General features: G+C 66.9%; 114 protein-coding genes and 4 pseudogenes (2 of these 118 only partly in view). 48 read left to right on the forward strand and 70 right to left on the reverse strand.

Annotation, left to right across the window (positions count from 1 at the left end; genetic code table 11):
- The 4 genes in view from BVC93_RS26410 to BVC93_RS26425 are tightly spaced (at most 56 nt apart) and all read left to right on the forward strand, a layout consistent with a single transcriptional unit that may run on beyond the window.
- Window positions 1–1,199, forward strand: partial view of an aldehyde dehydrogenase gene (locus BVC93_RS26410; RefSeq protein ID WP_083740010.1) — the 3' portion only. The gene continues 223 nt to the left of window position 1, outside the view; only the last 1,199 of its 1,422 coding nucleotides appear in the window; its start codon lies beyond the left edge, outside the window; the stop codon is at window positions 1,197–1,199.
- A gap of 29 nt (window positions 1,200–1,228) precedes the next feature.
- Complete coding sequence (locus tag BVC93_RS26415) at window positions 1,229–2,698, forward strand: acetyl-CoA acetyltransferase (RefSeq protein WP_083740011.1); 1,470 nt, start codon at window positions 1,229–1,231, stop codon at window positions 2,696–2,698.
- A gap of 46 nt (window positions 2,699–2,744) precedes the next feature.
- Window positions 2,745–3,167 (forward strand): nitroreductase family deazaflavin-dependent oxidoreductase, encoded by a 423-nt coding sequence (locus BVC93_RS26420; protein WP_083740012.1) that lies wholly within the window; start codon window positions 2,745–2,747, stop codon window positions 3,165–3,167.
- 56 nt (window positions 3,168–3,223) lie between these two features.
- Window positions 3,224–4,522, forward strand: coding sequence for a dicarboxylate/amino acid:cation symporter (locus BVC93_RS26425; protein WP_083740013.1), 1,299 nt, complete (start codon window positions 3,224–3,226; stop codon window positions 4,520–4,522).
- 3 nt (window positions 4,523–4,525) lie between these two features.
- Here the strand turns inward: BVC93_RS26425 and BVC93_RS26430 are convergent, their stop codons facing one another.
- The gene (locus tag BVC93_RS26430; RefSeq protein ID WP_083740014.1) at window positions 4,526–5,506 is read right to left on the reverse strand and encodes a LacI family DNA-binding transcriptional regulator; all 981 of its coding nucleotides are present in this window, start codon (window positions 5,504–5,506) and stop codon (window positions 4,526–4,528) included.
- Window positions 5,507–5,605: 99 nt separating this feature from the next.
- Between BVC93_RS26430 and BVC93_RS26435 the strand changes: the two genes are divergently transcribed.
- Together BVC93_RS26435 and BVC93_RS26440 are read left to right on the forward strand one after the other, a co-directional pair.
- Window positions 5,606–6,172 carry a hypothetical protein gene (locus BVC93_RS26435; protein ID WP_083740015.1) on the forward strand — a complete coding sequence of 189 codons (567 nt, stop codon included), beginning with the start codon at window positions 5,606–5,608 and terminating at the stop codon, window positions 6,170–6,172.
- A 5-nt stretch (window positions 6,173–6,177) separates the two neighbouring features.
- Window positions 6,178–6,786 (forward strand): nucleoside/nucleotide kinase family protein, encoded by a 609-nt coding sequence (locus BVC93_RS26440; protein ID WP_442929107.1) that lies wholly within the window; start codon window positions 6,178–6,180, stop codon window positions 6,784–6,786.
- On the opposite strand, the gene BVC93_RS26445 is transcribed toward BVC93_RS26440, so the two are convergent.
- From BVC93_RS26445 to BVC93_RS26485, 9 genes are read right to left on the reverse strand one after another with little or no spacing between them, the layout of a single operon-like run.
- The gene (locus BVC93_RS26445) at window positions 6,783–9,920 is read right to left on the reverse strand and encodes a helicase HerA domain-containing protein (protein WP_083740017.1); all 3,138 of its coding nucleotides are present in this window, start codon (window positions 9,918–9,920) and stop codon (window positions 6,783–6,785) included. The two genes, BVC93_RS26440 and BVC93_RS26445, sit on opposite strands and share 4 nt — an antisense overlap.
- Window positions 9,920–10,564 (reverse strand): hypothetical protein, encoded by a 645-nt coding sequence (locus BVC93_RS26450; protein ID WP_083740018.1) that lies wholly within the window; start codon window positions 10,562–10,564, stop codon window positions 9,920–9,922. Before BVC93_RS26450 ends, BVC93_RS26445 begins: the two co-directional genes overlap by 1 nt.
- The gene (locus BVC93_RS26455; RefSeq protein ID WP_236950128.1) at window positions 10,561–11,562 is read right to left on the reverse strand and encodes an endonuclease domain-containing protein; all 1,002 of its coding nucleotides are present in this window, start codon (window positions 11,560–11,562) and stop codon (window positions 10,561–10,563) included. Before BVC93_RS26455 ends, BVC93_RS26450 begins: the two co-directional genes overlap by 4 nt.
- A 41-nt stretch (window positions 11,563–11,603) precedes the next feature.
- On the reverse strand, window positions 11,604–12,812 hold the full coding sequence (locus tag BVC93_RS26460; RefSeq protein WP_083740019.1) for an NAD(P)/FAD-dependent oxidoreductase: 1,209 nt from the start codon (window positions 12,810–12,812) through the stop codon (window positions 11,604–11,606).
- A 59-nt stretch (window positions 12,813–12,871) separates the two neighbouring features.
- Complete coding sequence (locus tag BVC93_RS26465; RefSeq protein ID WP_083740020.1) at window positions 12,872–13,483, reverse strand: endonuclease; 612 nt, start codon at window positions 13,481–13,483, stop codon at window positions 12,872–12,874.
- Between the two features lie 36 nt (window positions 13,484–13,519).
- On the reverse strand, window positions 13,520–13,849 hold the full coding sequence (locus BVC93_RS26470) for a TfoX/Sxy family protein (RefSeq protein WP_083740021.1): 330 nt from the start codon (window positions 13,847–13,849) through the stop codon (window positions 13,520–13,522).
- Between the two features lies 1 nt (window position 13,850).
- Window positions 13,851–14,228 carry a nitroreductase/quinone reductase family protein gene (locus BVC93_RS26475; protein WP_083741364.1) on the reverse strand — a complete coding sequence of 126 codons (378 nt, stop codon included), beginning with the start codon at window positions 14,226–14,228 and terminating at the stop codon, window positions 13,851–13,853.
- Window positions 14,228–15,247, reverse strand: a complete 1,020-nt coding sequence (locus BVC93_RS26480) for an LLM class flavin-dependent oxidoreductase (RefSeq protein ID WP_083740022.1) — start codon at window positions 15,245–15,247, stop codon at window positions 14,228–14,230. Before BVC93_RS26480 ends, BVC93_RS26475 begins: the two co-directional genes overlap by 1 nt.
- Before the next feature lie 3 nt (window positions 15,248–15,250).
- Window positions 15,251–15,625, reverse strand: a complete 375-nt coding sequence (locus BVC93_RS26485; RefSeq protein WP_083740023.1) for a winged helix-turn-helix transcriptional regulator — start codon at window positions 15,623–15,625, stop codon at window positions 15,251–15,253.
- An 89-nt stretch (window positions 15,626–15,714) separates the two neighbouring features.
- Here BVC93_RS26485 and BVC93_RS26490 point away from each other — a divergent pair, with 89 nt between their 5' ends.
- Window positions 15,715–16,368, forward strand: a complete 654-nt coding sequence (locus tag BVC93_RS26490; protein WP_083740024.1) for an NAD(P)-dependent oxidoreductase — start codon at window positions 15,715–15,717, stop codon at window positions 16,366–16,368.
- 60 nt (window positions 16,369–16,428) lie between these two features.
- Here BVC93_RS26490 and lon read toward each other — a convergent pair whose 3' ends face one another.
- From lon to BVC93_RS26505, 3 genes are all read right to left on the reverse strand, one after another.
- Window positions 16,429–18,747: an endopeptidase La gene (gene lon / locus BVC93_RS26495; protein ID WP_083740025.1), complete on the reverse strand. Its 2,319-nt coding sequence runs from the start codon at window positions 18,745–18,747 to the stop codon at window positions 16,429–16,431.
- 84 nt (window positions 18,748–18,831) lie between these two features.
- Window positions 18,832–20,229: a mechanosensitive ion channel family protein gene (locus BVC93_RS26500; protein WP_083741365.1), complete on the reverse strand. Its 1,398-nt coding sequence runs from the start codon at window positions 20,227–20,229 to the stop codon at window positions 18,832–18,834.
- On the reverse strand, window positions 20,229–22,358 hold the full coding sequence (locus BVC93_RS26505) for an adenylate/guanylate cyclase domain-containing protein (RefSeq protein WP_192860110.1): 2,130 nt from the start codon (window positions 22,356–22,358) through the stop codon (window positions 20,229–20,231). Before BVC93_RS26505 ends, BVC93_RS26500 begins: the two co-directional genes overlap by 1 nt.
- Window positions 22,359–22,384: 26 nt before the next feature.
- On the opposite strand from BVC93_RS26505, the gene BVC93_RS26510 reads away from it, so the two are divergent.
- Entirely contained in the window at window positions 22,385–22,810 is a 426-nt protein-coding gene (locus tag BVC93_RS26510) for a DUF1810 domain-containing protein (protein ID WP_083740026.1), read from the forward strand.
- Window positions 22,811–22,844: 34 nt separating this feature from the next.
- Here the strand turns inward: BVC93_RS26510 and BVC93_RS26515 are convergent, their stop codons facing one another.
- The 8 genes and pseudogenes from BVC93_RS26515 to BVC93_RS33295 all read right to left on the reverse strand — a co-directional run bounded on the left by BVC93_RS26515 (window position 22,845) and on the right by BVC93_RS33295 (window position 28,280).
- Window positions 22,845–23,258 carry a nitroreductase family deazaflavin-dependent oxidoreductase gene (locus BVC93_RS26515; protein ID WP_083740027.1) on the reverse strand — a complete coding sequence of 138 codons (414 nt, stop codon included), beginning with the start codon at window positions 23,256–23,258 and terminating at the stop codon, window positions 22,845–22,847.
- Window positions 23,259–23,297: 39 nt separating this feature from the next.
- Window positions 23,298–24,587, reverse strand: a complete 1,290-nt coding sequence (locus BVC93_RS26520; RefSeq protein ID WP_083740028.1) for an alpha-amylase family glycosyl hydrolase — start codon at window positions 24,585–24,587, stop codon at window positions 23,298–23,300.
- On the reverse strand, window positions 24,584–25,063 hold the full coding sequence (locus BVC93_RS26525) for a nucleoside deaminase (RefSeq protein WP_083740029.1): 480 nt from the start codon (window positions 25,061–25,063) through the stop codon (window positions 24,584–24,586). Before BVC93_RS26525 ends, BVC93_RS26520 begins: the two co-directional genes overlap by 4 nt.
- 160 nt (window positions 25,064–25,223) lie before the next feature.
- The gene (locus BVC93_RS26530; RefSeq protein WP_083740030.1) at window positions 25,224–26,891 is read right to left on the reverse strand and encodes a tetratricopeptide repeat protein; all 1,668 of its coding nucleotides are present in this window, start codon (window positions 26,889–26,891) and stop codon (window positions 25,224–25,226) included.
- Between the two features lie 109 nt (window positions 26,892–27,000).
- Window positions 27,001–27,366, reverse strand: a complete 366-nt coding sequence (locus tag BVC93_RS34195; protein WP_236950531.1) for an HNH endonuclease signature motif containing protein — start codon at window positions 27,364–27,366, stop codon at window positions 27,001–27,003.
- Between the two features lie 56 nt (window positions 27,367–27,422).
- Window positions 27,423–27,509: pseudogene (locus BVC93_RS34845) on the reverse strand (hypothetical protein); the annotation flags it as partial.
- 85 nt (window positions 27,510–27,594) lie between these two features.
- Entirely contained in the window at window positions 27,595–27,906 is a 312-nt protein-coding gene (locus BVC93_RS34445; protein ID WP_192860111.1) for a DUF222 domain-containing protein, read from the reverse strand.
- Window positions 27,903–28,280 carry a DUF222 domain-containing protein gene (locus tag BVC93_RS33295; RefSeq protein WP_192860112.1) on the reverse strand — a complete coding sequence of 126 codons (378 nt, stop codon included), beginning with the start codon at window positions 28,278–28,280 and terminating at the stop codon, window positions 27,903–27,905. The genes BVC93_RS34445 and BVC93_RS33295 overlap by 4 nt, the downstream gene beginning before the upstream one ends.
- Window positions 28,281–28,377: 97 nt before the next feature.
- On the opposite strand from BVC93_RS33295, the gene BVC93_RS26555 reads away from it, so the two are divergent.
- On the forward strand, window positions 28,378–28,761 hold the full coding sequence (locus BVC93_RS26555) for a cupin domain-containing protein (protein ID WP_083741367.1): 384 nt from the start codon (window positions 28,378–28,380) through the stop codon (window positions 28,759–28,761).
- Here the strand turns inward: BVC93_RS26555 and BVC93_RS26560 are convergent.
- The 5 genes from BVC93_RS26560 to BVC93_RS26580 form a co-directional block, all read right to left on the reverse strand.
- Complete coding sequence (locus BVC93_RS26560; protein WP_083740035.1) at window positions 28,758–30,353, reverse strand: regulator; 1,596 nt, start codon at window positions 30,351–30,353, stop codon at window positions 28,758–28,760. The two genes, BVC93_RS26555 and BVC93_RS26560, sit on opposite strands and share 4 nt — an antisense overlap.
- Window positions 30,354–30,364: 11 nt before the next feature.
- Entirely contained in the window at window positions 30,365–31,060 is a 696-nt protein-coding gene (locus BVC93_RS26565; protein WP_083740036.1) for a cysteine hydrolase family protein, read from the reverse strand.
- Window positions 31,057–32,460 carry an allophanate hydrolase gene (locus BVC93_RS26570; RefSeq protein WP_083740037.1) on the reverse strand — a complete coding sequence of 468 codons (1,404 nt, stop codon included), beginning with the start codon at window positions 32,458–32,460 and terminating at the stop codon, window positions 31,057–31,059. Before BVC93_RS26570 ends, BVC93_RS26565 begins: the two co-directional genes overlap by 4 nt.
- 83 nt (window positions 32,461–32,543) lie before the next feature.
- Complete coding sequence (locus BVC93_RS26575) at window positions 32,544–33,200, reverse strand: GntR family transcriptional regulator (protein WP_083741368.1); 657 nt, start codon at window positions 33,198–33,200, stop codon at window positions 32,544–32,546.
- A 160-nt stretch (window positions 33,201–33,360) separates the two neighbouring features.
- A complete protein-coding gene (locus BVC93_RS26580) occupies window positions 33,361–35,280 on the reverse strand; it encodes an FUSC family protein (RefSeq protein ID WP_083740038.1) in 1,920 nt (639 codons plus the stop codon).
- Between the two features lie 44 nt (window positions 35,281–35,324).
- On the opposite strand from BVC93_RS26580, the gene BVC93_RS26585 reads away from it, so the two are divergent.
- Both BVC93_RS26585 and BVC93_RS26590 read left to right on the forward strand, forming a co-directional pair.
- Window positions 35,325–36,029, forward strand: coding sequence for an EthD domain-containing protein (locus BVC93_RS26585; protein WP_083740039.1), 705 nt, complete (start codon window positions 35,325–35,327; stop codon window positions 36,027–36,029).
- A 65-nt stretch (window positions 36,030–36,094) separates the two neighbouring features.
- Window positions 36,095–36,850: an enoyl-CoA hydratase/isomerase family protein gene (locus BVC93_RS26590; RefSeq protein WP_083740040.1), complete on the forward strand. Its 756-nt coding sequence runs from the start codon at window positions 36,095–36,097 to the stop codon at window positions 36,848–36,850.
- Here the strand turns inward: BVC93_RS26590 and BVC93_RS26595 are convergent.
- Complete coding sequence (locus BVC93_RS26595) at window positions 36,847–37,032, reverse strand: (2Fe-2S)-binding protein (protein WP_083740041.1); 186 nt, start codon at window positions 37,030–37,032, stop codon at window positions 36,847–36,849. The two genes, BVC93_RS26590 and BVC93_RS26595, sit on opposite strands and share 4 nt — an antisense overlap.
- A 256-nt stretch (window positions 37,033–37,288) precedes the next feature.
- Between BVC93_RS26595 and bfr the strand changes: the two genes are divergently transcribed.
- The 7 genes from bfr to BVC93_RS26630 are packed head-to-tail and all read left to right on the forward strand — an operon-like array spanning window position 37,289 to window position 44,640.
- The gene (gene bfr, locus BVC93_RS26600) at window positions 37,289–37,768 is read left to right on the forward strand and encodes a bacterioferritin (protein ID WP_083741369.1); all 480 of its coding nucleotides are present in this window, start codon (window positions 37,289–37,291) and stop codon (window positions 37,766–37,768) included.
- A 36-nt stretch (window positions 37,769–37,804) separates the two neighbouring features.
- Complete coding sequence (gene xylB / locus BVC93_RS26605; protein WP_083740042.1) at window positions 37,805–39,217, forward strand: xylulokinase; 1,413 nt, start codon at window positions 37,805–37,807, stop codon at window positions 39,215–39,217.
- 9 nt (window positions 39,218–39,226) lie between these two features.
- Window positions 39,227–41,272 carry an MDR family MFS transporter gene (locus BVC93_RS26610; RefSeq protein WP_083740043.1) on the forward strand — a complete coding sequence of 682 codons (2,046 nt, stop codon included), beginning with the start codon at window positions 39,227–39,229 and terminating at the stop codon, window positions 41,270–41,272.
- A gap of 10 nt (window positions 41,273–41,282) precedes the next feature.
- The gene (locus BVC93_RS26615) at window positions 41,283–41,777 is read left to right on the forward strand and encodes a carboxymuconolactone decarboxylase family protein (RefSeq protein WP_083740044.1); all 495 of its coding nucleotides are present in this window, start codon (window positions 41,283–41,285) and stop codon (window positions 41,775–41,777) included.
- A 16-nt stretch (window positions 41,778–41,793) separates the two neighbouring features.
- Window positions 41,794–43,146 carry a glutamine synthetase family protein gene (locus BVC93_RS26620; protein WP_083740045.1) on the forward strand — a complete coding sequence of 451 codons (1,353 nt, stop codon included), beginning with the start codon at window positions 41,794–41,796 and terminating at the stop codon, window positions 43,144–43,146.
- A gap of 1 nt (window position 43,147) precedes the next feature.
- On the forward strand, window positions 43,148–44,260 hold the full coding sequence (locus BVC93_RS26625) for an amidohydrolase family protein (protein WP_236950129.1): 1,113 nt from the start codon (window positions 43,148–43,150) through the stop codon (window positions 44,258–44,260).
- A 56-nt stretch (window positions 44,261–44,316) separates the two neighbouring features.
- Complete coding sequence (locus tag BVC93_RS26630; protein WP_083740047.1) at window positions 44,317–44,640, forward strand: SDR family NAD(P)-dependent oxidoreductase; 324 nt, start codon at window positions 44,317–44,319, stop codon at window positions 44,638–44,640.
- A gap of 52 nt (window positions 44,641–44,692) precedes the next feature.
- On the opposite strand, the gene BVC93_RS26635 is transcribed toward BVC93_RS26630, so the two are convergent.
- From BVC93_RS26635 to BVC93_RS26655, 5 genes are read right to left on the reverse strand one after another with little or no spacing between them, the layout of a single operon-like run.
- Window positions 44,693–44,950, reverse strand: coding sequence for a hypothetical protein (locus BVC93_RS26635; protein WP_083740048.1), 258 nt, complete (start codon window positions 44,948–44,950; stop codon window positions 44,693–44,695).
- Window positions 44,947–45,363, reverse strand: coding sequence for a hypothetical protein (locus tag BVC93_RS26640; RefSeq protein ID WP_083740049.1), 417 nt, complete (start codon window positions 45,361–45,363; stop codon window positions 44,947–44,949). The genes BVC93_RS26635 and BVC93_RS26640 overlap by 4 nt, the downstream gene beginning before the upstream one ends.
- Window positions 45,364–45,373: 10 nt before the next feature.
- Entirely contained in the window at window positions 45,374–45,805 is a 432-nt protein-coding gene (locus BVC93_RS26645; RefSeq protein ID WP_083740050.1) for a MarR family winged helix-turn-helix transcriptional regulator, read from the reverse strand.
- A gap of 22 nt (window positions 45,806–45,827) precedes the next feature.
- Complete coding sequence (locus BVC93_RS26650) at window positions 45,828–46,292, reverse strand: nuclear transport factor 2 family protein (protein ID WP_083740051.1); 465 nt, start codon at window positions 46,290–46,292, stop codon at window positions 45,828–45,830.
- On the reverse strand, window positions 46,282–48,063 hold the full coding sequence (locus tag BVC93_RS26655) for an N-acyl-D-amino-acid deacylase family protein (RefSeq protein ID WP_236950130.1): 1,782 nt from the start codon (window positions 48,061–48,063) through the stop codon (window positions 46,282–46,284). The genes BVC93_RS26650 and BVC93_RS26655 overlap by 11 nt, the downstream gene beginning before the upstream one ends.
- A gap of 154 nt (window positions 48,064–48,217) precedes the next feature.
- On the opposite strand from BVC93_RS26655, the gene BVC93_RS26660 reads away from it, so the two are divergent.
- Window positions 48,218–49,156: a dienelactone hydrolase family protein gene (locus tag BVC93_RS26660; RefSeq protein WP_083740053.1), complete on the forward strand. Its 939-nt coding sequence runs from the start codon at window positions 48,218–48,220 to the stop codon at window positions 49,154–49,156.
- On the opposite strand, the gene BVC93_RS26665 is transcribed toward BVC93_RS26660, so the two are convergent.
- Window positions 49,153–49,506, reverse strand: a complete 354-nt coding sequence (locus BVC93_RS26665) for a hypothetical protein (protein ID WP_083740054.1) — start codon at window positions 49,504–49,506, stop codon at window positions 49,153–49,155. The genes BVC93_RS26660 and BVC93_RS26665 overlap by 4 nt on opposite strands.
- Before the next feature lie 29 nt (window positions 49,507–49,535).
- Here BVC93_RS26665 and BVC93_RS26670 point away from each other — a divergent pair, with 29 nt between their 5' ends.
- From BVC93_RS26670 to BVC93_RS26680, 3 genes are all read left to right on the forward strand, one after another.
- Window positions 49,536–50,339, forward strand: a complete 804-nt coding sequence (locus tag BVC93_RS26670) for an acyl-CoA thioesterase (protein WP_083741370.1) — start codon at window positions 49,536–49,538, stop codon at window positions 50,337–50,339.
- 76 nt (window positions 50,340–50,415) lie between these two features.
- Window positions 50,416–51,528, forward strand: a complete 1,113-nt coding sequence (locus BVC93_RS26675; protein WP_083740055.1) for a glycosyltransferase — start codon at window positions 50,416–50,418, stop codon at window positions 51,526–51,528.
- Window positions 51,529–51,622: 94 nt separating this feature from the next.
- Window positions 51,623–52,006 carry a DUF2382 domain-containing protein gene (locus BVC93_RS26680; protein WP_083740056.1) on the forward strand — a complete coding sequence of 128 codons (384 nt, stop codon included), beginning with the start codon at window positions 51,623–51,625 and terminating at the stop codon, window positions 52,004–52,006.
- A gap of 32 nt (window positions 52,007–52,038) precedes the next feature.
- Here BVC93_RS26680 and BVC93_RS26685 read toward each other — a convergent pair whose 3' ends face one another.
- A complete protein-coding gene (locus BVC93_RS26685) occupies window positions 52,039–53,346 on the reverse strand; it encodes a cytochrome P450 (protein WP_083740057.1) in 1,308 nt (435 codons plus the stop codon).
- A 90-nt stretch (window positions 53,347–53,436) separates the two neighbouring features.
- Between BVC93_RS26685 and BVC93_RS26690 the strand changes: the two genes are divergently transcribed.
- Window positions 53,437–53,829, forward strand: a complete 393-nt coding sequence (locus BVC93_RS26690) for a hypothetical protein (RefSeq protein WP_083740058.1) — start codon at window positions 53,437–53,439, stop codon at window positions 53,827–53,829.
- Here BVC93_RS26690 and BVC93_RS26695 read toward each other — a convergent pair.
- A pseudogene (locus tag BVC93_RS26695) lies at window positions 53,826–55,098 on the reverse strand (cytochrome P450). The gene BVC93_RS26690 and the pseudogene BVC93_RS26695 sit on opposite strands and share 4 nt — an antisense overlap.
- 111 nt (window positions 55,099–55,209) lie before the next feature.
- On the opposite strand from BVC93_RS26695, the gene BVC93_RS26700 reads away from it, so the two are divergent.
- Window positions 55,210–55,650, forward strand: coding sequence for an SRPBCC family protein (locus BVC93_RS26700; protein WP_083740059.1), 441 nt, complete (start codon window positions 55,210–55,212; stop codon window positions 55,648–55,650).
- Window positions 55,651–55,722: 72 nt separating this feature from the next.
- On the opposite strand, the pseudogene BVC93_RS26705 reads toward BVC93_RS26700, so the two are convergent.
- Window positions 55,723–56,085, reverse strand: a pseudogene (locus BVC93_RS26705) (transglycosylase family protein); the annotation flags it as partial.
- A gap of 263 nt (window positions 56,086–56,348) precedes the next feature.
- Between BVC93_RS26705 and BVC93_RS26710 the strand changes: the two are divergent.
- The 4 genes from BVC93_RS26710 (at window position 56,349) to BVC93_RS26725 (ending at window position 59,599) form a co-directional block, all read left to right on the forward strand.
- Window positions 56,349–57,233 carry a TIGR03854 family LLM class F420-dependent oxidoreductase gene (locus BVC93_RS26710; protein WP_083740061.1) on the forward strand — a complete coding sequence of 295 codons (885 nt, stop codon included), beginning with the start codon at window positions 56,349–56,351 and terminating at the stop codon, window positions 57,231–57,233.
- 101 nt (window positions 57,234–57,334) lie between these two features.
- On the forward strand, window positions 57,335–57,841 hold the full coding sequence (locus tag BVC93_RS26715; RefSeq protein ID WP_157517096.1) for a hypothetical protein: 507 nt from the start codon (window positions 57,335–57,337) through the stop codon (window positions 57,839–57,841).
- A 70-nt stretch (window positions 57,842–57,911) separates the two neighbouring features.
- Window positions 57,912–58,265, forward strand: a complete 354-nt coding sequence (gene fdxA / locus BVC93_RS26720) for a ferredoxin (protein ID WP_083740062.1) — start codon at window positions 57,912–57,914, stop codon at window positions 58,263–58,265.
- A 143-nt stretch (window positions 58,266–58,408) separates the two neighbouring features.
- Entirely contained in the window at window positions 58,409–59,599 is a 1,191-nt protein-coding gene (locus BVC93_RS26725) for a DUF7159 family protein (protein WP_083740063.1), read from the forward strand.
- 1 nt (window position 59,600) lies between these two features.
- Here the strand turns inward: BVC93_RS26725 and BVC93_RS26730 are convergent, their stop codons facing one another.
- Window positions 59,601–60,854 (reverse strand): cytochrome P450, encoded by a 1,254-nt coding sequence (locus BVC93_RS26730; protein ID WP_083740064.1) that lies wholly within the window; start codon window positions 60,852–60,854, stop codon window positions 59,601–59,603.
- Window positions 60,855–61,059: 205 nt separating this feature from the next.
- On the opposite strand from BVC93_RS26730, the gene BVC93_RS26735 reads away from it, so the two are divergent.
- Together BVC93_RS26735 and BVC93_RS26740 are read left to right on the forward strand one after the other, a co-directional pair.
- On the forward strand, window positions 61,060–61,641 hold the full coding sequence (locus tag BVC93_RS26735; RefSeq protein WP_083741371.1) for a Pr6Pr family membrane protein: 582 nt from the start codon (window positions 61,060–61,062) through the stop codon (window positions 61,639–61,641).
- Between the two features lie 74 nt (window positions 61,642–61,715).
- Window positions 61,716–62,276, forward strand: a complete 561-nt coding sequence (locus BVC93_RS26740; protein WP_083740065.1) for a hypothetical protein — start codon at window positions 61,716–61,718, stop codon at window positions 62,274–62,276.
- Window positions 62,277–62,497: 221 nt separating this feature from the next.
- Here the strand turns inward: BVC93_RS26740 and BVC93_RS26745 are convergent, their stop codons facing one another.
- Window positions 62,498–63,034 carry a hypothetical protein gene (locus tag BVC93_RS26745; protein ID WP_083740066.1) on the reverse strand — a complete coding sequence of 179 codons (537 nt, stop codon included), beginning with the start codon at window positions 63,032–63,034 and terminating at the stop codon, window positions 62,498–62,500.
- Between the two features lie 137 nt (window positions 63,035–63,171).
- Here BVC93_RS26745 and BVC93_RS26750 point away from each other — a divergent pair, with 137 nt between their 5' ends.
- Window positions 63,172–63,564, forward strand: a complete 393-nt coding sequence (locus BVC93_RS26750; RefSeq protein WP_083740067.1) for a hypothetical protein — start codon at window positions 63,172–63,174, stop codon at window positions 63,562–63,564.
- Between the two features lie 13 nt (window positions 63,565–63,577).
- On the opposite strand, the gene BVC93_RS26755 is transcribed toward BVC93_RS26750, so the two are convergent.
- Window positions 63,578–64,711 carry a nitronate monooxygenase gene (locus BVC93_RS26755; protein WP_083740068.1) on the reverse strand — a complete coding sequence of 378 codons (1,134 nt, stop codon included), beginning with the start codon at window positions 64,709–64,711 and terminating at the stop codon, window positions 63,578–63,580.
- A gap of 74 nt (window positions 64,712–64,785) precedes the next feature.
- On the reverse strand, window positions 64,786–65,763 hold the full coding sequence (locus BVC93_RS26760) for a substrate-binding domain-containing protein (RefSeq protein ID WP_083740069.1): 978 nt from the start codon (window positions 65,761–65,763) through the stop codon (window positions 64,786–64,788).
- An 82-nt stretch (window positions 65,764–65,845) separates the two neighbouring features.
- On the opposite strand from BVC93_RS26760, the gene BVC93_RS26765 reads away from it, so the two are divergent.
- Together BVC93_RS26765 and BVC93_RS26770 are read left to right on the forward strand one after the other, a co-directional pair.
- On the forward strand, window positions 65,846–66,511 hold the full coding sequence (locus BVC93_RS26765) for a GNAT family N-acetyltransferase (protein WP_083740070.1): 666 nt from the start codon (window positions 65,846–65,848) through the stop codon (window positions 66,509–66,511).
- Window positions 66,512–66,530: 19 nt separating this feature from the next.
- Entirely contained in the window at window positions 66,531–67,796 is a 1,266-nt protein-coding gene (locus tag BVC93_RS26770) for a competence/damage-inducible protein A (protein ID WP_083740071.1), read from the forward strand.
- Here the strand turns inward: BVC93_RS26770 and BVC93_RS26775 are convergent.
- The 4 genes from BVC93_RS26775 to BVC93_RS26790 form a co-directional block, all read right to left on the reverse strand.
- Window positions 67,770–68,684 carry an alpha/beta fold hydrolase gene (locus BVC93_RS26775; RefSeq protein WP_083740072.1) on the reverse strand — a complete coding sequence of 305 codons (915 nt, stop codon included), beginning with the start codon at window positions 68,682–68,684 and terminating at the stop codon, window positions 67,770–67,772. The two genes, BVC93_RS26770 and BVC93_RS26775, sit on opposite strands and share 27 nt — an antisense overlap.
- Window positions 68,685–68,725: 41 nt before the next feature.
- Window positions 68,726–70,174 (reverse strand): amidase, encoded by a 1,449-nt coding sequence (locus BVC93_RS26780; protein WP_083740073.1) that lies wholly within the window; start codon window positions 70,172–70,174, stop codon window positions 68,726–68,728.
- Complete coding sequence (gene hadC / locus BVC93_RS26785; RefSeq protein WP_083740074.1) at window positions 70,174–70,659, reverse strand: (3R)-hydroxyacyl-ACP dehydratase subunit HadC; 486 nt, start codon at window positions 70,657–70,659, stop codon at window positions 70,174–70,176. Before hadC ends, BVC93_RS26780 begins: the two co-directional genes overlap by 1 nt.
- Before the next feature lie 162 nt (window positions 70,660–70,821).
- Window positions 70,822–71,061, reverse strand: coding sequence for a hypothetical protein (locus tag BVC93_RS26790; protein WP_335583103.1), 240 nt, complete (start codon window positions 71,059–71,061; stop codon window positions 70,822–70,824).
- A gap of 97 nt (window positions 71,062–71,158) precedes the next feature.
- On the opposite strand from BVC93_RS26790, the gene BVC93_RS26795 reads away from it, so the two are divergent.
- From BVC93_RS26795 to BVC93_RS26805, 3 genes are read left to right on the forward strand one after another with little or no spacing between them, the layout of a single operon-like run.
- Window positions 71,159–71,620, forward strand: a complete 462-nt coding sequence (locus BVC93_RS26795) for a lipoprotein LpqH (protein WP_083740075.1) — start codon at window positions 71,159–71,161, stop codon at window positions 71,618–71,620.
- Window positions 71,621–71,636: 16 nt separating this feature from the next.
- Entirely contained in the window at window positions 71,637–73,220 is a 1,584-nt protein-coding gene (locus BVC93_RS26800; protein WP_083740076.1) for a tetratricopeptide repeat protein, read from the forward strand.
- Window positions 73,211–74,503 carry a CHAT domain-containing protein gene (locus BVC93_RS26805; protein ID WP_083741373.1) on the forward strand — a complete coding sequence of 431 codons (1,293 nt, stop codon included), beginning with the start codon at window positions 73,211–73,213 and terminating at the stop codon, window positions 74,501–74,503. The genes BVC93_RS26800 and BVC93_RS26805 overlap by 10 nt, the downstream gene beginning before the upstream one ends.
- A 4-nt stretch (window positions 74,504–74,507) precedes the next feature.
- On the opposite strand, the gene BVC93_RS26810 is transcribed toward BVC93_RS26805, so the two are convergent.
- Window positions 74,508–75,098, reverse strand: coding sequence for a hypothetical protein (locus BVC93_RS26810; protein WP_083740077.1), 591 nt, complete (start codon window positions 75,096–75,098; stop codon window positions 74,508–74,510).
- 76 nt (window positions 75,099–75,174) lie between these two features.
- Here BVC93_RS26810 and BVC93_RS26815 point away from each other — a divergent pair, with 76 nt between their 5' ends.
- The 3 genes from BVC93_RS26815 to BVC93_RS26825 all read left to right on the forward strand — a co-directional run bounded on the left by BVC93_RS26815 (window position 75,175) and on the right by BVC93_RS26825 (window position 78,451).
- The gene (locus tag BVC93_RS26815) at window positions 75,175–76,482 is read left to right on the forward strand and encodes a hypothetical protein (protein WP_083740078.1); all 1,308 of its coding nucleotides are present in this window, start codon (window positions 75,175–75,177) and stop codon (window positions 76,480–76,482) included.
- Window positions 76,479–77,516 carry a hypothetical protein gene (locus tag BVC93_RS26820; RefSeq protein WP_157517097.1) on the forward strand — a complete coding sequence of 346 codons (1,038 nt, stop codon included), beginning with the start codon at window positions 76,479–76,481 and terminating at the stop codon, window positions 77,514–77,516. Before BVC93_RS26815 ends, BVC93_RS26820 begins: the two co-directional genes overlap by 4 nt.
- A gap of 104 nt (window positions 77,517–77,620) precedes the next feature.
- Entirely contained in the window at window positions 77,621–78,451 is an 831-nt protein-coding gene (locus BVC93_RS26825; RefSeq protein ID WP_083740080.1) for an alpha/beta fold hydrolase, read from the forward strand.
- Here BVC93_RS26825 and BVC93_RS26830 read toward each other — a convergent pair.
- From BVC93_RS26830 to BVC93_RS26855, 6 genes are all read right to left on the reverse strand, one after another.
- Window positions 78,434–78,862 (reverse strand): Rieske (2Fe-2S) protein, encoded by a 429-nt coding sequence (locus BVC93_RS26830; protein WP_236950131.1) that lies wholly within the window; start codon window positions 78,860–78,862, stop codon window positions 78,434–78,436. The genes BVC93_RS26825 and BVC93_RS26830 overlap by 18 nt on opposite strands.
- A 23-nt stretch (window positions 78,863–78,885) precedes the next feature.
- A complete protein-coding gene (locus BVC93_RS26835) occupies window positions 78,886–79,431 on the reverse strand; it encodes a DUF6529 family protein (protein ID WP_157517288.1) in 546 nt (181 codons plus the stop codon).
- A gap of 43 nt (window positions 79,432–79,474) precedes the next feature.
- The gene (locus BVC93_RS26840) at window positions 79,475–79,924 is read right to left on the reverse strand and encodes a hypothetical protein (protein WP_083740082.1); all 450 of its coding nucleotides are present in this window, start codon (window positions 79,922–79,924) and stop codon (window positions 79,475–79,477) included.
- Window positions 79,925–79,987: 63 nt separating this feature from the next.
- Window positions 79,988–80,734, reverse strand: a complete 747-nt coding sequence (gene yaaA / locus BVC93_RS26845) for a peroxide stress protein YaaA (protein ID WP_083741375.1) — start codon at window positions 80,732–80,734, stop codon at window positions 79,988–79,990.
- A gap of 56 nt (window positions 80,735–80,790) precedes the next feature.
- Window positions 80,791–81,930: an alkaline phosphatase family protein gene (locus BVC93_RS26850; protein WP_083740083.1), complete on the reverse strand. Its 1,140-nt coding sequence runs from the start codon at window positions 81,928–81,930 to the stop codon at window positions 80,791–80,793.
- Window positions 81,927–82,505, reverse strand: a complete 579-nt coding sequence (locus tag BVC93_RS26855; protein WP_083740084.1) for a class I SAM-dependent DNA methyltransferase — start codon at window positions 82,503–82,505, stop codon at window positions 81,927–81,929. Before BVC93_RS26855 ends, BVC93_RS26850 begins: the two co-directional genes overlap by 4 nt.
- Before the next feature lie 113 nt (window positions 82,506–82,618).
- On the opposite strand from BVC93_RS26855, the gene BVC93_RS26860 reads away from it, so the two are divergent.
- Window positions 82,619–83,254: a M15 family metallopeptidase gene (locus BVC93_RS26860; RefSeq protein WP_442928982.1), complete on the forward strand. Its 636-nt coding sequence runs from the start codon at window positions 82,619–82,621 to the stop codon at window positions 83,252–83,254.
- 6 nt (window positions 83,255–83,260) lie between these two features.
- On the opposite strand, the gene BVC93_RS26865 is transcribed toward BVC93_RS26860, so the two are convergent.
- The 8 genes from BVC93_RS26865 to BVC93_RS26900 all read right to left on the reverse strand — a co-directional run bounded on the left by BVC93_RS26865 (window position 83,261) and on the right by BVC93_RS26900 (window position 91,973).
- Window positions 83,261–83,914 carry an MOSC domain-containing protein gene (locus tag BVC93_RS26865; RefSeq protein WP_083741376.1) on the reverse strand — a complete coding sequence of 218 codons (654 nt, stop codon included), beginning with the start codon at window positions 83,912–83,914 and terminating at the stop codon, window positions 83,261–83,263.
- Between the two features lie 21 nt (window positions 83,915–83,935).
- A complete protein-coding gene (locus BVC93_RS26870) occupies window positions 83,936–84,376 on the reverse strand; it encodes a response regulator (RefSeq protein ID WP_083740086.1) in 441 nt (146 codons plus the stop codon).
- Window positions 84,373–85,962: a sensor histidine kinase gene (locus tag BVC93_RS26875; protein ID WP_083740087.1), complete on the reverse strand. Its 1,590-nt coding sequence runs from the start codon at window positions 85,960–85,962 to the stop codon at window positions 84,373–84,375. Before BVC93_RS26875 ends, BVC93_RS26870 begins: the two co-directional genes overlap by 4 nt.
- A complete protein-coding gene (locus BVC93_RS26880) occupies window positions 85,959–87,167 on the reverse strand; it encodes a PP2C family protein-serine/threonine phosphatase (protein WP_083740088.1) in 1,209 nt (402 codons plus the stop codon). The genes BVC93_RS26875 and BVC93_RS26880 overlap by 4 nt, the downstream gene beginning before the upstream one ends.
- 127 nt (window positions 87,168–87,294) lie before the next feature.
- Complete coding sequence (locus tag BVC93_RS26885; protein ID WP_083740089.1) at window positions 87,295–87,684, reverse strand: STAS domain-containing protein; 390 nt, start codon at window positions 87,682–87,684, stop codon at window positions 87,295–87,297.
- Between the two features lie 185 nt (window positions 87,685–87,869).
- Window positions 87,870–88,916: a helix-turn-helix transcriptional regulator gene (locus BVC93_RS26890; protein WP_083740090.1), complete on the reverse strand. Its 1,047-nt coding sequence runs from the start codon at window positions 88,914–88,916 to the stop codon at window positions 87,870–87,872.
- Between the two features lie 389 nt (window positions 88,917–89,305).
- Window positions 89,306–91,483 carry a catalase/peroxidase HPI gene (gene katG / locus BVC93_RS26895; protein WP_083740091.1) on the reverse strand — a complete coding sequence of 726 codons (2,178 nt, stop codon included), beginning with the start codon at window positions 91,481–91,483 and terminating at the stop codon, window positions 89,306–89,308.
- A 46-nt stretch (window positions 91,484–91,529) separates the two neighbouring features.
- Window positions 91,530–91,973 carry a Fur family transcriptional regulator gene (locus tag BVC93_RS26900; protein ID WP_083740092.1) on the reverse strand — a complete coding sequence of 148 codons (444 nt, stop codon included), beginning with the start codon at window positions 91,971–91,973 and terminating at the stop codon, window positions 91,530–91,532.
- A 95-nt stretch (window positions 91,974–92,068) separates the two neighbouring features.
- Here BVC93_RS26900 and BVC93_RS26905 point away from each other — a divergent pair, with 95 nt between their 5' ends.
- Window positions 92,069–92,500: a type II toxin-antitoxin system Rv0910 family toxin gene (locus BVC93_RS26905; protein ID WP_083740093.1), complete on the forward strand. Its 432-nt coding sequence runs from the start codon at window positions 92,069–92,071 to the stop codon at window positions 92,498–92,500.
- On the opposite strand, the gene BVC93_RS26910 is transcribed toward BVC93_RS26905, so the two are convergent.
- Together BVC93_RS26910 and tenA are read right to left on the reverse strand one after the other, a co-directional pair.
- A complete protein-coding gene (locus BVC93_RS26910; protein ID WP_083740094.1) occupies window positions 92,491–94,164 on the reverse strand; it encodes a sensor domain-containing diguanylate cyclase in 1,674 nt (557 codons plus the stop codon). The genes BVC93_RS26905 and BVC93_RS26910 overlap by 10 nt on opposite strands.
- A gap of 127 nt (window positions 94,165–94,291) precedes the next feature.
- Window positions 94,292–94,972: a thiaminase II gene (gene tenA / locus BVC93_RS26915; RefSeq protein WP_236950134.1), complete on the reverse strand. Its 681-nt coding sequence runs from the start codon at window positions 94,970–94,972 to the stop codon at window positions 94,292–94,294.
- A gap of 33 nt (window positions 94,973–95,005) precedes the next feature.
- On the opposite strand from tenA, the gene BVC93_RS26920 reads away from it, so the two are divergent.
- Both BVC93_RS26920 and BVC93_RS26925 read left to right on the forward strand, forming a co-directional pair.
- The gene (locus BVC93_RS26920) at window positions 95,006–95,926 is read left to right on the forward strand and encodes a hypothetical protein (protein ID WP_192860442.1); all 921 of its coding nucleotides are present in this window, start codon (window positions 95,006–95,008) and stop codon (window positions 95,924–95,926) included.
- A 4-nt stretch (window positions 95,927–95,930) separates the two neighbouring features.
- Complete coding sequence (locus BVC93_RS26925; RefSeq protein WP_083740097.1) at window positions 95,931–97,181, forward strand: cytochrome P450; 1,251 nt, start codon at window positions 95,931–95,933, stop codon at window positions 97,179–97,181.
- On the opposite strand, the gene BVC93_RS26930 is transcribed toward BVC93_RS26925, so the two are convergent.
- Window positions 97,178–97,606, reverse strand: a complete 429-nt coding sequence (locus BVC93_RS26930) for an MOSC domain-containing protein (protein WP_083740098.1) — start codon at window positions 97,604–97,606, stop codon at window positions 97,178–97,180. The genes BVC93_RS26925 and BVC93_RS26930 overlap by 4 nt on opposite strands.
- A gap of 90 nt (window positions 97,607–97,696) precedes the next feature.
- On the opposite strand from BVC93_RS26930, the gene tpx reads away from it, so the two are divergent.
- The 3 genes and pseudogenes from tpx (at window position 97,697) to BVC93_RS26945 (ending at window position 101,169) form a co-directional block, all read left to right on the forward strand.
- A complete protein-coding gene (gene tpx, locus BVC93_RS26935; protein ID WP_083740099.1) occupies window positions 97,697–98,191 on the forward strand; it encodes a thiol peroxidase in 495 nt (164 codons plus the stop codon).
- A gap of 174 nt (window positions 98,192–98,365) precedes the next feature.
- Window positions 98,366–99,010, forward strand: a complete 645-nt coding sequence (gene ripD, locus BVC93_RS26940; protein WP_083741377.1) for an NlpC/P60 family peptidoglycan-binding protein RipD — start codon at window positions 98,366–98,368, stop codon at window positions 99,008–99,010.
- Between the two features lie 84 nt (window positions 99,011–99,094).
- A pseudogene (locus tag BVC93_RS26945) lies at window positions 99,095–101,169 on the forward strand (acyltransferase family protein).
- Window positions 101,170–101,220: 51 nt separating this feature from the next.
- Here BVC93_RS26945 and BVC93_RS26950 read toward each other — a convergent pair.
- Entirely contained in the window at window positions 101,221–102,183 is a 963-nt protein-coding gene (locus tag BVC93_RS26950; RefSeq protein WP_083740100.1) for a hypothetical protein, read from the reverse strand.
- Between the two features lie 158 nt (window positions 102,184–102,341).
- On the opposite strand from BVC93_RS26950, the gene BVC93_RS26955 reads away from it, so the two are divergent.
- Entirely contained in the window at window positions 102,342–102,602 is a 261-nt protein-coding gene (locus tag BVC93_RS26955; RefSeq protein ID WP_236950135.1) for a hypothetical protein, read from the forward strand.
- Window positions 102,603–102,657: 55 nt separating this feature from the next.
- Here the strand turns inward: BVC93_RS26955 and BVC93_RS26960 are convergent, their stop codons facing one another.
- Genes BVC93_RS26960 through BVC93_RS26970 form a run of 3 tightly spaced genes read right to left on the reverse strand, consistent with a single transcriptional unit; the run spans window position 102,658 to window position 106,470 of the window.
- The gene (locus tag BVC93_RS26960) at window positions 102,658–103,848 is read right to left on the reverse strand and encodes an SfnB family sulfur acquisition oxidoreductase (protein ID WP_083740101.1); all 1,191 of its coding nucleotides are present in this window, start codon (window positions 103,846–103,848) and stop codon (window positions 102,658–102,660) included.
- Window positions 103,836–105,005, reverse strand: a complete 1,170-nt coding sequence (locus BVC93_RS26965; RefSeq protein WP_083741378.1) for an LLM class flavin-dependent oxidoreductase — start codon at window positions 105,003–105,005, stop codon at window positions 103,836–103,838. The genes BVC93_RS26960 and BVC93_RS26965 overlap by 13 nt, the downstream gene beginning before the upstream one ends.
- Before the next feature lie 13 nt (window positions 105,006–105,018).
- On the reverse strand, window positions 105,019–106,470 hold the full coding sequence (locus BVC93_RS26970) for an LLM class flavin-dependent oxidoreductase (RefSeq protein ID WP_083740102.1): 1,452 nt from the start codon (window positions 106,468–106,470) through the stop codon (window positions 105,019–105,021).
- A gap of 160 nt (window positions 106,471–106,630) precedes the next feature.
- On the opposite strand from BVC93_RS26970, the gene BVC93_RS26975 reads away from it, so the two are divergent.
- A complete protein-coding gene (locus tag BVC93_RS26975; RefSeq protein ID WP_083740103.1) occupies window positions 106,631–107,404 on the forward strand; it encodes a glycoside hydrolase family 16 protein in 774 nt (257 codons plus the stop codon).
- On the opposite strand, the gene BVC93_RS26980 is transcribed toward BVC93_RS26975, so the two are convergent.
- The 4 genes in view from BVC93_RS26980 to BVC93_RS26995 are tightly spaced (each overlapping or abutting the next) and all read right to left on the reverse strand, a layout consistent with a single transcriptional unit that may run on beyond the window.
- The gene (locus BVC93_RS26980; protein ID WP_083740104.1) at window positions 107,395–108,192 is read right to left on the reverse strand and encodes an ABC transporter ATP-binding protein; all 798 of its coding nucleotides are present in this window, start codon (window positions 108,190–108,192) and stop codon (window positions 107,395–107,397) included. The two genes, BVC93_RS26975 and BVC93_RS26980, sit on opposite strands and share 10 nt — an antisense overlap.
- On the reverse strand, window positions 108,189–109,226 hold the full coding sequence (locus tag BVC93_RS26985; protein ID WP_083740105.1) for a FecCD family ABC transporter permease: 1,038 nt from the start codon (window positions 109,224–109,226) through the stop codon (window positions 108,189–108,191). The genes BVC93_RS26980 and BVC93_RS26985 overlap by 4 nt, the downstream gene beginning before the upstream one ends.
- Window positions 109,226–110,239 carry a FecCD family ABC transporter permease gene (locus tag BVC93_RS26990; RefSeq protein ID WP_157517098.1) on the reverse strand — a complete coding sequence of 338 codons (1,014 nt, stop codon included), beginning with the start codon at window positions 110,237–110,239 and terminating at the stop codon, window positions 109,226–109,228. The genes BVC93_RS26985 and BVC93_RS26990 overlap by 1 nt, the downstream gene beginning before the upstream one ends.
- A protein-coding gene (locus BVC93_RS26995; RefSeq protein ID WP_192860114.1) for an ABC transporter substrate-binding protein crosses the window boundary here: on the reverse strand, window positions 110,236–110,596 show its final stretch. The gene runs 581 nt beyond the window's last position; 361 of the gene's 942 nt are visible here — the last part of the coding sequence; its start codon lies beyond the right edge, outside the window — the gene reads right to left on this strand; the stop codon is at window positions 110,236–110,238. Before BVC93_RS26995 ends, BVC93_RS26990 begins: the two co-directional genes overlap by 4 nt.

Below are 110,596 nucleotides of genomic sequence, written 5' to 3' on the forward strand. Positions count from 1 at the left end.
GGGGCGCGGCCACCACAGAGCTGGTGACCCGGGAGAACGGCATGCCGATCCGGCTGTCGAAGGGCGCCAACGGCATGTTCCCGGCAGTGCTGCTGGACTACTACGCGACGATGATCGTCGACACCCCCGACGAGGAGATACGCCCCAGCGCCATCGGGCACACCATCGTGCGTCGCGAACCCGTCGGGGTGGTGGGCGCGATCACGCCATGGAACTATCCGCAGGCGTTGGCCGCGATGAAGATCGCGCCGGGCTTGGCCGCCGGGTGCACGATGGTGCTCAAGGCCTCACCTGAAACTGCTTTGGATGCACTGGTTTTCGCGGAGGCTGCCCAGGAGGTGGGACTGCCGGCCGGGGTGCTGAACATCGTGCCCGGCGACGCCGCTGCCGGTGCGCATCTGGTGAGCCATCCGGGTGTGGACAAGGTGGCCTTCACCGGGTCGACGACCGCGGGTCGGGCCATCGGGGAGATCTGCGGCAGGCTCATGAGGCCGGTCACCCTCGAGTTGGGCGGCAAGTCGGCGGCGATCATCCTCGACGACGCCGATCTGGACGCGGCCATCAAGGGTCTGCGCACGGCGTCGTTTGTCAACAACGGGCAGACCTGTCACCTGAGCTCTCGCATCCTGGCGCCCCGGTCACGGTATGACGAGGTGGTGGAGGCCATGGCCGCTCTTGCCACCGGCCTGACCGTGGGCGACCCGCTGGACAAGGCCACCGACATCGGGCCCATGGTGAGCGAACGCCAGCGCCAGCGGGTGCTCGACTACATTGCCGTCGGCCAGTCCAGCGGCGCGAAACTGGTTGCCGGAGGCGCGGTGCCGAAGGAACAGTCCCGCGGCTGGTTCGTGGAGCCGACGGTGTTCGCCGGGGTGTCGAACTCGGACCGACTGGCACAGGAAGAGGTTTTCGGACCTGTCCTGGCGGTGATTGCCTACGACGGTGACGCCGAAGCTGTCGCGCTGGCCAATGACAGTGAGTACGGGCTGGCGGGCACCGTGTGGTCTTCGGACCTCGAGCGGGCCACCGAGGTGGCCCGCGGGGTGCGCACCGGCACCATCGGCGTCAACGACTACGCACTCGACATCGCGGCGCCGTTCGGTGGCGTCAAGGCCAGCGGCTTGGGCAAGGAGTTGGGGCCCGAAGGGCTGCAGGCTTATCAGATCGTCAAGTCCATCTACCGCCGCGTACCTGCTTGACACCTGTCAACTGCTGATACGGTCATCACATGTCTCTGGATCCAAATACTCCGGTGCTGGTCGGCTACGGCCAGGTCAATCAGTACGACGGTGACCTCGATCCCGTCGGTCTGATGGCCGCGGCGGCCCGGGACGCCGCCGCGGACAAGGTGCTCGCCGCGGTGGACGCCATCCGCGTGGTGAACCTGTTGTCCTGGCGCTACCGCGATCCGGGCCTGCTATTGGGTCAGCTGATCGGCGCCCACCAGCCGGCAACGATGTACACGGGCATCGGCGGCAATGTCCCCCAGTCACTGGTGAACCAGGCGTGCCTGGACATCATCGCCGGCCGCAATCAGGTGGTGCTGCTGGCGGGTGCGGAGACCTGGCGGACCAGGAAACGGCTCAAAGCCGCTGGGGCGCGCCCGGACTGGCCCGTCCAAGACGAGTCGATCCCGGTGCCGCCCGGCGGCGAGGACCAGATGGAGATGGCCGGCGAATCGCAGAGCCGTATCGGACTCGGGTTGCCGTCGGATGTCTACCCGTTGTTCGAAGAGGCGGTGCGAGTGGCCGCGGGGGAGGCGCCGGATGCACACCGGATGCGGATCGCCGCGCTGTGGGCTCGTTTCAACGAGGTGGCACAACACAACCCGCATGCGTGGAGCAATGCCGCCCACACCGCCGAGGACATCTGCGCGCCAGGGCCCGACAACCGGATGATCAGCTGGCCCTACACCAAGCTGATGAACTCCAACAACATGGTGGATCAGGGCGCGGTGCTGATACTGACCTCGGTGCAGCGCGCCACTGAACTCGGAATCCCCGCGGATCGTTGGGTTTTCCCTTGGGCCGGGACCGACTCCCATGACACCTACTCGATCACCGAACGCTTCGAGTACCACAGTTCACCCGCCATCAGGATCGGCGCCGGACGGGCGCTGGAACTCGCCGGTATCGGAGTCGACGACATCGCCTACGTCGACGTCTACTCGTGCTTTCCGTCGGCAGTTCAGATCGCGGCGGCTGAGATCGGCCTCGGTCTCGACGATCCGGCCCGGCCTCTGACCGTGACCGGCGGTCTGACGTTCGCAGGCGGACCGTGGAACAACTATGTCATGCATTCCATTGCGACCATGGCGGAGAAGTTGGTCGCCGACCCCGGGAAACGCGGCCTGATCACCGCCAACGGCGGCTACCTCACCAAACACGCCTTCGGGATCTACAGCTGCGAACCGCCGCCGCACGAATTCGCCTGGGAGGACGTGCAATCGGCCGTTGACCGGGAGCCCATCAGGAAGGCGCTGGTGTCCTGGGAGGGTGTCGGCACCGTGGAAACCTGGACGGCTCCGTTCGGCCGAGACGGCGTACCCGAGAAGGCGTTCCTGGCGGTGCGGACCCCCGACGACGCCCGCACCCTGGCTGTCATCACCGACCGGAGCGTCGCTGCCGAGATGGTGGCCGGTGATGTTTCCGGGTGCAAGGTGGCCGTCAACGCCGACGGAACGGCCAGTTTGGTCTGACCTGCGAGCCGGAATAACGGGCACGTCCGCGGTGCTACAGCCAGTTATGGACAAAGCTGACTTCGACGCGTTGAACAACCCCGTGATCGAGGAGTTCCGGGCCAGGGGTGGGGTGGCCGGTGGGATCTTCGAGGGCAAACCGCTGGTGCTGGTGCACCATTTCGGTGCCAAGTCCGGCACCGAACGGATTGCCCCGCTGGTTGCCCTGTTGGAAGGCGATCGTGTGTACGTCTTCGCCAGTAAAGGCGGCGCCGACAGCCATCCCGACTGGTACCGCAACCTGGTGGCCAAGCCGGAGATCATCGTCGAGTTGGGCACCGAGACGTTCCCGGCGACGGCGCGCATCCTCGAAGGGGCCGAGCGCGACGACGTCTACGCACGTCAGAGTGCTCTCGAACCGCAGTTCGCCGAGTATCAGCGCAAGACGGATCGGGTCATCCCGGTAGTCGAGCTGGTCAGGGCCGTCTGACACAGGAGTTACTTCGACGCAACAAGGTCGGCATGTCCTCGACTTAGGTTGCGCAGATGACCACACTGCGACATCCCGCTCTGCAGATCGGTATCGCCGCCATCGCAGGCATCATCTTCGGTCTCCTGGTCGGTGAATGGGCCGCGAACATCAAGTTCATCGGCGATATGTTCATCCGGCTCATCCAGATGTCCATCGTGCCGCTGGTGATGGCATCGGTGATCGTGGCCACCGGCTCCATGACCGGAACCGGCACCGGCAAGATCGCTTTTCGCACCTTCAAGTGGATGATCGGCTTCTCGGTGGTGGCGGCGCTGCTGGCATGGCTGCTCAGCAGCCTCATCCAGCCGGGCGCGGACATGGTGTACACCGAAGAACTCGATCCCAGCCTGCAGGAGTCCGCGGGTGAGGCGCTGGGCTGGCAGGAAACCCTGCTGAACTTCGTGTCCACCAACGTCTTCAACGCGATGTCGACGGCCACCATGGTGCCCATCATCGTGTTCTCGCTGCTGTTCGGGATCGCGCTGCGCACCCAGATCAACAAGACCGGTGACACCCGGGTGCTCAGCTTCATCGACCAGATCCAGCAGATCGTTCTCACCATGATCCGGCTGGTCATGTACATCGCACCCATCGGTGTGTTTTGCCTACTGGCCGCGCTGGCCGGTGATGTCGGCTTCTCGGTCGTCACCACCGCACTGAAGTACCTGGGCACCACGCTGCTGGGCGTCCTCATACTCTTTGTGCTGTTCGTCGCCGTGGTGACCGTCCGCACCCGGCTCAACCCGTGGAAGCTGCCGAACAAGCTGGCCGAGCAGACCGCGATCGCGATCACCACCACCAGCTCAGCTGTCACGTTTCCGACGGTGCTGAAGAACACCGTGGAGAAGGTCGGCGTCAGCCAGAAGGTCGCCAACTTCACCTTGTCCATCGGCCTGACCATGGGTTCCTACGGCGCGGTGCTCAACTACATGATCGTGGTGATGTTCCTGGCCCAGGCCGGTGACATCGAGCTGACCTTCGGTCAGATCGCCCTGGGGATGGGCCTGGCCATCCTGCTGAACATGGGGACCATCACGGTGCCGGGCGGGTTCCCGGTGGTGGCGATGTTCCTGGCCACGTCGCTGGATCTGCCGTTCGAGGCCGTCGGCCTGCTGATCGCTGTCGACTGGTTCGCCGGCATCTTCCGTACGTTCCTCAACGTCAACGGTGACACCTTCGTGGCGATGTTGGTGGCCAACGCCGACGACGAGATCGACAGAGAGGTCTACAACGGCACCAAAACCGTTGTCGCCGAGGAGTTCAACGCCGCCGAATACGGTGACGCGATGGCCAAGGCCGACGCCGCGGATTGACCGTCACGGACAGCCGCATGACTGTCGGTGTTCGAAAGACGGTGGCAGCCTGACGGTTCGAGGGGTCGAATCGGGGTGGGCGATGCGCTCGAGCAACAGTTGCAACGCCTGGTCGCCCATCGCGTGGAAAGGCTGCGCCATCGACGTGATGCCCGGCTCCACGATGTCAGACCATTCGAGGTCGTCGAACGCCACCAGAGCCACGTCGTCCGGGATGCTGATGCGCAGCTTGCGCAATGCGGCCAGGGCGCCCATGGTCATGTTGTTGTTGGCGCAGAACACTGCGGTGGGGCGGGCTTTCAGCAGTCGCTCCATCGCGCTGCGGCCGCCGCGCACCGTCGACAATCCGTCCACGATCAGCGACTGGTCGACGTCGACATCGTGGCGCGCGTGGGCATTTCGGTAGCCGGACTCGCGTTCGACAGTGGTCGGCAGGTCCGCCAGGCCACGGATCATGCCCACGCGCCGGTGACCGAGTTGGAACAGATGGCTGACCAACATGTCGGCGGCGTTCTCACCTTCACAGCCAACCTGGTCGTATCGGGATGCATCGACAAAACGGTCCACCAGCACAAACGGTGTCCGGGTGGCGGCGAGCACCGGCCGTGACCTTTCCTGCCACCGCACCGACGGAATGACCACGATTCCGTCGACACGTCGTGACACCAGCGCCTCCACGGCCCGGCGTTCGTGCTCGGGGTCCTCGCCACTGGTGGTCATCAGCAGGTCGACGTCGCGCCGGATGGCCGAGGCGCTCATACCCTCCACCAGTTCGCCGAAGTACGGGCTGGCGGCCGCGGGGATCACCGCCCCGACGGTGACATCCCTGCCCCGCAGAGGTCGGACACGGGTGGTTTCGAAGCCCAGCTCCTCAGCGGCTCGCAGCACCGACTCTCGGGTCGCGTCACTGACATGCCGGGTCCGGTTGAGCACGTGGGACACCGTGGACAGTGACACCTGGGCGACTTCGGCGATCTGCGTCATCGTCACCACGCGGCCTATCCTGCAGGGCCCTTGCGAGCTTGCGCAAGATCTTGCGCAAGGCGATGGTGCGCACGCGGTGGCGACCGTAGATTCCGGCGGATGAACTCCACCCCGGACACCGCGTCGGACCTTGATCGCGCCATCGACGAAGTGGCAGCGGCGGTGCACAGCGTCCGCCCGGAGACGCTGGCCGCCGTGGCAACCGACATCGCGACGGCGAAGGTCATCGCCACCTACGCCGGGGGCCGTGAGGGCCTGGTGATGAAGGGCCTGACGATGCGGCTGTTCCACGCGGGCCTGGACGCGCACTCGGTCGGTGAGATGACCTGCCCGGCCGTGGGTGAAGGAGATCTGCTGATCCTGTCCTGCGGCCCGGGCAACATCTCGACGGTCGAGGCGCTGGCGGGCGTGGCCAAGTCGGCCGGCGCGCGGGTCCTGTTGTTCACCGCGGAGCCCGGGCAGCCGCCGGCGCAGCTGGCTGACCGGGTGGTGGAGATCTCCGCGCAGACCATGGCGTCGGACGCCGGGTCCGCCGCTGTCCTGCCGATGGGCAGCGGCTACGAGATCGCACTGTTCGTGTTCGTCGACCTGATCACCAACCGGGTGCGCGCCCTGCGTAAGGAATCCGCCGAAGTGATGCGCGCCCGCCACACCAACCTCGAATGAAGCACATGGCCCCGCTGATCGAGCGGGCGCGGGTCCTCGCCTGCGGCGGACAACGGAGCATCCTCGGCATCGCAGGGCCGCCGGGATCGGGTAAGAGCACCGTCGCCGCGGCACTGCTCGACGCTCTCGGCCCTGCCGCAGTGGCGGTGCCGATGGACGGTTTCCATCTCTCGGGCGCGCAGCTGCGAAGACTCGGCCTGGCCGACCGCAAGGGCGCCCCGGAGACATTTGATGCCGCGGGTTATGTGGCACTGCTGCAGCGGCTGCGGCATCCGGACGGCCGGACCGTCTACGCCCCGGAGTTCCACCGGGAGGTCGAAGAGTCCTACGCCGGTGCCATTGCCGTGGCACCCGAGGTGCCGTTGGTGATCACCGAGGGCAATTACCTTCTGCTGGAAGATGATCCGTGGGGACAGGTGCGTGATCTGCTCGAAGAGGTCTGGTTCCTGGCGCCGGACGACGAGCTGAGGGTGGGCCGGCTGATCAACCGGCATGTCGAGTTCGGCAAGACGGCCGAGCAGGCGCGCGAGTGGGTGCGCCGCAGCGACGAGCGCAACGCCAGGTTGGTGGCCGCCACCCGGTCCCGCGCCGACCGGGTGGTCCATCTCGCCTAGTGCACCCGGCCCGCGGACGAGCCCTGCGCGAGTCGCAGCACGTCCTCGGTGGTCGGCGGGCTCTGCGGGTGGAACGACAGGCACCACGGCGAGCGGATCCGGTGAAACGCCTGGCCCTCGGTGGCCAGGTAGAAATTGCCCGCTCGCAGCCTGCTGATGTCGGGAACCAACCCGCCCTTGACCCTGGCGAGTTCCTTGGCATACGCGATCTGCGTCGAGGAGTTCAGCAGGCCGTAGAACTGGGTGGCGGCATTGCCCGGGATGTGGTTGTGCAGTCCGGTGGGGGACTGGGTGGCATACACCAGGCCCAGCCCATACTTGCGGGCCTGCGAGGACAACGCCAGCGTGCTGCGCAGGCTGATGGTGGAGCGGCCCGACGGCGCGAAGTTCTGCGCCTCGTCCATCACCAGCAACCCACCGAGGGGCCGGTCGCCGGCCGGATTGCGTTTGATCCAGGCGAACAGGGCCATCTGCAACTGGTTGACGAAGCCTTCACGCTGCTGTTCGGAGGCCAGCCCGATCATGCTGATCACCGACACCCTGGCCCGGTAACCGTCCGACGGGGTGAGAAGCACGCCGGGATCGACGGACTGGCCTTTGCCGCCGAACATCGGGTCGTTGATGGTGGCGGCTTTGAGGTTCTGCCCGATATCGGACGCCAGTTCCGCGGCCTTGGTCATGGTGCTGGCCTCGGCAGGCAGGTCGTTCAGCAGCTTGATGAAGCCGCTGAGGTCGGAGTTGCCTTGCGCGCCATAGTACGTCAGCGCTTCACGCAGGACCGCGCGCAAGCGGCCGGATTTGCTGGAGTTGCCGGTGATGAGGGCCCGCGGTTCCAGGGCGGCGACCGCCGAGTCCACGGCCTGGGCGAACTCGTCGCTGTCGGCAAGCACGCCGGCGAAGTCGGGCAGCGGTTGAAAGGACAACGGGCGACCGGCTTCTCGCCCCGGGGTCCACACCACGACTTCGGTGTTCTGCAGGTAGTCGGCGGCCCGCGTGTCATCGCCGGGGTCCCAGCCCTGGGGGGTCTGCGGCCAGGCGCTGCCCAGGCGTGACAGGTCGTTGTTGACATCCAGCACGATCGAGGAGACCCCGCGCAGCGCACACTCTTCGACGATGCGGCGGATGAGTACCGTCTTGCCGGACCCGGATCCGGCGAAGATTGCGGTGTGCTTGCGTAATCCGGCCAACTCGACATCTTGGCGCTCGCCGGTGTCGATCTCGACACCCATCGGGATCGCGGTGTCGCTGCGCGGTTCGCTGTCGGTGGAGGCCTCCTGCGCCGTCTCGGCGGTGTCGGGCACTTCGGCAGCTTCGGCGGCCACCACGTCACCGAGCGCGGTGCGCAGCAACGTGATTCCGTGAGCGGGTTTGCGTGCGGTGAGCCAGGCCTGCAGCTGGTGGCTGTCCTCACGCACCAGGTCGCGCAGGGCCGCCATGGTGCGCAGATCCTCCTCGGACAGCGGCAGCGTCTGTCCGCCCGCTGCTTCGAAGTTCGCGACCACCTCGGTGGTCTTCTTACCGCTGGGCCATGCAGTGTTGCGCAGCAGGAACAGCTTGCGGCGGTCGGTGCTGGCGTTGAGACCCGCTGCGTCACTGGCACTTCGGATGCGATTGAGCGCCGCTACGGGGTTGGAGGCAGCGATGGCGCGAAAAGCCCAGTGCTGCTCGTCGTCGGTGTCGGCATCCAAGCTCTGGCGTAACCGCGCATGCAACGTGACTTTGGCGCCCGGCGGCGGGTCCACGCGGAAGTCCGTTCCGGCCTCGCCGGACTCGACCATCCATGCCCGCAGCGCGGCCTCCAGCAACTCGGGCAAGGTGGTGTCTTCACCCTCGGGATCGAACGCCACCGCGGTGACGGCCTGGCGGCGGTAGGTCAGGTATCGGGCGTCCAGGGTCGAGAGGTCACCGGTGTCCACCTCGGGTGCCGGGGCTTGTTGTTCGACTGGAACCGCATCGGATTCTGTTGTCAGCGAGGTCAATTCGACCAGAGTATCGGTGGCCAGACAATGCCGGACGTGGCTGTCGGCCCGCTTGAGTAGCTGACGGGGGGTGTACTCCGGGGCGTCATCGAATGCCGCTGCCGTGATGGGCCAGCTGGGGTACGGCGGGGTGAAGCCGACCCCGGTGTACGCCGCGGAGAACCGTCGTTCCAGGATGGCGCGGCCCAGTTCCGGCGTCGGCAGGCCCTGTAGGGGCGAGGTGATCCGGAACCTGTCGGCCACCGTCGAGGTGGCCCGCACCCGGATGGACTCCCAGGCCGCAGGCAGGCAGGCCACCACGGCGACGGTGCGGCGCATGGTCTGGCGCACCGACATCAGCCCGTGCGCGACGTGTTCGAGATCGCGGTTGTCGGTCTGCTCGGTGGAGGACTGCGTGCGTTCCGGCGACTGCGCCAAAAGTGTGTCGATCTGGTCCACGGCCAGCACCAGGGGGCCCGCCAGCGCCACCACACGGGCGATGTCGCGGACGGTCTCCTGCGCAGTGGCCTTCGGAGCGGGCAGGCCCCATTTGGACCGGTCGTCGGGCTCGTCATTGGAACTGAGGAAGGCCTGGCCGATGTCCTGCTCACCGAAGTCCAGTGAGCCCAACAGCACCAGGGAGCGCAGCACATGCCTGCATTGGCGCACCGTCTCGCGATGCACCTTGAACAGCCCGGTGACGAAGCGTTCGAGGATGTCGGGGTTCAGTTCGTCGTCACCGACGATGGCACGCCGGTCGGCGCGCGATACGTGCGCCACCGATGCCAGTTCCCAGAGGATGTCCTTGAGCTGGGTCTCACGCCCAAACCCCGGCCGGCCCAGGCTCTCGAGGATCCCGGCCCGCGCCGACTGCCAGAAGCTGGTGGCATCCAGCAATTCGACGATGAAGAAGTACCCGCCGTCGCCCTGCACCCGTTCACGGACCTGGCCCAGCATGTGGGTCTTGCCGGAGCCCGCCTGGCCGCGCAGCACCACCCCGAGCGGGCTGGCATCCGGATCCGCCTTGGCGTCGGCGACTGCGTCCAGGACTTCGGACAGCGGGCCTTCGTTGAGGCCGAAGACATGCAGACCTGCCTGCGGACGCCACAGATCATCGGTGGTGGGCGCCCACGTCAGGCGCAGTGCGGACAGCGCTTCGCGGTGAACCAGATCCATCACGCCTCGATCGCGATCAGGTGCTTGTGCTGGTCGCCGATGACAACGGCAGCCGCCCAGTCGTGCTCGCCGAGCACTTTCTGGTTCTCTTCGGGGATCAGGTGTACGCCATCCTTGCGGTACATCCGTCTCAGTGTGTCATCGAGCTCGCCGGCTGACACATTGGGGAGCTCAGCCCGCAGCTGCGCCAGCCCCACCCAGTCGCCGGCCTTACCGGCGAGCCGGTGGTACGCCTCGTGGACCTGCTGCTCGTCGGACGGCTCGGCGGCGGTCGGCGTGTCGGAGATGGTGGGCGCGGGGATGAAGACGTCCGCCAGCGGGAGATCGGCGGCGGTGAAGTAGCGATCGAGGCTGCGCATCAACGTGTACAGCGCCTTGCGCTGACCGGACGAGCGCTCAGGAGGTTGCGCTGCGAACATCTGCCGGCAGAACGCCCACCCGGCGTCGGTGAGCTCGTGGACCAGACGCGGCCCTACCTTCTCGGTGACAACCAGGCCCAGCCGGTTGAGCTTCTCGCGGCCCCTCTTGTCCAGCGTGGGGCCGAGGGTGGCCAGTTCCGGATTCGGCACCGGCCGCACTTCGGCCAACAACACCAGGAGTACGGCTTGTTCGGTTCCGGTCAGCTCGTCGAGCCCGATCTTCACCCAGAAATCCTCTCGTCGCGTCGTGTGGCCAGCAGCTGTTCGATCATGGCAAGTACCCGTGACAGATCGCCTGTGACCTCGTTGTTGGTGAAGCGCAGGACGGCATATCCGCCCAGCGTCAGCGTGTTGTCGCGACGGCGATCGTCGGAGTACTTCACGATGCCACGGTGATCGGGGCCGTCGAGTTCGACCACCACCTGCTCGGCGGGCCACATCAGATCCACCCGGATGGGTGGGGACAGTGGATGGGACTGGTACACCTGATTCCACGTGCGTCCGCGCGCCCAGCTGTGCCGCGCCAACCGAAGCTCGAGACCATGTTCGACGGCGCTGCCCGGATGAGGCCGCCCTGCCAGAACCGGGAAACCGACCTCAGGCGCAACGGATTCGCTCACCTCCGTCGGACCCGCCAAGGTGATCGTCGGGAAGCGACCGGGCTCGACGACTCCGTCGCCGAGCACCCAGACACCGATTCCGCGACCGGCCAGCCAGTGTGCTGCGGTGCCCATCGCCTGCTGGGCGGTCAGGGGTGCCGGGTCGGCGGACCACAGCGCCAGCACCACCGCTTCGCGGCGATACCCGGCGACCAGGATTGCGGCCAGACTGTCGGCCCTGGTGTCGGCGTCATATCGAGTAGCCACCGGCCGTTGCACCAGCGCGGCCTCGGCGATGTCGGCCAGATAAGGGCCGAAAAGCTCAGTTGTGGCGGCAGTTTCGCGGGCCAGTCGCCGGACGGTGCGACGGTCCAGGTCGCTGGTGCCGGTGATCTTGTCGGCGGCGGGCAGCCAGGCCCGCAACTGGGCTCGTGCCACCGACTCCATGGCGTCCAGGGCGGCACTGACGGCGTGTGACGGATCGGCGGCTTCGGTGATCCGCAGCGTCAGAATGACGGGAGCGTTCTCGGGCAGCGGGTCGACGGCCACCGCGAACTCCTCGATGGTGATCCCGCCGAGGTGGATCACACGGTTGGTGGGTAGGTCCGGGAACGGCAAACGCACCGCAACCTCCCGCCATGGACTGCCCCCAAACGTACCGGCGGTTACCCGAGCTCGCTGATCTTCACCCCGGGGTCGGCGAGGGCATCCACGTCCACCGGTGTGCCGGTGCGCACCAGGGCCTTGATGTCGTCGAGGCCGTCCCAGATGTTGACGTTCATCCCGGCCAATACGCGGTTGTCGTCGCCCAGCCAGAATGCGGTGAACTCCCGGGCATCGACGTCCCCGCGGAACACCACCCGCCGGTAACCGGCTGAGTGGCCCACGTACTCCATACCCAGGTCGTACTGGTCGGTGAAGAAGTACGGCAACTCGTCGTAGGTGGCGTGTCTGCCGAGCATGCCTGCGGCGGCGACGGCCGGTTGCTTGAGCGCGTTGGCCCAGTGCTCGGTGCGGATGCGGACGTTCAGCACCGGATGCTGCGCGGCCGCTATGTCGCCGACGGCGTAGATGTCGGGATCGCTGGTACGCAATGCGGCGTCGACGGCCACACCGCCGTCGGCCAGTTCCAGCCCGGCCTGTTCGGCGAGTTCGATGTTGGGGGCGGCCCCGACGGCTACCAATACCGTGTCGGCGCCCACCTCGGTGCCGTCGGCCAGGCTCAGCCCTGCAGCGCTCACCGAGGCGACCTCGGCACCCAGTCGCAGATCCACTCCGCGGCTGCGGTGCAGGTCGGCGAACACCCGCCCCGTCTCGGGCCCGAGAGCCTTGAGCAGGGGCAGCTCAGCGGACTCCACCACCGCGACGTCGACCCCGCGTTCGCGGGCGGTGGCGGCCACCTCGAGGCCTATCCAACCGGCGCCCAGCACAGCCAGTGACGTCCCGTCGTGCAACACCGAATACAACTCGCGCGCATCGTCGATGGTGCGCAGATACCTGGCTGCCTGTGCGCCGGGCAGCTGTGGCACCCGGGGGCGAGAACCGGTGGCCAGCGCCAGCTTGTCGTAGTGCACGGTGTCCCCGTCTGGGAGCTCGACGGTGTGTGCTGACGGGTCGATGGCTGTGACGGTGGTGCCCAGACGCAGGTCGACGTCGTGGTCGCGGAACCAGGCGGACCTGTCCACCGTGAAGTCGTCGAAGGCTTTTTTGCCCGCCAGGAAGTCCTTGGACAGCGGTGGACGTTCGTACGGGAGGTGCTCCTCCTCGGCGAACAGGACGATGTGACCGTCGAAATCGCTGTCGCGCAATGCTTCTGCAGTTTTGGCGCCGGCAAGTCCGCCGCCGATGATGACAAACGTCTGTGATCGGGACATGGTGACTCCGTTCCAGTTGCGAGCGTACTCCGGCCCGCGCAGAGGCGGGCTGTTACGGATCAATCGGTCAGAGATGCGCGAACCAGCGCGGCCGCCAGTTCGGGGGTTTGCTCAGGCGCCAGTGCGGCCAGTGCCGCCGCGTCGGTGGGCAAGCCGAGACGCTGTGCCTGCTCGCGGGCTCTGTTGTCGAAATATGGTTGCACCCAAGGCCATACAGCTTGGACCTCACGCAGGAAGATGCCGGCACCCGTCTGGCCGATACCGGTGAACTGGCGCAGCAACGTAGAGGTTCGCTCGATATCGTGGCCGGCGGCCTCGGCCAGGTTGCGCAGGTCGCCACCGTAGTCATCGCTGACCTTGGCGGCCATCTGGGCGAGCCGGTCAGCCGAACTCTCGTCGTAACGCGCGTAGCCGGCGTCGCCGAAAGCCGTGATCACCGTGCGTCGGTCGGCGTCCAGAACGGCCTTCGGCGTCCGTAGGCCGGCGCTGAACAGTGCGTGGGCGGCGCGGGCGGCGACGTCAGAGTGGATCGGCTTGCTCGCCAGCATGCACAGCACCAGCAGTTGGAACAGCGGTTTCGGGGCGTCCTCGAGGGTGATGCCGGCCGCGGAGGCGTAGGTGGTTCCCCGGCGGTTGAGCAGGTCGCGTGCTATCGCCTCAGGTGTTGCCATGAGTGTCGGCTACCCGTTGCCCACACTCGAAAACGGCTACTTGGCCGGTAGGGCCTTGGCGTGCTCCACCCCGCGTGTCACCCAACTCTGCAGCTGGCGCTTGGTCTTGACGCCGTCCTCTGCCACCCGCAACCAGCCCCTGATCTCTCTGCCTCCCATCACCATGGGGGCGACGTGGGGTTTGGACAGCAGTTTCTCGGTGTCCGGTTTGGCAACCCGGACCATCAAGCCACCCTGACCGCTGACCGCGATCGCCATGTTGCCCCGGATCAGGAAGGCCAGCCCGCCGAACATGGTCCTCTCGTCGGCACTTTCGGCGCTGAGCAGTTCGCGGATCCGGTTGGCCAGCACCTCGTCGTAGGCCATCTCAATCCAGGTCGACGCGGATGGTCAGCAGGTCGGTGCCCATCAGCCTCACCACTGCGCTGTTGGCATGTGGCAGGGTCTTCAGTCGGGCTCTGGCGTCATCGTCGGGCAGCAGATGGGCGGTGCCCGAGCGCCATTGGCCGTTGATGCGCACCCGCACCGCCGGGTTGGCCAGAATGTTGAGCACGTAGTGCGCGTGCTCGCCGTGTTCGGACACCATCCAGAACTGGTTGTCGATCACGGCGCCACCGACGGCGGTGAGCCGCTTCTGTCCGGATTTGCGGCCGGTGGTTTCCAGCATGGTGACCGGCATCCTGCGGCCCACGGGGTTCACCACGTGGCGTTGCACGGTGTGCACGATGCGGCGCTTGAGGTTCATCAGGTCGGGCACCAGCCCAGTCTAGGCCCCAGCTTCTCCGCCAGATCGGTGACGATCTGGCGGTAGTCGTCCTCGGCGAAGGTGAACGGCAGCGCGAAGGCCACTTCGGAGGCCCGTTGGAAACCGGCGTGGTCGAACAACTGGTCGGCCAGTTCGTCGGAGGTCCCGACGTAATCGGGGGAGAACAGCATGCCGCGGGGACCCTGCGGGGACTTGGTGCGCTCGAATCTGCTTGCGGCGTATTCGCGGTAACGGCGCACCTGGTCATCGGTGGCCGAGTCGGTGGGGATGACCACCAAACCCTGTGACACCCTTGCTGTTTCCGGGCTCGGGTGGTGTGCCAGGTAGGTCTCGATGTTCTGTGCCTGGATGGTGGCGAAGTCTGTGCTGTCTGTTCCCTCGATACTCACCACGGAGCTGGTCAGGTAGTTGATGCCCTGTTCGCCGGCCCACTGCGCCGACGACATGCCGCCGCCGTACCAGACCCGGTTCGCCAGCCCGGGGGAGTGCGGCTGGATGCGCTTGGTGAACTGTTCGATACTGACGGTGCCCTCGAACTCGCTGACCGGCTCGCCGCGCAGATGGCGCAGCAGCCGCAGCACCCGTTCCTTGGAGAAGTCCTCGGCGTCATAGGTGTCGGGGTACAGGGCGGACTTGTAGTCGTCGTAGCGCATCGGGGTGCCGACCGACACCCCGGGATTGACTCGTCCCCCCGACAGGATGTCCACTGTCGCAAGGTCTTCGGCCAGCCGGAAGGGATTCTCCAGGCCCAGTGGGATCACCGCGGTGCCCAGTTCGATGCGGCTGGTGCGCTGGCTGGCTGCCGCCATGATCGCGACCGGCGAGGAGATTCCGGGCTGTAGATGCCGACAACGCAGCCACACGCTGTCGAAGCCGAGTGCCTCGGCCCGCTCGATCACCTGCAGGGTCTCTTCGTGACCGGCTTTCGGGTCGGCGACGTCGAATCGACCGATGGTCAGGAAGCCGAGCTTGTGCAGGGGTTCTCCGCGTCGTGGCATGGTTCAGTCCGCCGTGGCAGCGTCGTAGGCGACCTGTGCTGCGGACACCTCGGAGAGGTGCTGGACCGACCAGTCCCGCAGGGCCCGCAAGGGCCCCTGCAGGGTGCGCCCGGCCTCGGTCAGGGAGTAGACCACCCGCACGGGTACCTCCGGGTAGACGGTGCGGCATACCAGGCCGTCGCGCTCGAGGTTGCGCAGTGTCTGAGTCAACATCTTCTGGGACACTCCCTCGATCTGGCGGCGCAGTTCGGAGAAACGGGCGTCGCCGTCGGCGAGCACCCCGACGATCAGCACCGTCCATCGGTCACCGATGCGGTCGAGGATCCGCCGGGTTGGGCAATCCGCCTGGTAGGGGCCGAGCAGGGAGGTGGTTACCACAAAGTGCCTTCTTCCCGTCAGAGACCAACACTCCTACGGTAATCAGCGCGGCTGGCAGGCGCCATCCGTCTGGAAAGGAGAGCGTCGAGTTGTCTCGTATCACTGTGATCGGCGGCACCGGGTATGCCGGGGCAGCCATCGTCGAAGAAGCTGCGGTCCGGGGGCACCAGGTCACCGCGCTGAGCAGGTCGGCTCCGCAGACGCCCGTTGCCGGCGTCAACTACGTGCACGGTGATGCGGTCGACGAGGCGCCCTTGTCCACGGTGATCGCCGACGCCGATATCGTGGTGGCGGCGCTGGCGCCGCGCGGGCCGCTGACACACACCTTCCGCGAGGTCAACCGCACCATCGCTCGGCTGGCCGATGCCGCCGGTGCCACGCTGTACGTGGTCGGTGGATTTTCCTCCCTGCGGCCCGCACCCGGCGCAGACCGTTTTGTCGCCGATCTCAGCGACCTCCCGGCCGAGGTTCACGACGAGGTGCTGGCCGGAGCGGCGTTGATCCTCGAGGACCTGCCGGCCACCCCGCAGAGCTTGGACTGGGTATTCGTCAGCCCGCCCCGGCTGTTCGGTTCCTTCGCACCGGGCGAGAAGCTGGGCCGTTACCTGCTCGGTGACGACGTTGCCGTCGAACCGGTTACGGGAGGCAAGATCTCGGCGCCGGACTATGCCCTGGGACTCGTCGACCTCGTCGAGAAGGACACCCATCACCGGGCCCACGTGAACCTGGGCAACCCCGTCTGAGGAAACGAACAGGGACCCGGGTGTTTCCACCCGGGTCCCTGTCTCTGTTGCTCGGCGTGACTAGGCCGCCTGCGTCACCGACTCCGCTGCCGGCTCCAGGGCCTGCGCGACGATCTCGGCGACATCGGTCATGGGCTTGACTTCGAGCGCCTCGAGCACCTCGGCCGGCACGTCATCCAGATCAGCCTCGTTGCGCTGCGGGATGAAGACCGTCTTCAGCCCGGCCCGCCCGGCGGCCAGCAGCTTCTGCTTCACACCGCCGATGGGCAGTACCCGACCGTTGAGCGTCACCTCACCGGTCATCCCGACGTCGGAGCGGACGTTGCGTCCGGTCGCCATCGACACCAGCGCCGTCACCATCGTCACACCGGCCGACGGACCGTCCTTGGGCACCGCGCCCGCAGGCACGTGCACGTGGATCTGGCGATCCAGCGTCTTCGGGTCGACGCCCAGTTCTGCGGCGTGGGCGCGCACGTAGGACAGCGCGATCTGCGCCGACTCCTTCATCACGTCACCCAGTTGACCGGTCAGCTTCAGCCCGCTGTCACCCTCGACGGACCCGGCTTCGATGTAGAGCACATCGCCGCCCAGTCCGGTGACGGCCAGGCCGGTTGCCACACCGGGGACCGCGGTGCGTTCCGCCGACTCCGGCGTGAACCGCGGACGGCCAAGGTAGTCAACAAGATCCGGCTCGTCGATCTCGATCGACTGGTCGGTGAGCCTGGTGGCAACCTTGCGCATCGCTTTGGCCAACAGCCGCTCGAACTGCCGCACACCCGGCTCACGGGTGTAGTCGGCGGCGATCTTGCGCAGTGCGGCATCCGTCACCGACACCTCCTCGGCCGACAGCGCTGCCCGGTCCCGCTGCCTGGGCAGCAGGTAATCGCGGGCGATGGCCACCTTGTCGTCCTCGGTGTAGCCGTCCAGCTGGATCAGCTCCATGCGGTCCAGCAGCGCGCCGGGGATGTTCTCGATGACGTTGGCCGTCGCCAGGAACACCACGTCACTCAGGTCCAGATCGAGCTCCAGGTAGTGGTCGCGGAACGTGTGGTTCTGCGCGGGGTCCAGCACCTCCAGCAGTGCGGCCGACGGGTCGCCGCGGTAGTCGGAGCCCACCTTGTCGATCTCGTCCAGCAGCACAACGGGATTCATCGTGCCTGCCTCGTTGATGGCTCGCACGATGCGACCCGGCAGTGCGCCGACGTAGGTGCGCCGGTGTCCACGGATCTCGGCTTCGTCGCGCACACCACCCAGGGCAACACGCACGAACTTGCGCCCCAGAGCGCGGGCCACCGATTCGCCCAGCGATGTCTTGCCGACGCCAGGAGGACCGGCCAGCACCATCACGGCACCGGAGCCGCGGCCGCCCACCAGCGCCATGCCGCGCGCGGCGCGTCGTGCCCGCACCGCCAGGTACTCCACGATGCGGTCCTTCACATCGTCGAGCCCGTGGTGGTCGGCATCCAGGATTTCCCTGGCGCCCTTGAGGTCTGTGGAGTCCTCGGTGCGCACGTTCCACGGCAGGTCCAGCACGGTGTCCAGCCAGGTGCGGATCCAGCCACCCTCGGGGCTCTGGTCGCTGGCGCGCTCCAGTTTGCCCACCTCACGCAGCGCGGCCTCGCGCACGTTGTCCGGCAGATCGGCGGCCTCGACGCGGGCCCGGTAGTCCTCGGAGCCCTCCGGCTCGCCCTCGCCGAGTTCCTTGCGGATGGCGTTGAGCTGTTGGCGTAACAGGAACTCCTTCTGCGTCTTCTCCATCCCGGAGCGCACGTCTTCGGCGATCTTGTCGTTGACCTCGGTCTCGGCCAGGTGCTCGCCGGTCCAGGTGATCAGCAGCTGCAGCCGGGCTGCGACGTCCTCGGTCTCGACCAGCTCGCGCTTTTGCACGTCGGTCAGGTACGAGGCGTAGCCGGCGGTGTCGGCCAGGGCCGAGGGATCGGTGATCCGGTTCACCACGTCGACGATCTGCCAGGCCTCACGGCGTTGGAGCATCGCCAGGAGCACCTTCTTGTATTCGGTCGCCAGGGTCTTGGTGTCGGCGTCGGCCTCGCTGTCGGGCACCTCGCTGACCTCGACCCAGAGTGCGGTGCCGGGGCCGGTGGTGCCTGCGCCGATGTGCGCGCGACGTTCACCGCGCACGACGGCGGCGGCGCCTCCGCTGCCGGCGATCCGGCCGACCTGGACGATGGTGGCGAGCACGCCGTGGGTGGGGTAACGGTCGTCGAGACGCGGGGCAATGAGCAGCTTGCCGGACTCACTGGCCTGGGCGGCATCCACCGCGGCACGGGCAGCGTCGTCGAGTTCGATGGGAACCACCATCGTGGGCAGCACGATGGGTTCACTCAAGAACAGGACGGGCACTGAGATGGTTTCGGACATCAAACCTCCAAAGTTGATTCTCCTGCGCTCAACCTTCGAGGTGCCGGAATTGTTCCCGGTCATGTCACGGGCGGGCAGCACCCGTCACTCGGCTGAGGCCAGCACCCGCCGTACCTCGTCCTTGCGGTCGTCGATGGCACGGCCGATGTCGTGCAGCAGCACCGGCTTGTCCTCGACCAGCTTCTCCAGGTGCACGCGGTCGATGGTCAGCACGGTCACCTCGTCCACTGCGTACCCGCCGGCCACCACCGGTTCCCTCGTCAACGTCGTCTGTCCAAGGAAGTCGCCCGCGGACAGTGTGCGGACTCCCAGCACCTTTCCGTCGTCGGTGGTGGCCGTCAACCGGACCCGGCCGTTGACCACGAACATCATCCGTTTGGGCACCTGACCGGGGTACTGCATGGTTTCGCCCGCGCCGTAGCGGACGATGCGGACACTGGGCGCCAGTGCCTGCTGCTCCACCGCCGTCAGGCGCAGCGTTGGGGCGACGATCTTCAGCGACGTGGCCACCAGTTCGGGCGTGCTGAACTCATTCTGTGCTCTGTCCAGGTGCAGGTTGGCCCGCCGAGCCGCATACCAGGCCCAGCGCAGGAACGTCGTCTTGGTGGTCCATTCGTCGGCGGCCGAGCGCAGCGGGATGCTGGTGCTGTACGTCCCGCCGCCGGTGGTCACCGATGACGGCTTGGCCCCGGGATGCAGTTGCGGCAGGTTGCCCGCGATCCGGGTCAGCATGATGCACACGTCATCGGGCGGATCTTCGACGTCGAAGACGGTCTCTACCGAGATCGAGTGAGGTCCGGCCGGGCGGCTGAGGTTGGTGAACGACGCTCCGGCCAACGCCGAGTTGGGCATGATCTGTAGACCGCTGCCGGTGTCGATATGTGTTGCGCGCCAGTTCACCTCGACGACGCGACCCTTCGCCGACGGAGTGTCGAGCCAGTCGCCGAGCTGGAATGGTTGCTCGAACAGCAGCAGCAGACCCGAGATCACCTGGCCGACGGAGTTCTGCAGTGCCAGGCCCAGGACGATGGACGTCACCCCCAGGGCGGTGAAGAGGGCGCCGACATTGGCACCCCACACCCAGGACAGGATCACCGCCAACCCGACGGCGATCAACGCGAAGCGCGCGACATCGAGGAAGATCGACGGAATCCGCTTGCGCCAGCTGCCTTCCGGTGCCCCCTGGAACAGCGTCGCCCGCAGCCCGGACAGCAGCAGCACCACCACCACGAATCCCAGCACGGTCGCGACGATGCGCACCGGGGTGGTCTCCGCGGACACATCGGAGCCCTTGACCAGGAGTAGCAGCAACGCGCCCAGCGGCAGGATGTAGTTGCGCACCAACGCCAATGGGCGCACCAGTGCGCTGCCGCGCCGGGCCAGCGCGGTGTGGATCTCGGTCAGCAGCACCAGCAGCACCGGTAGGCCAACGGCGACGACCAACACCCAGACAAACCACGAGTCGTTGAACAGCTCGGCGATCACTGGTGGTCGGCCAGTCGCCAGAGAGGTTCATCGGTGCCGTCGACAGACACCACACCCGCGGAGGTGAAGCTGGTGGTGCTGCGCATCAGGTCATACACCCGCGACGTCACATACACGCCGGGCCGAGGGGACCCGCTCTGCACGCGGTAGGCCAGATCCACTGCGGTGCCCCACATGTCGTAGGCCAGACTGGAGCGACCCACCAGACCTGTACTGACGGTGCCGGTGTCGATGCCGGCCCGCAGGCTCAGATTGTGGTCGGTCTCGCCGTTGAACCGTTCGATGATGCGTTCCATCTCGGCGGCAAAGTCGACGGTGCGGCGCACGTTGTCCAGGCGCGGGGTGTTGAGCCCGCAGCTGGCCAGGTAGCCGTTGTGCAGGGTGCGCACCTGTTCGATGCCCAGATTCTCTGCGGCAGCGTCGAATTCGCGCACCAGCCGGTTGATGATGGCCAGACTCTCCTCCGACGTCAGGCCCGACGACAACTCGCTCAGCCCGACGATATCGGCGAAGATCACCGTCACGTCCTGATGGTCGGTGGCGATGTTCTCCTCACCCTCGCGGTAGCGTGCCACCACGGGTTCGGGCATCAGTGTCAGCAGCAGTCGGTCGTTCTCGCGGCGCTGTTCGTTGAGCAGTTCGTCCTTGATGGCAAGGTTGCGGCTCATGTCGTTGAATGCCGTCGTCAGATCGCCGAATTCGTCCCGCGAGGTCACCGGTAGCCGGATGTCGTAGTCACCCGCGCTGATCTGCTGAGCACCGGACTCCAACCGCCGGATGGGACGGACGAACAGCCGAGCGAACAGCATGGCTGCCAGACACACCACGAAGATGATGGCCGCGGTGGACAGCACCAGGGTGCGGGTGAACGCCGACACCGGTGCAAACGCCTCGTCGGTGTCGATCTTCGCGATCACACTCCAGTGCAGCTCCGGGATGTCAACCGGCGCGTAAGCCTGCAGGGTTTCATGGCCCAGGTAGTCCGTGGCGACCATGGTGCCGCGTTCCCCGCGTTGCGCCCGCTGAGCGGCGTCGGTGCGGATGGGCTGCACCAGGGTGGTGCCGTGCTGGCGCAATGCGGTGTCGACGACATCCGGCGGCGTGCCGGCCTCGACTGCCTCACGCTGGTAGGCCTCGGGATCCTGCAGGAACAGCCGGGAATCCGAGCGCATCAGATCGTCGGGTCCGGCGATGATGGTCTCGCCGGTCTGGCCCATACCGGCCTGCTCCCACTGCTGGTCGACGGTCATCAGCCGGTTGATCTTCGAGATGGGGAACTGCAGTGCCATCACGCCCTCGCGGCGGTCCTGCGGACCTATGGGCGTCATCATCCAGGCGGTGGGTTCGCTGGCGGGGGCGTAGTAGCCGAAGTCGGTGATGCCGACATAGTCCAGGAGATTGGTGCGCATCGCCGCCTCGAAGGCGTCGGTCAGTTCACCGCCGCGGAAGGGGCCGGTGAACACGTTGGAACCGAGGTCGACGCCCTTGTAAGCGGTGTAGACGACATTGCCTCTGGGGTCGATCAGCAGCGCGTCCTCGAACTCGAAGCGCTGCACGATCTCCCGGAAGAAATCGTTGAAGCGGGCGTTGGTGGCCGACCACAGGCTGCCGTCGCCGGCGTTGTCGTTGGCGATAGAGGCGTTCCAGTCGGTGAACGGCGTGGTGTAGTGCGACTGTAGGTACAGCGCCGGATTGCCTTTGGGGGAGATGGCCTCGACATCCACCGGCGCACCGACCTCGTGCGCCTCGTTCTTGGCGAACTCGGTGTAGTAGTCGACGATCGAGCGTTGCTGATCAGGGGTGATGGGGGCCGTAGCCAACTGGTCGAACCCGGCGGTGAAGTCCTGGATGGCCTGGGTGGCCGTCGAGCCGCGGGAGTACACCACCAGTGAGCTCTTCAGGTCGTCGAACTGTGCCTGCAGTTGACGGGTCTGGGATTCGCGGATCTCGGTGAGCCGGTCGAACACCGAGGTGCGCAGCGACTCCCGTCCCGACTGGTATCCGATGAACCCCACCACTGCCGCGGACAGGACGCTCGTGAGCAACAACATCACCAGCAATTTGGACTGGATACTGATCCGCGAGATCAGGAGCCGTCGCTCCAGCGGGCCTACCGGTGTGGTCATCGGTTGAGAACATTAGCCTGCAAACCATGTCCGATCCGTTCCAACTGCAACGGTTCATCGATGCGCAGGACCCGGTGTACGCCACGGTGCTGGCCGAACTGCGCGCTGGGCGAAAACGCACGCACTGGATGTGGTTCGTCTTTCCCCAGCTGCGCACGCTCGGACACAGCCCTACTGCACGGCATTTCGGCATCTCCGACGTGGCCGAGGCCCGTGCCTACCTGGCCCATCCGGTGCTGGGTCCGCGGCTGCGTGAATGCTGCCGTCTCGCCGCTGCCATCGAGGGCCGCACCGCTGAGCAGGTGTTCGGCTTTCCGGACAACCTCAAGTTGCGCAGCAGTGCGACCCTGTTCGCGCTGTGCGGCGACGACGCGGGTGACTTCAACGCCGTGCTGGACCGGTTCTACGACGGCCAGCCGGATCCGGAGACGCTACGGACAGCCCTGCCCTGAACACCCGGACCTACGGGCTGGCTCAGGCCGGCCGTCACTCCAGGACGAAGACCGGAATGAGGCGATCTGTCTTGGTCTGGTACTCGGCATACGGCGGGTAGGCCGCCACGGCCAGTTCCCACCAGTGGGCACGCTCGTCGCCTTCGATCTCGCGAGCGGTGAGTGTGGACACCTTGTCGCCGTCCTGCACGGTCACCGTGGGGTTGTTCTTCACGTTGAAGTACCACGACGGGTGCTTGGGGTCACCACCCTTGGACGCCACCATGGCGTACTTGCCGTTCTCTTCGACCCGCATCAACGGGACGTAGCGCTTCTTGCCGGACTTGGCGCCGGTAGTGGTGAACAGCACGATCGGGCGGTCCAGTACCTCGACTCCGTCCGTGGTGCCCTGTTCCAGGATTCGTTCGGTCTGCTCGCGTACCCACTCCGTGGGGCTCAGTTCAGTCACCTGCTGATAAACGGAAACCGGGATGCTTTTATTCCCGGGTCAGGGCTCCAAGATCAGCCAGCCGTGCGGCGGCACCTGCGTGTGCTGCACGCGTTCCTGTGGTGGTGCGCCGGAACCGGCGATCACCAGCCCGGGCACGTCGACGGGCAACGGCGCGTCGTCGATGTTCAGCGCCACCACCAGTGCGTGGTCTTCGCCTCGGGTTTCGTACACATAACCACGGTTGTCGACCTCCACCGCGGTGGTCCGCGCCGTATGCAGCCAGGGGTGGCGGCGGCGCAGCCCGATCAGGAACTGGTGCAGGGCGAACAGGTCGCGGCCCACCGCGTCGGCTGGGAACGGGGGAACGCCGAACTCCGGGCGTACCGCGTCGTCACCGCCGGCTCGGTCTTCCTTGATGCCCTGGAATCCGAATTCGTCGCCGGCGTAGATGGTGGGCACACCGCCGAGGGTCATCAGCAGCACAGCGGCATGGGCCACATGTTCGGGTCGCTCGAGCTTGCTGGCGATGCGGGTGACGTCGTGGTTGCCGATGAAGGTCTGCGGTACGAACGAGGCCAGGAAGTCGTTGTGGCGTCGAAGCGCCCAGTTGAGTTCGTGGAAGTTGCCGTCGTTGAGGCTGCTCCAGATGGCTTTCCAGAGTTCGTACTGAGTGACGGCGTCGAACCCGGCCTGGGAGACCATGCCCACGTAGTCGCCGTGGATGACCTCACCGACGAACCAGGCCTGCGGGTGCGCTTCCCTTACCCGCGGCAACACCTGAGCCCAGAACCGTTGTGGTACAGCGTAGGCCGCGTCCAGGCGCCAGCCGTCGGCACCCCGGTCCAGCCAGTGGTTCATCACGTCGACGATGTAGTCGACCACCGCCGGGTTGTTGTGGTTGAGGGTGATCAGCTCACCATGGCCTTCGAAGGTGTGGAATCGGCCCGGACGCCCCCGGAACCAGCGCGCCGCCTCTTCGTCGCCGTCCAGGGCCGCACGGTAGGCGGGGAAATCGGTGCCGACGTGGTTGAACACCCCGTCGAGCAGCACCCGCAGCCCGCGCTCGTGTGCCTGCTGGATGACGGCGTCGAAATCGTTGTCATCACCCAGGCGCGGATCGATGCGCTTGTGGTCGGTGGTGTCGTAACCGTGTGTACGAGAGGCGAATACCGGTCCCAGAGCGATGCCGGAGGCCCCGAGGGCAATTGCGTGGTCCAGCCAGTCGATCACCCGCAGCAGCCTGTGTTCCTCCAGGCCGGGTGCTACGTCGGCGGGGTACGCGCCCACGAAGCCGAGGGGGTAGATCTGCCACCAGATCGCGTGTTTCACCCACTCGGCTTCGGTCATGGCCGGAACCGGGCTTCGTAGAGGGATTTCATCTCTTCCTCGAATTGTGGTGCGGGGCCGTCGGCAACGACCCGAGGTGCAACGGTGGTGATGGGTAGAGCGGCCACCGGCGACGGCGGAGCGCCCCAGTCGGCAAGCCACTTCGAAAGCTGCTGCGACGATGTGGCGTACACGATGCGTCCCAGTCCAACCCACGCGTGCGCAGCCGAACACATCGGGCAGTGCTCACCGGAGGTGTACACCGTCGCCCTGATGCGACGCACCGGCGCGACGTTCTCGGCCGCCCACCGGGCGATCGCGAACTCCGGGTGTTGAGTGGCGTCGCCGCCCTTGACGCGGTTGCGGTCCTCGAAAAGGGTATGTCCGTCGGCGTCGACCAGGATGGACCCGAAGGGTTCGTCCCCGTCGTCGAGCGCGGCACGCGCCAGCTCGACACACCGCGCCAGCCGTTCGACGTCGAGGTCGTTCAGGGCCACGAGGCGAGAGTCTACGCACCAGCCGATAGCACGCCAGCTCGACTGCCGCCGCACAGGCGTGTCTTGCGGGCGTGACCTCGAGGTGTCTCGGCCACGAAATCTCGACTGCCAGCACTCTTGCCGCCAGGCACAGGGCCCCGATCGATGCCGGCGAACCGCCTCAAACGTTCATCCGGCACGCGCACGACGCGGTGATCGGCACGTCGGCGCGGGCCTTGGCCAGGTCCAGCTGGCGCCCGATGATCTGCGCTTCGGCGGTGCGACCCAGCTTGGTGAGGCATTCGTGGTAGCCGTGCAGGCTCCAGAGGTTGTTCGGGTGCTGGCAGGGCCGGGCCAGGGTGGGGTCCAGCCCAAGATCCGCTTCGTACACCTTCGCGGCTTCCGCCACGTGTCCCTGTTCCAGCAGCAGCGCACCGTAGGCGTGCCGGGTGGGCTGCATCCACCCCCAGGGTTCGTCATACGGAAGTTCATCGTCTAATTCGATTGCCTTTCTGAGACGTTCGAATGCGAGGTCGTAGTGGCGCTCCCGGTAGGCGATCTCACCGTCCAGCATTGCGCGTGCGACGTCGAGGATGTCGCGGCTGGTGTTGTTGAACAGATACCGGCTGTCGGGGACGGTTGCATAGGCGGCCTCGAACGCATCCCGCTCGGCCTTGGCCTGCGCCAATTGGCCCTTGGCGGCGTGCGCCACCCCGCGGCCGTAATGGGTCATGGCTGCAGTGGTGCAGTACAGCGCGACATCTTCGGGCAGCGGCTCGGCGATCAGGTCATCCCAGCGACCGAAGCGAATCAGGACATGAATCCGTAACGGCACAAACGCTTCCAACCAGTCCGCCATGGGCGGCGACTCGATGGACAGCAACTCCGGTGTCAGTTGTGCGGCCAGTTCATCGGCCGCCGACAGTGCTACCCGGAACTGACCGCTGAACATCGCCGAATACACCACGAAGTGCAGGTCGTGGGCGCGGTAGAGCGAGTAGAAGTTCAGTGGCCCTTGGTTTTCGACGAACTTGCGGTCGGCTTTCACCGCGGACTGGTTGGACACCACCGAACTGCGGTAGTCACCGCACAGCACGTCGATATGAGTTGGCATGTGCTGCAGGTGCCCGGCGTCGGGAACCAGATCCCGGAGTAGGTCCGCAGCGGGTAGTGCGTCTTCGGGGTGAGACGACATCTCCATGGTGTGGATGTAGATGTGCAGCAGTCCGGGGTGCTCTTTGCCCGCATCGGTGGCCAGAGCCGCGTCCAGGATGCGTTTGGCCTCGACCACCCGTGAACCGGGTGCGGGCTCGCCGGTGCGGGTGTCCCACAGCGCCCACGCGGTGACGTTCACCAAGGCGTCGGCTGCCAATGTCTGGACGTCGATGTCCTCGGGGTAGGCGTTGCTCAGCTCCACCATCGCGTCTGCATAGGCAGTGTGCCCGGCTGCGAGTGCGTCGAGATCTTCGGGGTTGTCGGTGGGAAAGCGGCTGGCCAGGGCGTCGATAAGGCCGCGCTCGGCGGGCGTGGTGTGACCTTCGGCGGCCAGTTGCAACTCCATCCTGGCTCGGGCCAGCGAGACGGCGATGTCGGTGGGGTCGAAGGCCTCCCACGCCTTGTTGTAGTTGGGGCCGATGGCATACGCAATACCCCACCGCGCGATGGACAGTCGGGGGTCATGGCTGAGTGCTTTCTCGAAGCACGAGATCGCCTCATCGTGATTGAAGGCAAAGGCCCACACCAGTCCTCGGTTGAACCACAATTGTGCTTGTGCAGAAGGGGTTTCGACTAGACGGTGATATCTGCCGAGATCGTAGTAGGGTTCGGCGCCGACCGCTTCGGTAGTCATGGTGCACACCCTAGAGCGTGGAGACGAGCTGGGGGAGGGGCGAGCGCATCTGAACGCACCGGTAGCCGGCGGACCGGGTTGGTCCGTCGGCTGGTGGTGCACTCCGGGGTTAGGGATCGCCGGGGTCGAGGATGCGTTCTGGGAAGTGCCGCCCCGACGACGGTGTCACCGAATGGACCCCACCCCCAGAACTCGACAGCGGACAACCCCGCTCCGGTCCACACACCAGGGTCAGATCCTCGATGTTGGTCTGGCCGCCGTGCTGCCAATCGGCATTCGCATGATGAACCTGCGACCGATACGCATTGGCGGTGCAGCCAGGCATGGTGCAACCCCGATGTGTGGCCAACAACATCAGTCGCTGTGGCACTGAGGCGGTGCGCCGCGACCGCCCCAGATGCAGTGGCAGTCCTTTACCGTCGAACAGTGCCAACCAGGGCCGGGAGTGGGCGACCAGAGCCAGGACGTCGGACATGGGAGTGGGGTGCCGCCGGCAGTGACACCGTGCCCGATGCGGTTTTCGAGGTCAGTCAGGTTGGCGACGATGATGAGGGTGGCGGGCAGCCCGTTGAGGGTGCTGATCGGCATGCCGGTCAGCAATTGGCGACGCATCCACATCAGGGCGTCGTGGGTGCGTTGGCCGTGGGTGCGGGTGTCGGCGCGTTTCTGCTCCTCACTCGGCGTTCCCGATACACAGGGGGTGTCATTCCAGGATCGGTTCCAGCAGCGCCCAGGCGTGTGGGGTGAGCAGTCCGTCGATCGGAATCAACCCATCCGGGCGTTGTGTGCCGCGCCGCAGATACGCCCGCGCCACCCGATCTTCATCGCAGAATTCGCCGTCCTGATTCAACAGATACGCCAACCGGTCAGCGGCTGTGACGAACTCGTCGACGGTCAATACGGACGCGTGTGTGGCTAGTTCAGCTTCGGCGGACTCCCGGGTCTGGGCATCAACAAACGCTGGGAGTTTCCGAAAAAACGACGTCATGGTGGTGATGTGGTCGGTGCTGATCACTCCGTGGGCTTGGCCGTGGGCCACGCCGGCGCCAAGGCTTCCCCGGTCAGAGACTGCCGCGGACCCAACAACTCCGCGTTCGTCAGGCGGCGGTAGGCGTCGGCGTCGTTGATCCGCAACCGGGCGGCCAGTACCGTGGTGCAGCTTGTGGCTCCGAGTTGTTTCGGGGTGCATTCCGTTGTGAGGCGTTGATACACCGGGTGATCGAGCACCGGCTGCTGACGGGCCACGGTTTCGCGGCGTTGCTGGAGCTCCAACAATTCCCCATGGGTGAACCCGTCGATCGAATACCGGTTCATCCGCGCGGTCGCTTCTTCGATCAGCGTCAGGTCAGCCAGCATCGCCTCCCTGTCCTGCACCGCCGATCCACCCATAACTCGAACAGTAGTTCGATCCACCGACAAAAAAGCTCGCAGCGTGGCAACAGATACTGAAGTGGCACACGAGGTTTCACCCAGTAACATCGCCATCATGATTCGCTGCGTACGACTGTGGACTGGTCAAGATGGTGGCTCGCACGTCCAGATCGGGAAGCTGGACATGCGGCCGGGCCGCAACGACGATCTGGTGTCCGGGGCGATGTCAGCCGCGCATGTCACGGTCGAGGAGACGGCGGGCGGCGGTGCGTTGGCCTGGCATACCGCCCCGGTGCGGCAGCTGGTCGTGACGCTGAGCGGCACACTGCTTTTTGTCACACGTGACGGTGAGCAGTTCACCTTGCATCCCGGCGACATCCTCCTCGCCGAGGACACCGCGGGCAGTGGTCACCAGTGGCAGCTAGAAGGCGACGATCCCTGGCGCCGCATGTACGTCGTGCTGGCGCCAGGGACCGAAGTGCCCTTCGTGTGCGACTAGTGACCGGCCACCACGTCGGATTCGTCCACGTCCACCGGATCTTTGGAACCGGGCAGGAAGTGGTAGATGAGGCACACCAGACCGAAGAAGACGTAGCCCAACGACACTGACGGGCTGGCGGCCCACTCGACCTGCGGGGCGTGGATCAGGCCGATGAACGACAGCACCGCCCCCACACCGGCGGCGATCGCGGCGTAGAGGAATTTCTTCTCCAGGATGAAGCACACCATGCTTCCGAAGATCAGGCCAACCAGCACCGCGCCCTCTCCCAGCACCTTGAGGCCTTCGTAGACCACCCCGGCACCATTGAGAGCTTCCATGCCCACTTCGGAGGCCGACGTGCCTGCGGCGTTCAGTGCGTTGTCTATCAGGCCTCGACCCCATTCCGCGAGGTTGGGTAGCAGCGCGGCCACCACGGCCACCGCATGCAATCGCGGCACCGCCTGGAAGGCCTGAGCGCCGATCAGCAGGCCGATGTACAACAGGATCGGCACGATCGCCGGCACCGGCAGGAGTGCATCGAGGATGCCGAAAAGGCCGACGAAACACAGGATTCCGATGGCGACGCCGCTGGCCAGTGAGTACGACGCGCGGCCTCCGGCGTCCTTCCAGCCCGGATGGCCGATGTAGACGGCGGGCGGGAACGGTGAACCGAAGGCGGAACCGACGATGGCGCCGGCGCCGTCGGCCAGCAGCACACTGCGCAAGTTGTAGTTGTCACCTGCGGCTGCCGCGGACTCCACGTTGCTCATGGCCTCGGTGAAGTTGTAGACACCCAGCGGAATGGCGGTGCCCAGTAGCGGTGCCAGATCCGACAAGCCATTGAACAGCAGGTCGATTCGCAGATCCGGGATGCCGATCGCGATGTTGGAGACAGCGGCGGTGACATCCGGCGCGGACATGAAACCACCAGCCCAGCCGATCGCGGTACCCACCAGCAGTGCGGCCAGTCCCACCGGGATGTTGAACGGCAGCTTCATGTTGGTGAAAAAACCGATCAGGATGATTGCCAGCACAGGCAGGCCGATCCAAGCCGCTTCCCACATCTGCGCGGCGGGTCGCATCGAGATGAAGGTGATGGAAATGCCGGCCAGGGTGCCCAGCATCGCGGCGCGTGGGGTGAGTTTGCGGATGTAGGGCCCGACGAACGCCCCGATCATCACGATGACACCGATCAGGAATGCCCATGCCAGACCCGCTTCCCACGCGCGTATCGGATCGTCGGTGTTGAGGTACACCGGCAGCATGACCACGAAAACCACGATGAACATGTGCGGGACGCTGGGTCCGTACGGCAGAGCCGTGACGTCCGAACGGTTTTCCTTCCTGGCCAGGCGGCGGGCCAGGAAGGTGTAGTACAGGTTGCCCAGGATCAGCGCGACGCCGAGGGCCGGCAGCACTGTTCCGAGCACGTCACCGGCCGGTACGGCGATGACGCCGATCATCAGACCGGTCAAGGTGAGGACGTTGACCAGGATGTTGAATCCCAGCCCGAAGAACGCATTGAGATCGCCTCGGGTCCACCAGGAGACTCCGGGCGGGGTGGCTTTGTCGGTGGACGGTTGGGCCGGCGGATCGCTGACTGTGCTCATGACGGTTCCTCTCAGGCTGCGGTGGGGGCGAGGGATTTGAGTGCGGGGATGACGGCAGCGGTGTCGGCGACCCAGCCGAAGATGCCGCCCTGGGCGGCGATCATCTTCAGCCCGACTTCCTGGAACTCAGGGAAATACGAACCGACACAATCGGATACCACCAGACACTCGTAGCCGCGGTCGTTCGCTTCGCGGGTGGTGGTGTGGACGCAAACCTCGGTGGTGACGCCCGTCATCAGCAGTTGTGTGATGCCGTTCTCGGTGAGGATGTCCTGCAGGGGAGTGGCGTAGAAGGCGCCTTTGCCGGGCTTGTCGATCACGACCTCGCCCTCCACAGGGGCCAGGTCGTCGATGATGTCGTGGCCGTACTCGCCCTGGATCAGGATGCGGCCGTACTTGCCCGGGTCGCCGATGCGCTTGGACGGGGCGCCGCGGGTGAGTTTGGCCGGCGGGCAGTCCGAAAGGTCCGGCTTGTGGCCCTCACGGGTGTGGATCACCATGATGCCGGCCTCGCGGGCCGCCCCGATCAGCGCGGCCAGCGGTTCCACCACCTTGGTGAGCTGGTCGACGTCGTTGCCGAGGCTCTCGCCGAAACCACCGGGCAGCATGAAGTCTCGTTGCATGTCGATGACGATCAGGGCGGTCTTGCCGGCGATCAGTGGGAACGGGCCGGGGTTGGCGGGAATGTCGACGGTGCTACTGCTCACAGGTGCTCCTTGGTGGTGACGGTGATGGACGACGGGGTGTCGACGGTTCGGGGTTCATCGAGCAACTGCGCGGCCAGTTGCAGTGCGATGTCATCGGTTTGGGCGGCACCCAGCAGGGTCGCGCTGTACGGGCGGCCGTCGGACAGGGTGCCAAGTGGTATCGCGACACCGAGCAGATCCAGCAGATTGCCGAAGTGGGTGTAGTGGCCCAGCATGGTGTTGGTGTCGATGGGCCGCTCCAGTACCTGGTCGACGGTGAAGGTGGTGCCGATGGTGGGAACCACCATGACGTCCATGTCGCGCCAAAGACGCAGCACTTCGGCACGCAGTTCCTGCAGTTGCTGCAGTGCCGCGAAGGCGTCCACCGCGGTGTACTTCTGCCCGGACGCCAGGATGTCGCGTACCACCGGGTGAATTGAATCAGGCTGGGCAGCAAGGAATTCCCCGAACACCACCAGACGTTCTGCCACCCAGGGGCCCTGGTACAGCAGCTCGCCGGCGGCCAGGAACGGTGCCAGTGACACGTCGACAACCTGCACCTGGCCGGCCAGTCGGTGTCGAAAGGCCAGGTGCGCCTGCTTCATGGCGTCGTCGCCGAAGAATTCGAGTTCGTCGACGGCGGGCAGGCCCACGCGGATCGGCGCGCCGCTGTAACGAGGTCCGCGATCGCGGGACCAGCCGTCGTTGTCGTCGCGGCCTGCCATCACGTCGAAGGCGCGGTCCACGTCGTCGATGCAACCTGCCATCAGGGTGATGCAGTCCAGGGACTTGCAGGCGGGCACCAGGCCAACGGCGCTGATGAGTCCTCGGGAGGGCTTGAACCCGATCACACCGTTGAGTGCTGCGGGCACCCGGCCGGAACCCGCGGTGTCAGTGGCGACGGCGAAGGGCACCTGCCCCAGTGCGACGGCCAGTGCGGAACCGGAGGACGAGCCGCCGGAGATCATGTTGCCGCCGTAAACGCTTCGCGGGGTGGTGTACGGAGTGCGGGTGCCGTTCAGCCCGGTGGCGAACTGGTCCAGGTTGGTCTTGCCGACGTACAGCGCGCCTGCGTCGAGCAGACGCTGCACCACGGGCGCGGTGTCGGTGGCGACGTAGGAGAAGTCGGGGCAGGACAGGGTGGTGGGGACACCTTCGACGTCGATGCTGTCCTTGACGCCGAACGGCACGCCGTAGAGCGGCAGCGCTCGTGCGCCGGGCCGGTTCTCGATGTCGCGGGCGGCAGCCAGCAGTTCCTCGCGGGGCACGGTGGACAGCCAGGTGCCGTCATCTCCGCGTGCAGCAATCGCATCTGCCACGCGCGCTGCGGTTTTGGAGGGCGAACCCGAGCCGCTGGCATGAGATTCGAGGATTTCGGCGACGGAAGGTCCCAGTGACGGGCCCGGTGAGTACACGACCATAACTGTCGATTGTCGACAGAATCGTGGCGGATCAGCGTCGGCTGTGTGTCATTTGTGTTAGTTATCCCGGTGCAGACCAGGGTTCAAAGCGGCAGATAGCTCAGGTGCCCGTGATCATGCATGGCAGCCACCACCACGGCGCAGTCATTGGTCGACAAGGCCTCGAGGATCGCCTCGTGTCGCTCTATACCGTCGTCGGCGTGATGGTGGCGTGCCTCTTCGCGCAGGTTGACCGCCATGGGCAGCTGCAGCTTCAGCAGGATGGGCTCCAGTGCAATGTCGAGCTGGCGGTTGTCGGCCAGCGCCACCACCGCGGCGTGGAACTCGCGGTGGGCGTCGTCGCGTTCCAGGTCGGTGGCGGCCGCCCTCATCTGCTCCAGGGCTGCGCGCACGGGAGTCAGAGCGCTGTCCAAATCTGCCAGCGGTAGTGCAGATTCGATGGCGTGCCGCTCCAGCACGCCGCGGAGTTCGAACAGTTGCAGGATGTCCTGAGGCGACCAATCGGTGACCCGGGATCCGCGCCGCGGCAGGTGTTCGACCAGCCCCTGCTGGGCCAGCTGGCGCAGAGCCTCACGCAGAGGTGCCCGGCTGATTCCCAGATCGGCGCACAGTTGCTCCTCGACGATCTTCGCACCCGGCTGCAGCGCGCCGCTCATGATGGCGTCTCGTACCCGATGCGCCGCGACCTCCACGAGGGTGGCTGGGAGCGTGCTTCCTGGCTGGTTCCTGGGTGCCGCCATGGCGGTATCGATCATCCTTTCGGCAGTTCGAGTAGGTCGATTGTCGACAATTGTAGGGGTGTTCTCGAAGTCCGGCTAAGTCGGGACGTGCGAAGCCGGCAGCTGGTCTCCCGAGATATCAACGTGCCCAAGTGAATACGCCGAATGCGACAGGCTCTTGTCATGCATCGGCGACCGTCATCAATTGACGGGTGATCGTCTCGATCTCGCTTACCAGGACGCGTTGGGCGACGTGGCTCTTGTCCAGATAGGTCGCCGACTCGCGCAGCTGTTGCTCGGTGGCCACCAGATGAGTGGCATCCAGGGTCCAGGCCTGCCCGGCTCTGGGAACCTCACCGCGCAGTGCGTCGACAAAATCGTCCACCGCGACCACGAACCGGCGGTCCACAGTCTGGCTCCGCGAGGCCGGCACGTAGCGCTCCAGCACCGCACACGACGCGGTCACCGCGTTGATTCCCGCACGGTAGGTGGTCAGCCACCGGCGCACCTCCGGGGCATCGGCCCGGGCGCTGCCACTGGCCGCCTCGAACGCCGACCTGGCCCGGACCGTGCGGTCCCAGGCAGCGGCGATGACGGCTTCGGCATCGGTCAGTGGGTGCACAACAGCGCGAATGACTGTTGCCGCATAATCGATTTCGGCTTTGAGGAGTTCACCTGCGCGCTGATCGAGGCGCACCAGTGAACGATCCGGCAGCAGCACGTGGCTGCCGATGGCCAGCGCACCGCCGAGTATCGCCGCCAGTACCCGTTCGCCCAGAGCGTCGCTGTGCACCGAGCCGGCGATATCGGCCAGGAAGACGATCCCCATGGCCAGCGCCCCGGTGACCGGCACATAGCCGACGCCGGACACGGCATACGCCACGCCCACCAATGCCGTGGCCAGCACCGCCGCGACGATGCCGCTGGGATGCCACAGCACGGTCACGCCGGTGGCCACCACCACGCCGGCAACCAATGCAGCCACCCGGACCACACACCGGGTGTAGGTGTGAGCGGTCTCCGGGCGCAGCACCAGAAGCACCGTCACAGCGATCCAGTAACCCTGCGCGATTCCCGTCACGGCGGCCAGACCGGCACCCAGCCCTGCGGCAACGCTCAGGCGCAGGGCGTGGCGCAGGATCGGCGAGTTCGAGGACAGCTGGGCGCGCAACAGCTTTCGCGCCGATTTCAGCGTGCCCAGAGGAGCCATCGAGCCCGCGAACCGCAAGGACGCCGCCTCGTGTAGTTGAGCTTGCAGGCGTCTGGCCGGCAACAGTGCGGCAGCCGGCACCCGGTCGACGGCGGGATCGAGCTCCGCCAGGGCCGCTTCGGCGTCGGCGCGTGAACCGTCGGCGATGCGGTCGAGCGCCGTGGCGGACGCGGTGAGGACGGCGTGCGCGGCACGATCGGGGGAGACGGCGCGCAGTGTGGTCACCGCCATCGCCACTTGCTCGGGCAGGCCGAACAGGCCACGGAAGGCGGGCGGCCGCCGGCGCGCCTGGCGCTCGGTGACGGTGTAGGTGTCCCGCAGAGCGAGCAGCGGAGTGACGTCAAAACTCGCCGCGGGATCAGCCGCCAGCTGCCGGGTGCCGTCGGCCACCGAACGGTACGCCGCCGACAGCGCGGCGTGCTGTACCCGCCAGTGTTGTCGCGGCCAGGCGGCCACCAGCACCACCTGGGTGAGGCCGCCACCGATGGCCAAGAGTGCGACGGCCAGCGCCTGCTGCACAGAGACCGGCGTATGGCCACAGCACACCAGCAGCGCCCCCAGAGCGGTCGCCACCAGCCCCGCGTTGGCACTGACTGCCCACAGCATCCCGGCGCCCGCCGACCACATCAGGACCACCAGGACCGGCAGCGGACCGTGTCCTGCCGACACCGAACCCAGCAGCACTGCCACCCCGGCGGCCACCGATACCGTCAACACTGACCGTAGGCGCCGCGGATTGTCTTGCAGCGCCGTGGCACCGGCGATGGCCGCGCCGCCGCCCGCCGCCATGGCGCCCACCGGGTCAGCCCACTGCACCGCGAACACCACCGCGAGCAGCACACCGAGCAGGCTGCGTGCGACCTCGCCGACGTACGGCCATGCCGGCTTCATGGAAGTCATTATGCGCCGTTGTCCAGCAGGTACATTCGGCGTCCATGGAGAAGATCATCTTCGTGCTACGCGCTGAGGCGGCCGACGAAGACTGGTGCGCGCGGTTGCGCGGGCCCGTCGCCGGTGAGCTGTTGGACCTGGGGGTACCCGGGCTGGCGGTGAACGTCAAGGACGCCGCGGTGCGCGATTCGATGATGACACTGTCGGTGCTCGACCCGCCCGCCGACGCCGTGGTGAGTATCTGGGCGCAACAGTCCTACGGCCCTCAGGTCTCGTCGGTGCTGGCGATCCTGGAGAAGAACGCCGCCGACGTATTCGCCTACCTGGTCACCGAATCGACGCCGCTGCCGCCGCCGACGTGCGAACCTGGCTCGCGGACAACGGGATTGGCCAATATTGCGCTGCTGCGACGGCCCGCCGAACTGGACGAGTCCACCTGGCGGCACCGCTGGCACATCGACCACACGCCGGTGGCCATCGATACCCAGGCCACGTTCGGTTACGTACAGAACGCGGTGGTGCGAGCACTGAGTCCCGGTGCACCCGAACTGGCCGCCATTGTCGAGGAACTGTTCCCCGACGCCGCCGTCTCCGACATCAGGGCATTCTTCGGTGCCGACGACGATGACGAGCTGGGCCGGCGGATCACCCGGATGGTCGCCAGTACATCGGCATTCGGCGCCAACGAGAACGTCGACACCATTCCCACCAGCCGCTACGTGTGGCGCGACCCGTTTGTACCCGCATGACGACCGTGCGGTCCTGATCACACCGACTCGCGTCCACTCCAACTAGACCCTCTAGTCTCAGAAGCGTGACACTGCAGATTGCCGATGACAACCGGGTACGCACACTCACCCTGAACCGTCCGGACGCTCTCAACGCATTCAACGAGGCTCTGTACGACGCCACCACCGTCGCCCTGCGTGATGCTGCCGACGATCCGGAGGTGGCCGTCGTCCTGATCACCGGCACCGGTCGCGCGTTCAGTGCGGGCACCGACCTGGCGGAGATGCAAGCCAGGATCACCGACCCGGGCTTCACCCCCGGCGAGCACGGCTTCATGGGCCTGATCGATGCCCTGACCGCGTTCCCCAAGCCGCTGATCTGCGCGGTCAACGGCCTGGGCCTGGGCATCGGCACCACCATTCTGGGCTTCGCCGACATCGCCTTCATGGCCACGACGGCCAAGCTCAAGTGTCCGTTCACCAGCCTCGGGGTGGCGCCGGAGGCGGCGTCGTCCTATTTGTTGCCGCAGCTCATCGGCAGGCAGAACGCGGCCTGGCTGCTGATGTCCTCGGAGTGGGTGGGTGCAGAAGAGGCGCTGCGCATGGGCCTGGTGTGGAAGGTATGCCAGCCGCAGGATCTACTGGGCGAGGCGCGCAGGCACGCCGAGACGCTGGCGTCGCGGCCGATCGCCAGCCTGCAAGCCGTCAAGGCAACCATGGTGGCGCCGATGCGGGCCGAGATCGAGGCGGCCAGGGCGCGGGAGAACCAGTGTTTTGTGGAACTGATGGGGGCCGCGGCCAACGTCGAGGCGTTGGCGGACTTCAATCGGCCGAAGAGCTAGGAAGCGACGGCAGTTTGCCCGGCCAGCGTTGCGGCGATGATTGCGCGCACCGTCATCTTGCAGCGGCCGCAGTCCGATCCGGCCCCGCAGGCCGCGGCGACCTGCTTCGAGGTGCACGCCCCCTTGCTGACCGCATCGGCCACGCAGTGGCTGGTGGCGCCGGTGCACAGGCAGACGTACATCAGGCTCCCGGAGACAGTTCGATCCGCATGATTAGCGCAGTCTAACCTAACTTGCAGGGAAATGTTAGGGCGGCCTCAGTTAGGTGTGCCTATGATAAAACCGCAGGTAGATGACGTTTTTCTCGGTGATTCGGGTGTGCTTTGACTGATGTTCTGGGCTAGATTCAATAGAGCGGCGGGATGGCGCACAGCCCAGCGCCCCGCACGCGGCGTTACCGACACAGCCCACTTTTCTGTGCCCTGAGGAGCCCTCATGTTGCAAGGCGATCCGGACGTGCTGAAGTTGCTCAACGAGCAGCTGACCAGCGAACTGACTGCGATCAACCAATACTTCCTGCACTCCAAGATGCAGGACAGCTGGGGCTTCACCGAGGTGGCCGCGCACACTCGCAAGGAATCCTTCGAGGAGATGCAGCACGCGGAGATGATCACCGACCGCATCCTGCTGCTGAACGGCCTGCCGAACTATCAGCGGTTGTTCTCGCTGCGCGTCGGCCAGACTCTGCGCGAGCAGTTCGAGTCCGACCTTGCCGTGGAGTACGAAGTGGCCGAGCGGCTGCGACCCGGCATCATCATGTGCCGCGAGAAGCAGGACAGCACCAGCGCCAAGCTGCTCGAGACCATCATGGCCGACGAGGAAGAGCACATCGACTACCTCGAGACTCAGCTGGAGCTGATGGACAAGCTGGGCGAGCAGCTCTATCTCGCGCAATGTGTCGCGCGGCCACCGCAGTAATCGGTCGGCCCCGACGGGGCGCGTAATCTCGTCGGCGTGACACTCGTCGCTGGAATCGACTCCTCAACGCAGTCGAGCAAGGTCCTGATCTGTGACGCCGACACCGGCGCCATCGTCCGTTCGGCCTCGGCGCCGCATCCCGCTGGAACCGAGGTGGATCCGGCGGCGTGGTGGGACGCGCTGCAAACCGCCATTGACGGAGCGGGCGGCCTCGACGATGTCGAGGCCATCTCCGTGGGTGGCCAGCAACACGGCATGGTCTGCCTGGACTCCTCTGGTGACGTGGTGCGAAAAGCGCTGCTGTGGAATGACACCCGATCCGCTCAGGCGGCCGTCGACCTGATCGCCGAACTGGGCGGCGCCGCGAAGTGGGCGCAGGAGACCGGGCTGGTACCGGTGGCGTCGTTCACCGCCACAAAACTGCGCTGGCTGGCTGACAATGAGCCGGACAACGCCGACCGCACCGCGGCGGTATGCCTGCCGCACGACTGGCTCACCTGGAAGCTCTCCGGGTCCAGCGACATCGGGGACCTGATCACCGACCGCAGCGATGCCAGCGGCACCGGCTACTTCTCCGCCGCCGACGACACCTACAAAGAAGACCTGCTGCTGCTGGCCACCCGCGGTCGGTTGCCGCAGCTGCCGCGGGTGCTGGGCCCGTCTGAGACGGCGTTGAGCTACCGGGGTGCTCCACTGGGCCCCGGTGCGGGAGACAACGCTGCCGCCGCGTTGGGTCTGGGTGCCGCATCCGGTGACTGCGTGATGTCGTTGGGCACCTCGGGGGTCATCAGCGCGGTCGGTGAGACCGCCTCGCATGATCCCGACGGCATCGTGGCCGGGTTCGCCGACGCCACCGGCAGGCAGTTGCCGCTGGTGTGCACTCTCAACGGCGCACCGGTGCTGGCGGCGGTGGCCAAGATGCTGGGTGTTGACCTCGACCGGTTCTCGGAGCTGGCACTGTCGGCGCCCGCAGGATCCGAAGGTCTGGTGTGGATCCCGTACTTCGACGGGGAACGCTCACCCAACCTGCCCGACGCCCGCGGTGCGCTTCAGGGCGTCAGCACCACCAACCTGTCGCCTGCGAACGTCGCGCGTGCCGCGGTGGAGGGGCTGCTGGCGTCCATGGCGTACTGCCTGGACAAGATCGCCGAGCAGGGCGTGGCGGTGGAGCGGGTGCTGATGGTCGGGGGTGCCGCCCGTTCGGCTGCCGTCCGTCAGATCGCGCCCGCCGTGCTGGGTCGTGCCGTGGAGGTGCCCACCCCGGGTGAGTACGTCGCACTCGGCGCTGCCAAGCAGGCCGCCTGGGTGCTGGCAGGCGGTGACACCCCGCCGGCGTGGCAGCTGGAGGGTTCGCAGACATTCACCGGGGAACCCACGCCGCATGTTCTCGAGCAATACACCGCCGCCAGCGGCCTGACGCTCGGCCAGCGCAAAATTATGCTAGTTTAACTAACCATTGTGTCGAACTCACCCGACGAGTCGGCCGGCTCCACTCTGATCAGCCTTCGGCGCCGCAACTTCATCTTCGTTGCGGTGCTGCTCGGAATGTTGCTTGCCGCGCTGGACCAGACCATCGTCGCCACCGCGCTGCCGACGGTGGTCGCCGATCTCGGCGGCGCCGGGCACCAGGCGTGGGTGGTCACCAGCTATCTGTTGGCCTCGACCATCGCCACTGCCATCGTCGGCAAGCTCGGGGACCTGTTCGGCCGCAAACAGGTGTTCTGCGTGTCGGTGGTGTTCTTCCTGCTGGGTTCGGTGCTGTGCGGGTTGGCCAATTCCATGACCACGCTCGTGGCGGCTCGCGCGCTGCAGGGCATCGGGGGTGGCGCCATCATGGTCACCGCCATGGCCGTCATCGGCGAAGTCATCCCGCTGCGGGAACGTGGCCGCTACCAAGGGGCACTCGGTGCGGTGTTCGGTGTCACCACTGTCATCGGACCGCTGCTCGGTGGGTTCTTCACGGATCACCTGAGCTGGCGCTGGGCCTTCTGGGTCAACGTTCCCGTCGGTGTCGTCGTCCTGCTGGTCGGAGCCGCCGCCATCCCCGCACTGGCACGGACCGGCCGGCCGGTCATCGATTACGCGGGAATCCTGTTCGTCGGCCTCGGTGCCTCCGGTCTGACGCTGGCCACCAGCTGGGGCGGCGGCGAGTACGCCTGGACGTCGCCGGTGATCATCGCGTTGTTCGCCGGATCCGCGGTGGCTCTGGGAGTTTTTGTCTGGGTGGAGACCAGGGCCGCAGAGCCCATCCTGCCGATGCGGTTGTTCGGCAGCCCTGTGTTCACCGTCTGCTGCATCCTCGCCTTCATCGTGGGTTTCGCGATGCTGGGCGCGATGACGTTCCTGCCGACCTTCATGCAGTTCGTCGACGGGGTGTCGGCCACCGAATCCGGACTGCGGACACTGCCCATGGTGGCCGGGTTGCTGCTCACGTCCATCAGCAGCGGCCAGACCGTCAGCCGCACCGGCCGCTACAAGATCTTCCCCGTGGCAGGCACCGCCACCATGAGCGTCGGCTTCTTCCTGCTGTCGCGGATGGACGCCACCACCTCGATCTGGTTGCAATCGCTGTACCTGTTCATCCTGGGTGCGGGCATCGGACTGTGCATGCAGGTGCTGGTGCTGACGGTGCAGAACACCGCGCGCTTCGAAGACCTCGGAGTCTCGACTTCGGGCGTGACGTTCTTTCGCACCATCGGCAGCTCGTTCGGGGCGGCCATCTTCGGGTCGCTGTTCGCCAACTTCCTGGCGAGCCGGCTCGCTCCTGCGCTGGCGGCCGGCGGAGCACCCCCGGCTGCCGCCGACTCGCCGAAAGCGCTGCACGAACTGGCCCCGGAGGTGGCTGCGCCGATTGTCGATGCCTACGCCGACTCACTCGGACTGGTGTTCCTGTGCGCGGTACCGGTGGCGGTGATCGGGTTCGTGGTGTCGCTGTTCCTCAAAGAGGTGCCGCTGCGCGACATCGATGCCGTTTCCGCGTCGGATCTCGGCGAGGGCTTCGGCATGCCCGGCGCGGACTCGCCGGAGAAGATCCTCGAGACGGCCGTGGGTCGGATGTTCCGTGCCTCGCCGGAGATCCGGCTGCGTCACATCGCCGGACGCTACGGCTGCGACATGGACGTGGCCGGGCTGTGGGCGCTGGTCCAGATCTACCGGCAGAACCAGGTGTTCGGAACCGCGCGTCTCACCGAGATCGGCGAACGGTTGCGGATGCCGTTCGAAGTGCTGGAGCCGACGTTCGACAACCTGGTGGCCGATGGTTATGCGCTGCGCACCGGCGATCAGTTGTGGCTCACCCAGGCCGGGGTGCGACAGGTGGACGTGGCGTCGGCGGCGATCGTCGGCAGAATCCTGGAGAAGTTGGCCGACGATCCTCAGTTCGAGGGCCGACCCGACCGGGTGGAGGTCGAGGCCGCGCTGGAGCGCATTGCGCATCGGATGCTGCTGCAGCCCGACTGGAACGAAAAATTAGAACGCGTTACCGTTCCGGGTTCGCCGGCGTAGCATCCCGGGAATGAGCCGTATCGGAGAGTTCCCTGACGACGATGTTGCGGGCTGGATTCTGAAGTCCCCGGAGATCGGCACCGCAATGGCCGGCTTCACCCACGCCGTGTACAACAACAACCGGCTGCCGTTGCGGGTGCGTGAACTCGCGCGCATCGTCATCGCCCACGACAACGAATGTGCGGTATGCATCAACACCCGTGACGCCGACGGGCCGGCGGCCGGTGTGGACGAGGATCTCTACGACCATGCCGAGCAGTGGCGCACCTGGGAGGGGTACTCCGAACAGGAGCGGATCGCGGCGGAGTTCGCACACCGATTCGGAACCGAACACGCCAAATTGCGTGATGACGAAGACTTTTGGGATCGGGCGCGGTCTCACTTCTCCGACGAGTTGATGACCGATCTGGCGCTGTCGTGTGCCATGTGGGTGGGCATGGGCCGGATGCTGCGCACCCTCGACATCGGGCAGACCTGCAAGCTGACCATCCCCAGCCGCACCTAACCGGCATGATGGCTGTATGACAGCCACGCCCGCCCCGGCAGCATCACTTGCCCAACTCGAAGCCAACGGTGTCGTCACTGTGGTCGGCACCGTCGTCAACCCCGCAGGTTTGACCCACGCCAAGACCGTCCCGATCATGCGGGTCAACGCCTTCGCCGACCCCGGCCTTGGCGCCAGCCCGGTCTGGCACGGTTTCGCCATCGACCAGGCGGGTATCGCGTTCACCGACGATATCGGCGTGGTGGGCGACGAGCGCATCCGCATCGACCTGACCGCGCTTCGCATCCTGGGTGACGGATTGGCCTGGGCGCCAGGGGATTTCTACACCCAGGACGGGAATCGGGTGCCCGCGTGCAGCCGCGGCGTGCTGACCGGGATCGAGGAACGGCTGGCCGAACGTGGTCTGGCCGCGCAGGTGGGCCACGAACTCGAGTTTGTGCTCGTCGGTCCCGACGGTGCGGCGCTGCCCACACACGCATGGGCGCAGTACGGTCTGGCCGGGGTGCTGGAGTACGAAGGCTTTGTCCGCGATGTCACCGCCGCGGCCACCTCGGCCGGTGTCGGCATCGAACAGTTCCATCCCGAGTATGGCGGCAACCAGTTCGAATTCTCCCTGCGCCCGCGTACGCCGGTGGCTGCCGCCGACCAAGTGGTGCTGGCGCGCATCATCGTCAGCCGGGTGGCGCGCCGCCACGGTCTGCGGGTCAGCTTCTCTCCGGTGCCCTTCGCAGGTGCTGTCGGATCCGGTGCTCACCAACACTTCTCGCTGACCCGTGACGGTGCGCCGCTGTTCTCGGGTGGTTCCGGGCCGCACGGGATGACATCGGAGGGGCAGAGCGCGGTGGCCGGTGTGCTCGCCGGTCTGCCGCAGGCGCAAGGGGTGCTGTCCGGGTCGGTGTTGTCGGGTCTGCGCATGCAGCCCGGACACTGGGCCGGGGCGTTCGCCTGCTGGGGAGCCGAGAACCGCGAGGCCGCAGTGCGTTTCCTGGTCGGCGGGCCCGCCAATCCCTACGGCGCCAACGTCGAGGTGAAGATCGTCGACCCCTCGGCCAACCCGTATTTCGCCTCCGCGGCCATCTTGGGGCTGGCTCTGGATGGGGTGGAACGCAAGGCCGCCTTGCCCACCGAGACCACGGTGGACCCGGCCACCCTCACCGAAGATCAGCGCAACAGCGCGGGCACGGTGCAGCTTTCGGACAACCAGTCGACGATCATCGATGCGCTGGACTCCTCGGCGCTGCTGCGCGGCATCCTCGGCGACGCGGCCGTCGATGTCCTGGTGGCCGTGCGCCGCTACGAGATCGAGCAGTTCGGCGCACTGCCGGCCGAGGCGCTGGCCGACAAGTTCCGGCTGGCCTGGAGTCTCTAGAGTGTCGCTGTTATCCGAACACCTCGCCACGGTGCCGTTGATCGATCATCACGTGCACGGCTGCTGGGTGGCCGCTGGATCCCGTGCCCGCTTCGACAACAGTCTCAACGAGGCGAACACCGAGCCCGTGGCCGCTTTCGATTCCGCCTTCGACAGCCAGCTCGGTTTCGCCGTCCGTAAGCACTGTGCACCTCTGCTCGGTCTTGCTGAACACGTGGATCCACAGCAGTACTGGGCCAAGCGCAGCGAGGTGGGGGAGCGGGAGCTGGCGTCGGTGTTCCTGCCGGCCGCCGGTGTGAGCGACTGGGTGATCGACACCGGCTTCGCCTCCGGAGTCTCGTCAGTCGACGAATTGGCGTCCTCGGCGGGCGGACGTGCACATGAGATCGTCCGGTTGGAACAGGTGGCCGAAGAGGCCGCGGCGGCCAGTGGGTCGTATGCCGCCGCGTTCGCCGACATTCTCGACCGCAGGGCGGCCACGGCCGTGGGTACCAAATCGATCCTGGCGTATCGCGGTGGCTTCGACGGTGACCTGTCCGAGCCGTCTGCGGCCGAGGTCGACGCGGCAGCGCAGCGCTGGCGCGACGCCGGAGGCACTCGGCTGACCGACCGGACGCTGCTGCGCTTCGGGTTGTACCAAGGTCTGCGGTTGGGCAAACCTCTGCAGTTTCACGTCGGTTTCGGCGACCGCGACTGCGATCTGCACCGCACCAACCCGCTGTACCTGCTGGAGTTCCTGCGCAACTCGGGGGATACCCCGGTGACGTTGCTGCATTGTTATCCCTATGAACGCGAAGCGGGATATCTGGCGCAGGCGTTCAACAACGTGTACCTGGACGGCGGTCTGAGCATCAACTACCTGGGCGCACGGTCGGTGGCTTTCATCGCTCGGCTGCTGGAGATGGCACCGTTTCGCAAGATCCTCTACTCCTCGGACGCGTTTGGCCCTGCCGAGCTGCACTACCTGGGAGCGAGACTGTGGCGCGACGGAATGGCCACGGTGCTGGGCGGATTCGTCGACAGCGGGCAATGGTGTGAATCCGATGCGATTCGGGTGGCCGATCTGATCGCCGCGGGCAATGCGCAGCGGATCTACCATCTGGGTGCTCGCTGATGCCTTTCACATCCGTGCCACACGGCGGCTACAGCGTGGGGTAGTTACATGGGGCCATGGCATTCACCAACGCTTCCGACGTCGTACTCATCATCAACGCCGACACCGACATCGCTCACGAAGCCGCCGGGGAGATCCTGGACAGCGGAGCGCGGGTGGTCGTCACCGCGCGCATTCCCGCCGCGCTGACCCGGATGCTGCTGCAGCGCAGCGCCGAGCAAGTGGTCGCGATCGCCGCAGACCTCGGTGACGCGCGCCAGCGGCGCAAGATCTGCGAGCGCGTGCTCACCACGTTCGGGGCACCGACCTGGGTGGTGGACGGACACACCGGCGAAGCCGTTGCGATCGGGTCCGGTGCGGCACTGACGCCCGCCGCCTAGATCGGCGGCCCGGCGCTGATGGCCGGCGGGCGATGCAGGTAATGCCGGAATTTCATGCGCTGACCGTCGCTGTCCGTAGATTCCGCACTGTCAGGGGCCCGCTGAGCACCGGTATCAGGGCGCACAACCGGGTGCGGGTGCTCAGTCCGCGTCCCATCAGTGCCGTCACCGCCACCGCTAGGTACAGCCCGCCGTGCAGCGGGCCGAGGATGCTCGAGACCGTGGGATGGTGCACCGTGACCAGGTTGATCAGAAGCACTGCCACACTGAGCAATTCGAGCCAGGAGAGCATCTGAAGCGTCTTGGTCATGCGTAGGCCGATCCCGGCCGGACGATCATCAACACCACGACCACGGCCCAGAGCAGGTTGAACACGCCGGTGAGCATGCCGATGTGTTTCAGCGTGGCCCTGTCCGGCGACGTGAGCGCTGCACGCTGGCGGGGTGCGATCTGCAGCGCGAGGAGCCCGCCGGCCACGGCCGTCAGCCCCATGGCGATCAGCACCCAGATCTCGGTCGCCCGGCCCTGCACAATGGCGAGCACGATTCCAACCGCGGGGACCACCAGGGCCAGGATCCCGTACACCCGGGTGATCCGGTGCAGCACGGCCGCGACAACCGGTCCTTCGGCGGCGTACCGGGGGAACAGGCTGGCGGCGACGGCCACCGGCCCGACAAAGAGGATGCCGGCCACCACGTGGATCGACAGCAGAGCAGATTCCATAACCTTCAGTCTATCTGAAGGATGTGGAGTCTCTCGATACGAATTGCGCCATCTGTGCCCGCATCGTCTCCGTCAGCTCGGGATGCTGCTCGGTGAGAAGCCCGTCGAGCCGACGGACCTCCTCGGCAGCGGCGGCCAGCAGATGCTCACCTTTGCCGGTGACGCGCAGCGTCGATGCCGACCCGGCATGTGCGGTACCGTCGTCCACCCAACCGGCCGCCACGAAGGACGTCACCGCTGCATGAGCGCTCTGCACGGTGATGCGTGACCGTCGGGCGAGTTCACTGAACGAGATGTCGGGTGAACCTCGGATGTGGCCCAGCAATCCGTACTTGCGTGTGGTCAGGCCCAGCGGCTTCAGCGCGGCGGCCAGCTCGGCCTCCCAGATTCGGCTCACCGTCAGCAACATGATGGTGGGGCTGAACGGCGGCGGCTCGGACATGCGGGCAGGCTACCTGCTTGCCTCACACCTCGCCGGTGGCGTCGTACATCCAGGACATGTCGGCCGTCGCGAAATCGGCCAGCCAGGTCGGGGGAGCGTGGTCGGTCAGCGCGCTCATGTTCCAGTAGTCCTTCCACACCGTGATGACCTCGCCGACCACCCGGTGCACCGTGACAAAGCGCAGAGTCGCGGATTCGCCTGAAGCCCAATCCCATTGTTCCGAATGCTCGTACATCACGTGCTCACCGTCGGCCACCAGCAGCCCGTCGAAGTTCTGGTAGCCCGCCAACGGCGCCAGCCCGATCTTGAGGCGCTTGACGATGTCCTCGGGACCCTTGGCCGCAGCCACCGGACCCACCGGCACGTCGAGGTAGATGCAGTCGTCGGATAGGAAGGTCTGCACCGCATCCCAGTCGCGCGCCGACAGGGCCCGCCACATCCCGAGCACCGTATCGGTGGGGCTGCGGGTGGTCTGCTCAACCGACATCGGCGAGCTCCGGCTGCAATGCCGGCACCGGAACGCCGGCCCTCAGGAAGCTGCCCGTACGGGTGACACCCACCAGGTCGGTGGCTTGGCCGTGGCGGAAAACCGTTGCCCCGCCCACCAATACGGCCGCCACCGTGGCGTCGTTGCGATTCACCATCCGCGACAACCCGCCGTACTGGGCCACCTTCTCCTCGGCGTAGTCATCGAGTGAGGCGTCCAACTTCTCCGGATCGATGACCACCAGGTCGGCACGATCGCCGAGACGCAGGTGTCCGGCGTCGATGCGGTACCAGTCGGCCAGCTCACCGGTGAGCCGGTGCACTGCTGCCTCTATGGTCATGAACTCCCGGCCCGCCCGTTCGGCGTCGCGGACGTGGCGCAGCAGACGCAGGCCCATGTTGTAGAAAGCCATGTTCCTCAGGTGTGCGCCGGCATCCGAGAATCCCATCTGCACACCGGGTTCGGCGGCCAGCTTCTTGAGTACCTCGGGGCGGTGATTGGAGATGGTGGTGCGCCAGCGCAGCGCTCGCCCGTGCTCGAGCACCAGGTCCAGGAACGCGTCCACCGGATGCAAACCGCCACGGTCGGTGCCCACCTGGCCGAAGGACTTCCCGATCACCGCAGGGTCCGGGCAGTCGACGATCTGGGCGTCGAAGAAGTCCCGGTGCCACACCCGGATGCCGAGCTTGCTCTCGTACTCCTTGCGGAACCGCCGGCGGTAAGTCTCGTCACGCATCAGCTCGTTGCGCTCGACCTCGTCGCGCAGATGCAGCGCCGCCGCACCTGCGCCGAACTCCTCGAAGATCACCAGGTCTATGCCATCGGCATACACCTCGAAGGGCACCGGCAGGTGCTGCCAGCGGAAGTCGCCGCCGAAGCGGTTCACCACCGCTGCCAGCGGACCCATGATCTTGACGGCATAGGGGTTGGCCTTCACATCGGCAGCTGAGAGCAAGCTGGTCTTGAGCTTCTTGCGGAACAGTCCCAGTGACTGGAACACCTGCGATCCGACGTTGACCGGATTCTCGATATCGGGGCCGGACTGCAGAACTCGGCCGCTGCGCCGTAGCAGTGACTTGAGCCGCCGCAGCTCGCGAGGCTTGGCGTAGGTGGACGGCAGAGTGCGTGAGCGACAGGTCTCGCCGTCGAGCTTGTCGAAAAGCAACTGCTGGGAGGACATTCCGACCATGCCGGCATCGATGGCCTCGGTCAGCATGGCCTCCATCCTGGCTTGCTCGGCGCGGGTGGGCCGCTCATCGGCGCGGGTGGCGCGCTCGAGGCCCATGGTTGCGGTGCGCATGTCGGAATGGCCGATGAAGGCACAGACATTGGGACCCAGCGGCCTTGCCTCGAGGGCGGCGATGTACTGCGTACAGGAGTTCCACGTCTTGTGTTGATTTACGGCCCCGATCACGTGTTCGCGTGGGATGGCCTCGACGCGGCCGAACAGGTCACCGGCGTCGGTGCCGTCGACGTACACCGTCGACAACGAGCACGATCCCAACATGACGGTGGTGACACCGTGGCGCAGCGACTCCGCCAGCGCGGGCCCACCGAGCACCTCGACGTCGTAGTGCGTGTGGATGTCGATGAGACCGGGCAGCACCCACTGGCCTGCGGCGTCGATCACCTGAGGACAGGCGGTGGCATCCAGGGGTTCGGCGCTGACGGCCGCGACGTGGCCATCGCGGATGCCTATGTCGCGGACCGCGGAAGGGGATCCGGAGCCGTCGAACCAGCGGCCACCGCGGATGATCGTGTCGTAGGTCACAGCACCAATAGAACCTGTTCCAGAAATCCGTGTCAACGAATTGGTGGACACATTCTCGATTATGTTCACTACACTCCGCCGAGCAAAACTGCCGATGCCGTCATCGCCGAGGTGTCCGTGCCGATAACCGGTTTGTGGGCCTACTTTGGACCCCATGACGTCGCTGAAGCGCTACATCGCCGAAGAGATCGCCACCGACCACCTCGACGGCCTGATGCCGCGCCGCGAAGCGGTACGCCGCCTGGGCCTGCTCGGGATGTCGGCCGCCGCAGCCTCGGCTCTGATCGCTGCCTGCAGCGACGAGCGCGCCTACGAAGCGGGCGAGGAGGCCAACCGAACCCAGCCGCCCGCACCGTCGACCACCACCACCACCACCGCCGAACCGCCGCCCGGCATGGCGAATGCCGTCGAGACCACCCCCATCACCTGGGCCGGCCCCGCCGGTGAACTGCAGGGTGCTTGGGCCCAGCCTGACGTGCCCGAGGGCGCGGTACTGGTGATCCACGAGAACAAGGGCCTCAACGACTGGACGCGCTCGGTGGTGGGCCGCCTCGCGGGGGCCGGTTACTCGGCGCTGGCTGTCGACTTGCTGTCCGCCCAGGGCGGTACGGCCACGTTCAGCGACCCCGCCGCCGCCACCGCTGCTCTGGGCGATATCGCCCCGGACGTGATGATCGCCGATCTCCGTTCCGGGCTCACCGAACTGGCCCGACGTGCCCCCGGACAAAAGCTGGCGGCCGTCGGTTTCTGCATGGGCGGCGGACTGGTGTGGCGGCTGCTGGCTGCCGGCGCGCCGGAACTGGCCGCTGCCGTCCCGTTCTACGGGCCGACGCCGGACAACCCGGACTTCGCCGGGTCGGCGAACGTCGCGGTGCTGGCGTTCTACGGAGCACTCGACAGCAGGGTCAACGCCACCGAGCCGGCCGCCAGCGCCGCGTTGGATGCCGCCGGAATGCCGCATGACGTCGTCATCGAACCCGGAGCGGACCACGCCTTCTTCAACGACACCGGGGAGCGTTACAACGCCGAGGCCGCCCTGGACGCATGGACACGGATGCAGGACTGGTTCGAGCAGTACCTGGGACCCGCTTAAACCGGATCCAAGGTCACCGTCACCGTCACCCGCCCCTTCGGGTCACGCACCGCGACCGCGAGGCCGGAGCGGTCGCCCTCGGGCAGATGTATGGTCAACGGTGCTCCCGCGCCGAGGAAGTTTCGCCACCAGTTCTTCTGGTCAGGCATCCCCACCCAGATGGTTACGGTGTCGCCGCGGCGTCGGTAGTTGACGGGAAGGGTGAATCGCTTGCCTGACTTACGCCCGGTGTAGCTGATCTCGGTGAACACCTTCCGCATCGCCGTCCCCACCACCGGGACGTGCGTCAGTGCGGTGACGCCAGAATTGACCACATTGACCACTGAACGAACCGGCCCGCCGAATGCCATCAAAAACCTCCTGTTGCATGATGCGCGAGATGACTTCCACACTGCCCGAAGTGCTCGCCACCCTCGAACTCCACCGAGTCAACCAGACTTCGGCCGCCGCGTCGTTCAGAGGCGCCCAGCTCGACGGGCCCGCGCATCACATCCTGGGCGGCCACATCGGAGCCCAGGCCCTGCTGGCCGCCGCGAAGACCGTGCCGCCCGACCGCGCCGCACGCAGTCTGCACGTCCAGTTCCTGCGCAGCGGCGACGCCCGAAGACTCGTCGACTTCGAGGTCACCACCCTGCACGACGGCGGCAGCTTCTCCACCCGCCGCACCACCGCCCGCCAGGACGGCGCCATTCTGCTGGAGGCCACCGTCTCGTTCAGCAAGGCCGCGGCCGAGGACGCCACCTATCAGCCGGTCATGCCCGCAGTGCCGCAACCGGATTCGCTGAAGCCGTGGCCGCGTCCCGGCGTCTGGTCCAGCCTGGAGTGGTTCGAGCGGCGCACCGTGCCCGACGGACCGGGGGTCCGGCTGTGGTGGCGCCCCGACGGTGAGCCACCGTCGGATCCGTTGCTCACCACAGCGTTGGTGGCCTACCTGTCGGCGGTCACTCCGATGGAGGCTGCGCTGGCAGCGCGATCGGGGGCAGACGTCGCCACCATCTCGCCGATGCTGGACCACTCGCTGTGGTGGCACGGCACGGCGGATCTGGCGGATTGGCTCTACTACGAGCAGGATTCGGCCAGCAGCGCCCACCGCAGGGCGCTGACCACCGGACGGATGTTCCGCCGCGACGGCACTCTGGTGTGTTCGACGGCGCAGGAGCTGTACTTCCCGCCCGCCCGCTGACCCTGTTCACCGGAGATTCACCCACCGGCCGACGGGCCGTTGTTGACCGCACACGCCTGACCGTTGGAATGCAGTCATGCGGGTCGTCCAGGTGGCCAACTTCTACGGGCCCCGATCCGGGGGACTACGGACAGCGGTGGATCGGCTGGGCGCTGAGTACTGCTCGGCCGGCCACGAGGTCTACCTCCTCGTTCCCGGGGCGCAGGCCTCGCGCAGCGAGCTGGCCTCCGGTGTGGTGCGGGTGTCGGTGGCCGCCAGCAAGATTCCCTTCACCGGCGGCTACCGGGCGGTCATGCCCCGTCCCGTCACCGATCTGCTGGAGCAGTTGGCGCCCGACGCCATCGAGGTGTCCGACCGGTTCACCCTGCGCGGCCTGGGTAGGTGGGGGAGTCGTCACGGTGTCACCACGGTGATGATCTCCCATGAACGACTGGACCGGCTCACCGGGCAGGTCCTGCCTGAGCGTATTGCGCGCCGCGCCGCCGACATCGCCAACCGCCGTACCGCCGCTGATTACGACACGGTGTTGTGCACCACGGCGTTCGCCCGCGAGGAATTCGACCGGATCGGCGCCAACAATGTGGTGACCGTGCCACTCGGAGTCGATCTGGAACTCTTCCATCCGCGCCGCTACTGCGCCGACATGCGGGGGCAATGGGCCACCCCCGAGCAATTGCTGCTGGTGCACTGCGGCAGGCTCTCGATCGAGAAGAGAGTGGACAGAAGTATCGATACCGTTGCCGCACTGCTGGATTCGGGAATCGACGCCAGGCTGGTGATAGTCGGCGACGGTCCGCTTCGGCCCCGGCTGCAACGCCAGGCGGCGCGACTTCCGGTGGACTTCACCGGCTTCATCGACCGCAGGGAGACAGTGGCGGCCTTCCTGGCCACCGCAGACATCGCGCTGGCACCCGGCCCGCATGAAACCTTTGGGCTGGCGGCGTTGGAAGCGCTGGCATGTGGAACACCCGCGGTGGTGTCGCGGACATCAGCGCTCACCGAGGTGCTCACCACCGACAGCGGAGCCTGGGCTGACAACGACCCGCAAGCCATCGCCGCGGCCGTGGGGGACATCCTCGGCAGGCCCGTTCAGCAGCGCAGAAACGCCGCACGCAGACAGGCCGAACGGTTTACCTGGCCCGGCTCGGCGCAGGGAATGCTGCTGGCTCTCGGCGGCGGGCGGGTGTGACACCGGTTTGGTGGGCGTAGATCGGGGCACCCCGCCTTATTGACGGGGCCGTGCCTCTTTGCGGCCCACCCGACCGAGCGAAAGAGGAACCGAGATGGATACCACCGTGTGGATCGTCGTCGCCGTCGTCGCGGTGCTGCTGGTGCTGGCAGTGGTGGCTTACGCGGGCCGCAACCGCCGCAACAAACAACTCCACGGCCAAGCCGAACAGATCCGCGAAGAAGTGCACACCGAGACCGTCAAGGTGCAGCGGCGAGAGGCGCTGGCCGAGGAAACCGCCGCCAAAGCCCGTGCGGCACAGGCAGAAGCAGAGGCCAAGGCAGCCGAGGCCAAGCGGTTGGCCGAACGCGCCGACGTTCACCGCGACGCCGTCGTGACCTCGCGCGAGGATCTCGAGGAGCGACGCGCTCACGCCGATTCCATCGACCCCCGCGTCAAACAGAGCGACCCCGCGCCGCACGAGACAAACGCCCGCTGACCGGCGCTCTCCAGCCGGCTGCTTCGTGGCAGCTAGGGCACCGCGGGGGTGTGAGCAGTGCCCAGCTGCACCGGCAACGTCGACCACCCCCGCAGCACCCGGGTGTCGCGGCGGGTTCCCGCCGCCGCGACGGCCACGTCCGGGAACCGGGCGAAGAAAGCCGACAGGCCCACCTCGCCTTCGGCGCGGGCCAGCGCCGCACCCAAGCAGAAGTGTCTGCCTCCGGAAAACGACAGATGCCTACCGGCATTGGGTCGGGTGACGTCGAACCGATGAGGGTCGGCGAACACCTCGGGATCGCGGTTGGCGGCCGCGAGGTAGAGGATCACCATCTCGCCGCGCTGCACCACTGTTCCTGCAACTTCGGTGTCGGTGCGGGCGATGCGCGCGCTGAGCTGCACAGGTGAGTCCACCCGCAGCACCTCCTCGACGGCATTCGCCCAGTGCTGCGGCTGCTGTTGCAGCAACTCCAGCTGGTCGGGGTGGTCGATCAGCAGGCGAATGCCGTTGCCCAGCAGGTTGACCGTGGTCTCGAAACCCGCCGCCAGCACCAGCCCAGCCACCGCCCGCAACTCCTCGTCGGAGAGCACGGCGTCGGCGTCGGAGGCCCGGATGAGATCGCTCAACAGGTTGTCGCCCGGCTGTCGGCGCAGCCGGTCGAGATGCTGGCCCAACCAGGTGTTGAATCCCGCCAGACCGGTTTCCACGCGCTGGTACTGCTGCCACGACAGCCCGATGTCCAGACTGGGCGCAGCCAGCTCACCGAACTGCAGCACCTGGGCGCGGTCGCTTTCGGGTACTCCCAGGATGTCGCTGATGACCGCAACCGGTAACCGGGCGCAGTACCGGTGCACGATGTCGACCGGCTCGGATTCGGCGGCCAGCTCGTCGAGCAGCGCCTCCGCGGTGTGTTGGACTCGCTCTCGCAGCGCACTCACGGCCCGGGTGGTGAACACCGAGGACACGGTTTTGCGGTAGCGGGTGTGCTCGGGCGGCTCCACCGCGAGCAGCGACGGTGGCCGCAGCGGATGCAACAGCCCGGTCCGGGTGCGCTCTTCGAGTCGGCGCAGTGGGCGGGGCAGATTGGCGCCCAACTCGATCACCCGGAAGTCGTCGGAGCGCAAGAGCTGGTGTGCCACAGCATGATCGACGGTCAGGTAGCTGACCCGACAGCGGATCAACGGACCCTGCGGACGCAGTTCGTCGTAGAAGGGTATGGGGTTGGCGCGCACCGCGGGATCGGCGACCAGGCGACCCTGCGGGTCGCCCCGACGGGCAGCCAATCCCGCGATCACCCGCACCACGCCGTGCATCGCCAGCCAGTGCAATCGTTGTCTCACCCGGGACCTCCGCCTCGTCTGTGCCTCCACGCTACGAGGACGTCGCCGAAGCTGCCAGCTACCCCGTGTGCTGCGGTATAGGCTCCGTGCATGATGCGGCGTTTCGCGGCCCTGGTCTCTGTGATGGCGGCCGGTGTGCTCTCAGCCGTTCCCGCTTCCGCTGAGACGGCTGAGCCGACCGAGTGCGCCTACACCCTGAGCGCGCCCTACGTCGTCGAGGTCGCAGGCACAAAAATGGTGACGGCCACCATGCAGCCCGCGGCGTGCCCATCCGCTGTCACCACTGTGCTGCAGGCATGCCTGTCCATCCCGGGCAAGGTGGGTCGCTGCGACAACAGCAACGGCATCACCACGGCGCAGGTGTACCTCTCGCCCTACATCCCCGGACTGAACTACACCGCGCGCGGACGGGGATGCGCCGCGACCACCACGCCTCCGACGTCCTTCTGCACGTCGGTGGGGCCCACCTCTGCTGTTCTCTAGGCCGGAGTCCAGCTGACCGGCAGTCTTTTGATGCCGTGGATGAACGCCGACAGCAACCGGGCCGGCTCCCCGGTGGCGGTGATGTCGGGGATCTGGCGGTGCAGTTCCTCGAAGACCACCCTGATCTCGCGGCGGGCCAGGTTGGCACCCAAACAGAAATGCGCCCCACCGCCGCCGAAACCCAGGTGCGGGTTGGGGTCGCGGCGGACATCGAAGCGCCAGGGGTCCGCGAACTTCGCCTCGTCGCGATTGGCTGAGCCGTACCAGAGCGTCACCTTGTCACCCTCGACCAACCGCACGCCGCTGAGCTCCACCTCACCGGTGACCGTTCGCCGCATGTAGGACACCGGCGACGCCCAGCGCAGGATCTCCTCGACGGCGGTGGGTGCGACGGCGTCGAAATCACCCCACCACTCGTCGCGCTGATCGGGATGGCGGGACAGGGCGAGCACGCCATGGCTGATCGCATTGCGCGTGGTCTCGTTGCCTGCCACCGCCAACAGGATGAAGAAGGAGGCCACCTCGGCCGAGGTCAGCCGCTCGCCGTCGACCTCGGCCTGCACCAGGCTGGTGGTCAGATCATGGCCGGGGCTCGTGCGCCGGTTCTCGGCGAGTTCATGTGCGTAGGCACCGATCTCCATGGCGACACGCACGAATTCGTCGAAATCGGCGGTGAGATCCGGGTCCCCGAAGCCCAGGATGATGTTGGTCCAGGCGAAGACCCGGTTGTGGTCGGCTTCCGGGATCCCCATCATGTCGCAGATGATCTGCAACGGCAGCGGCCCGGCCAGTTCGGTGACCAGCTCGGCGTTGCCGTCGGGATGGCGCTCGATCATGTCGGTGACCAGTCGGCATGCGCGGTCTCGCACCGATTTCTCGATACGAGCCACCACCTTCGGGGTGAAGGCCCGGCTGACGATGGCGCGAAGTCGTTGATGCCTGGGATCGTCGAGGGCGATCATCGAGCCGAAGTACTCGGCCAGTTCCGGGGTCTGATCACCGATGGTGATCCCGGAAGCCGAACTGAACAGCTCCGGGTGCCTGCTGGCGAAGTGCACGTCGTCGTATCGGGTGAGGGCCCAGAAACCGCGACCCTCAGGGGTTCATGGGCTCCCGGAAGAACGCCACGGGTGATTCACGACGCAACGTGGCAAAGGCACCGTCCCTGGCGTCGTCATCCCCGGACCAGAACTGCCAGGTGCCCAGGTCGATGCCGTTGCGCGGCACGTCGGGCGGTGGTCGGCCGTTGGTGCGGGTCGAGATCCCCATGCCGCGCGAGCCTAACCGCCGAGTGCGAGCCACGAGGTCAACTGAGCGCGCAGGGTGCGACGTGCTTGCGCGCCGGGGTTTACCCGCTGCGACGATGGGGACTCTGGCGTGATGCCTACCGTGTCTCGTACGTTCACCGTCTCTATCCCGCCCGCGCAGGTACTGGAGTACCTCAAGGACTTCGCCAACGCCGAGCACTGGGACCCGGGTACCCAACGCTGCACACGACTGGACAGTGGACCTGTGGTGGTCGGATCCCGGTGGCACAACGAATCGAAGATCTTTGGTGTCTCAACGGAATTGGAGTACACGCTCAAGGAGGTGTCGTCAGATCGGGTGGTGTTCGAAGGCAACAACAAGTCGTCGACCACCGTCGACACCATCGTGGTCACCGCAGCCCCGGAAGGCGCGCAGATCAGCTATCAGGCGGATCTGACGATGCGCGGCGCAGGGAAACTGGCGGACCCGGCGATGAAGTTGATCTTCGAGAAATTGGCCGGTGACACCGAGGCCCAGATGACGTCCGCGCTCAACGGACTGCGCGGCAACTGATATCAGAATGTAATTCCAGTATTGACCGAAATGGCCGTGGAGTGGCCAATTTTTCTGTTCGTGATAGGGCGGTCAGCGCGACTGCATGGGAATCAGTGCGAAGATCTCGTTGATGGTGGCCCGGATGTAGTCGCCAGGCTGACGTGCTGCCGGAGCCGAGGATCCCGGAGTCACGGTGTTCCGCACTGCGGCGTACGGGGTGCCCGCTTGGGCGCCGCACTTGGGCCACGCCTTGAGTCCCTGGGTGGCCAGGACGTTTTCGGCGACGCGGATCTGCTCGGCACGGCTGGCCTGGGCCGGATGGCCCACACCGCCATTGGCCTGCCAGGTTGCCGGCTTGAACTGCAGCCCGCCGTAGAAGCCGTTTCCGGTGTTGATGTTCCAGTTGCCGCCGGACTCGCACTGGGCGATGGCGTCCCAGTTGACGCTATCGGCGTTCGCGGTGCCACTGGACAGTGCGAGCATTCCGTAGAGGAGCGCACCGGTGAACGCGGCCATGGCGAAGAGTTTCCCGACGATCTTCATGATGGGCATTTCGTAACACTTGACGCATGCGTTACTACCGAAACAAGAATTTATTCCCGCCACAGAAGTTTATCTCTGTCACATAACTTTACGTTTATCTCAGAAATATCTCGAGTCACATTAGTGTAATTCAATAACACCCACTTCTGCACCACTTCGCACTGGAGGACACCGTGAAAGTTCGCTTCGGCATCGGACTTGGACCCGAAACCCCAGCTGCAGGCCTGCCGGCGATAGTCGACGCCCTCGAGTCCGCCGGCATCGATTCGCTGTGGTTCTCCGAACTGGTCTACTCCGATGCCGTCGACCCCTTCATCGGAATGGCCACCGCCCTGGCCCGCACCACCCACCTCAAAGTCGGTACGTCGGTGGCGGTCCTGCCGGGCGGCAGGCACCCGGTGCTGGTGGCCAAGCAACTCGCCTCGCTCGCCGCACTCGGCCCCAAACGGGTGCTCCCCGCGTTCGGACTGCGGTCAGCCACGCCCGCCGAACGCGATGTCTTCACCGTGCCGCGAGGGCGTCGGGCAGCGGTCTTCGACGAATCGTTGCAACTGGTGCGCGACATGCTCACCGGCGCACCGGTGAACTTCGCCGGAGAATTCTTCACGGTGTCGGGGGCCAGTGTCGGAGCCCTCCCGTCGCAGCCACTGGACCTGTGGCTCGGCGGGTCGGCACCGGCGGCGTTCCGACGCATCGGGCGTCTGGCCGACGGATGGCTCGGCAGCTTCCTCACCCCACAGGAGGCCGGACGGGCCAGGCTTGCCATCGAGGCCGAGGCCTACAAGGCCGGCCGGGAGATCGAAGCCGACCACTTCGGGATCTCGCTGGCAGTTCTCGACGGCGAGCTGCCCGATCGCTTGGCCACCGCCATCCGTGCCCGCCGCCCCGACGTGGACCCCACCGAACTGGTGGCGGGGGACTGGGACGCGTTGCACCGCCAGCTCGACGGCTACCTCGAGGCCGGTCTGACCAAGTTCGTCATCCGGGCCGGCAATGCAGGCGACCCCGAGGGATTCATCGCCAGGTTCGCCGAGGAGCTGCTGCCGCGGCAGAACTAGATGCATCGACGATGCGGCGACGGTGGGGGTACTCCCAGCGGAGCGAGGGGCGAGCCGGGGAGGGAGGGCCGGCTATTGCATAACTGACTAGCATCACCACCGTGAAACTCCGACTGTGGGTCGTCGCCGCAATGCTTGCTCTGACACTGCCCGGTACGCCCACCGCGGTCGCCGAACCAGCGCCAGCGACGTCGTACACGTTTGCTGCCTGCTACGACCCGGCATCGCCAGCCCCGGAGCGACCTGCCACCGTCGTCTACGGCTGCGATCACAGCAGCGTCATGGAGAACATGACCTGGACTCAATGGGATGCCGCGGGCGCACGGGGTACCGGTGTCGACGACGCCATCGAATGCCGGCCGAACTGCGCGGAGGGCCCGCGCCTGGTCAACCCAATCATCGTGCACGCCTGGAACCCGGCTCCGCCTCAGGTACCGGGATGTCCGGCCGGCATCGAGTTCTTCCGCGACTTCACGGTCGCCTATCCCGAGTCCGTCCCACCCTGGGTTCAGCCGGGCACCTCATGGACCGATGACGTCCACTACATCTACCTCGACGGCATGCCCGCAGTGCACTTCACCAACCAGACTCCGTACAGCTGTCTTTGAGGACCTTTGCCCGACAGAAAAGGACCTTCGCCGCGCCTGGCGGCCCGCGTGATTTCCTACCGTCGTGGGCATGACGTATGTGATCGGTTCCGAATGTGTCGACGTGATGGACAAGTCCTGCGTTCAGGAATGCCCGGCGGACTGCATCTACGAAGGACTGCGGTCGCTCTACATCAACCCCGTCGAATGTGTCGACTGCGGCGCCTGCCGGATCGCCTGCCGGGTTGACGCCATCTACTACGAAACCGACCTGCCCGATTCCGAACTCGCCCACCTCGAGGACAACGCCGCGTTCTTCACCGACATCCTGCCGGGACGTGACGCCCCGCTCGGTGACCCGGGTGGCGCCGCGACCGTGGGCGCCACCGGCGTCGACACCCCACTGGTCGCCGCGATGCCCACCCGTGAGATCCCCGCACACTGATCCCGGTTCGCATTCCGGTCGCCGATGGAGTAGAGAAAAGGCGAGAGTCTCTCGGTAGGCTCACGCGAGCGAGTCGGTGACGACCTCGCGATCCCGGGTCCGTTCTCTCCCACACGGCCCGGGAACGAAGGGAGTTTCATGTGATGGACACGGTTCTCGGCGTGTCGGTGACCCCGACCAACGTCCGGTCCGTGCTGGTCGAAGGTCGTGGCGCCGACGGTGCCACCCTCGGCCACGACGAATACGACGTCTTCGAAGAGGTCGGCGCTGCGTTGAAGCGCGCGCAGGACGACGCCGGCGACCAGAACGTGGCCTCCATCGGCGTCACCTGGAGCGACGACGCCGAACTGGAAGCCTCGGTTGTCCTCGACGCGATGGCGCGCGCCGGTCTCACCGGCGTCAGCGCCGTTCCGCTGTCGGACGCCGTCGAAGCGCTGGCAAGCAGCATCGGCAGGGTCATCGGCTACCAGCGCACCGCGCTGTGTGTGGTCGAACCCGACACCGCGGCCATCGCCGTGGTCGACACCGCCGAAGACTCGGTCGACGTCCTGATCAGCCATGCCATCGACACCGAGGAAGCACTCATCGACTGGGTCGGTGCCACGCTCGCCGAGGACATGCGGCCAGAGGGACTGTTCATGGTCGGATCCGTACCCGGCCTGCGTGACACCGCCAGCACCTTGGAAGCGGAGCTGAAGCTGCCGGTGTTCAACCCGCCGGAAGCCGAGCTGGCCCTGGCGCACGGTGCGGCGCTGGCCTCCGCAGACGGTGGAGTGCTGCCGTTCGATTTCGACGTTCCCGTGCTACCCGCCAAGCCACGACGCAATCCCGTCGCCGCTCCGCTGACCATGCTGGTCGCGGGCGCGGTCACCTTCGTGGTGTCGTTGTCGATCGCCGTAGGTGATCAGTTGGCTCCCGAGACCGTACCGACGGCGTCCGCGGAGAAGATCCAGGAGAGCAGGGCAGTGCCTCAGGCCCGTCCCACTCCGCCGCAACCTGCCGCGCCGCCAGCTGTCGAGGTGCCCGCCCCGCCGGTGGTTGCTCCGGTGGTGGCCGAGCAGGTGCTGCCGCCCATCGAGGCACTTCCGCCGGAACCGGTGCCCGAGGCGGTTGTTCCCGAGTACGTCCCGGAGTATGTTCCCGAGGCACCTGCGCCGCCGCCCGCGGCGGTGCTGCCGCCCCCGCCGCCGGTGTATCAGGCACCCGTGGTGCCCCAACCCAGGAGCTTGTGGGAGCGGTTCAAAGACAAGCTCAAGCCAGGACCCGACGAACCGGAGTGGCAGCTGGCGCCGGGAGCGGTGCCGCCGCCCGGCGTCCCGATTCCGCCGGGCTGACTCAGACCAGCTGCGCGGCGCGCTTGCCGGTGTAGCTCACCTGCCAGTGCTTGATGCCGTTGAGCCAGCCGGACCGCAGCCTCTCCGGTGTGCTCATCGGTGTCAGGTCCGGCATCTGGTCGGCGATGGCGCCGAAGATCAGGTCAATGGTCATCTTGGCCAGATTCGCGCCGACGCAGTAATGCGCGCCGGTGCCTCCGAACCCGACATGGGGGTTCGGGTCTCGGGTGATGTCGAACCGGAACGGATCGGTGAACACGTCTTCGTCGAAGTTGGCCGAACGATAGGACATCACCACCCGCTGGCCCTCGAGGATCGGCACACCGGACAGTTCGGTGTCTCGCAGCGCGGTGCGTTGGAACGACGTCACCGGCGTGGCCCACCGGACGATCTCGTCGGCCGCCGTCGCGGGCCGTTCCCGCTTGTAGAGCTCCCATTGATCGGGATGCTCGGTGAAAGCGATCATGCCGTGGGTGATCGAGTTGCGGGTCGTTTCGTTGCCCGCCACCGCCAGCAGCACCATGAAGAACCCGAACTCGTCGTCGGAGAGCTTGTGGCCGTCGACGTCGGCCTCGATGAGCTTCGTCACGATGTCCTCGCCTGGTTCTTTGGCGCGGAGGGCCGCCAACTGCATGGCGTACATGATCAGCTCCATGGCCGAGTTGCGGCCGTCGTGGTGTGCGAACTCGGGGTCGTCGTCGGCGACCATTTGGTTGGACCAGTCGAATATCTTCTTGCGGTCCTCCAAAGGGATGCCGATCAGACCCGCGATGGCCTGCAGCGGCAGTTCGCATGCCACCTGCTCCACAAAATCACCTGAGCCCTCGGCGGCGGCCTTGGCCACGATGTCCTGAGCCCTGGTGTGCAGATCCTCGCGCAACCTCTCCACAGCGCGGGGGGTGAACCCGCGGGAGATGATCTTGCGCAGGTGGGTGTGGTGCGGCGCGTCCATGTTCAGCAACACGAACTTGCCGGTCTCGATCTGGTCTCCGGTCGAGCCCTTGGGGTAGCGGGGCAGCGCTGTCTTGGCGAGGCTCGAGAACACGTCGCTGCGCCGCGAGATCTCCTTGACGTCCTTGTGTTTGGTCACCACCCAGTAGCCGCCGTCGTCGAATCCGCCCTGACCCATGGGTTGGGCGTTCCACCAGATAGGGGCGGTGCGGCGCAACTCGGCGAGTTCCTCGACGGGGAGCCGCTCGCGGTTGAGGTCGGGATCGGTGAAGTCGAAGTCCGGCGGAAGGCTTGGGGTCGACATAGTGCGTTCTCCTGAGATGGTCTGTGCGACGTGCAGCCGTGTAAGGCATTGGTACACCGCAGATCAGAGTGTTGTGGCGGGTTGGCGAAATCTGAATTGAAACGTGTTCCTGATCCTGCCTGGGAACGGATTGCCGCAGTTCGGAGTTGGTTCTGTCGTGGCAGAAACCGCCAGGGTGGGAGATCGTCGGTTCGATGAACGCAGCATGGCTCGGCTGGTGCTGCGGGTGGCGATTATCGTCGCGGTGGTGGCCGCGATGGTGTTCGTGGAGACCCAATCCCGGTCGGGTGTGCTGTGGCGGTTCGTGACATTCACCTACCAGGCCAACCTGCTCGCGGCGGCTTACTATGCGTGGACTCTGGTGACCCCACGCGCTGATCAGCGCGCCGGGCTGCGCGGCGCGGCGGTGCTTTACGTCGTGGTGGCGGGCGTGGTCTGGAATCTGTATCTGGTCGACATGAGTGCCGGCTACACCCCGGCGAACTTCCTGCTGCACGTGGTGGTTCCGGTGCTGGCGTTCGTGGATTGGGTTCTAGTCGGACACAGCCAGAGTCAGGTGCGGTGGTGGCAGCCGCTGGCGTGGCTGACCTATCCGGCCGCCTACCTGGGCTTGGCGGTGGTGGTGCTGAACAACCTTGGCCGCAGAGCGCCGTACTACTTCCTGGATGCGGGCCGCATAGGTGCTGCCGAGGTGGCCGTCAACGTGGTCATCCTCGCCGCCGGGTTTGTCGGTCTCGGGTACGCCCTGTCCCTGGTGGGTCGCGCGGCGGTCAGGATCAGGCTGTGAGCCAGATGTGTCGTCGATGAGAGTTCTTTTCTCGGGGGTGTAACGAATCCCTCGGCTTGGCAGAATCACATGGCATGGTGCGGATCCACACACGTAGTGCAGTCTGGTCAGCGGCTCTCGGCGCGCTCGGTGCTGCCGCTTTTCTGGGCGCGGCCCCCTCGGCGTCGGCCGAACCCGCCCCGGTGATCCCGGTGCCGGCTCCGGCACCCGTCGTCGGTGCGCCCGCCCCGCTGCCGGGCGCTCCGGCTCCGTTGGCCGCGCCCGCTCCGCTGCCGGGCGCTCCGGCTCCGTTGCCGGGTGCCCCCGCTCCGTTGGCCGCCCCGCTGCCCCCGGCCGAGGTGCAGCATCTGTCCAGCCCCGAAAACCTGCCGCCGGGCGCCAGCTTGACCCCGACCGGCCCTCAGCAGAGCAGCGGAGTGTCCTATCTGCGGGAGCTGTGGCACGCCGTCCAGACCCAGGAAGTCAGCAAGGCGGATGCGGTGCTGCTGTTGACGCAGCGTCCGATGAACGCCGATACCCCGCCGCCGATGGGTGTGCCCGCCGGCCCGCAGGCTCCACTGCCGCCCGCGCCCGTCCCGCTGCCGGTGGATCCGATGGCAGCACCGGCTCCGGCCCCGGTGCCGCCGCCGGCCTGACCTTTTTCTGTAATCCGTCGCCGCCTCGGCGACCGGCCTGATTTGTTGTAGGCCGGCCCTGCCTCACCGGCTCCTCCGTCGCCGCCTCGGCGACCGGCCTGATTTGTTGCAGTCCGGCCCTGCCTCACCGGCTCCTCCGTCGCCGCCTCGGCGACCGGCCTAATCGGTTTGCAGTCCGGCCCTGCCTCACCGGCTCCTCCGTCGCCGCCTCGGCGACCGGCCTAACCCGTCGGCTCGGCAGTCACCGTGACGGTCACGGTGGCTGTGGGAATCGCAGTTGTCGAGGACGTTGCCGTCGAGGAGCTGGACGTGGTCGGTGCCGTCGACGTCGAGGTGCCCTCAGCGGTGAAGCGTGGCTGCTCGTACTCCACCCAGGTGTCGCGATACACCACTTTGCCGTCCTCGGCGGTAACCAGCAGCTGCTGCGGTGTCACCGAATAGGTGGCGCCCTCGTTCTCCACCACAAAACCGCCGTCGGCGGCAGTGGCAGCAGCCTTGAGGCCCGCTTCGTCGCTCAGCCGTACGCCGCGATACTCGTAGCCGCCGGCAGGTGTGGTGCAGATGGCCACCAGCGAGCGGGTGGTCCGGCCGTAGGCGACGGCCAGTTGTGTGCTGTCGCAGTGTGCGTTGGTGCCGACGTAACCCTGCTCGTCGCTGGTGATGGTCGGCTCCGCCGTGGCGATTCCGGGCAGCAGCACCCCCGCGGTGAGCGCGGCGGCAGCTCCCGTCATTGCCAGCAGTTGACGGCCAGTGGGCATGGTTATGGCTTCCCTCCGTGGATGGTTTCTCAAGCAAACCACCCGGAGCAGCCAACACCTCGTTCATCACCTGGCGTTTCGCCGAAAGATCGACAAATCGCGGGGGTGCGGCGGCGCCGCCGGATTAGGCTCGGCGCATGCGTGGACTGAGCATCGCCGCAGCTGCCGCTGTTTCTGCCCTGATTGCCGCCCCCACTGCCGGCGCGGTCCCCAATGACCCCGCGATCACGATGGCCGATGTCCCCAACATGGTCTTCGGCCCCGGCGTGCAGCTCAGCTACCAGTGCCACAGCTGGGAACGGTTCATCTTCGGTCGCAGTGACAACGGTCAGACGTACGCCTGCCACTACATCCCGAACCAGTGGCCCCCGGTCTACACCGGGTTCTGGGTGCATTCGCCACCGTTGTACGGCGTACAGGAGATCGGCGCTCCGTGCCCCAACTACCGCAGTGCCGCCGCACAAACCGCCGACGGACTGGCACTGGAGTGCACCGAGTTCCGAGGCTGGCAGCAGGACTTCTACGCCTAGACCGCCAGCCTCGTCAGACGCCCGCTGCCTCGTTGAGTTCGTTCAGCCGGCCCGTCGCCTCCAAGTACTCCTGAACCCAGCGCTCGATCACAGTCGACGTCTTCTCGACCTTCGTGAACTGCCCAACCACCTGACCGACGGGATTGAACGCCACGTCGACGGTCTCGTTCGGGTACTTGTGCGTGGCGGCGACGGCCAGCCCGGACACCATGAACTGCAGCGGCATGCCCAGTGGCTTCGGGTTCTCCGGCGCTTCCCACGCCTCGGTCCAGTCGTTGCGCAGCATGCGAGCGGGCTTCCCGGTGAAGGAGCGGCTGCGCACGGTGTCGCGGCTGCCCGCCTTGATATAGGCGGCCTGCTGCACCGGGGTGTTCTCAGCTTCTTCGACCATCAGCCACTGCGAACCGGTCCAGGCGCCCTGGGCGCCCAGCGCCAGCGCCGCGGCGATCTGCTGCCCGTTGCCTATGCCGCCCGCGGCCAGCACCGGAACCGGTGCCACCTCTTTGACCACCTGCGGCCACAGCACGATGGAACCCACCTCGCCGCTGTGCCCGCCGGCCTCGCCGCCCTGGGCGATGATGATGTCCACCCCGGCGTCTGCGTGCTTGCGGGCCTGCGACGGTGACCCGCACAGTGCCGCCACCTGACGGCCCTCGGCATGGATGTGGTCGATCATGTCCTTCGGCGGGGTGCCCAGCGCATTGGCGATCAACGTCATCTTCGGGTGCTTGAGCGCGATCTCGACCTGCGGGGTGGCGGTGGCCTCGGTCCAGCCGAGCAGGCGCAGGGTGTTCTCGTTGTCCTCGGCGGTCAACGGCACTCCATGGTCGGTGAGTACCTTGCGGGCGAAGTCCAGATGCTCCTGGGGCACCATGTCGGCCAGCATCTTGCCCAGTTCGTCGGCCGACAGGTTGGAGTCCATGCCCTCGTACTTGTTGGGGATCACGATGTCCACGCCGTAGGGGTGATCACCGATGTTCTCGTCGATCCAGTTCAGCTCGATCTCCAGCTGTTCGGGGCTGAAGCCGACCGCGCCCAGCACTCCGAACCCGCCGGCCTTGCTGACCGCCACCACCACGTCGCGGCAGTGGGTGAAGGCGAAGATGGGGAATTCGATGCCCAACGAATCGCAGAGAGAGGTGTGCATGACGGAATCCTTGCTCGGGGCGGAGGGGAAACTGAAACGTGTTCTAGTTTAATACCCGGGGCCCGGCAGATGTGTCAGCGGGTCCCTTCCTCGGCGCGCTGCGCCACTGCGGCCACATTGGATTCGTCGACGAACGCCGGGCCGGTCAGCGTCGGCAGACCGCCGCCGATGACGTTGCGGTTGGACAGGTACAACCACAGTGAATTCACCGCGAGGTAGCCCTGCAGGAACGGCTGCTGGTCCACCGCCCAGCCGATGGTGCCGCGCTCGACGGCGTCGATCACGGCGGTGTTGGTGTCGAACGTGACGACTTTGGCATAACTGTTCGCCTCGCCTACGGCCTGTAGTGCGGTCAGAGCCACCGGCGCACCCAGGGTCAGAACCCGGTCGATCGACCGGTCCTGCTGCAGCTTGGTCACCAGGTCCGCTTTGACGGACTGAGGTCGAATCCCGTCGACATAGAGCCGCTGCACCGGCCCGCCGAAGGTGTCGTCGACGCCGTCGCAGCGTGACTCCAGCCCGACGTGCCCGTGCACCTGCAGGACGCAGAGCACATTGACGGCACCTTCGTGTTGCAGGCGCCTGCCGACATCCTGCCCGGCCACCAGGTCATCCTGACCGAAGTAGGCGATGGCACCCAGGTCGCGCCATGCGCCGATGCCGGTGTTGACGGCTACCACCGGGACGCCGGAACTCACCGCGCGGCGCACCGCCGGCGCCATCGCGGCCGGATCGGCCAGCGTGACGGCGATACCGGCGACGCCCTGTTTCACCGCGTCGTCGACCTGGCGAGCCTGCATCGCGGAGTCGGGATCATGGCTGTACCGCAGTTCGATGCCGTCCTTGTCGGCTGCTGCTTGAGCACCACGGCGCACCAGGTCCCAGAACGTGTCCCCGGGCGGTTGATGGGTGACCAGAGCGACCGTCGGACGGGGTACTGGCGGTGCCTGCGATGCAGGCTCGGCTCCCCGTCCTGCGCAGGCGGCCAGGGAGGCGACCAGCACCATCGCCGCCGCCAGAGCGGCGCAGCGTCGAGGGGTGTGCGGGCGCATGTTCTCAGTGTCGACCTCCCGCGCGCACATGTTCTGGCAAATCGCGAACCCCGAGCGCCCGAATGCTGATTACTCTTGCGGCATGACTGACCAAGACATCGCCACGACGCGGCGTGAGATCTCCAAAGCTCTATTGACGGCTCTGGACCGACGCCACGAGGTACTCGACGTGATCGTCGACGCCGAAGACCACCCTGCGGCGGTTGCCAAGATCGCCGAACTGCTGGGGATCTCCGTCCGTGGCGCAGAGGCGGTGGCGGGCCTGTCCTTCGACCGGCTGACCCGGCAGTCGCGCCGCACCATCGCCAAGGAACTCGAGGACGTCAGCAGCCAGCTCACCTTCACCCTCGGTGAGCGGCCGGCCAGCCTGGATGAGAGCCTCACCCTGCGACCGTTCGACGGCGACATCGACCGCGACATCTTCGCCGCCAGGACCCAGGACATCGGTTCGGCCGGCGATGGTTCCGGTGCGCCCGCCGCGGGTCTGGACGACGAGATCGGGGCTGCGCTGGCGCGGGTGCGCGCCGAGGAGGCCGCCTGGTTCGTGGCGCTGGAAGGCGCGGAGAAGGTCGGGATGACGTTCGGTGAGCTGCTCGACGGCGAGGTCAACGTCCGCATCTGGATCCACCCCGACCACCGCAAGAAGGGCTACGGCACCGCCGCACTGCGGCGTTGTCGCAGCGAGATGGCCGCCTACTTCCCGGCCGTGCCGATGGTGGTCCGGGCGCCGGGAGTTGCGCCGCGGTAGCCCTGCGTAGGCTCGCTGCGTGACAGTACGCGCGGGCATCGTGGTGACGGGGACGGAAGTGCTGACGGGGCGGGTGCAGGACCGCAACGGGCCCTGGCTGGCCGACCGGTTGCTCGAACTCGGCGTGGAGCTGGCCCACATCACGCTGTGCGGTGACCGTCCCGACGACATCGAGGCCCAGCTGCGGTTCCTGGCCGCAGAAGGCGTGGATCTGATCATCACCAGCGGAGGCCTTGGCCCCACCGCCGACGATATGACCGTGGCGGTGGTGGCCGAATTCTGCGGACGTGACCTTGTCCTCGATGCCGGCCTCGAGGACACCATCGCGGGCATCCTGCGCAGGCTGGGCGCCGCCCGCGGTCGCACGGTGGACTTCGAGTCCGTGATGGCCGCCAATCGCAAGCAGGCGCTGGTGCCCGCGGGTGCCGCCATTCTGCAACCGGTGGGCACCGCGCCTGGCGTGGTGGTGACCGGTAGCCCCACGGTGGTCGTATTGCCCGGGCCGCCAAGGGAATTGCAGTCCATGTGGCGCACCGCGGTGCAGACTCCGGAACTGCAGCAAGCCATCGCCGGGCGTACCCACTACGAGCAGGCGACGGTTCGGATGTTCGGGCTGCCGGAGTCCGACCTGGCCGAGACCCTGCGCGTTGCCGAGACACGGGTCGACGGTTTCGACAACCTGGAGATCACCACCTGCCTGCGCCGCGGCGAACTGGAGATCGTCACACGATTTGAGCCTGAGGCCGCACCGGTCTATGCCGCGCTGCTCGAGGTGCTCCTGGACAGGCATCCTGGCGAGGTGTTCTCCACCGACGGCGCTCTGGTCGACGAGCAGGTGGCCGCGGCGCTGGCTGGTCGCACCATAGCCACCGCCGAATCCTGTACCGCGGGACTACTGGCGGCCAGGCTGGCTGACCAACCCGGCTGCTCGGCGTATCTGCTGGGTTCTGTGGTGGCCTATGCAAATTCCGCGAAAACTGAACTGCTGCAGGTGGATCCAGCTTTGATCGCCGAACACGGCGCGGTGTCCGAGCCGGTGGCCGAAGCGATGGCGACGGGTGCACTGACCCGCTTCGGCGCCGATACCGCCGTGGCCATCACCGGTATCGCAGGCCCCGGCGGCGGCACCGAGGACAAGCCCGTCGGCACGGTCTGTTTCAGCGTGCAGGCCGCCGACGGACGCGGGCGCACCGTGACCAGGCTGCTGCCGGGTGATCGTGCCGACGTCCGGGAACGCTCGACCACCATCGCATTGCACCTACTGCGGCAACTGCTCATCCCATAACGCCAGCATGGCGCGCAGGATGTCCTCGGCGCGCCCCAGTCCGGCCAGGTGGCTTTCGCCGGCCAGCGGGAACATCTGTGCGTCAGGCAGTCGGGACACCACGTGCTGGCCGTGCGCGAACGGCACGATGTGGTCCAAGGCGCCGTGCCACCACCGCACCGGGACCTTCACCTCGTCGAGCCGGAAACCCCAGTCCCTGGCGAACACGACGACGTCGGCGAACGGGGCGGCGAGTTGTTTGCGACTGCCGTTGAGCAGGTCGTCGAGGAACATCGCGCGGAACTCGGGGCGCACCAGCAGCCTGCGGTCGGCTTCCGGTGACACCCGGGCGTAGGCATACAGCGCGGGAGTGGCGACCGGACGGATCACCTGGATCAACGCGGTGGCCGCGATCCGCAGTGGGAACCCGGCCAATTCGATCAATGGGGCCACGGCGGACCCGAATCCCATCACCCCGCCACCGATGGCGTCCGGACCGACAGTCGGGGCCACCCCACCGAGCACTCCGGCCGCCACGACGCGGTCGGGCAGCGCCGCCGCGCAGCCCAAGGTGTACGGCCCGCCGCCGGACAGACCGACGACGACGAACTTGTCGATGCCCAGGACGTCGGCGATGGTCGCCAGGTCATAGGCGAACTCACCGACATTGGCGTACTGGAACGGGGTGGAGCTGCCGATGCCGGGCCGGTCGATGCCGATCAGCCGGATGCCCTGCTGTTCGGCGAACACCCGTGCCTCCTTCGGGATCTGGCGCCGGGCTCCCGGCGTGCCGTGCAGCCAGAAGACAGCGCGCCCCTGCGGGTCGCCGAACTCGGCGAAGCCGATCTGCCGCCAGGTGTCGACGGCGATGTTGCCCTCCAGCTTGGGGCGTTCGATCGCGGGAACCATCCGCAAAGTGTCGCACGCAACAGTTTGATGCCGGACGTGCTTCAGGCCAGGTCGGAGCCCACCCAAGCGGCGGGCCTGCGGTCCGCCCACGGCGCAGCCAGTTCCAGCTGGGCGGCCAATTGCAGCAGCACGGTTTCGCCGGGCGCCATGAGTTGCACGCCGATCGGCAGACCGTCGGTGGTGGTGCCCAGCGGTAGTGAAATCGCGGCCCAGCCGGTGACATTGCCCAGCGAGGTCCAGCCGGTGGTGGCGAATTCGACGTCGAAGAAGGCCCGGGTACTGCCCCGCGGCTGATCCAGATGCGCGTACCCGGGTGGGGGAGTCAGCAGGGTCGGGACCAACAGCACGTCGTGATTGCGCATACCGTCGGCGAAGCGCCGGGTCTGCGCGTGCACTGCGCTGATGGCGCCGGCGTAGCGGAGGCCACTGGTGGTGAATCCCTCGCGCACCATCTCCCAGGTGCTGGGCTCGAACTCGTTCTCGTGGGGTTCGCGGCCCAGGACCTCGGTGGCCAGCGCGTGCAGCTGGGCGTTGCTGACGGTGTGCAGTACGGCGATCGCGTCGGCCACCGCATCCGCGTCGATGTGCGGAGCGCCCTGGTCGACGTGATGGCCCAGGTTCTCGAGCAGCCGCGCGGTGTTCTCGACCGCGGCCACCACCTGCGGATCGGTGGCGGGTCCGGGGAAAGGCGAGGCGGTGGACATCAACACCCGCACACCGGTGACCGGCTGCCCTACAGCGTCCAGGAAACCGATGGCGGGCAGGGGAGCGGTGTACGGGTCGCCCGGCGCTGCTCCGGTGATGGTGTCCAGCAGCGCCGCGCTGTCGCGTACGGTGCGGGTCAGTGCATGGCCGTTGACCAGGCCTTCGAGGGCGTGGCCGCCGTCGGGGGCGAAAGAGGCTCGGCCTCGGCGGGGTTTGAGGCCGACGAGGCCGCAGCAGGAGGCGGGCACCCGGATGGAGCCGGTACCGTCGCCGCCGGAGGCCGCAGGGACCACCCCGGCGGCCACGGCCGCGGCCGAACCGCCGCTGGATCCGCCAGGAGTGATGGCCGCAGACCAAGGATTGACGGTCGGTCCGAACAACGACGGTTCGGTGGTGCAGTGGTTGCCCCACTCCGGGGTATTGGTCTTGCCGAACACCACCAGCCCCGCGTCGAGATAACGCTGCACCACCCACGAGGTATCGGTGGCGACGTGGTTGCGTAGCGCACGGGAGCCCATGGCCTCAGGCGTTCCGGCCAAGGACGCGCCAAGATCCTTGAGTAGGAAAGGAACCCCGGCCAATGGTCCTTGCGCGGTCAGGTTCGCGGCCTGCTCACGTCCCCGGTCGAACAGATCGGTGATCACCGCGTTGAGGCCGCGGGCGGCCTCCAGCCGCAGCACCGCCGCCTCGAGGAGTTCTGCAGCGGTCAGATCGCCCGCGGCCACCAGTTCCGCCTGGCCCAGCGCATCCACGGAGGCCAGTTCGAAGGCAGATCGGGTGTCCATCAGGAGGAGGCACCTACCGACATCTTGATCTGGGTGGAGTTGTCGCCCTGCTGGCCCATCAGTGTGGTGTAGGCCTCCATCACCACTTCGCCGGCGTCGTTGGTGCACACGTTGCGGGTGACCACGATGTCGGCACCGAACCGCTCGTCGACGGAGTCGATCTCCAGTCGGGCGTTGAGTTTGTCACCGGCCAGGATCGGCTTGTGGAACACGAAGCGCTGGTCCACCTGCACGATGCGCATGGTCTCCATGCCGACGTCGACGTGTTTGAAGAAGTCCTGCTGTACCAGCAGGGCGAAAATCGCCGTGAACGTCGGCGGTGCCACCAGGTCGGCATGGCCGAGCTCGTGCGCGGCCGCCTCGTCATAACTCGCCGGATCCTCGGCTTTGACCGCCTTGGCGTACTCGCGCACCTTTTCTCGGCCGACCACATAGTGATCGGGGTAGGTGTGCACCATGTTTCGGATATCGGTCTTGAGTGCCACGGCGGGTCCTCCGTCCTGGGAAGGAATAGTGAAGCGGGGCTCGGCAACGAGCTGGGATCCACGATATTCACCCGCGGGATTTCGGCAAATCGTCGGCACTCGCGGCGATCGGCGTTCGACAACATCGCCTGGGAGAACTCCTCGATTCGACCCCGCGGCGGTCTACGGCGAGAAGCTTTTCGCCACAGCCTGATTGCGTGAATCCGCGTACCGGGAAGTCAGCAGCAGTGCGATGATCACGTCCACCGCTGTGATCACCAGGCCCGCGTAGTACATCCACTTGATCGTCGGATCGGGCTGTGCGGCGAAGAACACGATCAAGAAGATCGGGCCCACGATCCCGCAGACGAACACCGCCAGCTGCACGCGCATGTACAGCCACACGATGTTCAGCAGGCTCACTGCCAGAGCATAACTTGGGATCGGTAGCGGTTCACGGGATCTGTACTTGCAACACGTCGGCGCCACAGGGGCGACGACGAACGAAGGGAATGACCCGATGAAGCGAGTTCTCGCGGCTGCACTCGGCGTGATCGCGAGTGTCACTGTGCTCTCGGCGTGCTCGGATGAGAAGGAACCCACGGCAGCATCCGCCACCACGGGCGGCGACACCTCCGTCAAGGTCGACGGAGCTGATCTGGCCGGCCTGGACCTGAACTCGGTGAGCTGCGTCAAACAGGCCGGCAAGATCAACGTCGGCAGTGGATCCGTCGGCGGTCAGCAGGGCCTCGGCGTGGTGATGACCGACGAAGCCACCCCGAAGGTGGAGTCGCTGGGCCTGGTGGTCGACGGCAACGCGCTGGCCGTCAGTTCCATGATGGGCGCAGAAGTCGGCTCGGCGGAGGTGAAGGTGGATGGCGACACTTACACCATCACCGGTGAAGCCTCCGGCGCCGATTTGAAGAACCCGATGGCAGGCATGATCACCAAACCGTTCACCATCACGGTCAGCTGCGGCTGAGACCTATGCTGGGCGCGTGTCGATTCCCGAGGAACTGGCGCGCGCCCGGCGGTTGGCTTTCGCCGACGACGAGGCAGCGGCCCGGGATCTGTTGCTGGGCCTGGTCCCCGAGATCGAACAGGCCGTCCGCGACGACCTGCTGTTGGAGGTGTTCGCCCAACTCGGTGAGCTCTACCTGACCCGCGGGGCTCTCGACGGTGCCGCCGAATGCCGCCGCCGCATCAGCGACTGCCTGGCTGTCTATGTCGCCATCCGGGCGGGTACCCGGCCCGATCTGGCCGCCCAGGTCACTTTGACCGACCACCAGATCGATCTGATGCTCATTCGATATCCGATGGTGGTTGTCTCCCTCGACATCGGCGTGGCCGCCGCGCGAGGTGACCACGACGGCGCGGCCGCACTGCTGGGTCAACTCCGTGACGACGAACTCAGCGCCCGCGCCCACATCCGCTGCGCTGTCGCCCTGACCGACGACGACCTGTACTCCAGGGCTGAGCCTTTGTGGCGCAAGGTGATCGAACTCGTCGAACCACACCCGAAGGAGCATCTGTTCGTGGTGGCGGCCCTGGAGTACGGCCGGTTCTGTGTGGAGACCGGCCGCCTGTCCGAAGCCGCGCCGTGGTTGTCGCGAGCTGAGGCAAGGGCTGTTGCCGGGGAATGGCCACTGAGCGCGGCACGGGCTCAGCTGGAACGGGCCGCGGCAGCCTGGGCCGTGGGCGATCACGACAGCACCGAACGACTGATCAACCAGGCCTATCCTGTGATCGCCCGACATGCCCGCTCCTACGATGTCTCGCGCTGCTGGCTCTACCTCGGGCTCACCCGGTTGGCGGTCGGGTTGCTGGACGAGGCCGACGACTGCTGGCGGCAGGCCGAGCAGTCTGCCCGAGACGGCGGCAAATCGCTGCACCTATACCGAATCCTTCTGCAGCGCAGCTGGTTCGGTATCTTCACCGGTGACTACCCGGCGGCGACCCAACTCATCGAAGCCGCGCGACAGGCGCTGTTGTCGGCGCCGCGGCACACCTGGTTGCAGCTCGCGCTGCTGGACAGTCAACTCGGCACGGTCTGGCGGGCCGCCGCACTGGCCGATCTCGGTTTCGACGCTGCCGATCCCGACGACCTCGGTGTCATCGACGAGCCACGCGGCACCGCGCGGCATGCCGCCGCTATGGAAAAGCTGGAGCGCGCGGCGGATCTCAAGATTCCCGCGGCACTGGCCGTCGACTCGGTCCGTTTCACCATCGCCGACCCGGCCCGGCGGTCGCAGTGGGCGGCCAGAGTGTCGGCCCCGCAGTTGGCCGGCGCTTTCGCGGTGGCCTGGGAATGGGAGAACACCGAACTCGTCAGCCAGCTCATCGAGTATCACAGTGCCAGAGGGATGCTGGCGACCCGCGATGTGCACACCGCCGGGGGTGACTGGGCCGCCACAGCCACCGAAACTGCATCGGTGGACGGGCCACTGGAACTGGCCGCACTGCCGACATTGCAGATGGATCCCGGCGCGCCCGCCATCCTCGGCCGATACCGAATTCTGGCCCAGCAGCGATATGGCACCGCCGTCACCGTCGAGGGCCCCGGGTGGACCACATGGCCGTGACCGGACGTCGCACTCTGGTGCTGCGGTTCGCCGATCTCGGCGTTGCCACCTACGCCAGCCTGCGGGTGGTCGGACAGCCGTGGCGCACCGTCACCTGGGTCATCGAGGAACCCATTCTGCTGGCGGCTGTGCAGGAGATCGTCGGCGCCACACCGGATCCCCACAACGGCGAAACGCGCCCTCAGGCCATCGAACGTGCCGTAACCTCAGGCGGTTTCGCCGATCCCGGGCGTGAACTGGCGCTGGCCTACATCCTCGGGGTGCTGCTGATCTCCGGCCCCGGTTGGCAGCTGCTGGCCGATTCGCAGGACGGCACCCTCTTCGTGGCGCCCAGTGCGCGGCTGGCGTCGGTGCCGTGGTGTCTGCTGGCTCGTCCGACGTCAGGACCTACGCCGGCTGAGCTGCTGCAGGCTCGCGCCGAGGCCATCACCACCAGCGGGACCTCCGCGGCAACGATCCCGTGGCAGCTGGCCGACCTCGCCGAACACACCGACGGCCGCAGGCTCATCGAGTTCGTCGACGTGTTGTCGGCGGTACCCGCCAACGTCACCAATGCGACACGCCCACAGCGTAACTGGGATGACAGCGCACCGTCGCTGCTGCTTCTCGATCCCCGCGTACCGGGCCAGCGCCCGGACTCCGAGCTGGGTTCCGTGCTCGGCCGGCCGGATCCGGCGAGCGCGCTGGTCCGCCATTTCGGTGCCGTCGAGCACTTCCGACGTGCTGACGCAGATCGCACCTGGTTGGCACGCCGCCTCGAGGAGGCCCCCGGACGGCTCATGTACGTCGGGCATGCCAGTGCCGCCGACGGCGAGGTGGGAGTGGCCGACCGTGCGGCCCTGCACCTCTGCTGCGCGGCAACGATTCCCGGAAAGGCCTCGCCGGTGGGGCCACACCGTCCGCTGACTGCCGCCGACATCCGGGAGATGGCACTGCCGATCCCGCCTCGAGTGGCGTTGCTGGCCTGCGGTTCCGGAGCCGACTACCGGTTCGACGAAGCCACCGGCCTGGCGGCGGCGATGGTGCTCGGCGGGGCGCAGCTGGTGACGGCAACGCTGTGGGCGCTGCCCACCACCGCGGGCTTTCGCCGGTTCGGCCCGGATGCCGACCCGATGGCCGAGCTGGTGATCGCCGTCGACACCGCCCACGTCGAGGCTGATGCGGGCCGCGCGGTGAACCGTTGGCAACGCGCCCAGCTCAGCCGTTGGCGTGCCGGCGATCTCACGGCCAGCCCGCTGTACTGGTCGGCACTGGTGAGCTTCGCCGTGGACGGTGCACGCTGAGCGGTCACGCCGGCGGCACACACACCGTGACCGTCGACTCATCCCCGGAGTGGTAGTACGTCTGCACCACCGATCCCGGGGCCACGTCATCGAGTGCGGTGGCCGGGACCAGCGTGACATGGTGCGCCGGAAACTGCCCGCCGCCGGGCCTGCTGACCACGAGGTCCAATTTCACCTCCCGGTACTGTTCGCTGGAGCGCCCGGTGACATGCACAGCGGTCACAACCCCGTGTGTGCGCACCAGTGGACGGTCCAACGCCGCCCGCACCACCGATGTCTGGTCGGGAAATGAAAGCTGCTCGGGTGCAGCAGGATCGAACGCCACCAGCACTGGAATGCCGGGACGCAGCGCTGATACCGCCGGATCGCCGCAGCGGTATGTCAATCGCCCGGCGAAGGTCCGGCCCGGGCTCATCTCCACATCGACGGTGACACAGTGGATTCCAACTCCGTCGCCGCAATCCTCCTCGGCGATCCTGCGTACCACTCCGATCGCGATGCTGTCGACCGGGGTCGGACCCGAGCCCGGTCGCAGCAGGTACGCCACGGGGAGCGCAATCAGTAGCAGAACAGTGGGCAGCAGCACGTCGAACATGAGGGCCAGCCTCACCGCGGTGAGTGGCTACCGAACCCAACTTCGCGTGTCACGGCCAGCGCTTATCCTGAGTCACGTGAGCACCGATGTGGCAGTCAGCGTCGCGGTTCCGCGGCGCGCGGTGATCGACGCCGCCTGGCGTGCTCTGGGTGCCGGTGTCGATGTGCTCAGCGCAGAGGACGGTGCGCCGTTGCGGCGCACCGTGAAACGCATCATCGATCCGTTGGTGCTGCGGTTGCGGATGAACGCGGTGTTCTCCGCGCCGTCGGTGGACGGCGCGACGGCGGCGTCCATCCGGGCGGTGATTCTGGAGCACGGACCGCAACTGCAGGCGACGGCGGCATGGTTCGAGGTTCTCAAGCGGGAGCGTCGCCGGCTGAAGATCACCACCGGTAATGCCCAGGAACTCTATTTCCCGGTGTGCTTCGAGCTTGCTGTCACTCACGGAGCGCCAGGTCCCGACCCCGGCCAGACTGCCATGAGGGTGCTGCGCGCGTTGCACGGCGACCGTGACCGCACCGCGGTGGAGGCCCTCAACGCATACATCGCCGATCCGCAGGTGCGCGACACCCTGGCGCGCCAACTCCACACCAGTTGGCGCGACGTGCGACCCGGCGACGGTCTGACCGGTCCGTTCCTTGCCGGCCTGACCACGGTGCTCGGCTCGGCCGCCGGTCACCGTGAGAAGGTGGCCCGCCAGCGGGTGTGGACGGCGCTGATCTCCGACGCCACGCCGTACACGCTGGGGGCCAGGGCTCGCACCGCCGAGCCGGATCTGCCGTGGTCGCTTGTCGAGTTGGGGCTGAGCCGGACTCTGCCGCAACAGCGGCCGGCTCTGACCGCGGAAGCGCCAGCGGGTCTGCGCCCCCTGGACCGCAGTGTGGTGGACCGGGTGCGGGCGACGTTGCGGCGGGCATTGGACCGCGAGGAACTGCCGGGCATTCCGGTGCTGTGTGCCGAAGAGGTGGACCGGGCGTGCGCGCCGTGGGGTTTGTTGTCCGAGGACACGCAGGCGACGTTGGTGGCCGGCATCGAGGTGGCCGTGGAACTGTCACCGCTGAACGCTGACGCCGTCACCCGCTACCACCTCAGCGGACAGATCCAGGCCAGACTGCGCAAAGAGGCGTATGTTCTGCACGCCCGACGCTGCCTGGCCGACGACATGCCTCTGCATCCCCGGCAACGGCAGGTGGTCGAGGACCTCGCCGGTTTCGCCAGGCCCTATCTGGGCCGGCTGTGGGCGCGCCTGCATGGCCGCGACGTGTGGCAGGACGGTTGCGGCGACGTCGACGACGTGCGGGCTCTGCTCGACGGAGTGGCTCGCTCGGTGAGTCTGGACCATCGGCAACGCATCAAGGCCATGCTGGAGGGCCACGACCGATGATGACGCCCGACATTCCGGTGACCTTGGTACTCGAGGTCAGTGGTGCGGTACTGACCTGGCCGGCCGATGATCCGGCGCAGCCGCCGGTCTTCGCGTTCACCGATATCACCCGTGCTGACTGGCTCTGGCGACTGGTCGGCGAATCCGGTCATACCGCGCTGCTCGAAGGGGCCGGCACCGCGCAAGTGGTGCCGGGGTCCGCGGCAGCTTTGCGGCGGTTGGCGCTGGGACACTGGTTGCGCCGGTGGTGGCCCGCCAGCGCGAGGGACGGCATCATGGCGCTGGACGCCGCTGTGCTGGACGCCGAGATCGCGCTGCTCACCGTCGCTGCCGATGCCTTCTTCACCGACGACACTCTGGATTCGGACGTGGAGGCGTTGCTGGCGCCGCACGGGCGGGCGCTGATGCAGAAACTGGCCGTCGGTGACCCTCGCGTCGAGGGGTTGGTGCGCCGCTGCGCCGACCTGGCCGCGGACCTTGGAGTTGGTACCGCTGGATGGCCGGAACTCATTGCTGCGCTGGAGCATTCGGGCTCTCCGGTAGTGGTCGGCGGTGGGGTGCAGGCGGACTACGCACTGGCTGCAGGCGTGGATTCCGCACCCTCGGGTCCCGGAGTCGTCGCTGGGGGAGTCGCGAGCGTCCATTGGGCGGGAGTGCCTGCCGGTGTGTTCGACGCGGCCGAGGACACTGTGAGTTGGAGCGTCACCGTTTCCGGCGCACAACCGGCGGCCGCCGTCGCCGTCGCGCTGGCCGGAACCGATGACCCGTCCGGTATCGAGGTCGGAATCCGCAGCGGAAGTGTCACTGCTGCAGGGGTTCTCGATATCGACGGGCGTGCGCGGCTCACCCTCCCCGTGACCGAGACGCAGGCATGGGCACACGACTGGTCCGATGTGGCGGTGACGGTCGGCGTCCCGGTCAGCGAGTCGGCGCAACTGCGGGACCGGGTGCGGGCCCTGGCGCGGGCACGGCTGGCCGCCCCAGGGCCGGACGCCTACCTGGCCGAGATTCTGGCCGCCGAATCCGACTACTGACCAGCGGGCCCGCCTCGGGGGCTCACTTCGCCCCCCGCACTGCATGCTGCGAAGTGCTGGGATGCCTCTGGGGCCGGTGTTCGAGGTCAAGTAGATTGCATCGGATGGATTTCGACCTTCCGCTGCCGTCGGGCCGGATCCGGGCCCGTAGCTGGGGTGAGCCGTCGTCGCCGTTGGTGTTGTGTGTGCCTGGGCTGGCGGCGAATCTGACCGCCTACACCCATCTCGCCGAGGCGCTGTCGCGGTCAGGACGCCGCGCGGTGGCCTTCGACCTGCGTGGTACCGGCCGCAGTGAGGTCAGCGCGCCCGGCAGCTACGGGCTGTCGAGCCATGCCGCCGACGTGGTGGCCGTCGCCGATGCGCTGGGGGCCCGGCGATTCGACCTGATCGGCTGGTCACTGGGTGCCTTGGTCGCGATGCAGGTCGCCCTTGATCACGGCCCCCGGCTGCCCAGCGTCACCCTGATCGACCACGCCGGGCCGACGGATCCGGCTGCGCTGGTACCGATCCGCGACGGTTTGTCCCGACTGGAGGCCACCGTCGACGACCCGCGCGACTACCTTGCTGCCGTGCGCGCGGCGGGGCACATCAGGCCGTGGTCGGCCTACTGGGACGAGTTCTACCGCTACGAGCTGGCCCAGCGGCCCGACGGCCGGTGGCAGCCCACCACATCACGTGAGGCCGCGCAGGAGGATCTGCGCCAGCGCTGGCCCCGGGACTGGAGCCCCTACTGGCGGGCGCTGTCCATGCCTGCCACCGTGGTGCGTGCCGTGGGACGCGACCCGCTGGTGGTTCCGCCCTCCACCGTGGAGGCGTTGCGGTCGATCAACCCTGAGGTGCGGATCGTCGAGTCGGTGGGTGATCATTTCACCTGTATGACGGCTGCGGACACCACGGCCGCTGTGCTGGCCGGGCTGTCAGCCGGCCAGGATTGAATCTCCTTCCACCACAATGGCTGCGGTGTCCAGCGGCCGGCTCGCCGGGCCCTGGGCCACGGTGCCGTCCAGGTTGAACTTGCTGCCGTGGCAGGGGCAATTGATGGTGCCGTCGGCGACTTCGTTGAGGCGGCAGCCGGTGTGCGTGCAGACGTTGGAGAACCCCTTGAACTCGCCGGCAACGGGCTGGGTGAGCACCACGTCGTCGACGATGATGCCCGAGCCGACAGGAACCTCGTCGGTGCTCGCCAAGGCAGCCGGCGCGGCCGGAGCGCCCGCCGGCGGCGGCGTCGACGAGGGTTCCGACTGCTCGGAGTAGGTACTGCAGCCGGCCAGTGCTGCGGCGGCACCACCGAGGCCGAGGCCGGTCAGGAAGCGGGGGCGGGTGATCATGGGGGCTGGTTTGTCCATCATGGGAGTCTGGTCCTCGATCATCAGAACGTCACGCCTTTGAGTTGGAAGAACCACAGCGCCGACGTCAGCCAGGTGTACACCAGGGTGAAGAACAGCACCCCGCCTGCCACCGGCAGCACCCAGGCCCGCCGCCCGGAACGGGTGAGCAGCAGCATCTTCGTCACGAACGCACCATAGAACAGACACCCGAACAGGGAGTGGAACAGCACCCGGGTGTCCGAGGACTGGAATCCCAGTGCATACAGGCAGTGCACCGCCACGGGCAGGCTCGCCAGCACCGCCACCCGGCCGGACCAGACATGCGCCCGGCGTAACCAGGCGAGGTCACGGGTGCGGGGCAGCAGTCGATACATCGCCAGCGCGGAGATCATCTGGAACACCGCCAACGTCACCGCCACGGTGGCCAGCCAGGACTTGACCGCGGTCGGGCTGGAAAAGCCTGCGACGTTCACCGCGAAGAACCGGGGCTCGTGCACCTTCGCGAAGACCCCGAGCCCCACCGCCACCACGGCACCGAGCAGGACGGCCACCAGCACCGCCGTCTGCGACGGGCGCACGGCGGCCATGGCGGGCTGGGTGGCGGCGCCGGTGTCAATGCCGGTGGTCGTGTCACTGGACATCGGAGACCTGCGGCGCGCTCAGAGCCCAGCTGCGTTCCCCGACGGTCAGCGTCCCGACGATGGTGCGGTTGGTCAGTTTTGCCTCGATGCTGCCGTCGGCACTGGCCAGTGACACGGTGTCGCCGGTGACCGTGCCCGACATCCAGGTCTCGATGGCGGCGCCGTCGCACACGTAGGCGCGCGCTGTGCCGTCGGCCACGGTGATGTCGACGGCGATCGGAGCCCCCTTGGTGGCTACCTGCCCGGAATACTGTGCGGCGGTGGGGAACTGCTCCAGCGGTCGGGGAGCGACGGTGGTCAGGGTCGCGGCCGCCGGTGACGGCGGTGGCGACACCAGCGCGGGACCGGATCCGGGATCGGCGGCGACATTGACCAGCCACAGACCGGTGCCCACAATGGCAACTGCGGAAATCGACAGCAGGGGTTTCTGGATTCGCATGACTGCGATCCTGCGCGGGTGCGAGCCGCCGAACTTGGAGCTTGTGTGGAGATCAGCTGGAGATCAGGGGGTGATGACGACGGTGAGCTCGTTGCCCGACCTCTCCACCCGCATTCCGGCACGACGGGCCACGGCCGCCACCGCGGCGGCATCGCTGGGTTCGGCGCGCGAGGACACCAGTGCCCGCGCCAGCCTGCCCTTGTGCGCCTTGTTGAAATGGCTGACCACGCTGCGGTGTCCGTCGGCATGCTCGGCCAGCACGTCCACGCGTACCGCGCCGGGCAGCCGCCCGAGTCCGGCGTAGGACCCTGACCGCAGATCCACCACCAACTCCCGGGCCGCCAGCTCGGCCAGCGCCGGTTCCAGCACCGGTCGCCAGCGTGCCGACAGCGTGGGGCGGCCGGGGAGCTTCGATCCGGCCGACAACCGGTAGGCAGGCACCGGATCGTCGGCGCGCAACAGCCCGAACAGAGCGGAGCCCACGGCAAGTCGGGCGGTGGCACGGGTTGCCGCCGCCCCCCGCAACGACTCGACGTCCAGGGCGTCGTACAGCACGCCGGTGTAGCGGCGGATCGCCGGCATGGTCGGCGACGTCCGCAGGGCCGCATTGCGGTCGATCTCGGCGTCCTGGGCGGCAGAGATGCCCAGGGCGGCGCGGCTGGCCGGTCGGTCGGCCGCCAAGGCCACCAGTTCGTCGATCAGTTCTGCGCGAAGCGGTGTCAGTTCGGGGACAGCCAGGGCCCCCAGGTCGAGGGGCGGTCCCTGCCCGCCGGGCTGTTTGGTTTCCGACGGCGGTAGCAGCACGATCACGGCGCAGACCTTAACCGAATGGTCGCCCGCCGCCGACTCGGGCCGCATTTCACGCGTCAGCCACGGGCCAGCAGTAGCGGCACCCGCTGCTCGGCGGACGTCAGTGAGCCGTGCTGCCCCACCAGGGCGGACTCCAGTGGCTCGACGGTGCGCCGAACCAGGACCGCGGATTGCCTGGCGGCCGCCACCACATCACCGATGCGTGCCCGCACGCGATCGCTGACCTGTGGCCCGAACCAGCCCGCGGCGATCGCCTGTTCACGACTGGCCACCCAGGCACGGTCGCCGACGGTGGAGATCCAGGTGTCCAGCACATCGGAGGCAGCACCGTCGCGGACGTAGACATGCCGGGCTCGGGGTTCACCGCCGATCGCGTCCACGCCGGCCAGAAGTTCAGGGGTGGCGTCGATGTCCAACAGCTGATCGGCATCGACGGTGATCATCCCGTGGTCGGCCACCACGGCCACCAATCCACCGGGCGGCAGCGCCTCGACCACCGATTCGACCAGTCGATCCACCTGCCGCAGCTGCAGCCGCCAGGCCCGTGAGCCCGGGCCGTGCAGGTGGCCCACCAGATCCAGGTCCGCGTGGTAGCCGTAGCAGAAGCCACGCTCGTCGATCACCTGCGTCACCGCGGCGGCCAGATCTCCGAGTGCATGGACCCCGACATAGCGGCCACCCCGCAGCACCGCGCGGGTCAGTCCCGACCCGCTGAACTCCGCAGCCGAGATCACACTGACCGCCACCCCCGCCGCGGACCCCTGCTCGAAGGTGGTCGGAAGTGGTTGTGCCTCTTCGGGACTCAACTCCTCACGCAGGTCACCGCCCCACGGATGCGGGCGCCAGCGCAGGGCATTGATCACCCCCGTGCCGGGCATCAGGAAGCTGTAGCCCACCATGCCGTGCTGCCCGGAGCGCTGCCCGGTGCCCACGGCGGCCAGGCCTGCGGCGGTGGTGGACGGAAACCCGACCTGCAGGCTGGGCCCGCGCAAAGCGGCCATGGTCGGGGCATCGGAGGCGTAGCGATCCAGCAGATCGGCACCGAGGCCGTCGATCAACAGCACACAGGCGCCGGACACCTCACCCAATGACAGCGGGGACCCGAAGCCGTGCACTCCCATCGCGGCCAGCACGGCGGGCACGACATCGGCCAGATGCGCCATCTCCGAATCCAGCTGGGGGAGTGCGTCATTCATTTCCGATGCACCGACACCGCGTAGTCACCGCCAGTGAACGGCGCGCGGTCCCAGGTCGCCCAACGCTGTTCCAGACGCAGACCGGCGGCTTCGGCATGGCGGTCGTAGTCGGCCAGTTGGAGTCGGTCGGGACGCAGGCTGAACCCGGCGACCACCAACCCCGCCTCGACCACGGCGTCGGCGACTCGTTGCAGCACCAGGGCTTCACTGCCTGATTGCAGGTAGATCATCACATTGCCCGCCAGGACCGCCATGTCGAACGGCTCGGTCACCGTGAGCGTGCACAGGTCGCCGAGAATCCACGTCAAATCGGGGGCCTTGGCTTCAGCGGTGCCCAGCATCTTCTCGTCGGCGTCCACCCCGACCACCTCATATCCGCGGGCAGCCAGTTCGATTGCCACTCTTCCCGTCCCGCAGCCGGCGTCGAGCACCCGGCTGCCGCCCGTCTGGCGCAGCAGAGCCTCGATGCAGTCGGCTTCGCCGTGAACACCGCGACCGGTGGCCGCCAGCTGCTGCCACCGCCGGTCGTAGTCATCGCCGCGCGGTGCATCGGTTCGGGTCCAGCGGGTGCTCACATCTGCGATTCAACACCATCCGCGACATGCGGCCATCTGGGTACAGCGGTGCTTCACAGCTGGCACGCCGCCGTCCGAGTCCTACCGATGGCGGCGCTGGCACGATGAATACGGTGAGAACGAGAACGCTGGGGTTTGTCGCCATCCTGCTGGCCGTGAACACGTGCCTCGCGGCACCGGTCGCGCGGGCCCAGCCGGCCACCGTCACGCCGGTCACTCGAGAACAACTCGGCACCACGTGGCGACCGGGCTGCCCGGTGCCGCCGGAACAGCTGCGGCTGGTGGAACTCGACTACCTGGGCCTGGACCTGCAGACGCACCGCGGGCAGATGGTGGTGCACCAGGACCTCACCGACGAGGTCATCGCAGCCTTCGACCGGCTCTACCGGCTGGGTTTCCCGATCGAACGCATGCGCACCGTCGATCACTATCCGAACGCCGATGACGAGCTGTCGATGCGGGACAACAACACGTCGGCGTTCAACTGCCGCGACATCCCCGGTTCGGGCAGCTGGTCCTATCACGCCTACGGTCAGGCCGTGGACATCAATCCGCGGTTCAATCCGTACATCGACCGCAACGGCGCGTACCAACCCGCCAATGCCGAGGTGTTCGTCGACCGTGAGCGGATCGATCCCGGGCTGCTGAAGGGCGGTGATGCGGCGGTACGCGCGTTCACCGACCACGGCTGGACGTGGGGCGGGTACTGGCGCACTCCGAAGGACTACCAGCACTTCGAGTGGTCCTGATCCGACTCAACCCCGTTTGCGCGCCTGCTCTTTGATCTTCTCCGGCAGTGCCTCGGCGGTCAGCAGATGCGGCAGTAGCTCCGGCTCACGCATCATTGCCCGGAACACCATGCCGACGGTGACCTCATGGTCGGGCCGGTCGGTGACCACGACGGCGTCCCCCGCCTGTACCGGGCCGGGTTCGATGACCCGCAGATACGCTCCGGGTGTGGCGGCTTCGGTGAAGGTCTTCATCCAGCCCCGGATGTCGAGGAACTCGACGAACGTCCGGCAGGGGGTGCGAGGGGAGGACACCTCCAGCACCAGACCACCTGTGCCGACGTGCCAGCGCTCGCCGATGCGGGCGCCGGTGACGTCGACACCCGCGGTGGTGAGATTCTCGCCGAAGATGCCGTTGGTCAGCTCGCGCTGTAACTCCGTCTGCCAGGCATCCAGGTCTTCCCTGGCGTAGGCGTACACGGCCTGGTCGTCGCCACCGTGGAACTTCGGGTTGCCGATCATGTCGCCCACCAGACCGCTGCCGAGACCGCCCCGGCGTGGGCCAGGCGCCCGCACCTGGACAGCATCGTCGACGGGGTGCTTGTCAATACCTGTGGACAACTCGGGTTTGTCCGGATTGGTACGCGGACGAGCCAGGTTCACCGTGAGGATCGAGGCCATGAACTCCACCGTAGATCGGGATCAGAACTTGGGCAGCCTGACCACCTGGACGAAGAACTCGTCTATCTGACGCACTGCATTCATGAACTGGTCCAGATCCACCGGTTTGGTCACGTAGGCGTTGGCGTGCAGCTTGTAGCTGCGCAGGATGTCTTCCTCGGCGGACGACGTGGTGAGTACCACGACGGGGATCAGCGACAGGTCGGCGTCGGACTTGATCTTCTCCAGCAACTGACGACCGTCGTACTTGGGCAGATTGAGGTCCAGCAGGATCAGATCGGGTCGCGGTGCTCCCTGGTACTGGCCCCGCTGGTACAGGAAGTCCAGGCCTTCCTGCCCGTCGTGTGCGACGTGCAGGGTGTTCTTGATCTTGTTGTGCTCGAACGCCTCCCGGGTGATCAGCTCATCCCCGGGGTCGTCCTCGATCAGCAGCACGTCGATCGCGCGGCCCGTGTCTGTCATGTGGGGGTTCCTTCCGGGTCAGCAGGCAGGGTGAAGCAGAAACGGGTTCCCCCGGTGTACGAGGTGTCGATCCAGATGGTGCCGCCGTGGTGTTCGACGATCTTTCGGCATACCGCCAGACCGATGCCGGTGCCGGTGTAGCTGTCGCGGCCGTGCAGCCGCTGGAAGATCACGAACACCTTGTCCGCGAATTCCGCCTCGATCCCGATGCCGTTGTCGGACACCGACAGCAACCACATGCCGCTGCGCTCACCGGTGCCCGGCTGGCACTCGATGACGATCCGCGGGACGGTGTCGGGATTGCGGAACTTCATCGCATTACCGATGAGGTTCTGCCACAACAGTGCCAGAAGGGTCGGATCGCCGACAAGGTGGGGCAGCGCTGTGTCGGGCCGGATCACTTCGGCGCCGGTCTCCTCGACCGCGGCCTGTAGGTTGGCCAGGCCGGTGTCCAAAGTGGCGCCGAGGTCCACGTCGGCGTGGGCGGCGTTGAGCCGGCCCACCCGGGAGAACGCCAGCAGGTCGTTGATCAACTGCTGCATCCGTTTGGCGCCGTCGACGGCGAACTTGATGTACTCGGTGCCGCGTTCGTCGAGCTGATCGCCGTAGCGTTTCTCCAGCAGCTGACAGAACGAGGCGACCTTGCGCAGTGGTTCTTGTAGATCATGGGAGGCGACGTAGGCGAACTGTTCGAGTTCGGCGTTGGAGCGGCGCAGCTCAACGGCCTGTTCGTCGAGGGCTTCTGCCTGTTCTGCCAGCCGCGCTCGGGCAGCGGTGGAGGTGTCGAGTTCAGCGACGATGCGCTGCCGCATGTCCTCGACGTCGCTGGCGATGGCCTCGATGTCACGGGGGCCGGTCTGGGCGATCCGGTCCTTGAAGTGACCGTCGGTGATGCGGCGGCACGCCGCGGCCAGGGATTCCAGCGGTTTGGTGACGGACGTGCGGACCAGGGCGGCGAGCAGCCCCGCGGTGATGACGAAGGCCACCACCACGCTGAGCAGCACCATGTTGCGCCAGTTGTCCACCCGTTGCAGGTCGGCGGCTGCGGCGTCGCGGGCCTGCACCAGATTGCTGTTCTGGATCGAGAACAGCTCCCGGAGCCGGTCGAAGGCGAGCTTGCCGGTTTCGGCGGTGGCCGGGTCCACCAGGGCGGGGGTGCCGGGGGTGACGCTGTTGATGATGGGCTCGGCATAACCTGCTCGCCAGGATGCCGCGGTTTCCTCGATCGCGTCGAGGTCGGCGAGCATCTCCGGGCGCTGGCCCACAGCGTTGCGCAGATCTTTCGCGGCGTCGCCCTCGAGACGCTGTCCGTCGTAGTAGGGCGTCAGGAACTGCGGGTCGGCAGCGATCAGGTAGCCACGCACGGATGTCTCCTGGTCGCGTAGCGCCGCCTGCAGTTGGTAGGCCGCGATGCGGGCAGGTCCGATCTTTTCGGTCAGCTCTTCGGTCATCTCGTCGGAACGTCCGAGCAGCAGCACGGTGGCCAACCCACCGGCCAGCACCACCAGACCCATGATGGACAAGACGAGGTTGAGCCACCCCTGGACGGTCAGCTTGCGACGGGTCCGGGCACGCCATGTTGTCATCGAGTGACCCGCTCGACGCGGACTACGGCAATGTCGTCGGTGAGGCCGCCGTGGTCGCGGGCGCGGTCCTCGGCGGCGCTGATCAATGCGTCGACGAATTCGGACCCGGGAAGGTCGGCGAATGAGCGGGCGAGTTCCAGGAGGCCGTCCTCACCGAGTCGTTCGTTGCCGCGCCCGGAGTGGCCTTCGAAGAGCCCGTCGGTCAGCAGCACCAGCCCGTATCCGGGCGGCAGTGAGACCTGCTGGGCCTCCCACATACCTTGGCGCAGACCCAGGGCGGGGCCGCCCGGTGGTTCCACCCACTCGACGGTGCCGCCGCCGTGCAACAACATGCCGGGATGGCCGGCCCGCACCGCCGTGATGGTCGGGCTGTCCGGCGGGATCGCCAAACTCAGCACCGTGGCGAAGATCTTCTTGGTGGCCCGCTCGGCGTGCAGGATGCGGCCCAGTTGGCCCATCCGGTCCGAGCCTCGCAAGCCGGCCAGGGTGAGGGTGCGCCACGCGATGCGCAGGGCCACTCCGAGAGCTGCTTCGTCCGGCCCATGGCCGGCGACGTCGCCGATCATCACGTGCACGGTGCGATCGGGGGTCTGGACGAAGTCGTAGAAGTCGCCACCCAGCAGGGCGTTCTCCCGGCTGGGCCGGTACTGCGCGACGATCTCGACGCCCGGGTGGTCCAGCAGCAGCGGTGACGGCAGCAGACCTCGTTCCAGGCGGGCATTCTCCCGGGCCCGCAGTTGGCTGGCGTGCAGTTCGACGGCGGTGAGTTCGGCACGCTTGCGCTCGATCGCATAGAGCACCGAACGGCGCAGCATCTCGGGCTCGACGCGGCCTTTGACCAGGTAATCCTGCGCACCGGAGGCCACCGCGGACACCCCGAACGGTTCGTCGTTGAGTCCGGTCAGCACGATCACCGGCACGGTGGAGTCGAACGCGGCCATCCGGTCCAGTGCGGCGATCCCGGCGGCGTCCGGCAGGTTGAGGTCCAGGAGCACGCAGTCGGGGCGTGAGGCTGCCAGCTCGCGTTCGGCGTCGGCCATCGACGGCGCCCAGACCAGGCTGATATCGGCGGCGGTGTCGGCGATCAGTTCTTCGACCAGCACGGCGTCGGCGCGATCATCTTCGACCAGCAACACGGACAGCCGCTGTTGGTAGGGGTGATACGGCAGGACCGGCGCCGGTTCTGGAAAGTGCGGCGCAGTCATCGACAAATCAGGGTCCTTCGGTTACAGCCATCAGCGGAGCAACCCGTGCTGGAGTGCGGCGAACCGACCTTACCGTGTATTGGCGTGACACGTCCCACGGCCCGGCAAGTTCTTGCCGTGGATGGCGTCAGGCCGAGCGCTTGAGCATCGGCAGCAGCAGGCTGCGGCGTGTGGTCATGGCGTCGGCGAAGTCGTGCAGGGCATCGGCCACCGATTTCACCAGCGGTAGCAATCGGTCGCGGATGGGCTCGTCCAGCAGTGCCTCCGCGGCCGGTCCACTCACCAGTGCCCATTCGACCCCCGCCGCAGCGCAGTCGTCGTCGATGACGGTCAGCAAGGCAGCACCCTCGGGTGCGACGTCGGTGAGGCGGCTGAGGTCCAACACGAATGCGGTGTCTGGCAGGACGAACCGGCGGACTTGTTCCACCACCGCGTCGACGTCGGCAGCGGTGACCTCACCGCGCACGGAGACCACGGTGGCGAGATGTCGTGAGCAGGCGCGAACTTCAGCGGGCATGTGCGGCCTCGTTTCCTGGTGGTGACCGAACTGTGACCTACGCTATCGCCGATTGTTAAGGCCGTCGGTCGATTCAGCTAATGCTTTGGTAAGAAACATTTGTCACAGATTTCCCAGTGAACACCGACGAGCAGCATCGCAGTTACCCGCCGGTAGCTTCAGCCGAGATCTCGGCAAACGCGAGATCACGGGTCGACGGAGTGAAGCAGATGCGCCAACTCCGCCTGGCGGTGGGTGTCGGTCTTGTCGAAAACGTGCTGTAGGTGTGTGCGCACGGTGGTCAAGGAGATCGACAGCAGTTCGGCGATCTGCTTGAGCTCCACACCGTGCATCACCTGCATGGCCACCTCCGCCTCCGTGTTCGTCAACTGGTAGATGCGGCGCAGCACGGCCGCCGCGCTCTCGGGCTCGTCGCCCGAATCGACGATCAACACCAGCGCGCTGTGTCCGCTGTCCCGATCGGACGGAACCACGTGCACGATGTAGGGCCTTTTGCCGGATGGTCTGACACAGTTGAACGACCCTGCACTGCGGATGTCACCGGCGCAGGCGCGGCACACGGCGGACCGCAGTTCATCGGTCACCCGGAGGTCGGCTGCGGTGATCCTGCCAGCCCGCATCGACAGTCCGTCGTCGTCACGCAGGATTCTCTCGGCCGCCGAATTGAGCGTGACAGCATGCAGATTCGCAGTGACCCTTGCGATCCCGTGCCGCACCCGTTCGGTGGCCAGCGCCAGCCTGTCCTGGATGCGGACGGCCTGCTGTAGATGCGGCACCAAGGCCGTCATGGTTTTCATCCGGTCCGCGGTGGCGAAGGCGTCGGTGCGTCGGGGTGAAGCGACCACCACGCACACCGGCTCGCGGTCGCGGGTCAGGCGCACGAACAGGCCGTCCTCCAGCCTGTTCGGGGCCATCCAGTCGCAGTAGAACTCGCCGGCGCGGAACGGCTGGATCAACTCCGAACCGGTGCGGACCACCCCGACCGCACCGGTTCGCACGGCATCCATGACGTGATCCAGACTGTTGTAGTGCTCGGCGTAGCTGCGGGCCGCGCAGGCGGGCAGGTTCGAGTCCTCGATGGTCCACACCGCGCCTGTCGGTCGGCAGAGCGCCCCGGAAATCCCACCCAGCACGGTGTGGATGTCCCGAAGTGAACCCTCCCAGCGCTGCGGAGTGAGCGCTGCGGCATAGATACCCGAGACCAGGCTCGAGAACTCCTGCACCGAAACCATGGTCTTTGGAAGGCTAGCCCGATCTCATGCATCTGCATGAGGAATTGCCAACGCATACATGATTGCCTTGGGAGACAGAAGATCTCATCGGGAGGAGGTCGGTCATGTCGATTTTGCTGCGGGGGAGTGCCGCGACAACCGAGCACGAGAAAGTCCATGATCATCACATAAGGAAGTCCATTTCGACTGTGCTGGCGCACATTCCGCACTCTTTGCCGGAGCCGCACGTGCACTATCCGCCGCTGCACCCCGCCTACCTGGAATCCTCGCGGATGTCACGCGAGATACAACATCTTTAGATAACGAATCTTTAGATAACGAGCGGAATCTCTGCATAACGAGCGGAGCCCCGCGAGCGAGATGCTCGCGGGGCTCCGTCAGTTCGGTCGTCAGATGTCGAAGCGGTCAGCCTCGGCCACCTTGACCCAGGCCTTCACGAAGTCGTTGACAAACCGTTCCTTGTTGTCGTCCTGCGCGTACACCTCTGCGATGGCGCGCAGCACCGAGTTGGAGCCGAACACCAGGTCGTTGGCGGTGGCGGTCCACTTGGCCGCGCCGGTGCTGCGGTCGGTGCCCTCGTAGACGTTCTCCTCGGTTCCCGACGGCTTCCACGCTGTGCCCATGTCCAGCAGGTTGACGAAGAAGTCGTTGGTCAGCACACCCGGGGTGTCGGTGAACACACCGTGCTTGCTTCCGCCGTAGTTGGCATCGAGCGCCCGCAGGCCACCCACCAGTGCGGTGAGCTCGGGAGCGGTGACGCCCACCAGGTAGGCCTTCTCCACCAGCAGCTGCTCCAGCGGAGCCTTCTCGCCGGCCCTGGCGTAGTTGCGGAAGCCGTCAGCCCGCGGCTCGAGCACTGCGAACGACTCGACGTCGGTCTGCTCCTGGGTGGCATCGGTGCGACCCGGGGTGAAGGGCACGGTGACCTCGACGCCGCCGTCCTTGGCGGCCTTCTCGATGGCCGCGTTGCCGGCGATCACGATCAGATCGGCCAGCGATACACCGGTACCGGACTCGGACTTGATCTTCTCCAGGGTCTCCAGCACGGTGGCCAGCTCGGCGGGTTCGTTGGCCTCCCAGCTCTTCTGGGGTTCCAGGCGCAGGCGGGCTCCGTTGGCGCCACCGCGCTTGTCGGTGCGACGGAAGCTCGAGGCCGACGACCACGCGGTCTTGACCAGCTGCTGGACGGTCAGGCCGGACTCCAGCACCTTGGCCTTGAGCGCTGCCACGTCGGCGTCACTGATCGGGGCACCCTCGGCGGCGGGCACCGGGTCCTGCCAGATTTGCGGCTCGGCCACCCACGGGCCCAGGTAGCGAGAAATCGGCCCCAGGTCGCGGTGCAGCAGCTTGTACCAGGCCTTGGCGAATGCTTCGTTGAGCTCTTCGGGGTGATCCAGCCAACGTCGGGTGATCGCCCCGAACTCCGGGTCCTCGCGCATCGAGACGTCGGTGACCAGCATGGTGGGCTTGCGCGCGGGCATGCCCTCGAACGGCGGCGGGATGATGGCCTCGGCGTCCTTGGCCTCGAATTGCCATGCGCCCGCGGGGCTCTTGGTCAGTTCCCATTCGTAGCCGTAGAGGATCTCCAGGAAGGAGTTGCTCCACTTGGTGGGCGTGGTGGTCCACACCACCTCGAGGCCGCTGGTGACGGTGTCGCCGGCCTTGCCCGACGCGAACGGGCACTTCCAGCCCAGGCCCTGCTGCTCGATCGGGGCGCCCTCGGGTTCGGGGCCCATGCCCTCGTCGGAACCCGCACCGTGGGTCTTGCCCAAGGTGTGCCCACCGACGATCAGCGCGGCGGTCTCCTCGACGCTCATCGCCATCCGGCCGAAGGTCTCCTTGATGTCGACCGCGGCGGCGATCGGATCCGGCTTGCCTTCTGGGCCTTCGGGATTGACGTAGATCAAGCCCATGGTGGTGGCGCCGTAGGGCTCGGCCAGCGTGCGCTCACCGGAGTACCGCTTGTCGGTGCCCAGCCACTCGCCCTCCTCGCCGAACAGAATCTCCTCAGGCTCCCAGACGTCAGCACGACCGAAGCCGAAGCCGAAGGTCTTGAAGCCGGCGGACTCCAGCGCGACGTTGCCGGCGAACACCAGCAGATCGGCCCAGGAGATCTTGTTGCCGTACTTCTTCTTGACAGGCCAGAGCAGGCGACGGGCCTTGTCCAGGTTGGCGTTGTCGGGCCAGCTGTTCAGCGGAGCAAAGCGCTGCATGCCCTGGCCGCCGCCGCCACGTCCGTCGTAGGTGCGGTAGGTGCCCGCGGCGTGCCAGCTCATCCGGATGAACAGGCCTGCGTAGCTGCCATAGTCGGCAGGCCACCAGTCCTGAGAGGTGGTGATGACGGACAGGACGTCGGCCTTGAGTGCTTCGGGATCGAGTTTGGCGAATTCCGTTGCGTAGTCGAAGTCTTCACCCAGCGGGTTGCCCTGCGGGGTGTGCGGGTGCAGCTTCGAGACGTCTACCTGGTCCGGCCACCAGTCCTGATTGGTCCGGGGCGCATGGGCTTTCGGGGTGGGAGCGTCGATTACCGGATTCTCGCTGTTGGACGGCACGGTGATTCCCTTCATATTCCATTCATCAATTGCGATGGGGCTGGCGATCACAGGTTCGTGATCAGGAACTGCGAACTGCGGGGACTTCAGGCGCACATTCGGGGCACAGGCCCCAGTAGATGACCTCGGCCTCGTCGATGGAGAAGCCGTGGTCTTCCGACGCGGTGAGGCACGGTGTTTCCCCGACGGCGCAGTCGACGTCGGCGATCACACCGCAGGAGCGGCACACCACATGGTGATGATTGTCGTTGACCCGCGATTCGTAGCGGGCAACCGAACCCGACGGCTGGATCCTGCGCACCAGGCCCGCCCCGGTCAGGGCGTTGAGCACGTCGTAGACGGCCTGCCTGGACACATCGGGCAATGCGGTGCGGACGGCACCGAAGATCGATTCGGTATCCGCGTGCGGATGGGTGTGGACGGCCTCCAGAACTGCGACCCGGGGCCGTGTCACCCGGAGGTCAGCTGTCCTCAGCTGCTCCGCGTAATCCGTGTTCGGGTTCACAACCGCAACTATGCCCTCCTTTTCTGGAATGAGTCAAGAGTTGGTCGCCATGAATTTCCGGGAGACCGTGGCGCAGCGCCCGTTACCATTCGCCCATGGCCAAACTCGAGTTGTCGCGTGAGCTGTCGCTGAACCCCGACAAAGCCTGGCAGCACGCCTCCGACCTCGGTTCGCTGGGGGACTGGCTGGTGATGCACGAAGGTTGGCGCAGCGACGTCCCTGACGAGATCACCGTCGGCACAACCATTGTCGGAGTGGCGGGCGCCAAGGGCATGCGTAACCGGGTCACCTGGACGGTCAAGAAGTACGACCCACCCAAGCAGCTGGAGGTCGAGGGCAAAGGGGTAGGCGGCACCAAGTACGGGCTGTCGATGAAGGTGACCCCCACCGCAACGGGGTGCGCCTTTGCCGTCATCGTCAATCTCGGCGGCCCGCCGTTGTTCGGCCCCATCGGATCGGTGGCCGCCCGCGCCGTCAAGGGCGACATCGACCGCTCGATCAAGGAGTTCGAAAAGCTCTACGCCTGACGTCGGCTGGCGCAACAGAACTGGGCCAGCACCCGCACGTGCGGCTGCATCGCGACCAATTCCGCATGCCCGGTGTCGGAGTAGATCTCGAGGACGAAGCTCTCCGTGCCGTCGCTGGCCGTGACGCCCAGCACGGCGTGATAGCCCAGTTCATCGAGCAGGGCCACCTCGGCGGGATCACAATCGGGCAGGTCGGACGCCGCCACGAACGGGATGCCCGTGGCCAGCGCTTGTGTGGTTGCCGGGTAGTCGGCCAGGGGATAGACGGTGTCTTCGGGGGCGGCCAGTACTCGCAGACCGGACACCCCGTCGCGCGTACTCTCCACGCCCCGGTATGCCCGCACACCCAGGCCGTCCGGGGTCACCACCGACAACGACCAGGCAGCCGCGCCTGCCACATTGCACACCTGGACAGCCAGCAGTTGCAGCGCCTCGGCCGCCGTCTGGGGCTGGTACTGGTCCAACAGGTGGGTGACGTGACGCACCAGGTCGACGGTCACCACCTCGCCGGGGGCGACACCGCGGCGCCGGACACCCGCGGCGGGCACGGGGTTGTCGTCGGCGATCCCGGTGCTGAACCGCCCCGGGCCCAGCCGTTTCGACTGCAGGAGTGCGGCGTCGGCGGCGGCTATCAGGGCTGGACCGTCGGCCACCAGCAGTCCGCTGACAGCGGCTCCCCAGCTCACCGAAATCTGTTGTCCGGCAAGCTCGATGATGGCGCGGCTGGCGGTCACGGCGAAGGACTCGGCATCCGGGAGCCCGGATCGGGGCAGCACCACGCAGAACTCGTCGCCGCCCAGACGCGCCACCAGGGAGCCGGTGATGGCGGCAGCGGTAGCGGCCAGAGCGTCGGCGACAGTGCGCAGAAGTGCGTCACCGGCCGGGTGGCCGTACCGGTCGTTGACTTCTTTGAAGCCGTCCAGGTCGCAGACCAGCAAGGCAGGCCGGACGTCCTCGACGATCATGTCGGCAAAGGCCTGATCCAGGCCGCGACGATTGGCCAGCCCGGTCAAGGGGTCTTCGAAGGCCTGCCGCCAGACCGTGCTGAACAGCTGGGAGCGGCCGACGGCCACCGCCATGTGGGCGGCGATGGCTTGCAGCACCTGGACGTCGTCGGCGCCGAATCGCCGTCCGTCGATGCCGGTGACCCACAATTCGCCCCACATGACGTCGTTGTACATCACCGGGACGGCGAGCTCGCTCTCCTTTTCGACGGAGTAGAGCAGCGACGACGAGTCGGTGTGCTCGTCGTCGATGGCGTTGACGTAGGGCAGTCCCTGGCGTAACAGCCGCATGATCTGGCGGTTGTCGTCCACCGGATAGAACTCGTTCTCCGGCCAGGGCTCCTCGCCCGGGCCGAGCTTGCCGACGTTGATGAGGGTGCGCAGGATGTTCTCCTCACGCTCCCACCGGCTTATCGACACCGACGACGCATCCAGGACCGCCAACGTGTGGTACGCAATGGCCTCCAACACCTCGTCGAAGTACCGGGCACACAGGACCGCCTGGGACATCTGCAGTAGCGATCGCAGGACATCCACGTGTTCGGTGTTGGCGGCGTCCAACAGGTCGGACAGCGCGGGGGTCGCGGTGTGGTCCAGCACCGGTGCGTAGGCGCCGGAATCCGGGTGACGGCGATGGCGCCACTGCGGCATTTCGGTCATGTTTCACCCCCGCGCAAACTCTGCGCCCCCGTGTGTGCACCGAGCGTACGCACGATGCTAGGCGCGCGCTACGGAAACCTTGGCCGGTTTGCGGGCAGTTTCCCGGGCGGTGTCTCTGTCCCCGGGCTCACACCGGCCAGGTTTCCCGGCGAAACGACGCATCGAAGAACATCCACTCGTAGCGCGCCGTTGTCGTGAAGTGCATGCGGGCCCGGACTTCCGCGTCGGGTGTCAGCGTTGCTCCCACCCGGTCGGTCAGTTCGAGGACTTCACCGACGGCGGCGGCGAAGTCATCTCCGGCATAGGTGTCGATCCAGCGCTGGAACCGCGGATCCGGAGAACCCTGTTTCACCAGGTGTCTGCCCACCTCGAGATAGATCCAGTAACAGGGCAGGATCGCGGCCAGGCCGTCGGCAAAGCTTCCGTCGTAGGTGGTGGCGAGCAGGTAACTCGTGTACGCCAGCGTGGTCGGTGCAACAGGTGTGGCGGCGATGTCGGCCGGGTCCAGTCCCAACTCCGGCAGCAACGAGGCATGGAGCGCCAGTTCGTCGTCCACCACGCCGGCGGCGTGTTTGGCGAACATGGCGGTGTCCACCAGCGTCGGGCTCTTGGCCCCGATCAGTGCGAGGGTTCGCGCGTAGTCGCGCAGGTAGTGCACATCCTGGGCCACGTAGTGGGCGAAGACGTCGGGTTCCAGTGAGCCGTCGGTGAGTCCGGTCAGGAACGGGTGCGCCACGATGGCATCGAAGATCGGCGTGATCTCACGCCATAGCTGCGCTGACCAGGAATTGTGGTTCGGTGCCGTCACCGGGGCCACTGTAGTGCACGTTAGAGTCGTGGCGTGAACAGCGATCCGGCACGCTGGCCGTCGCTGCGCGGCCATTGTGTTCTTGCGTCAAAACTATTCGGCGACAACGGTTTCCAGCGTATCCAACGGTGGTTGGAGGTGGAAGTCGACCGGGTCGACAATCGGGGCTTCGCCCGCGAGTTCAGCGAACACGTCGACTTGCCGGGCGTTGCCGAAGCCGACTATGCGCACCGCGTCATCACCACTTCCGCGGGCACGCTCATAGGCGGCATCCGTTTCTACGGACGCGACATCGGCCGCCCCTTCGTGGAGGTGGTCTGCCACGATTTCGCCGATCTGGACGAGTTGGCCGACTGCGTGCACCACGAGTGGATCGCTTTCGGCGCGGCGTGGGCTCGGCTGCACGACCTTCCGGGGGCGCTGCGGGTGCATGGCGCCGTGCTGGACGACACGGTGTTCGCCGCGTCGTGCGGTCGGCTCACCGAACCCGATGGCCGGGTCACTCTGGCGCCGTTCGCCGACACCGAGGACGCCGTCGAATTGGTGGCCGCCCGTTATGCCGCACTGGCCGCCGAGAATCCAGAGCTGGCCCGCAACGTGCGCGCCGCCGATCGCGACGACCTCCGCACCTGGCACCGTGACGGAACGCTTCTGGCGGTTATCGTCGACGACAACACGGTGGGCGCGCTGGCGGTGGCACCAGGCCGGGTGCTCTGGATCGACGGCTATGAGATCAACGAGGAAGTGATTCTCACTACTTGCGCAGGCAACAACTTCGCTGCGTCTGCGCAAGCCGAATGGGCCCGCAGGCCCGGTGTTGACCCGGAAAGATTGCTGGTAGGGACCATCGACCGACTGAACGTGGCGTCGCGAAGGACCGCGCGGCGGGCTGGCCGCCACGCCGTCCTGGAAAGCGTGTTCATCCCATTGCGGCGCCAGTTTTCTGCACAATGATCGCATGGTGACCGTGACCGAATCACATGCGTTGCTGGGAGCGGCTCTTGCACCGTCGAATCGGATCGATCCCTATCCGCACTTCCATGCGCTGCGTGAACACGGTCCGGTGCAGATCCCCGAGGTGAGCCTCACGGTGTTCACGTCGTTCGCCGATTGTGATGCCGCGCTGCGGCATCCGGCGTCTGCCAGCGACCGGATGAAGTCGACCCTCGCCCAGCGGCAGATCGCTGCCGGTGAGGCACCGCGGCCGTTCGGACTCGCCGGGCTGGTGGACCGGCGGCGCGCGCCTGCTTTCCTGTTCCTCGACCCGCCGGACCACACGCGGTTGCGAACCCTGGTCAGCAAGGCGTTTGTACCCAAGGTTGTCAACGAACTCGCCCCCGAGATCACGGCCATAGTCGACAACCTCCTGGACGAGGCTCAACGGCGAGGCCAGTTCGACGCGGTCTCCGACCTGGCCTACCCGTTGGCCGTGGGAGTCATCTGTCGGCTGCTCGGGGTGCCAGTCGAGGACGAGCCGCAGTTCGGCCGTGCCTCGACACTGCTGGGACAGACGGTGGATCCTTTCCTGGCGGCCACCGGCGCGGTGCCGGACGGGTTCGACCAGCGCATCGAGGCCGGGAAATGGCTGCGCCGATACTTCCGGGACCTCATCGAACGCCGCCGCGGGCACCCCGGCGACGACCTGATCTCGGCGTTGATCGCGGTGGAGGAGACCGGCGACCAACTTACCGAGGACGAGATCATCTCGACCTGCAACCTGCTGCTCATCGCCGGTCACGAGTCCACGGTGAGCCTGATCGCCCACGCGGTGCTGGCCATGCTGCGCCACCGTGAGCAGTGGGTGGCGCTGGGCGCCGACCGCAACCGGGTGGCCAAGGTGATCGAGGAGTCGCTGCGCTTCGATGCTCCGGCTCAGCTGTTGGGCCGCATCGCGGGTGAGGAGATGCTGATCGGTGGTACGCAGGTACCACAAGGGGACACGATGATCCTGCTGCTCGCCGCCGCCCATCGTGATCCGGCCGCCAACGAGCGCCCGGATGAGTTCGACCCGGACCGGAAGACGATCCGGCACTTGGGTTTCGGCCGCGGCACCCACTTCTGCCTCGGCGCGCCTCTGGTGCGGTTGGAGGCCTCGCTGGCATTGTCTGCGGTCACCGCACGTTTCCCCGACGCCCGCCTCGGTGGGGAGCCACAGTACAAGCCGAATGTGACGCTGCGCGGTCTGGAGAAGCTTCCCGTCACCGTCTAGGTCAGCATCACAGCATCGCCGACGGTGATGGTTCCCGACCGCAGAATCCGGCACACCGACCCGGCGCGCCGCCGCAATGCAGCCGCCGCACCGGGGCCGATGCCGTCGTCGAGTAGGCGGCATGGTGCCGCAACCCGGACCACCTCCAGTTCGACGTCCCCGATCTGGAGCCGGGCGCCCGGCGCGGTCGGGATGTCGCCGGCGTCGACGGTGAGATTGCGGCGGGTGGCGCCGGCATCGAAGGCATGCCCGAGGTCGGCGGCGGCCTCATCCAGCAGCTCCTGGGACTGGATGGTGACGTGCCGATGCCGGGTGCCGTGGTAGCGATCGCCCACCAGCCCCTTGCCTTCCTCGGCGAAAACGGATTCCACCGGCCGGGCCGCAAGCCCGCGCGCCTTGGCGATATGGATGGCAAGCACCTGCACCGGACCAGGGTAGAGCGTGTCGGGCCGGTCTCTCGAGGGCCCTGGCCAGCCACCTGCAGGCTGCGGCGACGGCGCCGGTAACTTAGAGCCATGGCACAGATAACCCTCAAGGGAAACCCCATCAACACTGTCGGAGAACTGCCCGCCGTCGGCGCCGCGGCACCGGCCTTCAGCCTTACCGGAACGGACCTGGGAACGGTCAGCAGCGACCAGTTCTCGGGCAAGGCCGTACTGCTGAACATCTTCCCTTCGGTGGACACGCCGGTGTGTGCCACCAGCGTGCGGACCTTCAACGAGCGCGCGGCCGCCAGCGGTGTCGCCGTGCTGAACGTGTCCAATGATCTGCCCTTCGCGCAGAAGCGGTTCTGCGGCGCCGAGGGCATCGAGAACGTCTCCACCGCATCGGGTTTCCGTGACAGCTTCGGCGCGGACTATGGGATCACCATCGCCGACGGCCCCATGGCGGGACTGCTGGGGCGTGCCATCGTGGTGATCGGCGCCGACGGCGCGGTGGCCTACACCGAGCTGGTGCCCGAGATCGCCCAGGAGCCCGACTACGACGCAGCGCTGGCCGCCCTGTCCTGATCTTCCCTGCCCTGGTCTTCTGAGGAAACCCGCCCCCGGCGTAACCGTTCGATCACGGTACGGCATCTCATTGATGTTGTGCCGCGCGCGAATTGGAGCCGGGGGCGGGTTTCGCTGTACAAGTAGAGACGACAGTGGTCCGCGGGGTGGCGGGCCCATGGAGAAATGGGTGAGATGAGCAGGCGCGTCTACGCGATCGTGTGCAGCTTGGCTGTCTTGATGGCGTCGGTCGGTATCGGGCTCGGCGCGGGAACCGCCTCGGCGGACCCGTTCGGTCGCACCCCGGAACAGCTGCAGGCCATCAACGTCGTGATCTCCCGGGCTCTGGCGGCCCGCGGTGTCCCGTTCACCTACGGCGGCGGCAACGCCGACGGCCCCACCAAGGGCGAAGCCCGCCCGGCCGCGGCGGCCATCACGGACTCGTCGGCCCCGGCCACCGAGCCCACGGCCGCCATCAGCGTGCCGCCCGCTCTCGGAGGGCTGACGCTGGCGCCGACGGCCACCGCCCCGTCGACTCCGCTGCCCGCAGCCGTGCCCGACGTCGTGGGCTTCGATGCCTCCGGTCTCATCGTTTATGCCTTCGGCGGAGTCGGGATCAAGATGCCGCGCTCGTCGGGCGAGCAGTACCGAGCCGTGCGCAAGGTGCTGCCGGCACAGGCCCTGCCCGGAGATCTGCTGTTCTACGGCCCTGACGGCACCCAGAGCGTTGCACTGTTCGTCGGCAACGGACAGATGGTCGAGGTGGGGGACAAAGGTGTCGCGGTGTCGCCGGTGCGCACCACCGATATGACGCCGTACCTGGGTCGCATCATCGGCTGACCTCGCCGAGGTGCTCGGCAGGCCCGCGAGCCGATATGCTCTGCCACGCGAAAGGGCCTGCGACACGGTGCAGGATTCACACGGTTGCACCCACTGACACAGGACATTCCCACTGACGCGCAGGTCCGGCGGCACCGCAGCGATCTCGACGGGCTGCGCGGTCTGGCCATCGCGCTCGTGGTGGTCTTCCATGTCTGGTTCGGCCGGGTGTCCGGCGGTGTCGACGTCTTCCTGGTGTTGTCCGGCTTCTTCTTCGGCGGACGCCTGCTCAGGCTTGCCACCGAGGGTGGGCAGCTGCCGCTGTTCACCGAATTGCGTCGGTTGATCCTGCGACTGATCCCGGCGCTGGTGGTGGTGCTGGCCGGCTGCGCGGCACTGACGGTGCTGATCCAGCCCCAGACCCGCTGGGAGAGCTTCGCCGAACAGGCCATGGCCAGCCTCGGTTACTTCCAGAACTGGCAACTGGCCGACACCGCCAGCGACTATCTGCGCGCCGACGAATCGGTGAGCCCGCTGCAGCATCTGTGGTCGATGTCGGTGCAGGGCCAGTTCTTCCTGGCGTTGTTGCTGTTCGTCGCGCTGGTGATGCTGGTCGGTGTTCGACTACCCGCGAGACTGCGCCGCGCCATGATCGTCACCGTCGTCGGGGCCGCCGCGCTGGCGTCATTCGTCTACGCCAATCTCGCCCACGTCACCGACCAGGCCAGCGCCTACTACGACACTTTCGCAAGGGCCTGGGAACCCTTGGTGGGTGTGTTGGCCGCGGTGCTGGTGACCGGGGTGCGCTGGCCTGGCTGGTTGCGGATGACCGCGACGGTGGCGGGCGTGGTGACCATCCTGCTGTGCGGTGTCCTCATCGACGGTGTCCGGGAGTATCCGGCGCGCTGGGCACTGGTCCCGGTGGGTGCCGCCCTCCTGGTGATCCTGGCCGGCGGCGGGGAGGGAGGCCGAGAGGCGTCCTGGCCGCTGCGGGCGCTGGGCACCCCGGCCATGGTCACTCTCGGCGGACTCGCCTACGCCCTGTATCTCTGGCACTGGCCACTGCTGATCTTCTGGTTGGCGTACACCGACCGGGCATCCGCGGGCCTCGTCGATGGTGCTGCCGTCATCGTGGTGTCGCTGGCAGCGGCCTGGCTGACGATGCGGCTGGTCGAGGAGCCGCTGCGCGAGCGCAGCGCACCGCTGGTGTGGCGGTGGCCGACGGCCTTGGTGGCGTCGCTGGTGCTGATCGCCACGGTGGGGCTGACCGTTGCGTCTTTGGCGTGGCGCGGCCACGTGGAGGCGGTGCGTGCCGGCGGCAGCGAGCTCACCACACTGCCGATCCGTGACTATCCCGGCGCGCGGGCCCTGATCGAATCGGCCAGGGTGGCCAAGCTGCCCATGCGGCCCTCGGTGCTCGAGGCTCGTGACGACCTTCCGATGACCAGCATCGACGGCTGCGTGTCGGACTTCCTCAGCACCGAGCTCATCACCTGCGAGTACGGCGATCAGCACGCGGCCAGAACCATCGCCCTGGCCGGCGGCTCGCACTCCGAACACTGGATCACCGCCCTCGACGAGCTGGGTAAGCGGCACGGTTTCACAGTGCGGACCTACCTGAAGATGGGTTGCCCCTGACCACCGCTGAGGTTCCCATCATCGCCGGCTCGCTGGAGCCCTACCCGGAATGCCGGGTGTGGATCGACGAGGCCATGTCCCGGATGATCGCCGATCGACCGGACTTCGTCTTCACCACCACCACCCGTCCTTACACGGATGCCCCCGGCGACTTCGTGCCGGACAACTACCTGGGTATCTGGGACAGATTCGCAGACAACAACATCGCCATCCTCGGGTTGCGCGACACCCCCTGGATGTTTCGCGACGGTGCGCTGTTCTCACCGCCAGACTGTTTGGCCGCCGGCGGTGACGCCGACTCGTGCGGTTTACCGCGCAGTGATGCGCTCAATGAGCGCAACCCGACGCTGGATTACGCCGACCGATACCCGCAGCTGACGCTGCTGGATCTCAGTGACGCGGTGTGCAGCGCCGAGGTGTGCCGTGCTGTCGAGGGCAACGTGTTGGTCTATCACGACGAGCACCACCTGTCGGCCACCTATGTGCGCTCCATGGCCGACGAGCTCGAACGCCAGTTGTCGGCCGCCACGGCCTGGTTCTGAGCTGACAGCACCCCCACCCGTGGGGCAGGGGTGCTGGTGCCGCCGCGGCGATCAGCCGATACCGACAACTTCCTTGGCGATCTCCGCAACACGGGTCTGTGCCGCGGAGACCACGCGGGCACGACCTTTGTGTGCTTCCTCGTAGGCGACGACCATGCGGATGTCGGCGGGCTCGACCAGCTCTTTGACGGCGCCGATCGCCTCGGTCTGGTTCAGCTCGTCGTAGTCGTCGATGGGCAGTTCGGACGCTTCCACCACACCGGCACCCGCGCTAATGGTGTGCAGGGCGTCCGCGGTGTCGGCGGCACCTTCGCGGCGAGCGGCCTTTTCCGCGTTGAGCAGCGCTCCGTCACGAGCTGCGGCCAGGGCCGTGCCCGCGATCTCACCGGCGCGGCCGCCGCGATCCAGCAGGCCCTCCAGCGCTGGGCGGGTGCTGCGCAGCGTCTCGAGGGCACGATCAACCCCCCGGTAGCACCAGGTGATCGGCAGGTTGGCCAGCTTCACCGCAATACCGGCGGCAGCCTGTGCCGGAGTGCGCCGTAGTGCGGCCGGCCCGCCGAGCGCGTCTTCGGCCAATACCGTCGTCAGCCAGGTCACCGTGGCGGTGTGCGCGGTGATCAACCGGTCGGCCAGCGCCTCGACCTGCGGCTCCTTCGCGGCGACGGCAAGGGCCTTGATGTAGCGGGAGCGGTCCAGCAGCTGGTCTTCGAGCGCCAGGTCACCCAGCAAGGCCTCATCGAAGGGTTCGGCCTGCTCGGTCAACGCCTTCACCACTGCCGCGGCCCGGCCGAGGAACGGGCCCACGACGTCGGGAAAGCCGCCGAGGTCGCGGATGGTTTTCTCGATCGCCTCGGCCCGCAGGCGGCCGTTGGCGGCGTTCTCCTGGAGTTCCTTGCGCACGGCGTCCGTACGGGCCTGCGTCACCCGTGTGTCGGCCACCTGGATCTCGGTGTGTGTCAAGTCCAGCACGGTACGAAGCTGCGCAAGAAGTGTGGTGGTCTCTGCAGTGGTCATTCGGCTCTGCACCCCTCATCGAGTCGATTGTGTCTGTCAGCCGCCGATCGGCGTCTGCTGTAACGGCTACCCGTCGAACGCCGCGTGGTAGCCATGACGCCCCGATTGTGAGGAATGCCGGGCCTCGCATACCTGACGCTCAGGCGGGTATCCCTGCGATGGCTCTTCTGCGTGTCAAGATCGCGGTGAGCCGCGCGCTGCAACTGCTCGGAGAGGCCGGCGGTGCCGCCGTGTTCGCACCCGCACTGGCCGCCTGCCGCTCGTCGAGCAGCGGGAATGCCCTCGCCGGAAATGCTCCTCTCTCAGGCAAATTCGAGGGTGTGACGCTGAAGCTACTGGTGAACCAGCCGCACGTGACGTCGTTCCGCGACGGTCGACTACAAGAAACTCGAGATCGGCGCCAACTACCTGACGGGTGACGTCCAGCCGATCACCCTGTACACCTGAGCCACAACTGATGGGTCACTTCACTCCCTAGAGCTGCCCGTGCCTCGGCGGCTTCGTCCCGGACAGGGTGTAGCGGCCGATGTGCTGCAGCTTCCATCGCGTGGGATCGTGCAGGGTGTGGGTGCGGGCATCACGCCAGTAACGCGACAGATTGGCGCTGCCGGAGGCGCTGCGGGTGCCACCGAGGTCGAAGAGCACCGAGGTGGCCTCCAGCGAGGCGCGCACCGCCGCAACCTTCGCCACCGCCACCGCGATGGACGCCTCTGCGCTGCTGTCCTCGGTCAGATCGACGGTCGCTGCGTCGACTTTGCGGGCCGCGTCGGCCAGCAGGGCCTGCGCACCTCGCACCGTGACGGTCAGTTCACCGGCGATGTTGATCAGTGTCGGATCCTCCGCTGATGACGCGACGCGGGCCTCGAAATGCGGCCTGCCCTTGGCGGCCTGGCGCACCGCCTCGTCCAGTGCTCCGGTTGCGATACCGACATCGATTGCGGCATGGAGTAATTGAGCGCGGGCACCATAGACGGTCGGGCCGCCGAAAATGGGAGAGAAGGGCACCACATACTCGGCGGGCACCCGCACATCGTCGAGGGTGACGGTGCCGGAGGCGGTGGTGCGCTGGCCCATGCCATCCCAGTCGTCCACCACGTCCAGACCGGCGATGTCGCGGGGAATGTATGCCAGCGCCTTGGGTGTCGACGGGGTGGGCGTTTCGCCGGATCCGTCGGACAATGACGCCCGCACAATCACCCAGTCGGCGAAAAGCGCTCCGGTGCAATAGAACTTACGCCCGGATAGCACGTAGTCACCGGACGGCTGCTGTACCAGAGTGGTGGTGTCTACATCGATGGTGTGCGGCCCGCGTTCGGACTGTGCGTTGGCAAACAGCGCGCCGTCGAGCACGTGGGCGTAGTAGAACTGCTGCTGGCTCGGCGTCCCCTGCAGGCGCAATGCCTCCAGGAAGGTGTAGTGCGAGTGCGGAATCTGGGCCAGGGAACCGTCCGCGTGCCCGATCAGCCGAAACACCTCGGCGATCACCTCGATGGGCGCGTCGACACCGCCGAACTCGACGGGCACCGAGAGCGCCAACAGCCCGGACTCCTTGAGTGCCTTGATCTGGTCGTGCGGCAGGCGACGTTCCGCGTCTCGAACACCGGCCTCTTCGGCGAACTCTCGCGACAAGGCGGCGGCGACGCCGAGCGCGTTCACCGCGCCGATCCCACGAACGGTATGGACGCTGCCCCGGCTTGCGTCGACACCCCGGTGAACAGACCGCGCTCGCGCAACAGTGGCACCACACCTTCGCCGAACCAGTACAGCTCCTCCAGGTGGGGGTAACCGGAGAAGATGAACTCGTCGATGCCGATCTCGGCATACTCGGCGATCCGGTCGGCCACGTCGATATGGCTGCCCACCAGTGCAGTTCCCGCGCCGCCGCGCACCAGCCCGACACCGGACCAGAGGTTGGGGGAGATCTCGAGGCTGCGGGCGTCGGTCCAGGTGCCGTTGGCACGGTTGGCCTCGTGCAGTGCCAGCATCCGCTTCTGTCCCTCGGACTGACTGCGCGCCAACCCTTCCTGCGTCTTACGCACCGTTTCCTCGTCGAGGGCGTCCAGCAACCGGCCGGCCTGTGCCCACGCCTCGTCGGCGGTGTCGCGTGAGATTGTGTGCAACCGGATGCCGAACCGCACCTGGCGGCCCTCGTCGGCGGCCAGTTTGCGGATCCACTCGACCTTCTGCTGCACCGCCTCCGGCGGCTCACCCCAGGTCAGGTACACATCGGAGTGTCGCGCGGCGACGGGGCCCGCGGCGGCAGAGCTGCCGCCGAAGTACAACGGCGGCACGGGATTCGGCGGCAGTGCCAGCGCTGCTTCGTCGACGCTGATGTACTCGCCGTGTTTGGTGACGGTCTCACCGGCCCACAGCCGGCGAACCACGTCGAGGAACTCGTCGCACCGCTGGTAGCGGGCGTCCTTGTCCAGGTAGTCACCGAACGAGCGCTGCTCGTGGGCTTCGCCGCCCACCACCACGTTCAGCAGGATCCGGCCCGGGGCGTGGCGGGCGAACGTCGCGGCCATCTGTGCCGAGAGGGTGGGGCTGACCAGCCCAGGGCGAAACGCCACCAGGAAGGCCAGCGACGTGGTCTCGCGCGCCAGCAGCGCGGCGGTGACGAAAGCGTCTTCGCACCAGGCGCCGGTGGGGATCAGCGCGCCGGTGAACCCGAACGACTCGGCTCCGCGCACGATCGACGTCAGGTAGTCGATGGAGGCGTCGCGGTCGCTGTGCGCGGTTCCCGCGGGCAGGCCGTGGCCGCCGCCGACGATCAACCGGCTGTCGCCGTAGGTGGGCAGGAACCAGTGCAGTTTCAGCGTCATGTCCGTCATTCTCCTAGCGCGTTGCGTTCGGCTGCGAGGCTACCGATGCCGACGACGACGGCACGGTGGACGGCCGGTCGATGATGGTCGAACCGGGTCCGCCGACACGGTAGGACGCGCCGCGGTGTTCGTCGGGCAGCCGGTCGCCGCGACCGAACAGCTTGTTGCGTAAGGTGCCCGGCGTGTACTCGGCTTGGTAGGCGCCACGCGAGGTCAGCACCGGCACCACGTGGTCGATGAAATCGGCGAACGACCCGGGGGAGATGGCGTAGGCGAGGTTGAAACCGTCGACATCGGTCTCGTCCACCCATTCCTGCAGCAGGTCGGCGATGCGTTCACCGGAGCCGACGAAGCGGGGCCCGATGCCGCCGATCTTGCCCCAGTTCGCGATGTCGTTGACGGACCATTCGCCGCCGTCGGGGTCCGCCGACTGAAACGCCTTGACTGCGCTCAGGATGGCGTTGGAGTCGACATTGCCGATGGGCTCGTCCAGGCCGTAGCGTGACAGGTCGACGCCCATCCACCCCGACATGAAGGTCAGGGCACCCTCGGCGTCGCCATAGGAGAGATACTCCGCGTGCTTGGTGGCGGCGGCCTCGTCGGTCTCCGCGGTGATCACGGTGGAGAGGTTGAAGATCTTGGCGGCGTAGGGATCACGCCCGGCCAGTTCCAGCTCCCGCCGGATGGTGGTGACGTTCTCCCGCAGGATCGCCTTGGTGGGCGCGGCGGTGAAGATGGCCTCGGCGTTCTCGGCGGCGAAGCGCACCCCGCGCGGGGAGGCACCGGCCTGGAAGATCACCGGGGTGCGCTGTGGTGAGGGCTCTGAGAGGTGGATGCCGGGGACGCTGAAGTGTCGACCCTCGTGCCCGATGTGGTGCACCTTGGCAGGGTCGGTGAAGACGCCGCGCTCACGGTCGCGAATCACCGCGTCGTCTTCCCACGAACCTTCCCAGAGCTTGTAGAGCACCTCGAGGTACTCGTCGGCGTGGTCGTAGCGCGCGTCGTGGGCCGGCTGGTCGGTCTGGCCCATGTTGCGTGCTGCGGCGGGCAGATATCCGGTGACGACGTTCCAGCCGACGCGACCGTTGGTCAGGTGGTCCAGGGTGGAGACGCGGCGGGCGAACGGATAGGGGTGCTCAAATCCGGTGCCGGGGGTGATGCCGAAGCCCAGGTGTTCGGTGACGTAGGCCATCGCCGACACCAGCATCAGCGGATCGTTCACCGGAATCTGGGCGGCCTGGCGGATGGCGGCCTCGTCGCTGGCGCCGTAGATGTCGTAGGTGCCCAGCACATCGGCGATGAACAGGCCGTCGAACCGCCCGCGTTCCAGCAGTTGCGCCAACTCGGTCCAGTAGGCCAGATCCTTGTAGCGGGCGGAGCGGTCCTGGGGGTGTCGCCAGAGGCCGGGAGACTGGTGGGCCACGCAGTTCATGTCGAACGCGTTGAAGCGGATGGTGCGGGTCACTGGGAGGATTTTTGACGACCCTCGCCGTTCGGGCACTGCTTTGGTTCATCGCGATTCGAAGTGTCGGTGCCTGCCGTCACACTGCTGTCATGGAACAGGCTGTTGCTTTCATGGGGAATCGCCGGCGAGCGCAGATGCCCGACGTGACCGAGGTGGGCACATGACGACGGATTTCATCGACCGTTTCCACGTCTTCGACGCGGACGTCTGGACCGCGGCGTATCTGCCGGCGTGGAGTTCGCGTGCCGCGGCTGCGGCCACCTTCACCACCGGCGTGGACGGCCTCGACCTGTCCATCCCGGCGGCCCATCCGCTTTGGTGCCCAGATCAGCACTCGCCGCCGCTGCGTGTGTCCGGCATCCAGAGCGTCAACCGCTCCGGGCCCGTCGGTTCCACGGACGCCCCGCAGCCGTTCCTCGATGGCCAGCGGGTCCGCGAATACCAGCCGACGGTGCTGGGGTTCGCCCCGCACTTCGGCCGCATCGAGGTGACGTGCGCGGCGGAACTGAAAGAGCGGTCGATGTTCTCGGCGTGGATGGTTGGCCTCGAGGACCAACCGGACCGCTGCGGGGAGATCTGTCTGATGGAGGTCTTCGGTAACACGGTCGCAGACGGGTACGCCGAGGTGGGGCAGGGCATCCACCGATTCCGCGATCCGGCTCTGCGCGAGGATTTCTCGGCGCCGCGACGCCGGATAGACATCACCACACCACACCGCTACGCGGTGCACTGGAGCCGCGACCGCGTTGAGTTCAGCATCGACGGCGTGCGCACCAGGACGGCCGACCAGGCCCCCGACTATCCGATGTTGCTGTTCTTGGCGGTGTTCGACTTCCCGGAACAGTCCGACGCCGCTGGGGTACCGCACCTGCGGGTCAGCGAGGTCCGCGGCACCGACTTGGGGGAGGGCACGCTACTGGGGGGTCAGCTGTGATGACGGCCGCGCGGGACCACCATCGGCGCGCCACCCAACGGATCCGGCATCACCACACAGTCCAGCCCGAACACCTCGCCCACCAGCTGGGCGTCGACGATCTCGCGCGGAGCGCCCTGCGCCACGATCCGGCCACTCTTCATGGCGATGACGTGATCGGCGTAGCGGAAGGCCAGATTGAGGTCGTGCAGGACGATCACCACCGTCGTCTGGCTCGCGCGGTTGAGGTCGGTGAGCAGATCCAGCAGATCCACCTGGTGGTTGATGTCCAGAAAGGTGGTGGGTTCGTCGAGCAACAGGATGTCGGTCTGCTGGGCCAGTGCCATGGCCACCCAGACGCGCTGGCGTTGACCACCGGACAGCGACGCCAAGGCCCTGCCGGCCAGCTCGTGAGTTGCCGTCACCTCCAAGGCCCGTCCCACCGCCGCGTCGTCGGCTGCCGACCATCGCCGGAACCAGCCCTGGTGCGGATAGCGGCCGCGGCCCACCAGATCGGCCACCGTGATGCCGTCGGGTGCCGCCGGCGACTGCGGCAGCAGCCCCACCACCTTGGCCACGTCCATGCCGGGCATCTCCTGCACTGAGGTGCCATCCAGCAGGACCGCACCCCCGCGCGGCTTGAGCAGCCGCGCCAGCCCGCGCAGCAGGGTGGATTTGCCGCACGCGTTGGCGCCGACGATCACCGTCACCTTCCCCGGCGGCACATCGACGTCGAGATGGGCCACCACGTCGGCGTCGGCGTAGCCCAACGTGAGGTCGGTTGCGCTGAGCTGATGGTCGGTGGTCATCCGCCACGTCCTTCCCGGTTCACCGTCGCGAGCAGCCAGATCAGATAGGGCGCGCCCACCGCGCCGGTCACGACGCCCGTCGGTAGCGACACCGGAAGTAAGTGTGCGGCAACCAGATCGGCTGCCAAGACGATGATGGCGCCGACAAATGCCGCAGCCATGATGCCGGTGCCCGATCCTCGCAGCAGCCGCACCGCGATGGGGCCGGCCGTCAGGGCCACGAATGCCAGCGGTCCGGCCGCGGCGACGGAGAACGCCACCAGTAGCACCGACACCCCGATCATCGCCGATCGCGCCGTCTCGACCCGGATGCCGAGACCCCGGGCGCCGTCGTCGCCCAGCTGCAGCACTCGCAGGGCGCGGGCCGACAGCAGCGCCACCGGCAACAGCACCGCCACCGCAGCCGCCAGTAGCTGGAGTTGCACGCTGCCCGCCTGTCCGACAGACCCCACCAGCCACGTCATCGCCTGCCGTGCATCACCGATGTCGGCTTTGGCAAGCACCCACCCGATCAGCGCCGTCATGAGCTCCGTGATGCCGATGCCCACCAGAATGAACCGGTAACCCGTCAGCCCGCCGCGCCAGGCCAGCACGTAGATCAGCACCGCCGCCAGCACTGCGCCCGCCACCGCCGCGCCGGCCACCGTCACCGCACCGACCTGCAGCAACACCATCGCAGTCACCGCAAAAAGGCTTGCGCCAGAGGAGATTCCGATCAGATCAGGCGATGCCAGTGGATTCGCCAGCAAGGTCTGAAATGTCAGGCCCGCCGCACCCAGGGCCAATCCGACCAACAGCGCGGTGCCCGCGCCGGGCAGTCGCAGCTCCCACACCACGAAGTCGACGGCGGCATCGTCAGACAACCCGAGCACTGACCCGAGGACTTCGCCGACGGTGAGTGGGGTGTCGCCCACCATCATGGTGAGAACGGCCAGCGCGGCGACCAGCAGGCCCAACAGCGAGGTCACCACCAACGACCGCCGTCGTAATTGCGCCCTGGTGTCGCGGAAGGTCTGCGCTCCGGTGCTCACCATCACAACTCCGCGAGATCGCGGCGGCGAACCAAAGTGATGAAGGCCGGCGCGCCCAGCACCCCGAGCACCACGCCCACCTGCACCTCACCCGGCGGTGCGATGACTCGCCCGACGACGTCGGCGACCAGCAGCACGATGGGGCCCAGGATGGCGCTGTATACGAGCACCCAACGGTATTCGGGGCCGCACATCGCGCGCGCGATGTGCGGAATCACCAGACCCACGAACACGATCGGTCCGCAGGCCGCCGTCGCTGCTCCACAGAGGACGGCGACCACCAGAAACAGCCCGATTCGGGTGCGCTGCACCCGCTGACCCAGAGCCACCGCCAGATCGTCACCGAGAGCCAGCCCATTGAGCAGCCGGCCACAGGCCAGCGCAGCGATGATGCCGAGGATCAGGAACGGCGCGACCTGCGTGAGCACTGGCCAGTACCGGCCGGCCAGTGCTCCTACCTGCCAGAACCGCAGCTCGTTGAGTGCGTCGACGTTGAGCATGACCACCCCGGACGTCACCGAGTAGAGCCCGGCGCTGACCGCGGCGCCGGCAAGGGCGAGTTTGACCGGGGTGGCACCTTCACGGCCGAACGCCGCGACCACATACACCAGGGCGGTGGTCAATGCCGCGCCGATGAAGGCCAGGACCACGTACACGCTCAGCGGCATGGCGCCGAACATCAGAATCGCGGTCACGATGAAGGCGCCGGCGCCGGCGTTGATGCCCATGATCCCCGGATCGGCCAGTGGATTACGTGTCGATCCCTGCAGGATCGCCCCGCCCAGCCCCAGTGCGGCCCCGGCCAGCAGGCCGATCAGGGTGCGCGGAAGACGCATGTCGCGGATCACGGACTGGGCGGCCGAAGCTGGATCGAAGTCGGTCAGCGCACCCCACACGGTGGCGACGTCGACATCACGTGAACCCAGTCCGATGCTGGCACAGGTCACCACGGTGAGCACTGCGAGCAGCGCCGCAAGGACCGTGGTCCGGCGACCCAGGTGGGTGAGGGCGCTCACGAGAGGCGGGGGTTCGACTTCTCCACGGCCGCGGTCAGTTGATCGAGTTGCTCGGCGTAGGCCGACCAGGTGCTGATCCAGAAGGCCGGCCACGGCGTGACGGCGCCCGCCTGTACCGCTGCGAGCTGCTTCCAAGTAGGTTGGCGCTGCGCCGTTTCCAGGCTGGCGTCGTAGGTGCGGTCATCGAGGAGGATGAGGTCAGGCTGGTACTTGTCCGCGTTCTCCCAGCTGAGGTTCTCCCAGTACGGAAACGCGGGATCCGGGCTGTCCGGCACCAGGACGTCGAGCCCGAACGCGGTGAAGTCCGCCAGCTCGGCGGAGTGTTCCGGCACAGCCACATAGAGCAACTCATCGGAG

Source organism: Mycobacterium sp. MS1601 (genome assembly GCF_001984215.1).
Classification (GTDB): Bacteria; Actinomycetota; Actinomycetes; order Mycobacteriales; family Mycobacteriaceae; genus Mycobacterium.

Excerpts from the sequence above, each read along its gene's own strand:
- BVC93_RS26415 (WP_083740011.1), top strand. The coding sequence starts at position 1,229 with ATGTCTCTGGATCCAAATACTCCGGTGCTGGTCGGCTACGGCCAGGTC.
- BVC93_RS26420 (WP_083740012.1), top strand. The coding sequence starts at position 2,745 with ATGGACAAAGCTGACTTCGACGCGTTGAACAACCCCGTGATCGAGGAG.
- BVC93_RS26425 (WP_083740013.1), top strand. The coding sequence starts at position 3,224 with ATGACCACACTGCGACATCCCGCTCTGCAGATCGGTATCGCCGCCATC.
- BVC93_RS26430 (WP_083740014.1), bottom strand. The coding sequence starts at position 5,506 with ATGACGCAGATCGCCGAAGTCGCCCAGGTGTCACTGTCCACGGTGTCC.
- BVC93_RS26435 (WP_083740015.1), top strand. The coding sequence starts at position 5,606 with ATGAACTCCACCCCGGACACCGCGTCGGACCTTGATCGCGCCATCGAC.
- BVC93_RS26440 (WP_442929107.1), top strand. The coding sequence starts at position 6,178 with ATGGCCCCGCTGATCGAGCGGGCGCGGGTCCTCGCCTGCGGCGGACAA.
- BVC93_RS26445 (WP_083740017.1), bottom strand. The coding sequence starts at position 9,920 with ATGGATCTGGTTCACCGCGAAGCGCTGTCCGCACTGCGCCTGACGTGG.
- BVC93_RS26460 (WP_083740019.1), bottom strand. The coding sequence starts at position 12,812 with ATGTCCCGATCACAGACGTTTGTCATCATCGGCGGCGGACTTGCCGGC.
- BVC93_RS26465 (WP_083740020.1), bottom strand. The coding sequence starts at position 13,483 with ATGGCAACACCTGAGGCGATAGCACGCGACCTGCTCAACCGCCGGGGA.
- BVC93_RS26470 (WP_083740021.1), bottom strand. The coding sequence starts at position 13,849 with ATGGCCTACGACGAGGTGCTGGCCAACCGGATCCGCGAACTGCTCAGC.
- BVC93_RS26475 (WP_083741364.1), bottom strand. The coding sequence starts at position 14,228 with ATGAACCTCAAGCGCCGCATCGTGCACACCGTGCAACGCCACGTGGTG.
- BVC93_RS26480 (WP_083740022.1), bottom strand. The coding sequence starts at position 15,247 with ATGCCACGACGCGGAGAACCCCTGCACAAGCTCGGCTTCCTGACCATC.
- lon (WP_083740025.1), bottom strand. The coding sequence starts at position 18,747 with ATGTCCGAAACCATCTCAGTGCCCGTCCTGTTCTTGAGTGAACCCATC.
- BVC93_RS26505 (WP_192860110.1), bottom strand. The coding sequence starts at position 22,358 with ATGACCACACCGGTAGGCCCGCTGGAGCGACGGCTCCTGATCTCGCGG.
- BVC93_RS26510 (WP_083740026.1), top strand. The coding sequence starts at position 22,385 with ATGTCCGATCCGTTCCAACTGCAACGGTTCATCGATGCGCAGGACCCG.
- BVC93_RS26520 (WP_083740028.1), bottom strand. The coding sequence starts at position 24,587 with ATGACCGAAGCCGAGTGGGTGAAACACGCGATCTGGTGGCAGATCTAC.
- BVC93_RS26530 (WP_083740030.1), bottom strand. The coding sequence starts at position 26,891 with ATGACTACCGAAGCGGTCGGCGCCGAACCCTACTACGATCTCGGCAGA.
- BVC93_RS34195 (WP_236950531.1), bottom strand. The coding sequence starts at position 27,366 with ATGTCCGACGTCCTGGCTCTGGTCGCCCACTCCCGGCCCTGGTTGGCA.
- BVC93_RS33295 (WP_192860112.1), bottom strand. The coding sequence starts at position 28,280 with ATGGGTGGATCGGCGGTGCAGGACAGGGAGGCGATGCTGGCTGACCTG.
- BVC93_RS26555 (WP_083741367.1), top strand. The coding sequence starts at position 28,378 with ATGATTCGCTGCGTACGACTGTGGACTGGTCAAGATGGTGGCTCGCAC.
- BVC93_RS26560 (WP_083740035.1), bottom strand. The coding sequence starts at position 30,353 with ATGAGCACAGTCAGCGATCCGCCGGCCCAACCGTCCACCGACAAAGCC.
- BVC93_RS26570 (WP_083740037.1), bottom strand. The coding sequence starts at position 32,460 with ATGGTCGTGTACTCACCGGGCCCGTCACTGGGACCTTCCGTCGCCGAA.
- BVC93_RS26575 (WP_083741368.1), bottom strand. The coding sequence starts at position 33,200 with ATGGCGGCACCCAGGAACCAGCCAGGAAGCACGCTCCCAGCCACCCTC.
- BVC93_RS26580 (WP_083740038.1), bottom strand. The coding sequence starts at position 35,280 with ATGAAGCCGGCATGGCCGTACGTCGGCGAGGTCGCACGCAGCCTGCTC.
- BVC93_RS26585 (WP_083740039.1), top strand. The coding sequence starts at position 35,325 with ATGGAGAAGATCATCTTCGTGCTACGCGCTGAGGCGGCCGACGAAGAC.
- BVC93_RS26595 (WP_083740041.1), bottom strand. The coding sequence starts at position 37,032 with ATGTACGTCTGCCTGTGCACCGGCGCCACCAGCCACTGCGTGGCCGAT.
- BVC93_RS26615 (WP_083740044.1), top strand. The coding sequence starts at position 41,283 with ATGAGCCGTATCGGAGAGTTCCCTGACGACGATGTTGCGGGCTGGATT.
- BVC93_RS26620 (WP_083740045.1), top strand. The coding sequence starts at position 41,794 with ATGACAGCCACGCCCGCCCCGGCAGCATCACTTGCCCAACTCGAAGCC.
- BVC93_RS26630 (WP_083740047.1), top strand. The coding sequence starts at position 44,317 with ATGGCATTCACCAACGCTTCCGACGTCGTACTCATCATCAACGCCGAC.
- BVC93_RS26635 (WP_083740048.1), bottom strand. The coding sequence starts at position 44,950 with ATGACCAAGACGCTTCAGATGCTCTCCTGGCTCGAATTGCTCAGTGTG.
- BVC93_RS26640 (WP_083740049.1), bottom strand. The coding sequence starts at position 45,363 with ATGGAATCTGCTCTGCTGTCGATCCACGTGGTGGCCGGCATCCTCTTT.
- BVC93_RS26645 (WP_083740050.1), bottom strand. The coding sequence starts at position 45,805 with ATGTCCGAGCCGCCGCCGTTCAGCCCCACCATCATGTTGCTGACGGTG.
- BVC93_RS26650 (WP_083740051.1), bottom strand. The coding sequence starts at position 46,292 with ATGTCGGTTGAGCAGACCACCCGCAGCCCCACCGATACGGTGCTCGGG.
- BVC93_RS26660 (WP_083740053.1), top strand. The coding sequence starts at position 48,218 with ATGACGTCGCTGAAGCGCTACATCGCCGAAGAGATCGCCACCGACCAC.
- BVC93_RS26665 (WP_083740054.1), bottom strand. The coding sequence starts at position 49,506 with ATGGCATTCGGCGGGCCGGTTCGTTCAGTGGTCAATGTGGTCAATTCT.
- BVC93_RS26670 (WP_083741370.1), top strand. The coding sequence starts at position 49,536 with ATGACTTCCACACTGCCCGAAGTGCTCGCCACCCTCGAACTCCACCGA.
- BVC93_RS26675 (WP_083740055.1), top strand. The coding sequence starts at position 50,416 with ATGCGGGTCGTCCAGGTGGCCAACTTCTACGGGCCCCGATCCGGGGGA.
- BVC93_RS26680 (WP_083740056.1), top strand. The coding sequence starts at position 51,623 with ATGGATACCACCGTGTGGATCGTCGTCGCCGTCGTCGCGGTGCTGCTG.
- BVC93_RS26690 (WP_083740058.1), top strand. The coding sequence starts at position 53,437 with ATGATGCGGCGTTTCGCGGCCCTGGTCTCTGTGATGGCGGCCGGTGTG.
- BVC93_RS26700 (WP_083740059.1), top strand. The coding sequence starts at position 55,210 with ATGCCTACCGTGTCTCGTACGTTCACCGTCTCTATCCCGCCCGCGCAG.
- fdxA (WP_083740062.1), top strand. The coding sequence starts at position 57,912 with ATGACGTATGTGATCGGTTCCGAATGTGTCGACGTGATGGACAAGTCC.
- BVC93_RS26725 (WP_083740063.1), top strand. The coding sequence starts at position 58,409 with ATGGACACGGTTCTCGGCGTGTCGGTGACCCCGACCAACGTCCGGTCC.
- BVC93_RS26730 (WP_083740064.1), bottom strand. The coding sequence starts at position 60,854 with ATGTCGACCCCAAGCCTTCCGCCGGACTTCGACTTCACCGATCCCGAC.
- BVC93_RS26735 (WP_083741371.1), top strand. The coding sequence starts at position 61,060 with ATGGCTCGGCTGGTGCTGCGGGTGGCGATTATCGTCGCGGTGGTGGCC.
- BVC93_RS26740 (WP_083740065.1), top strand. The coding sequence starts at position 61,716 with ATGGTGCGGATCCACACACGTAGTGCAGTCTGGTCAGCGGCTCTCGGC.
- BVC93_RS26745 (WP_083740066.1), bottom strand. The coding sequence starts at position 63,034 with ATGCCCACTGGCCGTCAACTGCTGGCAATGACGGGAGCTGCCGCCGCG.
- BVC93_RS26750 (WP_083740067.1), top strand. The coding sequence starts at position 63,172 with ATGCGTGGACTGAGCATCGCCGCAGCTGCCGCTGTTTCTGCCCTGATT.
- BVC93_RS26755 (WP_083740068.1), bottom strand. The coding sequence starts at position 64,711 with ATGCACACCTCTCTCTGCGATTCGTTGGGCATCGAATTCCCCATCTTC.
- BVC93_RS26760 (WP_083740069.1), bottom strand. The coding sequence starts at position 65,763 with ATGCGCCCGCACACCCCTCGACGCTGCGCCGCTCTGGCGGCGGCGATG.
- BVC93_RS26765 (WP_083740070.1), top strand. The coding sequence starts at position 65,846 with ATGACTGACCAAGACATCGCCACGACGCGGCGTGAGATCTCCAAAGCT.
- BVC93_RS26775 (WP_083740072.1), bottom strand. The coding sequence starts at position 68,684 with ATGGTTCCCGCGATCGAACGCCCCAAGCTGGAGGGCAACATCGCCGTC.
- BVC93_RS26780 (WP_083740073.1), bottom strand. The coding sequence starts at position 70,174 with ATGGACACCCGATCTGCCTTCGAACTGGCCTCCGTGGATGCGCTGGGC.
- BVC93_RS26795 (WP_083740075.1), top strand. The coding sequence starts at position 71,159 with ATGAAGCGAGTTCTCGCGGCTGCACTCGGCGTGATCGCGAGTGTCACT.
- BVC93_RS26805 (WP_083741373.1), top strand. The coding sequence starts at position 73,211 with ATGGCCGTGACCGGACGTCGCACTCTGGTGCTGCGGTTCGCCGATCTC.
- BVC93_RS26810 (WP_083740077.1), bottom strand. The coding sequence starts at position 75,098 with ATGTTCGACGTGCTGCTGCCCACTGTTCTGCTACTGATTGCGCTCCCC.
- BVC93_RS26820 (WP_157517097.1), top strand. The coding sequence starts at position 76,479 with ATGATGACGCCCGACATTCCGGTGACCTTGGTACTCGAGGTCAGTGGT.
- BVC93_RS26825 (WP_083740080.1), top strand. The coding sequence starts at position 77,621 with ATGGATTTCGACCTTCCGCTGCCGTCGGGCCGGATCCGGGCCCGTAGC.
- BVC93_RS26830 (WP_236950131.1), bottom strand. The coding sequence starts at position 78,862 with ATGGACAAACCAGCCCCCATGATCACCCGCCCCCGCTTCCTGACCGGC.
- BVC93_RS26835 (WP_157517288.1), bottom strand. The coding sequence starts at position 79,431 with ATGGCCGCCGTGCGCCCGTCGCAGACGGCGGTGCTGGTGGCCGTCCTG.
- BVC93_RS26840 (WP_083740082.1), bottom strand. The coding sequence starts at position 79,924 with ATGCGAATCCAGAAACCCCTGCTGTCGATTTCCGCAGTTGCCATTGTG.
- BVC93_RS26850 (WP_083740083.1), bottom strand. The coding sequence starts at position 81,930 with ATGAATGACGCACTCCCCCAGCTGGATTCGGAGATGGCGCATCTGGCC.
- BVC93_RS26865 (WP_083741376.1), bottom strand. The coding sequence starts at position 83,914 with ATGGCCTCGATCCTCACGGTGAACCTGGCTCGTCCGCGTACCAATCCG.
- BVC93_RS26870 (WP_083740086.1), bottom strand. The coding sequence starts at position 84,376 with ATGACAGACACGGGCCGCGCGATCGACGTGCTGCTGATCGAGGACGAC.
- BVC93_RS26875 (WP_083740087.1), bottom strand. The coding sequence starts at position 85,962 with ATGACAACATGGCGTGCCCGGACCCGTCGCAAGCTGACCGTCCAGGGG.
- BVC93_RS26880 (WP_083740088.1), bottom strand. The coding sequence starts at position 87,167 with ATGACTGCGCCGCACTTTCCAGAACCGGCGCCGGTCCTGCCGTATCAC.
- BVC93_RS26885 (WP_083740089.1), bottom strand. The coding sequence starts at position 87,684 with ATGCCCGCTGAAGTTCGCGCCTGCTCACGACATCTCGCCACCGTGGTC.
- BVC93_RS26890 (WP_083740090.1), bottom strand. The coding sequence starts at position 88,916 with ATGGTTTCGGTGCAGGAGTTCTCGAGCCTGGTCTCGGGTATCTATGCC.
- katG (WP_083740091.1), bottom strand. The coding sequence starts at position 91,483 with ATGAAGGGAATCACCGTGCCGTCCAACAGCGAGAATCCGGTAATCGAC.
- BVC93_RS26905 (WP_083740093.1), top strand. The coding sequence starts at position 92,069 with ATGGCCAAACTCGAGTTGTCGCGTGAGCTGTCGCTGAACCCCGACAAA.
- BVC93_RS26910 (WP_083740094.1), bottom strand. The coding sequence starts at position 94,164 with ATGACCGAAATGCCGCAGTGGCGCCATCGCCGTCACCCGGATTCCGGC.
- BVC93_RS26925 (WP_083740097.1), top strand. The coding sequence starts at position 95,931 with ATGGTGACCGTGACCGAATCACATGCGTTGCTGGGAGCGGCTCTTGCA.
- tpx (WP_083740099.1), top strand. The coding sequence starts at position 97,697 with ATGGCACAGATAACCCTCAAGGGAAACCCCATCAACACTGTCGGAGAA.
- ripD (WP_083741377.1), top strand. The coding sequence starts at position 98,366 with ATGAGCAGGCGCGTCTACGCGATCGTGTGCAGCTTGGCTGTCTTGATG.
- BVC93_RS26950 (WP_083740100.1), bottom strand. The coding sequence starts at position 102,183 with ATGACCACTGCAGAGACCACCACACTTCTTGCGCAGCTTCGTACCGTG.
- BVC93_RS26955 (WP_236950135.1), top strand. The coding sequence starts at position 102,342 with ATGGCTCTTCTGCGTGTCAAGATCGCGGTGAGCCGCGCGCTGCAACTG.
- BVC93_RS26965 (WP_083741378.1), bottom strand. The coding sequence starts at position 105,005 with ATGACGCTGAAACTGCACTGGTTCCTGCCCACCTACGGCGACAGCCGG.
- BVC93_RS26975 (WP_083740103.1), top strand. The coding sequence starts at position 106,631 with ATGACGACGGATTTCATCGACCGTTTCCACGTCTTCGACGCGGACGTC.
- BVC93_RS26980 (WP_083740104.1), bottom strand. The coding sequence starts at position 108,192 with ATGACCACCGACCATCAGCTCAGCGCAACCGACCTCACGTTGGGCTAC.
- BVC93_RS26985 (WP_083740105.1), bottom strand. The coding sequence starts at position 109,226 with ATGGTGAGCACCGGAGCGCAGACCTTCCGCGACACCAGGGCGCAATTA.